Source organism: Cupriavidus sp. UBA2010, from assembly GCF_002335265.1.
In the GTDB taxonomy this organism is placed as follows: Bacteria; Pseudomonadota; Gammaproteobacteria; order Burkholderiales; family Burkholderiaceae; genus Cupriavidus; species Cupriavidus metallidurans.
On record NZ_DDCI01000009.1, the window covers coordinates 382,215 to 471,435 of the forward strand.

Annotated in this window: 82 protein-coding genes and 1 tRNA gene; 54 read left to right on the top strand and 29 right to left on the bottom strand. The window is 63.6% G+C overall.

The annotated features are described in order from the left end of the window. Positions 1–305: RnfABCDGE type electron transport complex subunit B (locus tag B2246_RS05165; RefSeq protein ID WP_349676969.1), on the bottom strand; the 305-nt coding region annotated here is incomplete at its 3' end. 194 nt (positions 306–499) lie between these two features. Between B2246_RS05165 and B2246_RS05170 the strand changes: the two genes are divergently transcribed. After that, positions 500–1,132 (top strand): TetR family transcriptional regulator, encoded by a 633-nt coding sequence (locus B2246_RS05170; protein WP_008649310.1) that lies wholly within the window; start codon positions 500–502, stop codon positions 1,130–1,132. 78 nt (positions 1,133–1,210) lie between these two features. On the opposite strand, the gene B2246_RS05175 is transcribed toward B2246_RS05170, so the two are convergent. Together B2246_RS05175 and B2246_RS05180 are read right to left on the bottom strand one after the other, a co-directional pair. Continuing rightward, on the bottom strand, positions 1,211–2,455 hold the full coding sequence (locus B2246_RS05175) for a polyhydroxyalkanoate depolymerase (RefSeq protein WP_286880183.1): 1,245 nt from the start codon (positions 2,453–2,455) through the stop codon (positions 1,211–1,213). 252 nt (positions 2,456–2,707) lie between these two features. Further along, entirely contained in the window at positions 2,708–3,904 is a 1,197-nt protein-coding gene (locus B2246_RS05180; RefSeq protein WP_008649306.1) for an amino acid aminotransferase, read from the bottom strand. Between the two features lie 197 nt (positions 3,905–4,101). Here B2246_RS05180 and uvrB point away from each other — a divergent pair, with 197 nt between their 5' ends. The 13 genes from uvrB to iscX all read left to right on the top strand — a co-directional run bounded on the left by uvrB (position 4,102) and on the right by iscX (position 15,279). Continuing rightward, a complete protein-coding gene (gene uvrB, locus B2246_RS05185) occupies positions 4,102–6,195 on the top strand; it encodes an excinuclease ABC subunit UvrB (RefSeq protein WP_286880185.1) in 2,094 nt (697 codons plus the stop codon). Positions 6,196–6,289: 94 nt separating this feature from the next. Then, on the top strand, positions 6,290–6,511 hold the full coding sequence (locus B2246_RS05190; RefSeq protein WP_008649303.1) for a hypothetical protein: 222 nt from the start codon (positions 6,290–6,292) through the stop codon (positions 6,509–6,511). Between the two features lie 50 nt (positions 6,512–6,561). Further along, the gene (locus tag B2246_RS05195) at positions 6,562–6,801 is read left to right on the top strand and encodes a hypothetical protein (protein WP_008649302.1); all 240 of its coding nucleotides are present in this window, start codon (positions 6,562–6,564) and stop codon (positions 6,799–6,801) included. A 49-nt stretch (positions 6,802–6,850) separates the two neighbouring features. Next, on the top strand, positions 6,851–7,330 hold the full coding sequence (locus tag B2246_RS05200) for a low molecular weight protein-tyrosine-phosphatase (RefSeq protein ID WP_008649301.1): 480 nt from the start codon (positions 6,851–6,853) through the stop codon (positions 7,328–7,330). Continuing rightward, entirely contained in the window at positions 7,330–9,426 is a 2,097-nt protein-coding gene (locus tag B2246_RS05205; protein ID WP_186425244.1) for a site-specific recombinase, read from the top strand. Before B2246_RS05200 ends, B2246_RS05205 begins: the two co-directional genes overlap by 1 nt. Before the next feature lie 97 nt (positions 9,427–9,523). Beyond that, positions 9,524–10,078, top strand: a complete 555-nt coding sequence (gene iscR / locus B2246_RS05210; protein WP_008649299.1) for a Fe-S cluster assembly transcriptional regulator IscR — start codon at positions 9,524–9,526, stop codon at positions 10,076–10,078. Between the two features lie 75 nt (positions 10,079–10,153). Beyond that, the gene (locus B2246_RS05215; RefSeq protein WP_008649298.1) at positions 10,154–11,374 is read left to right on the top strand and encodes an IscS subfamily cysteine desulfurase; all 1,221 of its coding nucleotides are present in this window, start codon (positions 10,154–10,156) and stop codon (positions 11,372–11,374) included. A 56-nt stretch (positions 11,375–11,430) separates the two neighbouring features. Further along, positions 11,431–11,832, top strand: a complete 402-nt coding sequence (gene iscU / locus B2246_RS05220) for a Fe-S cluster assembly scaffold IscU (protein WP_008649297.1) — start codon at positions 11,431–11,433, stop codon at positions 11,830–11,832. 71 nt (positions 11,833–11,903) lie between these two features. Continuing rightward, complete coding sequence (gene iscA / locus B2246_RS05225; protein WP_008649296.1) at positions 11,904–12,224, top strand: iron-sulfur cluster assembly protein IscA; 321 nt, start codon at positions 11,904–11,906, stop codon at positions 12,222–12,224. Positions 12,225–12,288: 64 nt separating this feature from the next. Beyond that, on the top strand, positions 12,289–12,807 hold the full coding sequence (hscB, locus tag B2246_RS05230; RefSeq protein ID WP_008649287.1) for a Fe-S protein assembly co-chaperone HscB: 519 nt from the start codon (positions 12,289–12,291) through the stop codon (positions 12,805–12,807). 9 nt (positions 12,808–12,816) lie between these two features. Beyond that, on the top strand, positions 12,817–14,682 hold the full coding sequence (gene hscA / locus B2246_RS05235) for a Fe-S protein assembly chaperone HscA (protein WP_286880191.1): 1,866 nt from the start codon (positions 12,817–12,819) through the stop codon (positions 14,680–14,682). A gap of 41 nt (positions 14,683–14,723) precedes the next feature. Further along, positions 14,724–15,062 carry an ISC system 2Fe-2S type ferredoxin gene (gene fdx / locus B2246_RS05240; protein ID WP_008649280.1) on the top strand — a complete coding sequence of 113 codons (339 nt, stop codon included), beginning with the start codon at positions 14,724–14,726 and terminating at the stop codon, positions 15,060–15,062. Positions 15,063–15,084: 22 nt separating this feature from the next. Further along, a complete protein-coding gene (gene iscX, locus B2246_RS05245) occupies positions 15,085–15,279 on the top strand; it encodes a Fe-S cluster assembly protein IscX (protein WP_008649279.1) in 195 nt (64 codons plus the stop codon). Positions 15,280–15,340: 61 nt separating this feature from the next. Here the strand turns inward: iscX and B2246_RS05250 are convergent, their stop codons facing one another. From B2246_RS05250 to prfB, 5 genes are all read right to left on the bottom strand, one after another. Further along, positions 15,341–16,312 carry a hypothetical protein gene (locus B2246_RS05250; RefSeq protein ID WP_234818973.1) on the bottom strand — a complete coding sequence of 324 codons (972 nt, stop codon included), beginning with the start codon at positions 16,310–16,312 and terminating at the stop codon, positions 15,341–15,343. A gap of 162 nt (positions 16,313–16,474) precedes the next feature. Then, a complete protein-coding gene (locus B2246_RS05255; protein WP_008649274.1) occupies positions 16,475–17,185 on the bottom strand; it encodes a glycine zipper 2TM domain-containing protein in 711 nt (236 codons plus the stop codon). A gap of 277 nt (positions 17,186–17,462) precedes the next feature. Continuing rightward, positions 17,463–19,010 carry a lysine--tRNA ligase gene (gene lysS / locus B2246_RS05260; protein ID WP_011515826.1) on the bottom strand — a complete coding sequence of 516 codons (1,548 nt, stop codon included), beginning with the start codon at positions 19,008–19,010 and terminating at the stop codon, positions 17,463–17,465. Positions 19,011–19,069: 59 nt separating this feature from the next. Next, the gene (locus tag B2246_RS05265) at positions 19,070–19,840 is read right to left on the bottom strand and encodes an SDR family oxidoreductase (protein WP_008649271.1); all 771 of its coding nucleotides are present in this window, start codon (positions 19,838–19,840) and stop codon (positions 19,070–19,072) included. A gap of 135 nt (positions 19,841–19,975) precedes the next feature. Beyond that, positions 19,976–21,080, bottom strand: a protein-coding gene (gene prfB / locus B2246_RS05270) for a peptide chain release factor 2 (protein ID WP_104669723.1) whose coding sequence is annotated in 2 segments (ribosomal slippage) — positions 19,976–20,998 and positions 21,000–21,080 — 1,104 coding nt in all. Because the reading frame shifts where the segments join, the coding sequence is not laid out codon by codon here. A gap of 204 nt (positions 21,081–21,284) precedes the next feature. Between prfB and B2246_RS05275 the strand changes: the two genes are divergently transcribed. Beyond that, positions 21,285–22,004, top strand: a complete 720-nt coding sequence (locus tag B2246_RS05275; RefSeq protein WP_008649269.1) for a murein hydrolase activator EnvC family protein — start codon at positions 21,285–21,287, stop codon at positions 22,002–22,004. Positions 22,005–22,077: 73 nt separating this feature from the next. Here the strand turns inward: B2246_RS05275 and recJ are convergent, their stop codons facing one another. Both recJ and B2246_RS05285 read right to left on the bottom strand, forming a co-directional pair. Then, positions 22,078–23,778 (bottom strand): single-stranded-DNA-specific exonuclease RecJ, encoded by a 1,701-nt coding sequence (gene recJ, locus B2246_RS05280; RefSeq protein WP_186425246.1) that lies wholly within the window; start codon positions 23,776–23,778, stop codon positions 22,078–22,080. A 46-nt stretch (positions 23,779–23,824) separates the two neighbouring features. Beyond that, positions 23,825–24,943 (bottom strand): hypothetical protein, encoded by a 1,119-nt coding sequence (locus B2246_RS05285; RefSeq protein WP_035881793.1) that lies wholly within the window; start codon positions 24,941–24,943, stop codon positions 23,825–23,827. 103 nt (positions 24,944–25,046) lie between these two features. Between B2246_RS05285 and B2246_RS05290 the strand changes: the two genes are divergently transcribed. The 4 genes from B2246_RS05290 to B2246_RS05305 all read left to right on the top strand — a co-directional run bounded on the left by B2246_RS05290 (position 25,047) and on the right by B2246_RS05305 (position 30,592). Continuing rightward, entirely contained in the window at positions 25,047–26,297 is a 1,251-nt protein-coding gene (locus tag B2246_RS05290) for a lipoprotein-releasing ABC transporter permease subunit (RefSeq protein ID WP_035881794.1), read from the top strand. Continuing rightward, complete coding sequence (locus B2246_RS05295) at positions 26,290–27,039, top strand: ABC transporter ATP-binding protein (protein ID WP_017514052.1); 750 nt, start codon at positions 26,290–26,292, stop codon at positions 27,037–27,039. The genes B2246_RS05290 and B2246_RS05295 overlap by 8 nt, the downstream gene beginning before the upstream one ends. Positions 27,040–27,090: 51 nt before the next feature. Continuing rightward, positions 27,091–27,918 (top strand): TatD family hydrolase, encoded by an 828-nt coding sequence (locus tag B2246_RS05300; RefSeq protein ID WP_286880196.1) that lies wholly within the window; start codon positions 27,091–27,093, stop codon positions 27,916–27,918. Between the two features lie 130 nt (positions 27,919–28,048). Continuing rightward, entirely contained in the window at positions 28,049–30,592 is a 2,544-nt protein-coding gene (locus B2246_RS05305; RefSeq protein WP_286880197.1) for a DNA internalization-related competence protein ComEC/Rec2, read from the top strand. On the opposite strand, the gene B2246_RS05310 is transcribed toward B2246_RS05305, so the two are convergent. Next, entirely contained in the window at positions 30,559–31,584 is a 1,026-nt protein-coding gene (locus B2246_RS05310; RefSeq protein ID WP_008650133.1) for a MurR/RpiR family transcriptional regulator, read from the bottom strand. The genes B2246_RS05305 and B2246_RS05310 overlap by 34 nt on opposite strands. A gap of 301 nt (positions 31,585–31,885) precedes the next feature. Between B2246_RS05310 and edd the strand changes: the two genes are divergently transcribed. From edd to ftsB, 12 genes are all read left to right on the top strand, one after another. After that, entirely contained in the window at positions 31,886–33,775 is a 1,890-nt protein-coding gene (edd, locus tag B2246_RS05315; protein ID WP_008650131.1) for a phosphogluconate dehydratase, read from the top strand. 171 nt (positions 33,776–33,946) lie between these two features. After that, positions 33,947–34,462 (top strand): gluconokinase, encoded by a 516-nt coding sequence (locus B2246_RS05320; RefSeq protein WP_035881898.1) that lies wholly within the window; start codon positions 33,947–33,949, stop codon positions 34,460–34,462. A 225-nt stretch (positions 34,463–34,687) separates the two neighbouring features. Then, on the top strand, positions 34,688–36,163 hold the full coding sequence (locus tag B2246_RS05325; RefSeq protein WP_008650127.1) for a circularly permuted type 2 ATP-grasp protein: 1,476 nt from the start codon (positions 34,688–34,690) through the stop codon (positions 36,161–36,163). Between the two features lie 131 nt (positions 36,164–36,294). Beyond that, entirely contained in the window at positions 36,295–37,248 is a 954-nt protein-coding gene (locus B2246_RS05330) for an alpha-E domain-containing protein (RefSeq protein ID WP_008650125.1), read from the top strand. Between the two features lie 84 nt (positions 37,249–37,332). Beyond that, positions 37,333–38,190: a transglutaminase family protein gene (locus tag B2246_RS05335; protein ID WP_187192280.1), complete on the top strand. Its 858-nt coding sequence runs from the start codon at positions 37,333–37,335 to the stop codon at positions 38,188–38,190. A 231-nt stretch (positions 38,191–38,421) separates the two neighbouring features. Further along, positions 38,422–39,228: a hypothetical protein gene (locus tag B2246_RS05340; RefSeq protein WP_062794212.1), complete on the top strand. Its 807-nt coding sequence runs from the start codon at positions 38,422–38,424 to the stop codon at positions 39,226–39,228. A gap of 47 nt (positions 39,229–39,275) precedes the next feature. Beyond that, positions 39,276–40,097 (top strand): alpha/beta hydrolase, encoded by an 822-nt coding sequence (locus B2246_RS05345; protein WP_008650108.1) that lies wholly within the window; start codon positions 39,276–39,278, stop codon positions 40,095–40,097. A gap of 175 nt (positions 40,098–40,272) precedes the next feature. Continuing rightward, positions 40,273–41,922, top strand: coding sequence for a CTP synthase (locus B2246_RS05350; RefSeq protein WP_035881799.1), 1,650 nt, complete (start codon positions 40,273–40,275; stop codon positions 41,920–41,922). Between the two features lie 25 nt (positions 41,923–41,947). Beyond that, positions 41,948–42,817: a 3-deoxy-8-phosphooctulonate synthase gene (gene kdsA, locus B2246_RS05355; RefSeq protein ID WP_035881800.1), complete on the top strand. Its 870-nt coding sequence runs from the start codon at positions 41,948–41,950 to the stop codon at positions 42,815–42,817. A gap of 128 nt (positions 42,818–42,945) precedes the next feature. Then, positions 42,946–43,236, top strand: coding sequence for a DUF1330 domain-containing protein (locus B2246_RS05360; protein WP_008650103.1), 291 nt, complete (start codon positions 42,946–42,948; stop codon positions 43,234–43,236). A 64-nt stretch (positions 43,237–43,300) separates the two neighbouring features. After that, a complete protein-coding gene (gene eno / locus B2246_RS05365; RefSeq protein WP_017515042.1) occupies positions 43,301–44,590 on the top strand; it encodes a phosphopyruvate hydratase in 1,290 nt (429 codons plus the stop codon). 201 nt (positions 44,591–44,791) lie between these two features. Beyond that, positions 44,792–45,133 carry a cell division protein FtsB gene (ftsB, locus tag B2246_RS05370; RefSeq protein ID WP_008650101.1) on the top strand — a complete coding sequence of 114 codons (342 nt, stop codon included), beginning with the start codon at positions 44,792–44,794 and terminating at the stop codon, positions 45,131–45,133. 98 nt (positions 45,134–45,231) lie between these two features. On the opposite strand, the gene B2246_RS05375 is transcribed toward ftsB, so the two are convergent. The 3 genes from B2246_RS05375 to B2246_RS05385 form a co-directional block, all read right to left on the bottom strand. Further along, positions 45,232–45,627 carry a hypothetical protein gene (locus B2246_RS05375; RefSeq protein WP_286880205.1) on the bottom strand — a complete coding sequence of 132 codons (396 nt, stop codon included), beginning with the start codon at positions 45,625–45,627 and terminating at the stop codon, positions 45,232–45,234. Between the two features lie 144 nt (positions 45,628–45,771). Beyond that, the gene (locus B2246_RS05380; RefSeq protein WP_286880207.1) at positions 45,772–46,776 is read right to left on the bottom strand and encodes an Hsp33 family molecular chaperone HslO; all 1,005 of its coding nucleotides are present in this window, start codon (positions 46,774–46,776) and stop codon (positions 45,772–45,774) included. A 49-nt stretch (positions 46,777–46,825) separates the two neighbouring features. After that, positions 46,826–47,350: a gamma carbonic anhydrase family protein gene (locus tag B2246_RS05385; RefSeq protein WP_008650087.1), complete on the bottom strand. Its 525-nt coding sequence runs from the start codon at positions 47,348–47,350 to the stop codon at positions 46,826–46,828. Positions 47,351–47,475: 125 nt separating this feature from the next. On the opposite strand from B2246_RS05385, the gene B2246_RS05390 reads away from it, so the two are divergent. Further along, on the top strand, positions 47,476–48,327 hold the full coding sequence (locus tag B2246_RS05390) for a ferritin-like domain-containing protein (protein WP_008650086.1): 852 nt from the start codon (positions 47,476–47,478) through the stop codon (positions 48,325–48,327). On the opposite strand, the gene B2246_RS05395 is transcribed toward B2246_RS05390, so the two are convergent. Beyond that, positions 48,324–50,051, bottom strand: a complete 1,728-nt coding sequence (locus B2246_RS05395) for an acyl-CoA synthetase (protein WP_008650085.1) — start codon at positions 50,049–50,051, stop codon at positions 48,324–48,326. The genes B2246_RS05390 and B2246_RS05395 overlap by 4 nt on opposite strands. A gap of 145 nt (positions 50,052–50,196) precedes the next feature. Here B2246_RS05395 and B2246_RS05400 point away from each other — a divergent pair, with 145 nt between their 5' ends. Beyond that, complete coding sequence (locus B2246_RS05400; RefSeq protein ID WP_186425251.1) at positions 50,197–51,090, top strand: alpha/beta fold hydrolase; 894 nt, start codon at positions 50,197–50,199, stop codon at positions 51,088–51,090. 44 nt (positions 51,091–51,134) lie between these two features. Here B2246_RS05400 and B2246_RS05405 read toward each other — a convergent pair whose 3' ends face one another. Beyond that, positions 51,135–52,196, bottom strand: a complete 1,062-nt coding sequence (locus tag B2246_RS05405) for an NAD(P)/FAD-dependent oxidoreductase (RefSeq protein ID WP_008650083.1) — start codon at positions 52,194–52,196, stop codon at positions 51,135–51,137. Between the two features lie 112 nt (positions 52,197–52,308). On the opposite strand from B2246_RS05405, the gene B2246_RS05410 reads away from it, so the two are divergent. From B2246_RS05410 to B2246_RS05440, 7 genes are all read left to right on the top strand, one after another. After that, positions 52,309–53,163: a 3',5'-nucleoside bisphosphate phosphatase gene (locus tag B2246_RS05410; RefSeq protein ID WP_411860060.1), complete on the top strand. Its 855-nt coding sequence runs from the start codon at positions 52,309–52,311 to the stop codon at positions 53,161–53,163. Positions 53,164–53,184: 21 nt separating this feature from the next. Continuing rightward, positions 53,185–53,832: an L-threonylcarbamoyladenylate synthase gene (locus tag B2246_RS05415; protein WP_011515853.1), complete on the top strand. Its 648-nt coding sequence runs from the start codon at positions 53,185–53,187 to the stop codon at positions 53,830–53,832. 48 nt (positions 53,833–53,880) lie between these two features. Further along, the gene (locus B2246_RS05420; RefSeq protein WP_011515854.1) at positions 53,881–54,546 is read left to right on the top strand and encodes a site-2 protease family protein; all 666 of its coding nucleotides are present in this window, start codon (positions 53,881–53,883) and stop codon (positions 54,544–54,546) included. A 40-nt stretch (positions 54,547–54,586) separates the two neighbouring features. Continuing rightward, on the top strand, positions 54,587–55,162 hold the full coding sequence (locus tag B2246_RS05425) for a class I SAM-dependent methyltransferase (protein WP_008650074.1): 576 nt from the start codon (positions 54,587–54,589) through the stop codon (positions 55,160–55,162). Between the two features lie 137 nt (positions 55,163–55,299). Further along, positions 55,300–56,184, top strand: a complete 885-nt coding sequence (gene dapA / locus B2246_RS05430; RefSeq protein ID WP_008650073.1) for a 4-hydroxy-tetrahydrodipicolinate synthase — start codon at positions 55,300–55,302, stop codon at positions 56,182–56,184. A 57-nt stretch (positions 56,185–56,241) separates the two neighbouring features. Then, positions 56,242–57,483, top strand: a complete 1,242-nt coding sequence (bamC, locus tag B2246_RS05435) for an outer membrane protein assembly factor BamC (RefSeq protein ID WP_008650072.1) — start codon at positions 56,242–56,244, stop codon at positions 57,481–57,483. Positions 57,484–57,553: 70 nt separating this feature from the next. Then, the gene (locus B2246_RS05440) at positions 57,554–58,342 is read left to right on the top strand and encodes an MBL fold metallo-hydrolase (protein ID WP_286880215.1); all 789 of its coding nucleotides are present in this window, start codon (positions 57,554–57,556) and stop codon (positions 58,340–58,342) included. Positions 58,343–58,439: 97 nt separating this feature from the next. Here B2246_RS05440 and B2246_RS05445 read toward each other — a convergent pair whose 3' ends face one another. Then, entirely contained in the window at positions 58,440–58,667 is a 228-nt protein-coding gene (locus B2246_RS05445; protein ID WP_286880216.1) for a hypothetical protein, read from the bottom strand. A gap of 197 nt (positions 58,668–58,864) precedes the next feature. Further along, positions 58,865–60,073, bottom strand: coding sequence for a cupin domain-containing protein (locus B2246_RS05450; RefSeq protein WP_008650066.1), 1,209 nt, complete (start codon positions 60,071–60,073; stop codon positions 58,865–58,867). 11 nt (positions 60,074–60,084) lie between these two features. Between B2246_RS05450 and B2246_RS05455 the strand changes: the two genes are divergently transcribed. Then, positions 60,085–60,618, top strand: a complete 534-nt coding sequence (locus B2246_RS05455) for an FKBP-type peptidyl-prolyl cis-trans isomerase (protein ID WP_008650061.1) — start codon at positions 60,085–60,087, stop codon at positions 60,616–60,618. A 94-nt stretch (positions 60,619–60,712) separates the two neighbouring features. Here the strand turns inward: B2246_RS05455 and B2246_RS05460 are convergent, their stop codons facing one another. The 5 genes from B2246_RS05460 to B2246_RS05480 form a co-directional block, all read right to left on the bottom strand. Further along, entirely contained in the window at positions 60,713–61,765 is a 1,053-nt protein-coding gene (locus tag B2246_RS05460) for a hypothetical protein (RefSeq protein WP_286880217.1), read from the bottom strand. Next, on the bottom strand, positions 61,762–64,374 hold the full coding sequence (gene mutS / locus B2246_RS05465; RefSeq protein ID WP_035881901.1) for a DNA mismatch repair protein MutS: 2,613 nt from the start codon (positions 64,372–64,374) through the stop codon (positions 61,762–61,764). The genes B2246_RS05460 and mutS overlap by 4 nt, the downstream gene beginning before the upstream one ends. A 326-nt stretch (positions 64,375–64,700) precedes the next feature. Then, the gene (locus B2246_RS05470; RefSeq protein ID WP_008647764.1) at positions 64,701–65,105 is read right to left on the bottom strand and encodes a type II toxin-antitoxin system HicB family antitoxin; all 405 of its coding nucleotides are present in this window, start codon (positions 65,103–65,105) and stop codon (positions 64,701–64,703) included. Between the two features lie 29 nt (positions 65,106–65,134). Next, complete coding sequence (locus tag B2246_RS05475; protein WP_008647766.1) at positions 65,135–65,314, bottom strand: type II toxin-antitoxin system HicA family toxin; 180 nt, start codon at positions 65,312–65,314, stop codon at positions 65,135–65,137. Between the two features lie 202 nt (positions 65,315–65,516). Then, entirely contained in the window at positions 65,517–66,338 is an 822-nt protein-coding gene (locus tag B2246_RS05480; protein WP_008647768.1) for an inositol monophosphatase family protein, read from the bottom strand. Positions 66,339–66,589: 251 nt separating this feature from the next. Here B2246_RS05480 and B2246_RS05485 point away from each other — a divergent pair, with 251 nt between their 5' ends. Continuing rightward, entirely contained in the window at positions 66,590–67,435 is an 846-nt protein-coding gene (locus tag B2246_RS05485; protein WP_234706953.1) for an RNA methyltransferase, read from the top strand. A gap of 330 nt (positions 67,436–67,765) precedes the next feature. Beyond that, positions 67,766–68,509 (top strand): serine O-acetyltransferase, encoded by a 744-nt coding sequence (cysE, locus tag B2246_RS05490; protein ID WP_008647777.1) that lies wholly within the window; start codon positions 67,766–67,768, stop codon positions 68,507–68,509. Positions 68,510–68,557: 48 nt separating this feature from the next. Here cysE and B2246_RS05495 read toward each other — a convergent pair whose 3' ends face one another. The 4 genes from B2246_RS05495 to B2246_RS05510 all read right to left on the bottom strand — a co-directional run bounded on the left by B2246_RS05495 (position 68,558) and on the right by B2246_RS05510 (position 71,394). Continuing rightward, complete coding sequence (locus B2246_RS05495) at positions 68,558–69,349, bottom strand: UDP-2,3-diacylglucosamine diphosphatase (protein WP_035881806.1); 792 nt, start codon at positions 69,347–69,349, stop codon at positions 68,558–68,560. 68 nt (positions 69,350–69,417) lie between these two features. Continuing rightward, the gene (locus B2246_RS05500; protein ID WP_008647781.1) at positions 69,418–69,918 is read right to left on the bottom strand and encodes a peptidylprolyl isomerase; all 501 of its coding nucleotides are present in this window, start codon (positions 69,916–69,918) and stop codon (positions 69,418–69,420) included. 54 nt (positions 69,919–69,972) lie between these two features. After that, positions 69,973–70,581: a peptidylprolyl isomerase gene (locus B2246_RS05505; protein WP_186425259.1), complete on the bottom strand. Its 609-nt coding sequence runs from the start codon at positions 70,579–70,581 to the stop codon at positions 69,973–69,975. Between the two features lie 81 nt (positions 70,582–70,662). Next, positions 70,663–71,394: a tetratricopeptide repeat protein gene (locus B2246_RS05510; RefSeq protein WP_286880218.1), complete on the bottom strand. Its 732-nt coding sequence runs from the start codon at positions 71,392–71,394 to the stop codon at positions 70,663–70,665. A 211-nt stretch (positions 71,395–71,605) separates the two neighbouring features. On the opposite strand from B2246_RS05510, the gene cysS reads away from it, so the two are divergent. The 6 genes from cysS (at position 71,606) to B2246_RS05540 (ending at position 78,015) form a co-directional block, all read left to right on the top strand. Beyond that, positions 71,606–72,994, top strand: a complete 1,389-nt coding sequence (cysS, locus tag B2246_RS05515) for a cysteine--tRNA ligase (RefSeq protein ID WP_024569174.1) — start codon at positions 71,606–71,608, stop codon at positions 72,992–72,994. After that, the gene (locus B2246_RS05520) at positions 72,991–73,776 is read left to right on the top strand and encodes a DNA-3-methyladenine glycosylase family protein (RefSeq protein ID WP_008644551.1); all 786 of its coding nucleotides are present in this window, start codon (positions 72,991–72,993) and stop codon (positions 73,774–73,776) included. Before cysS ends, B2246_RS05520 begins: the two co-directional genes overlap by 4 nt. Positions 73,777–73,923: 147 nt before the next feature. After that, positions 73,924–74,895, top strand: a complete 972-nt coding sequence (locus B2246_RS05525) for an acetyl-CoA carboxylase carboxyltransferase subunit alpha (protein WP_008644552.1) — start codon at positions 73,924–73,926, stop codon at positions 74,893–74,895. Continuing rightward, complete coding sequence (gene tilS, locus B2246_RS05530) at positions 74,861–76,360, top strand: tRNA lysidine(34) synthetase TilS (RefSeq protein WP_411860061.1); 1,500 nt, start codon at positions 74,861–74,863, stop codon at positions 76,358–76,360. Before B2246_RS05525 ends, tilS begins: the two co-directional genes overlap by 35 nt. A 178-nt stretch (positions 76,361–76,538) precedes the next feature. Beyond that, positions 76,539–77,789, top strand: a complete 1,251-nt coding sequence (locus tag B2246_RS05535) for an aspartate kinase (RefSeq protein ID WP_008644554.1) — start codon at positions 76,539–76,541, stop codon at positions 77,787–77,789. 132 nt (positions 77,790–77,921) lie between these two features. After that, positions 77,922–78,015 (top strand) — tRNA-Ser (locus B2246_RS05540). Between the two features lie 431 nt (positions 78,016–78,446). Here the strand turns inward: B2246_RS05540 and B2246_RS05545 are convergent. Both B2246_RS05545 and B2246_RS05550 read right to left on the bottom strand, forming a co-directional pair. Continuing rightward, positions 78,447–80,039 carry an EAL domain-containing protein gene (locus B2246_RS05545; RefSeq protein WP_286880222.1) on the bottom strand — a complete coding sequence of 531 codons (1,593 nt, stop codon included), beginning with the start codon at positions 80,037–80,039 and terminating at the stop codon, positions 78,447–78,449. A 235-nt stretch (positions 80,040–80,274) separates the two neighbouring features. Then, a complete protein-coding gene (locus tag B2246_RS05550) occupies positions 80,275–82,236 on the bottom strand; it encodes a diguanylate cyclase (RefSeq protein WP_286880224.1) in 1,962 nt (653 codons plus the stop codon). 412 nt (positions 82,237–82,648) lie between these two features. On the opposite strand from B2246_RS05550, the gene B2246_RS05555 reads away from it, so the two are divergent. The 5 genes from B2246_RS05555 (at position 82,649) to B2246_RS05575 (ending at position 89,179) form a co-directional block, all read left to right on the top strand. Beyond that, positions 82,649–84,154 (top strand): DASS family sodium-coupled anion symporter, encoded by a 1,506-nt coding sequence (locus B2246_RS05555; protein WP_286880225.1) that lies wholly within the window; start codon positions 82,649–82,651, stop codon positions 84,152–84,154. 147 nt (positions 84,155–84,301) lie between these two features. Then, positions 84,302–85,330, top strand: coding sequence for an alcohol dehydrogenase AdhP (gene adhP / locus B2246_RS05560; RefSeq protein ID WP_008644559.1), 1,029 nt, complete (start codon positions 84,302–84,304; stop codon positions 85,328–85,330). A 227-nt stretch (positions 85,331–85,557) separates the two neighbouring features. Then, positions 85,558–86,607, top strand: coding sequence for a hypothetical protein (locus B2246_RS05565; RefSeq protein WP_286880226.1), 1,050 nt, complete (start codon positions 85,558–85,560; stop codon positions 86,605–86,607). A 9-nt stretch (positions 86,608–86,616) separates the two neighbouring features. Then, positions 86,617–87,777 carry a BamA/TamA family outer membrane protein gene (locus B2246_RS05570; RefSeq protein ID WP_008644561.1) on the top strand — a complete coding sequence of 387 codons (1,161 nt, stop codon included), beginning with the start codon at positions 86,617–86,619 and terminating at the stop codon, positions 87,775–87,777. A 334-nt stretch (positions 87,778–88,111) separates the two neighbouring features. Continuing rightward, positions 88,112–89,179, top strand: coding sequence for a BamA/TamA family outer membrane protein (locus B2246_RS05575; protein ID WP_286964023.1), 1,068 nt, complete (start codon positions 88,112–88,114; stop codon positions 89,177–89,179). Positions 89,180–89,221 lie beyond the last annotated feature (42 nt).

Below are 89,221 nucleotides of genomic sequence, written 5' to 3' on the forward strand. Positions count from 1 at the left end.
GGGCAGGCCTGGATACACAGCGTGCAGCCGATACAGAGCGATTCTTCGATCCGGGCGACCGCGCGGGGTTGCTCCACGCCGCGTTCCGGGTCGAGCGGCTGTGGCGCGACGCCGAGCGCCGCTGACAGCCGCACGATGCCTTCGGCGCCGCCCGGGGGGCAACGGTTGCTTGCCGCTTCACCGCGCGCCATGGCTTCGGCGTAGGGGCGGCAGCCATCGAACCCGCACTTGGTGCATTGGGTTTGTGGCAGCAGGGCTTCAAGGCGATCCGCCAGGCTGGCGGCGGCTGAGGGGGTGGTAGTCACGACTGCGAAACGTATATCGAGGGACGGCTGAAATCTGGCACGCTTCTGGCGAGCGTGTGCGCGGCAAGGATTATCCCCGATTTCGTCGCGGGCCAGAAAAAGCGATGATGCGCTGCGTCACCCGTTCGGGGAGGAACAGGGCGATGCGACATTGCTGTGTGCCATAATCCGCGCAACTCACAGACCAGGAATTCATGTCAAACGAGCCAAGAACCAAGCGGGACCCCGAGGGCACGCGCCGGCGCATTCTGGCTGCGGCCACGGAAGAGTTTGCCAAGGGCGGGCTGGCCGGCGCGCGCGTCGACCAGATCGCGCGCCGCGCCGAGACCAACGAGCGGATGCTCTATTACTACTACGGCAGCAAGGAGGGCTTGTTCCTTGCGGTGCTCGAAAAGCAGTATGCGGAGTTTCGCGCGGACGAAGAGCGCCTCCACATCACCGACGAAGACCCGGTTGCCGCCGTCCGCACGCTGGCTCGCTTCGTCTGGGACTGGTATTACCAGCATCCGGAGTTCATCCGGCTGGTGAACAGCGAGAACCTGCACGAGGCGCGGCACCTGAAGAAGTCCGCGCAATTGCATCAGCTCGTCAACCCGGTGGTCGACGTGCTGGCCGACATCATCAAGCGAGGACAGAAGCAGGGCCTGTTCCGCGATGACATCGACGTGCCGCAGTTCTACCTGACCATCTCGGCGCTCGGCTATTACGTGCTGTCGAATCGTTACACGATCAGTGCCGTGATCGGCCGCGACGTGGCCTCGGAGGAGGAGCACGAGCGCTTTGCCGATCTGCATACCAAGATGCTGCTGTCGTATCTGAAGCGCTGAAGCTGGCGCCGGCATCGGCAAATAAAAAAACGCCCGCGAGTCTTCGCGGGCGTTTGACTTTGATGCGACGCGCGACGGTCAGGCGCGGTACTTGCGGATGAAATCGCGCAGTTCCGGGTAGACGCTATCGCGCCAGCGGCGGCCCGAGAAAATCCCGTAGTGGCCGCATTTCTCGGCGGTCAGGTGTTGCTTGCGGGTCTTCGCGATGCCGGTGCACAAGTCGTGCGCGGCGGCGGTCTGGCCGGCGCCCGAAATATCGTCGAGCTCGCCTTCGATCGTCAGCAGGGCAGTGCTCTTGATGTCCTGCGGACGCACCGGCTCGCCGTCGACAACCCACGTGCCATTGGCCAGGCGGAATTCCTGGAACACCGTGCGAATCGTCTCGAGGTAGTACTCGGCCGCCATATCGAGGACGGCGTTGTACTCGTCATAGAACTTGACGTGCGCCTCGGCGTCGTCGGACCCGCCCTGGACCAGGCTCAGGTAGTAGTCATAGTGCGACGACACATGGCGGTCCGGGTTCATCGCCACGAAGCCGGCGTGCTGCAGGAAGCCCGGATAGACGCGGCGGCCGTGGCCCGGGTAGTTGGCCGGCACCGTGTAGATGACGTTGTTCTCGAACCACTCGTAGGACTTGTTGGTGGCGAGCGAGTTGACCGCCGTTGCGCTCTTTCGCGCGTCGATCGGGCCACCCATCATCGTCATGGTGCGCGGGGTCTTCTCACCTGCCGACGCCATCAGCGAGATCGCGGCAAGTACCGGCACGGTCGGCTGGCACACGGAGATCACATTCAGGTTCTCCGCGCCAATGTGGCGGATGAACTCCCGGATGTAACGGATGTAGTCGGACAGATGGAACTCGCCGTGCTCCACCGGCACCATGCGGGCGTCCACCCAGTCGGTCACATAAACTTTGTGGTCCTGCAGCAAAGTGCGCACGGTATCGCGCAGCAGCGTGGAGTGGTGGCCGGACAACGGCGCGCAGACCAGCACGACCGGCTCGTCCTTGAGCAGCTTGATGGTGTCCGGATCGTCCGCATAGCGCTTGAAGCGCACCAGCTTGCAGAACGGCTTGTCCAGGATGGTTTGTTCGACGATCGGAATGTCGCGGCCATTCGAACGGACGGATTTGATGTTGAATTCCGGCTTTTCGTAGGCTTTTCCCAATCGGTACAGCAATTCGTAGCCTGCTGCCAGCCGAGGAGCGCCGGGGACCAGTGAAAGAGGGCTGAGGGGGTTCGTAAATGTCTTTGCAGTCGCTTGGGCCCACGCGGTAAGCGGGTTCAGCATCGTGCGCTGGAATTCATGCAGTTGATAAAGCATGGGGGTACCTGTCTAGCCTTTCTTGTCGCCAACGGATGTCGTGCAACCGATTATGCACGGAATAGAACGATCGTGCTTTGCAGCATAAACCTCATCGTTGTACCTGCAAGTGGGGAAGACAATAGGGCATTTGCCTATATTCCAGATGACATTTCCGAGCGCCCAAAGAAAAAGGCGACCGGAGTGGCCTCCAGGTCGCCTTTCGCTGCCGGATGCCGCATTTTGGTGCGGCGCCCGTCCGATGTCGCCGGTTTAGTAGACGGCGGCGATCGCGTTCACCACGGCGTCGATGTTGCGGCTGTTCAACGCTGCCACGCAGATGCGGCCCGTGCTCACGGCGTAGATGCCGTGTTCGTTGCGCAGGCGGTCCACCTGGGCCGAGGTCAGGCCCGAGTACGAGAACATGCCGCGCTGGGCCTTCACGAACGAGAAGTCGCCCGGCACGCCCTTGGCGGCCAGCTTGTCGACCAGCGCATGGCGCATCAGCTTGATGCGGTCGCGCATTTCGGCCAGTTCCTGCTCCCACATGGCGCGCAGTTCCGGGCTGTTCAGTACGGTGGCCACCACGGTGCCGCCGTGGGTCGGCGGGTTCGAGTAGTTCGTGCGGATGACGCGCTTGATCTGCGACATCACGCGCTGGGCTTCTTCCTTGCCCGTGGTCACGATCGACAGGGCGCCTACGCGCTCGCCGTACAGCGAGAAGCTCTTCGAGAACGAGCTGGAAACGAAGAACGGCAGGCCCGACTCCGCGAACAGGCGCACAGCGGCGCCGTCCGGCTCGATACCCTCGGCAAAGCCCTGGTAGGCCATGTCCAGGAACGGGATCAGGTTACGTTCCTTGACCAGTTCCACGACCTGCTTCCACTGGGCTTCGTCCAGATCCACGCCGGTCGGGTTGTGGCAGCAGGCGTGCAGCACGACGATCGTGTTGGCCGGGTACGACTTCAGCGATTCCACCATGCCGGCGAAGTTCAGGCCGTGGCTGGCAGCGTCGTAGTAGGCATAGTTGATCACGGGGAAACCGGCGGCTTCGAACAGCGCGCGGTGGTTTTCCCAGCTCGGATCGCTGATTGCGACCGATGCGTTCGGGTACAGGCGCTTCAGGAAGTCGGCGCCGATCTTCAGGGCGCCGGTGCCGCCGAGTGCCTGAGCCGTCACCACGCGGCCTTCGGAGATCAGGGCCGATTCCTTGCCGAACAGCAGGGTTTGCACGGCCTGGTCATAGGCGGCGATGCCTTCGATCGGCAGGTAGCCACGCGGCGTGGCGGTCGTCAGGCGGGCCTTTTCGGCCTCCTGCACGGCGCGCAGCAGCGGAATTTTCCCTTCGTCGGTGAAGTACACGCCAACGCCCAGGTTCACCTTGGTGGCGCGGGTATCAGCATTGAACGCTTCATTCAGGCCCAGGATCGGGTCGCGCGGGGCCATCTCGACGGCAGAAAACAAACTCATTTGGAATCTCGTGGTCAGCTGTGTAACAAAACGGAGGGCGTAGAATCGCTTCGACTGCGCAGTGGCTGCAGCGGAACCTGGAACACACTCCTGACAGAACCTGACAGCAGCGTCGGGCAGACTGTGCTTGAACCAAGCCGCGCAACCCCAAGATTCTAGCGTATCCGCCAGTTTTCCTCAGGTATTTCCCTACGTTTATGACGAACCTTGCTGAAGCCGCCCCCGCCCTGGATGAAGACAAATTCGTCACGTTTCCGGGGTCTCCATTCCAGCTTTATCAGCCGTATTCGCCGGCGGGCGACCAGCCGGAGGCGATCCGCCAACTGGTGGAGGGCGTGGAGGACGGCCTGTCGTACCAGACGCTGCTGGGCGTGACCGGCTCCGGCAAGACCTTCACGATGGCCAACGTGATCGCCCGGATGGGCCGGCCGGCCATTGTCTTCGCGCCAAACAAGACACTGGCGGCGCAGCTGTATTCCGAGTTCCGGGAGTTCTTCCCGCGCAACGCGGTCGAGTATTTCGTCAGCTACTACGATTACTACCAGCCCGAGGCCTACGTGCCGCAGCGCGACCTGTTCATCGAGAAGGACTCGTCGATCAACGAGCATATCGAGCAGATGCGGCTGTCGGCGACCAAGAGCCTGCTGGAACGACGCGACACGATCATCGTCGCCACGGTGTCGGCGATCTACGGTATCGGCAATCCGAGCGAATACCACCAGATGATCCTGACGCTGCGTACTGGCGACAAGATCAGCCAGCGCGATGTCATCGCCCGCCTGATCGCGATGCAGTACACGCGCAACGAGACTGACTTCCAGCGCGGCACGTTCCGCGTGCGCGGCGACACGCTCGACATCTTCCCGGCCGAGCACGCCGAGATGGCGGTGCGCGTCGAACTGTTCGACGACGAGGTGGATTCGCTGCAGTTCTTCGATCCGCTGACCGGCCGCGTGCGCCAGAAGATTCCGCGCTTCACGGTCTATCCCTCGAGCCACTATGTGACGCCGCGTGAAACGGTGCTGCGTGCGATCGAGGACATCAAGGTGGAGCTGCGCGAGCGGCTGGATTTCTTCTACAAGGAGAACCGCCTCGTGGAGGCGCAGCGGCTCGAGCAGCGTACGCGGTTCGATCTGGAGATGCTCACCGAACTGGGCTTCTGCAAGGGCATCGAGAACTATTCGCGCCATCTGTCGGGCGCGAAGCCGGGCGAGCCACCGCCGACGCTGGTTGACTATCTGCCGCCAGACGCGCTGATGTTCCTGGACGAGTCCCACGTGCTGATCGGCCAGTTGAACGGCATGTACAACGGCGACCGCGCGCGCAAGACCACGCTGGTCGAGTACGGCTTCCGCTTGCCCTCGGCGCTGGACAACCGGCCGCTCAAGTTCGACGAGTACGAGCGAAAGATGCGCCAGGCGGTGTTTGTGACAGCCACTCCGGCGAACTACGAGAAGGAGCACGCGGGGCAGGTGGTCGAGCAGGTGGTGCGGCCGACCGGGCTGGTCGATCCGGTGATCGAGGTGCGGCCGGCCACGACGCAGGTGGACGACCTGCTTGGGGAAATCCATCAGCGGGTCAAGGTCAACGAACGTGTGCTGGTGACGACGCTGACAAAGCGCATGGCGGAGCAACTGACCGAGTTCCTTTCGGAAAACGGCGTGAAGGTCCGCTACCTGCATTCGGACATTGATACCGTCGAGCGCGTGGAAATCATTCGCGACCTGCGGCTTGGCACGTTCGATGTGCTCGTGGGCATCAACCTGCTGCGCGAGGGGCTCGACATCCCCGAGGTGTCGCTGGTGGCGATCCTCGATGCGGACAAGGAGGGTTTCCTGCGCGCCGAGCGTTCTCTGATCCAGACCATCGGGCGGGCCGCGCGTAACGTCAATGGCACGGCCATCCTGTATGGCGACCGCATGACCGACTCGATGAAGGTGGCGATCCGGGAAACCGAGCGTCGCCGCGAGAAGCAGATGGCCTTCAACGAAGCCAACGGCATCACGCCGCGAGGCGTGGTCAAGCGCATCAAGGACATCATCGACGGGGTCTACAACGCCGACGATGTCAAGGCCGAACTGACGGCCGCCGCCGAGCGGGCCAGGTACGAAGACATGAGCGAAAAGCAGGTGGCCAAGGAGATCAAGCGGCTGGAGAAGCAGATGCTCGACCACGCCAAGAACCTGGAGTTCGAAAAGGCGGCCCAGGTGCGCGATCAACTCGCGAAGCTGCGGACGCAGGTGTTCGGGGCTGGGGCCGACGGCGATCATCTCCTGCCGCCGTCCGCGTAAGAGGTCGATCGGGGATCACCCCGAGCCACGGCGTATCGCCGGCATCCTATAGTGGTTGGGGCGGAGACGCCGGATCACGGACAAGGAGCACGCCATGGTGAGTCAGTTCGAATATGGTGGTTATGCGGTAGTGGCCCGTGCAGTCCCGCACGCGGGCGGTGGGTTTGCCGGGGTATTGACGATTGCCGACGCGTTCGGCGAGCCCGGCGGCCCGACTTTCGAGACGGAAACCGGCACGGCGCATTCGCCCGAGGCTGCGCTTGCCCTGGCGGAAGCCGAGGCCATGCGTACGATCGACGCCGGTGAAGTGAACTGACGGGCCGGCAACGCGCAGCATCCGGAAGCGCAGGACGCAGGAGACAGGTAATGGCCTATAGCAGTGAGTGGAAGAAGAGGGTTTTCGAGACGCACGAGATTCAGGTGCTGGTGAAACCCCGTTCACCGATCGCATGGGAATACACGGTGCGGGTGTGCCGCAAGGGCACGAATATCCGCGCTGCCAGCACGATGGTGGAAACAGCGCCACCCTCCGAGCGGTACGGAACGCCCGAAGAAGCCGAGGCGGCCGGATTCGCGCGTGGCAAGGCGATCGCCGAGCAGCTCTGACCGGGCGAAGTCGTTTCGGCGTCAGTCGGCAGGCGGTAGAATCGCGCCGATGAAAAAGTACGCCATTCTGATGTGTTGCATGGGCAATATCTGCCGTTCCCCGACGGCGGAGGGTGTCCTGCGCGCCAAGCTCGAGGCCGCCGGCCTTGCCGATCTGGTCGAACTCGATTCGGCCGGCACGCATGACTATCACGTGGGCAGGGCGCCCGACGCGCGCAGCCAGCGCCATGCGCTGCGACGCGGCTACGACTTGTCCGCACTGCGTGCCCGGCAGGTGGTCGTGGCGGACTTCAGTCGCTTCGACCTGGTGCTGGCGATGGACCAGGCCAACCTTTCGGCGCTGCGCGCGCTCCATGCCGATGCTGGCGCCGACAGGCTACGCCTGCTGATGAGCTTTGCCACGCAGCACAACGCCGAGGAAGTGCCCGACCCGTACTACGGCGAGGGCGATGGTTTCGAGCGCGTGCTGGACTATATCGAGGATGCCTGTGACGGCGTGATCGAGATGTTGCGGAAGCGGCTGATCTGATGCTGCGTTCCCTGTTTCGAAAGTGGCGCGAGTCACGCAATGCCAGCCTGCAACTGGATGCCATCCTGGCCGCGGCCGACCCCGATGCGCTGCTCGCCGACCGAAATCAATGGCTGATCGAACTCGCCTACTGGCTGCGCCGGGACGGCAATCTCGATGCCGGCGCGGAGGCGGGCGGGGCCGGCAGCCGCAGTTTTCCGGTCCATGTTCGTCTGCGTTACCTGCTGCAGGTGCTGGCCCGGCATCCCGACTGGGCCGACAGCTTCGCCCGCACGGTCCGCTCGATCGTGCGCGACAACGATCCGACCTCGCTGTTCTGCGATACCGGCGTGGCCTCCCACCCTGGGATCTGGAGCGAGATGGCGGACCGGCTCCAGGCGCGCTTCCTGCCGCCGCCCCCGAATCGCAGCGATATGGCGGGCCTGTTCGCGCTGTTGTTTGTCGATGAGAACGACGCTGACTGGGTCGAGACACTCGACGACGAACTGGTCGAGCGGCTTGCCCAGGCGTTGCTGGTGGGCGCCGAGGGCGGGGCGGAAGAAGGGGATGGCGTCAAGCGCCTGCGCAAGGCGCGCGAGGCAACGCTGACGGCCAGCATCCAGGTTCTGGTGAGCCAGGTGAAGGCGACGGGGCTGAGTCAGGCGATCCGCAGCCGCCTGCGTGGGCGTGTGGACGAGACACCGTTCTTCCGCCTGGACCGCGCTGTCGCGGCATTGTGCGAGGAAGGACTGGCGCACGATGATGCATTCGTCCATCGGCTCAATTATTTCCGTGGCCTGCTCGACGGTTGCCACGCAGCCGCGCGCCAGGTCTACGAGGATCTCGAGGAAAACGGTGTCTCCGTGGAGGTGGTGTTCCAGATCGAGCGGATGAAGGCTCGCCTGGCACGCATCGATCTGCTCCTCACCGCATGGGTCGATCCCTCGCACCATGGGCGGCACGCGCACCTGATTGCCGAGTTGATCCGATCGACGCAGGCGCGGCGCAGCGTCGGGCATCTGATGAGTTCGTCGTTCGCGCAACTCGCGCGCAAGGTCGTCGAGCGTTCGGCCGAGAGCGGCGAGCACTACATCACGCGCGATCGCAAGGAGTATGCCGAACTGATGCGCGCCGCGATGGGCGGTGGTCTGGTTACCGTCCTCACCGTCTACCTGAAGTTCCTGATCTACGGGCTTCACCTGGACAAGTTCATCGAAGGCTTCCTGGCCTCGCTGAACTACGCGGGTAGCTTCCTCGCGATCCATTTCGCGCATTTCACGCTGGCCACCAAGCAGCCGGCCATGACGGGGCCGGCGCTGGCACACCGGCTCGACGGCGCTGGGCGGCCGGAAGGGCGCGAGATTTTCGTCGACGACACGATCGCCATGATCCGGTCAAATGCGGCCGCGATCTTCGGCAACCTGTCCGTGGTGTTCCCGGTGGCGCTGGCGATCGAGTGGGGCGTGGGCAAGGCGTTCGGCGCCCACCTGCTGACGCCCGCGAAGGCGATCGCGACGATCGAATCGTTCTCGATCCTTGGCCCTACGCCGCTCTATGCGATCTTCACGGGCGTGCTGCTCTGGCTGTCGAGCCTGATCGCGGGATGGGCCGACAACTGGTTCGCGCTGCATCGTGTGCACGATGTCATGGCCTACAACCGGCGCTTGCGCTATGTACTCGGTCAACGCGGCGCGATGCGCCTGGCCGACTTCTGGAAACGCAATCTCTCGGGCATCACGGCCAACGTGTCGCTGGGCTTTCTGCTTGGGCTGGGGCCAGAGATCCTGAGCTTCTTCGGCCCGCACATGGAAGTGCGCCATGTGACGCTTTCAACGGGTTCGATCGGCGCAGCCATTGGCGTGCTTGGGCTCGATGCGCTGCGCATGCCCGCCCTGTGGCTAGCGGTGGCGGGGATCGCGCTGATGGGGGTATTGAACGTGGCGGTGAGCTTCGCGCTGGCTTTCAACATGGCCCTGCGCTCGCGCAACCTGCGTCGGGTCGATCGGCGGGAAGTGGTGCGGGCGGTGCGTCAGCGCATTCTCCGGCACCCGCTTTCATTGCTGATTCCGCCGCGTAAAGCGCCGGATTCGGCGCCCGAGGGAAGCCCGTCGTTATAGCGAGTGGAACACTGCATTGCAGCAAGGGGTACTTGACTGATTTAGTCGGAAAATCTTATACTCGACCGAAATCCTCAAGTATTCCTCCCCGAGCATCATGAGACTGACCACCAAAGGCCGTTTCGCGGTAACCGCCATGATCGACTTGGCCATGCGCCAGGACCAGGGTCCTGTCACCCTGGCAGGCATCAGTCAACGTCAGAAGATCTCCCTGTCGTACCTGGAACAGCTGTTCGGCAAGCTGCGCCGCCACGAAATCGTGGAGAGCGTGCGTGGCCCGGGCGGCGGGTACAGTCTCGCCCGCAAGGCCGAGGACGTCACGGTGGCGGACATCATCATCGCCGTGGACGAACCGCTCGATGCGACGCAGTGCGGGGGGAAGGGCAATTGTAACGGAGATGACGGCAGCGGACGCTGCATGACCCACGAACTGTGGGCCACGCTGAACCAGAAGATGGTTGAGTATCTCGACTCCGTCTCCCTGAAGAATCTGGTCGACCAGCAGCGCGCCCGCCAGCCGGCGGTGCTGCACGACATGCGCGAAGACGCCGCGCAGCAGCCGGTCGCCGTGTCCCGTGGCAAGGCGGACAAGCAGGAAAAGCCGGCACGCCCCCGCGTGGTCAATTCGGTATTCAGCCTCGCGCAGTCCTGAGCAGGGATTTCGCGGCTGCAGTAAACTATCGGTAGACATTAAGCGATTAGCTGTACCTATAAGGCAGTCATAACGATGAGCACCACCCCACATTTCCCGATCTACATGGATTACTCGGCAACGACGCCGGTGGACCCGCGCGTGGCCGACAAGATGATTCCGTACCTGCGCGAGCAGTTCGGTAATCCGGCGTCGCGTAGCCACGCGTATGGCTGGGACGCCGAGCGCGCTGTGGAAGAGGCGCGCGAGCAGGTGGCCGCGCTGGTCGGCGCCGATCCGCGCGAAATCGTCTGGACGTCGGGCGCGACCGAGTCGGACAACCTCGCCATCAAGGGCGCGGCGAATTTCTACTCGGGCAAGGGCAAGCACATCATCACCGTGAAGACCGAGCACAAGGCCGTGCTCGATACCACGCGTGAACTGGAGCGTCAGGGCTTCGAGGTGACGTACCTCGACGTCAAGGATGACGGCCTGATCGACATGGATGTGTTCAAGCAGGCGATTCGCCCGGACACGATCCTGGTGTCGGTGATGCTGGTGAACAACGAGATTGGTGTGATCCAGGACGTAGAGCAGATCGGTGAGATCTGCCGCGAGAAGGGCATCATCTTCCATTGCGACGCCGCGCAGGCGACCGGCAAGGTGACCATCGACCTGAGCACGCTGAAGTGCGACCTGATGTCGTTCTCGGCCCACAAGACCTATGGCCCGAAGGGCATCGGAGCGCTGTATGTCCGCCGCAAGCCGCGCGTGCGCATCGAAGCGCAAATGCACGGCGGCGGTCACGAGCGCGGCATGCGCTCGGGCACGCTGGCTCCGCACCAGATCGTTGGCATGGGCGAGGCATTCCGTCTGGCCCGCGAGGAAATGGCCACGGAAAACGAACGTATCCGGATGCTGCGCGACCGCCTGTGGAATGGCCTGTCGAGCATGGAAGAGGTGTACCTGAACGGCTCGATGGAACACCGCGTGCCGCACAACCTCAACGTCAGCTTCAACTTCGTCGAGGGTGAGTCGCTGATCATGGCGATCAAGGACGTGGCCGTGTCGTCGGGTTCGGCCTGCACGTCGGCTTCGCTGGAGCCGTCGTACGTGCTGCGCGCCCTGGGGCGCAATGATGAGCTGGCGCACAGCTCGATCCGTTTCACCGTGGGCCGCTTCACGACCGAAGCCGAAATCGACTACACCGTCGAACTGCTCAAGAACAAGATCGGCAAGCTGCGCGACCTGTCGCCGCTGTGGGAAATGTTCAAGGACGGCGTCGACCTGAATTCGATCCAGTGGGCCGCGCACTGATTGCGGCACACGTAAAAAGAACAACCCCATTAAAAGATTGATTAGAGGTAGCCAAAATGTCTTACAGCAACAAGGTTCTCGACCACTATGAAAATCCGCGTAACGTCGGTTCGTTCGACAAGAACGACGACGCGGTGGGTACCGGCATGGTCGGCGCCCCGGCCTGCGGCGATGTGATGAAGCTGCAGATCAAGGTGAACGAGGCTGGCGTGATCGAAGACGCCAAGTTCAAGACCTATGGTTGTGGCTCGGCGATCGCCTCGTCGTCGCTGGTGACCGAGTGGGTCAAGGGCAAGACCGTGGACCAGGCGCTGGAGATCAAGAACACCCAGATCGCCGAGGAACTGGCCCTGCCGCCGGTGAAGATCCACTGCTCGATCCTCGCCGAGGACGCCATCAAGGCGGCCGTCGATGATTACAAGAAGAAGCACCCGGGCGCCGAGCAGAAGGCTGCCTGATCCGGCGTAGACGGTTTGCATGACCGCGCGTGGCAAGTGGGTCGCGCGCGGTGTTCGACAGCAAGGCAAAGATGATCTCAATGACCGAAAAGGCGGCCAAGCACGTCGCCCGATACCTGGAACGCCGCGGCAAGGGCGTGGGCCTGCGCGTGGGCGTGAAGACGACCGGCTGTTCGGGTCTGGCGTACAAGCTTGAGTACGTCGATGAAGTGCTGCCCGAAGACCAGGTGTTTGAAACGCACGGCATCAAGGTGATCGTGGACCCGAAGAGCCTGCCGTACATCGACGGCACCGAGCTGGATTTCGCACGCGAAGGGTTGAACGAAGGCTTCAAGTTCAATAACCCCAACGTCAAGGACGAGTGCGGCTGCGGCGAGTCGTTCCGGGTCTGACGGCTTTTGCCGCAAGGCATGCAACAGGGGGCGGCATAGCCGCTCCTTTTTGTTGGGGAAGCTCTTGAAAGACGATTTTTTTGCGCTGTTCGGGCTGCCTGCCCGTTATGAAGTGGACGAGGCCGCGCTGGACGCGGCCTATCGCACGGTCCAGTCGCAGGCACACCCGGACCGTTTCGCCAATGCGGGCGATGCCGAGCGGCGCGTGGCCATGCAGTGGGCCGCACATGCCAACGAGGCATACCGGACGCTGCGTCAGCCGCTCAAGCGCGCGATCTATCTTCTGCATCTGCGGGGCGTCGATATCCAGGCCGAGAGCAATACGGCCATGGCACCCGAATTCCTGATGCAGCAGATGGAATGGCGTGAGGCGCTGCAGGATGCGGTCGACAGCCGCGCGGTGGATCAACTGGATCGCCTGCTGCGCGATCTGCGTCAGGAAAAGCTCGAGCGCCACGCGGCGCTCGGCGCGCTGCTTGATGCAGACGATAACGGCGCCGCTGGCGAGGCGGCACGACAGCTAATGTTTATCGAGAAGATCGAACACGACGCGAGCGAGGCGATCGATCGTCTCGAGGATTGAAGAAATACCATGGCACTGCTCCAGATTTCCGAACCCGGCATGTCGCCGGCGCCCCATCAGCGCCGATTGGCCGTGGGTATCGACCTTGGCACCACCAACTCGCTGGTGGCCGCCGTGCGCAACAGCATTCCCGAAGTCCTGCCCGACGAGCACGGCCGCGCGCTGCTGCCGTCCGTGGTGCGTTATTTGCCGAACGGCAATGCGCATATCGGCTACAAGGCCCAGGACGAGGCCGTGCGCGATCCCAAGAACACGATCATTTCGGTCAAGCGCTTCATGGGCCGTGGCGTGCGCGACGTGGCCAATATCGAGCACAGCCTGTACGACTTCGTCGATGCGCTGGGCATGGTCCAGTTGAAGACCGCTGCCGGCATCAAGAGCCCGGTGGAAGTCTCGGCCGAGATCCTTGCCACGCTGCGCCAACGCGCGGAAGACTCGCTTGGTGATGAACTGGTCGGTGCCGTGATCACGGTGCCGGCGTACTTCGACGATGCACAGCGTCAGGCCACCAAGGACGCCGCTCAACTGGCGGGCCTCGAGGTGCTGCGCCTGCTCAACGAGCCGACTGCCGCCGCGATTGCCTATGGCCTCGACAACGCCGCGGAAGGCATTTACGCCGTCTATGACCTGGGCGGTGGCACCTTCGATATCTCGGTGCTCAAGCTGACCAAGGGTGTGTTCGAAGTGATGTCGACGGGCGGCGATTCGGCGCTCGGTGGCGACGACTTCGACCAGCGCCTGCTGTGCTGGATCGTCGAGCAGGTCGGTCTGCAACCGCTGTCCGCCGAAGACTCGCGTCTGCTGATGGTGCGCGCCCGCGCGGCGAAGGAAGCGCTGTCGTCCAGTGACAGCACGGTGATTGACGCCGTGCTGACGAGCGGCGAGATCGTGCATCTCACGCTGGATGCCGATACCTTCATACAGATCACCGCCAACCTGGTGCAGAAGACGCTGACGCCGGTGCGCAAGGCGTTGCGTGACGCCGGTGTCGGTCCCGAGGACGTGAAGGGCGTGGTCCTGGTGGGTGGCGCCACGAGAATGCCGGCGATCCGCAAGGCGGTGGGCGACTACTTTGGCCAGCAGCCGCTGACCAACCTCGATCCGGACCGGGTTGTGGCGCTGGGCGCAGCCATGCAGGCGAACCTGCTGGCCGGCAACCATGCGCCGGGTGAGGATTGGCTGCTGCTCGACGTGATCCCGCTCTCGCTGGGGGTGGAAACGATGGGTGGGCTGGTCGAGAAGATCGTCCCGCGCAACAGCACGATTCCCGTGGCGCGCGCGCAGGAGTTCACCACGTTCAAGGACGGCCAGACCGCAATGGCGATTCACGTGCTGCAAGGCGAGCGCGAGCTGGCCAGCGACTGCCGTTCGCTGGCGCGCTTCGAGCTGCGTGGCATTCCGCCGATGGTGGCCGGCGCGGCGCGTATCCGCGTGACCTACCAGGTGGATGCCGACGGCCTGCTGTCGGTGTCGGCCCGCGAGATCGGTTCCGGGGTGGAAGCATCTGTGACGGTCAAGCCTTCGTATGGCCTGGCCGATGACGATATCGCCCGCATGTTGCAGGAGAGCTTCCAGGAAGCCGAGCACGACATGAAGAACCGCGCGCTCGCCGAGGAACGCGTGGACGCTGCCCGTCTGGTGGAAGCCACTACGCGTGCGCTCGAAACCGACGGCAACCTTCTGTCCGCCGACGAGCGTGCCGCAGTCGACGCGCTGATTGCCAATGTGAGCGAAATCGCCAAGGGCGAGGACCATCGCGCGATCAAGGCGGCGGTCGAACGCCTCTCGCAAGGCACCGACGAGTTTGCCGCACGCCGCATGGACCGCTCGATCAAGAGCGCGCTGGCCGGCAAGAAGGTTCAGGAAATCGGCTGAAGGCGGCGCTGCCCGCGCCGCGGAAAGACAACAGGATAGAAATGCCACAGATCATCGTTTTGCCCCACGTCGAGTTGTGTCCCGAAGGGGCTGTCTTCGAAGCCAAGACCGGCACGAGCGTCTGCGACGCGTTGCTTGCCAATGGCATCGAGATCGAACATGCGTGCGAGAAGTCGTGCGCTTGCACCACTTGCCACGTGATCGTGCGCGAGGGATTCAATTCGCTCGAAGACGCCGAGGAAAAGGAAGAAGACCTGCTCGACAAGGCATGGGGTCTGGAACCGAATTCACGCCTGTCGTGCCAGGCGCTGGTGGCGGACGACGACCTGACCGTCGAGATTCCGAAGTACACGATCAACCATGCCAAGGAAGGCCACTGAGCCTGACGCCCGGAGTTTCCTTATGAAATGGACTGATACCTACGATATCGCCGCCGCGCTCTATGACAAGTTTCCGGAGGTCGATCCGCTGACGGTGCGCTTCACGCAACTGCGCCAGTGGGTGCTCGAACTCGACGACTTTAGCGATCTGCCCGAGCGTTCGGGCGAGAAGATCCTGGAGGCAATTCAGGCAGCGTGGATCGAGGAAGCGCAGTAAGCCTGCGTGACCTTTGAGAAAAAAAGCACGGCGATCATGCCGTGCTTTTTTGTTTTCCGCGTCAGAAGCGGTAGCCGATACCGCCCATGATGATGTCCGTGTCCCGGTCATAGCCGGTCACCGTCCGGTTCCACGACAGGCGTGCAGACCATTGCTGGTTGATCCGGTAACTGGCCGACATCGTCATCAGCCCCGACCACCGCGACGGTGTCTCGGGTGCGGCCTGGCCGTGATTGCTCAGGTCGATCGCGTAGTAGGGCCCGGCGCCAACGCCCAGCGTCAGCTTGTCATTGAAGAATGCGCGCTCCACCCACAGCTGCGCGGCCACGCCATTGCGGCGCAATGCGGCGTTCTGGCCTTCATTGATATAGCTCACCGTGCCTGACAGGTAGCGGCTCAGGCCGCGCCGGTATTCGATCGCCTTGGCGAACGACGTTTCCGAATTGAACGTGTTCACAATGGTCCCGCCCAGGAACACGGTGAATTCATTCTGCGTGACGTTATTCGTGCGAGACGGCGGCGGCACCACGGGTCCGCCGCGATCGCCACGATCGAGCTGGTAGCCCACGCCGAGCAGCAGCGTATTGGTCTTGATGCTCGACCGCGTCTGCGCGCGGTTGTATCGCGCCTGCACCATCCACGGGCCGCCGTTGACATACCAGGTGGCGGACAAGCTGGCCAATGCGCCCCAGCCGTGGTCGTTGTCGGAGCCATTGCCTGAGCTTCGGCTGGTGGTGTCGAAATAGCGATAGGGGCCAATGCCGACGGCGACGTTGAGATTCCGGTCGGCAAATGGATAGCGCCACCAGAGCTGAACGCTGTGACCATCGCGATGGTGGTCGGGGATATGGCCTTCGTTCAGATAGGAGAACGATGCGTACCAGTTCTCGGACAGATTGTGCTGGTAGCTGTAGGTGTAGCCGTAGCTGGATTCACCACCCTGGTCAGAGCGCTGCAAGCCGCCCAGTACAAGCACCTCCTGTCCATGGACAGGCGCCATCCACGCGGTGGCGCTCAACAACAAGACTGACATGCGCAGACGGCGCGACAGAAAAGACAGAACTTCAGACAACAACATTACAGTGGCCAGCAAAGAAATCGGGCCATCTTAACAATCAGGGCCGGCAAAAAGCCAGCCCCCGGTTCAAGGTTGCGCCAGATCAGAGTCTTGCTGATTGGCTTGAACGCGCGGCTGTCAGCCCGTCACAAGCACTCCACGCTCGAGGTGCACGCGCTGTCCAGCTTCCACACCCGGAGGGTTCTGGTAGGTGAACGTACGGCGCGAGCCGTCGTCCATCTGCACGCTGACGCGGTAGGACTTGTTCGTGTTCAGTTTCTTCTCGGCGTAGTTGCCGCCGAAGCCGCCGGCTGCCGCGCCCGCGACAGTCCCCAGAATGCGGCCATTGCCGCTGCCGATCTGGTTGCCGAGCAGGCCACCCACTACCGCACCACCCACCGCGCCAAGACCGGAGGTTGGCTTTTCAGATTCCACTACTTGCACGCCGGTTACGTGGCCAGCCGTATGGCTGGGCCGTGCGGCGGTATTCGGCTCGGTCTGCGACGGTTGTTGCTGCTGTTGTTGCTGTGGCTGTTGCTGTTGCTGGGCAGGCGCTTGTGGCATTGCGTTTTGGGCGTACTGCCTGTCATAGGCCGGCGGGCGTGTGGTCGAGCCGGGCGCAGACGTTTGTGTCTCTGCTTGCGTCTCCGCTTGCGTGGCCGGTTGCGCGTTGTACTGTGCCGCGGTGGGCTCGGTGCCACCCTGGTTGGCCTTGCTGATCGGCAGCACACCCGTGATCGCTGCCACGGCCGCGAGACTGGCAACGACGATCGACACAGCCGCCGCGCCAATCAGCGGATTCAGGCGGCGTTGGGTCGGCAAGGAGGGGAGGGTTTCCGGACCAGACATTTGCTTGTTCTCCAGGTCACCGCATGCGCAGTGGATAGTTTCAAGTTTGGCCGATACCAGAGCGCATTACCGTTCGTTTTTGTAAGTATCTGTAGTCCCAAAAATGCTTGGCAATCAATGGCTTATATCTGTGCTCGATCATCGTTGACAATGACGTTGTAACAATCGGGCACGCGATGTGCAGTTGCCGGGCGCCTCAACAAAGCAAAAGCCCCGCGTGGGCGGGGCTCTTGGTCAGGGTCATATTCTCACTGGCCGGTGGGTTCGGCCGTGAGAATCAGTCCTCGCGGCGCAGGTGCGGGAACAGGATCACGTCGCGGATGTTCGGGCTGTCGGTCAGCAGCATCACCAGGCGGTCGATGCCGATACCGCAGCCGCCTGTCGGAGGCATGCCGTACTCGAGCGCGCGGATGTAGTCGGCGTCGAAGTACATCGCTTCCTCGTCGCCCGCATCCTTCTGCTCGACCTGCTTGCGGAAACGCTCGGCCTGGTCTTCCGGGTCGTTAAGCTCGGAGAAGCCGTTGGCGATCTCGCGGCCCGTGATGAACAGTTCGAAGCGTTCGGTAATGCCCGGCTGCGTGTCCGAGCCGCGCGCCAGCGGCGATACCTCGACCGGGTAGTCGACGATATAGGTCGGTTCCCAGAGTTGCGCTTCGGCGGTTTCCTCGAAGAGCACCAGCTGCAGCGTGCCCAGGCCGGCGTTCAGGAACTGCGGCGCGCTGGTGTTGATCTTGAACTTGTTCTTGAGCTCGGCGCGCAGGAAGTCGGCATCGGCAAGTTGCGCGTCGGTGTATTCCGGCGCGTACTTCTGGATCGCCCCGCAGATCGTCAGGCGGTGAAACGGCTTGGACAGATCAAGTTCGCGGCCCTGGTACGTCACCGTGGCGCTGCCACGCGCGTCAATCGCAGCCTGGCGGATCAGGTTCTCGGTGAAGTCCATCAGCCAGCGGTAATCCGTGTAGGCCGCGTAGAACTCCATCATCGTGAACTCGGGGTTGTGGCGCGGGCTCACCCCTTCGTTACGGAAGTTGCGGTTGATCTCGAACACGCGCTCGAAGCCGCCGACGATCAGGCGCTTCAGATAGAGCTCGGGCGCGATGCGCATGAACATCTGCATGTCCAGTGCGTTGTGGTGCGTGATGAACGGCTTGGCCGCCGCGCCGCCCGGAATCGGGTGCAGCATCGGCGTTTCCACTTCCATGAAGCCGGCGTCGGCCATATGGCGGCGGATCGACGAGATTGCCTGGGTGCGGGCGCGGAACGTGCTGCGCGTTTCCGGCGAGACGATCAGGTCCACATAGCGCTGGCGGTATTTGGTTTCCTGGTCTGCCAGGCCATGGAACTTGTCCGGCAGGGGACGCAGCGCCTTCGACAGCAGGCGCAGTTCGCGCACTTGCACCGACAACTCGCCCTTGTTCGTGCGGAACAGTTCTCCGCGCGCGCTGATGATGTCGCCGAGGTCCCAGTGCTTGAACGCGGCATAGACGTCTTCACCGACCTTGTCGCGCGTGATGTAGAACTGGATCTGGCCGCTGCCGTCCTGGACCGTGGCGAAGCTGGCCTTGCCCATCACGCGTTTGAGCATCATGCGTCCGGCGATGGACACTTCCACCGGGCTGGCTTCCAGCGTGGCCTGGTCCGTTTCGCCATACTGCGCGTGCAGCGCGCCGGCCTGGTGCGTCGGCTGGAAATCGTTGGGGAAGGCCACGCCTTGCTGGCGCAGGGCCTGCAGTTTCTCGCGCCGCTCGGCGATGATCTTGTTCTCATCTACGGCAAGCCCTTCGGTGGTGGGCGTGGCGGCTTGGGCGCGGGTCGGTTCGGTCATGATGTGAGGTTCGATCGCGCGGCGCGGAGCGTCGCGCGGGTTCGGTTCAATGTTTCGGTTCAGTATTTGCGGATGTCGTCGAGTTCGGTGGTGCCGAAATCGGGACGGGCCAGATAGGCCACGATGCGCCGGGCGGTATCGTCAGGCGAGGCGAGCTGTTCGTTGTCCTTGAGGTCGCGGAAGCGTTGCACCTGGGCGAAATCCGCGCCGCGGATGGTTTCCTGCATTCCGGTATCCACCACGCCCGGCGCCAGCGCCACGGCGCGTAAGGTGCGCGGCTCGGGCACGCTCGCGTACTCGGTGTTCACCGAGCGGATGAACATGTCCAGGCCAGCCTTGCCGGCGCAGTAGGCAGACCACCCCGGTACGGGGTTGCGCGCGGCGCCCGACGAGATTGCCAGCACCTTGCGCGGGCAATCGAAGCGCACCGTATGTTCGATGAACGCACCGGTCATGGTCATCGGCGTGACCAGGTTGGTCTGCAGATGCGGCACCAGCGTGCTGTCATGCAGTTGCGTGATCGGACCGATCGGCTCGACGACCCCGGCGTTCAGGATCAGGGTGATGCTGGCGGGCGCCTCTTCCACGGCATCGAGCACGCTCGCCAGCCAGCCGGCCGACGGGCCAGGCTGCGACAGATCCTGCAGATGCCAGGCCACGCGCACGCCGCTGGCCGTAGCCTCGGCCTCGAGCTCGGGGTTGCGGCTGCGCGCCACGCCGATCACGCGGTTGCCGGGTACCAGCAGCGCGCGAACCAGGGCGGCCCCCAGGCCGCGCGAGGCGCCGGTGACGATGTAGAGATGGGTGGAGCGGGGCGTTCCGGTGGTCATGTGAGTGGACCTTGTTCAGTGAGATGGCATCGGAATCGCCGCGCAGGCCCCGAGTTTGTCCGGGGACATTGCGCGGCGACGTCTATCTGCAATCTTCGGCAGAAATTGCCAGGACCTGAGTATCAGGCGTCTGGATTACAACCCCTGTTTCAGGCTGGCCTCGATGAACGGGTCGAGGTCACCATCCAGCACCTTCTGGGTGTTGGACATTTCCACGTTGGTGCGCAGGTCCTTGATACGGCTCTGGTCCAGCACGTACGAGCGGATCTGGTGGCCCCAGCCCACGTCCGTCTTGCCGGCTTCGAGCTTGTCGGCTTCCGCCTGACGCTTGCGCATTTCATGCTCGTACAGGCGCGATTTCAGCATGGACATGGCCTCGGCGCGGTTGCGGTGCTGTGAACGGTCGTTCTGGCACTGCACGACGATGCCGGTGGGCATGTGCGTGATCCGCACGGCGGAGTCGGTCTTGTTGATGTGCTGACCACCGGCACCCGACGCGCGGTAGGTATCCACGCGCAGATCGGCCGGGTTGACCTCCACCTCGAACGAATCGTCCACTTCGGGGTAGACGAAGACCGACGAGAACGACGTATGGCGCCCGCCCGACGAATCGAACGGCGACTTCCGCACCAGGCGATGCACGCCGGTTTCCGTGCGCAGGTAGCCGAACGCATATTCGCCCTCGACCTTGATCGTCGCGCTCTTGATGCCGGCCACGTCGCCTTCGGATTCTTCCAGCACTTCGGCCTTGAAACCCTTGCGCTCGCAGTACTTCAGGTACTGGCGCAGCAGCATCGACGCCCAGTCGCAGGCCTCGGTACCGCCGGCGCCCGCCTGGATGTCGATGAACGCGTTGGCCTGGTCCATCTCGCCCGAGAACATGCGGCGGAACTCCATGTCCGCCACCAGGGCCTCGAAGCCAGAGACGTCGGCCTCGATGGATTCGAGTGTCTCGTCGTCGCCTTCCTCGCGGGCAAGCTCGAATAGCTCGTCCGTGCCGTTGAGGTCGTCGGTCAGCTTGCCGAGTACCTGCACGACGCCTTCCAGCGCCTTCTTTTCCTTGCCCAGGTCCTGGGCTCGCTTGGGGTTGTTCCAGACGTCGGGGTCTTCGAGCAACCCGTTGACTTCATCCAGCCGGTTTACTTTGACATCGTAGTCAAAGATACCCCCGTAGATCTTCCGTCCGGGAACGGAGATCGGAGATTGCACCGGAGATGGCGTTCAGGCGTTCTGCTTCCATGTTGTAGTGTTCTTGCGCTTCAAAACCGGGAATTATAGCGGATTGACGGGGCAAATCCGGGGTGGGGCGGACAGTTCTCGCAACGAAAATGCGAACCGTTCGCGCAGCGAACGGTCTATTCGCGGAGCCTTCTCGCCGCTTCGGCGACAATAACGCCCGAACCGCGCCCACCCCGGCGCCATTTTTCAGGAGTGATTTCGGCGCATGAATCGAACGCACCACGCCAATCTGCAGACCCGCCGCCGTGCCCTGGGCGCACTCGGCAGCCTCGCCGCGATTTCCCTGTCCGCCCTGCTGGCGGCTTGCGGCACCACGCCGACCGAGCCGGCTCCGGACGGTTTCTACCGCGTCGAGCGTGGCGACACGCTGTATTCGATCGCGCGCCGGAACAAGCGCTCGGTGTCCGAACTGGCACGCTGGAACAATATGTCGAACACCAACCAGATCGAGGTTGGGCAACTGATTCGCGTCCGTCCTCCCGGCGGCGCCTCCACATCGGCGGCGGCGCCGCAGTCCGACAAGCCCGCGCGTCCCGTCCAGGACATGCCGTCCGCCAAGCCGCCCGCCAGTTCGATCAGCCTGCAATGGCCAGCCGATGGCCGTGTCTCGGGCCGTTTCGCGCCGCCGGCGGAGAAGGGAATGCGTATCGAGGTACCGGCTGGCGGCAAGGTCCGCGCGGCCGCGCCGGGCTGGGCGATTCACGTCGGCACGCTGCGTGGCTACGGCATGTTGGTCATCGTCAAGCACAACGACGACTGGCTGACCGTCTACGGCAACCTGGACAAGCCGCTGGTCAAGGAGGGCGATCGCGTTACCGCAGGCCAGGAGATTGGCAGCATGGCGCAGGCCGCCGAACTGCATTTCGAGGTGCGCGGCAACGGTCGGCCGCTGAATCCGGCGAATTATCTGCCTTCTCGGGGGTAGGGGGTAGGAGCCGCCTGTCAGACGGTTCGCCCCCTCTCCCGCAGGCGGGAGAGGAGAAAACAAACGGTTGCCCTTACTGCGCGTGCTCGATGACCAGTTGCACCCGGGTCATTCCGTTGAACGTGTTGTTGTCGAGCCGGTAAGCCACCATTGCGCTGGCGCCATCAAGCGCATCGGCATGGTTGAACCAGATGGCATCGAAGCGCTGGCTGCCCCGACCGAGCTGGAGTTTCAGGTGCTTGCCCTTGAGCACGGTCTGGCGCAATACGTCGAATTCGCCGCAGAACGTCGGTGCCGGGAAACCCTGGCCCCAGACCTGGCCTTCGAGCAGGGTGACGAATTCCGGGCTGAAGCACGCGTCCTCGATATCGCCGTCGGTCTCGATCACGCGCGCCAGTTGGTCATCGGTCAGCCATTCGCGGCCAACTTCCTCAAACGCGCTGACAAAGGTGTCGAAGTCCTTGGCGCGCACGGTCAAACCGGCCGCCATCGCGTGTCCGCCGAACTTCACCAGCAGGCCCGGGTGGCGCTTCGACACCAGATCCAGCGCGTCGCGCAGGTGAAAACCGGGGATCGATCGCCCTGAACCCTTGATGTGCTCCTCGTCGCCGGGCGCGAATGTGATGGTCGGGCGGTGGAATTTTTCCTTGAGCCGCGATGCGACGATGCCGATCACGCCCTGGTGCCACGTGTCATGGAACACGCTGACGGTGTGGCGCGATGTCGGGTCCAGCCCGGCCAGCGGCTGTTCGAGGATTTGAAGTGCTTCCTGCTGCATCCCGGCCTCGATATCGCGCCGCTCGCGGTTCATGCCATCCAGTTCCTGGGCGATTTCCCAGGCGCGATTGGCATCGTCGGTCAGCAGGCACTCGATGCCGAGCGACATATCAGCCAGCCGGCCCGCCGCATTCAGGCGCGGGCCCAGGCCGAAGCCGAGGTCGAACGTGTTGGCGCGCGCGGCTTCGCGGCCGGCGGCACGGAACAGTGCCGCCACGCCGGGATGCATCCGTCCTGCGCGCATGCGCTTGAGCCCCTGGGCCACCAGAATCCGGTTGTTCGTGTCCAGTTTGACCACGTCGGCTACCGTGCCAAGCGCCACGAGATCCAGCAGGGTTTGCAGCGGTGGCTGAGTGGCCTGGGTGTACACGCCGCGGCGGCGCAGTTCAGCGCGCAGGGCCAGCAGCACGTAGAACATCACCCCGACACCCGCCAGATTCTTGCTCGGGAACTCGCATCCCGGCTGATTCGGGTTCACGATCACCGCCGCGTCGGGCAGTGTCTCGCCGGGCAGGTGGTGGTCGGTCACCACGACGTCGATGCCGCGTGCGTTGGCGGCTGCCACACCGTCGACGCTGGCGATGCCGTTGTCGACCGTGACGATCGCGTCAGGATGTTGCCGGGCTGCCAGTTCGACGATCTCCGGCGTCAGCCCGTAGCCGTACTCGAAGCGGTTCGGCACGATGTAGTCCACGCGCGCGCCCAGCATGCGCAGCCCGCGCACGCCCACCGCGCAGGCCGTAGCGCCATCGCAGTCGTAGTCAGCCACGATCAGCAGCTTGCGATTCGCGGCAATCGCGTCGGCCAGGTACTCGGCCGCATGGCCGATACCTTTCATGCTGGCCGGCGGCGCCAGTTCGGGCAGGTCCGTGGCCAGTTCGGAGGGTTGGGCTACGCCACGCGCGGACAGGATGCGCGCCAGCGTCGGATGCAGACCCGAGGCCGCCAGGGCCTTTGCGTGTTCGTCGGAAAAGGAGCGGATGGCAATCCGGGTCATGTGGCGTTCGCGTTCGAATTCGTCAATGTGATGTCAGGCCGCCGGGTCAGGAGACCATGGCCAGGTCGGACAGCAGGGCGCGCCAGTCTCCGCGCGAGCCCAGCCCGCGCCAGAATTTGCGCAGGTCGGCCCGTGTGACGGTGAACTCGGCAAAGTGGTTTTCGCCGCCGAGCACCAGCGTCACGGCCTGAATCCGGCCCTCGCCGAGCGCGGCCAGCACCGGCGCGAACCATTCAGCGTCGAGCGTGTGCATCCGCTCCAGCCACAGCCCCCAGTCCGCAGCGATATGGGCTTCGGTGGCACTGTCGAGCAGCGTCATGACCGAGCCATCGGTATTAGCGATGTCGGCGAAGCGGGCCGGCTGCGGCCCCAGGCGGCTGCCACCGGCCAGGCCGAGCCCGGCCAGGAACGGGTCGTCGGTCAGCACCGTGTCAGCCAGCTTGCGCGCCGCGTTGGCACTGCCGCCGCCGTGCAGCCACACGGAATTGACGGTCAGCCGTCCATCGGCCTCGCGCGCCTCGTTCACCGGGTGCCCGTGCCAGGTCATCTGGATCTCGTTCTGCAGGCGGCGCCAGTCGCGCGCTTTCGGGCCAGCCTGCATCCAGATATCAATATTGCGGCCGGTGGCGCGCACCGGCGTGGTCGCGGTCAAGTCCCCGAACATGCCATCGGGGATGTACCAGCGGGCAGGGTGGGGGGTATCGATCGTGATGCCTGCCTCGTCCAGCAGCCCGGCGATGGCGGCGTGCAGGGCGGCTGTCTCGTCGGGGCGGATGTCGAGCTGGTCCGGGTGCATCAGCACCAGGTGATCGCGCGCGGCATGGATGTGGACCGGCTGCAGGCAGGCCCAGCCGCCTTCCCCGGCTGCTTGCGTGGGGGGCGGGGCGATGCCGCGGTGATCCGCCAGCCGCATGAAGGGCGCAGTCGGCACTCGCGTGGTATCCAGTCCGGCCCGTCCGGCCAGCCAGCGCTCCTGCGGCAGTGTGCGCAGGTAGGGATCGTCGTGCATCTCGCGAGGGCCGGGGGTGGCGCGCGTCAGCAACTTTCCGAGCGCCGGCAACTCCAACTGCCGCAACAGCGCACCGGGCACGACATCGTCCGAGGCGTCGTCGCCGGCACCGGGCGGGACGGAAAAAGGCACAATCAGGGTCAGGTGCGTCATCATGGTTGGCGAGATTGTAAACTCCCGGCTGGCCGGCGCCAGTTTCCCGTTACCGGATAACCGATAAACTGCCGTCGGCGCTTTTCCTCGAACAACAGGACTCCTCTTGAACTTTCCTTACGAATGGCAGATCGGCTGGCGCTACACCCGCGCGAGCAAGCGCGCCAGCCGCAATACGTTCATTTCATTCATTTCGATGATTTCGATGATGGGCATCGCGCTTGGCGTGGCCGCCCTGATCGTCGTGCTCTCGGTCATGAACGGCTTCCAGAAGGAAGTGCGCGATCGGATGCTGTCGGTGCTGTCGCACATCGAAGTCATCGGCGCCGCGCCGCTGACGGACTGGCAGAAGACGGCCGCCGAGGCCCTGCGCAACAAGGAAGTGGTGGGCGCCGCGCCGTACGTGGCGGCCCAGGCCATGATGACGCGGGAGGACGCAGTGCGCGGCGTGCTGCTGCGCGGCGTGGACCCCGCCGAAGAGCCCAAGGTGTCGGATATCGCCAACCAGTTCCGCGCCGGCAGCATGAACGCGCTGGCGCCGGGCGGCTTCGGCATCGCACTCGGCAGCGAACTGGCCAATGCGCTGGGCGTGCGCGTGGGCGACAAGGTGATGCTGGTGGTGCCGCAAGGCACGATCACGCCGGCCGGAATGCTGCCGCGTCTCAAGCAGTTCACCGTGGTCGGCGTGTTCTCGTCGGGTCACTACGAGTTCGACAGCGCGCTGGCGTTGATCGACATCGTTGATGCGGAAACGCTGTTCCGCCAGAACGGACCCACGGGCGTGCGCCTGAAGCTGCAGGACATGCAGCGCGCGCCGCAGGTGGCCCAGGAACTGGCGGGCACCATGAGTGGCGACCTCTACCTGCGCGACTGGTCGAAGCAGAACCGCAACTGGTTCGCCGCCGTGCAGACCGAAAAGCGCATGATGTTCATCATCCTGACGCTGATTATCGCCGTGGCCGCATTCAACCTGGTGTCCACGCTGGTCATGACCGTGACTGACAAGCAGGCCGACATCGCGATCCTGCGCACGATGGGCGCCCAGCCGCGCTCGATCATGAAGATCTTCATCGTTCAGGGCGTGGCCATCGGCTTCATCGGCACCTTGCTTGGCGTATTGGGCGGCACACTGATCGCCACAAATATCGACGTGATCGTGCCTTTCATCGAGCGGATCCTCCATGTGCAGTTCCTGCCCAAGGACATCTATTTCATCAGCGAATTGCCTTCGGATCCTCGCGTGAACGACATCGCTACCATCGGTATCATTTCCTTCGTGCTGGCCTCGCTGGCAACGATCTACCCGAGCTGGCGCGCCTCGCGCGTGAACCCGGCGGAGGCGCTGCGCTATGAGTGATACGACGCTGCTCCCCGAGGCCTCATTCCAGGCCGGCACCCACGGCGCTGGCACGCCAACCGGCACGCCGGTCCTGCTGGGCGAGGGCCTGACCAAGCGTTTCAAACAGGGCGGCCTGGACGTCGAAGTCCTGCGCGGCGTGGATGTGCGCGTCGACGCTGGCGAGAAGGTGGCCATCGTCGGTGCTTCCGGTTCGGGCAAATCGACACTGCTGCACGTGCTGGGCGGGCTCGACAACCCCGACGCCGGCCGCGTGGCGCTGCTGGGCAAGCCGTTCACGGCGCTACGCGAGAAGGAACGCAATATCGTGCGCAACCGCTCGCTGGGCTTCGTCTATCAGTTTCACCATCTGCTGCCGGAGTTCACCGCGCTCGACAACGTGGCGATGCCAATGCGCATCCGCGGCCTGAGCGAGCCCGCCGCGCGTGCCGAGGCGCAGGCCGTGCTTGAGCGCGTGGGGCTCGGCGGCCGCTCGAAACACCGCCCCGGCGAACTCTCGGGCGGCGAGCGCCAGCGCGTGGCAATTGCCCGCGCGCTGGTCGGAAAGCCGGCCTGCGTACTGGCCGATGAGCCGACCGGCAACCTCGACGACCACACGGCAGGCGGCGTGTACGACCTGATGCTGGAACTGTCACGCACGCTGGGCACGAGCTTCGTGATCGTCACCCACGACCTTGATCTGGCTGGCCGTTGCGACCGCGTGCTGCGGCTGCGCGACGGTCATCTGCATCAAGAGCGTTGAGCGCCGGTAGCCAACCCACAGTCTTCCCTTCGCTTTCACTCAGCCCCCGCCATGTGGATCGATACGCACTGCCACCTCGACGTCAGCGAGTTCGATGCCGACCGGGCTGATGTCACGGATGCGGCTGCGGCAGCCGGTGTGACCGGCATTGTGTTGCCGGCCGTCGCAGTGGCGAACTTCGACGTGGTGCGTGGGCTGGCGCATGCCGACCCACGCTGCGTCTATGCGCTCGGCATCCACCCGCTGTACTCGCGGGCCGCCGGGCAGGCCGATCTCGATGAACTGCGCCGCCAGGTGACGGCGTCGATCGACGACCCGCGCCTCGTTGCCATTGGCGAAATCGGGCTCGACTTCTTCGTGCCTGGGCTCGACGCCACCCATCAAACCTGGCTGTACGCGGAGCAGTTGAAGATCGCGCGCGACTTCGACCTGCCCGTGCTGCTGCACGTGCGCAAGTCGCAGGACCAGATCCTGGCGCAGCTGCGTCGCGCGGGCGTGCGGCAGGGTATCGCCCATGCGTTCAACGGCAGTCACGATCAGGCGTACCACTACGTGACCCACGGCATGAAGCTCGGATTCGGCGGCAACGTGACGTTTTCCCGAGCGCGGCAGATCCGCCGCCTGGCCGCCGAATTGCCGATCGAGTCGATCGTGCTGGAAACGGACGCGCCCGATATCGCGCCCGCCTGGCTTTCCGACGATCAGTTCGGCGAGCAGCACAAGGCCCGTAATACGCCTGCGGAAGTGGTGGGCGTGGCGCGCGTCATGGCCGAGCTGCGCGGCGTCTCGGAACGAGAGCTCGCCGATACCATGTGGCGCAATTCCGTGGCCGCGCTGCCAAGACTGGCGGCGTTCGCGGATGTCATGGCCCCTCGCTAGGCGGCCCTCAGCGCTCCGCGCGCAGATTTAACCTTCTGACACACCGACGTATCGCTCGGTCACCTTTCCCAGCTGTCAATCGCAGTACAAATAAGCCCTTCAGCAATCAGATGCGGGGGCGTGCCTTGCTATGCGTGCAGTGCTGCTCGCGTTCGTGGTGGGCTGCTGGTGGTTGCAGCAGCAGGCAGCATTGCCGGGGCCATGGGATTGGGTCGGTTGTGGGTGTTTTGCGCTGGTTGGACTGCTTGGGGTCTGGGGGTTGCGTGGGCGTGGGGCGCGATGGGTAATCTGGGTTCGATGGTTGGTGAGCTTGTCGATCGCGGCACTCGTGGGGCTGGGTTGGTCGGCGTGGCGGGCGGACGTGCGGCTCGGCGCGTGGCTGGACCCGTCGCTGGCAGGGCGTGACCAGATCATCGATGGTGTTGTCAGCGGATTGCCGGACGCGGCCCCGCACGGCACGCGGTTCCTGTTCACGGTGGAGAGCGGGGCGTCGGGTGGCGTGGTGATGGGAGATCGCCACGAAGGGGTGGCGCCACTGTCAACAGCGCCATTACCGCACAGGGTATTGCTGACGTGGCGAGATCCGCCGGAGGTGCTGCGGCCCGGCCAGCGCCATCGGTTGACGGTCCGTCTGCGCAGACCGCGCGGTCTCGCGAATCCGCATGGTTTCGACTATGGCTACTGGCTACTTGCCGAAGGCATCGGGGCGACGGGCTATGTACGCCACGGTCAGTTGCTGGATCGTGATGTCGCGATGCCGTTGTCGATCCGGATCACGCAGTGGCGGGCCGGATTGCGTGACCGCTTGTGGGCGGCGTTGCCGTCCGATGCGCAATACCGGGCAGTGCTCGTCGCGCTGGTGATCGGTGATCAGCGGGGCATTGGGCAGGCGGACTGGGATGTGTTCCGACGTACCGGCATCTCCCATCTGGTCAGCATCTCCGGGCTGCACATCACGATGATATCGGGGGTGGCTGCGGCGCTGGCGGGCCTGCTTTGGCGCCATTCGTTCGGCATCGGGCGCTGGCTCCGGCGGCCGCTGCCGCTGATCTGGCCCGCGCAGAAGGTGGCGATGGTGGTAGCGGTGCAGGCGGCGCTCGGCTACGGGCTGATTGCGGGCATGCAGATTCCGGCACTGCGCACGGTATCGATGCTGATGGTCGCTGCCGTGGCGCTGTGGAGCGGGCGGACACCACCGCCGACGGTAGTGCTCGCCTGGGCGGCGGGGATCTCGGTGGCCATCGATCCATGGGCGGTGATGTCACCGGGCTTCTGGCTGTCATTTGGCGCGGTGGCGGTGATCTTCCTGGGCGCGCGGGGCGACGGCAGTGGGGATGGGGAGACGGTGGAGGAACGGCAGGCGGATCCGAGAAGCTGGGTGAGCCGCTGGATGAGCCGGATTGGGGGCGTGGTTGCCGAGGCGGCGCGCACGCAATGGTCGGTGACTATTGGGCTCGTACCGTTGACGCTTCTGCTGTTCGGGCAGGTATCGGTGGTATCCGTGTTCGCCAATGCCGTGGCGATTCCGGTGGTCAGTCTGCTTGTTACGCCGCTGGCGCTGGCTGGCGCGGTGTTGCCGCCTGACTGGGCTGCGCCGTTGCTGTGGATTGCCCACAAAGCGCTGGAGTGGTTGGTCGGGGGGCTCGCGTGGCTGGCCGCGCCTGCGTGGGCGGTATGGGAGGCCGCGCATCCGGGGACGGTGGCGACCGGGCTGGCATTGGCTGGTGTCTACGTCCTGCTCATCCCCCGTCCGTCCGATGCGAAAGGCGCCAGGCGAGTGCGGATCGTGCCGCGCTGGTTGGGCGCGCTGCTGATGGCGCCGATGCTCTCGGCCGGGCGCGAGCCGGTGGAGGAAGGGGAAATGCGCGTGACGGCGCTCGACGTCGGGCAGGGTGAAGCCGTGCTCGTGGAAACGCGCCGCCACGCGCTGCTCTACGACACAGGGCCTTCGTATGTGTCGGGTGCCAGCGCAGGTGGTCAGGTGATCGTGCCCTATCTCCGTGCGACCGGGGTGCGGCATCTGGATATGTTGATGGTCAGCCATGAGCATGACGACCACGCGGGCGGCGTTGACGCCGTGTTGCAGGCCGTGCCGGTAGCGCGGGGGCTGACGGCGGAAGGGCCTGGGAACAAGCCACTGCCACGCTTGCCGGAGGGGCGCGCGTGGCAGCCGTGTCTGGCTGGCGTTGCGTGGCGTTGGGATGGTGTGGACTTCGAGGTCCTGCACCCGACGGAAGAGGATCTGGCGCGGCGGCACCTGTCGGCCAACGCCCGGAGTTGCGTGCTCCGCGTGGCAACGGCGCAGCGCAGCATGCTACTGACCGGCGATATAGGTGTATCGGAGGAGCGGCGGCTGATTGATAGCGAACTAGGTGAGCGATTGCGCGCGGATTTCCTGCTGGTGCCGCATCACGGCAGTGGCACGTCTTCACATGCGGGTTTTCTGCGGGCTGTACAGCCCGAAGTGGCGGTGTTTCAGCTTGGTTTCGCAAACCGGCACGGGCATCCGCGTGACGATGTCTGGCAGCGGTACGCGCGTGCGGGGGCGGCGCGGTATCGCACCGATGAAACCGGCGCGGTGTCGATCGTCACGGGCGGCGGCGACCATGTGGTGACGTCGTTCCGCCAGCAACAGCGCCGTTATTGGCGGGACGCGCCCCCCGCGCCACGGTGAGCTGCGGGCTTGGTAGTCTTGCTGGCGGGGCTGTCTGGGCTGTCGGATTTTGTCGGACGACGCGCTGCACGGCTCGGTTTGGATGCTTGTGATGTCGCCTCGGATGCGGTCGTGGCCGAGGTCGATGCCGGAGTCTTGCCTAGCGGCGTCGGATCGGCCCCCGCAATCCGGCGCTCGCGCAGATGTGCCTTGGCTCGCTGCAGGCCTGCGGCGACCGAGTCGGCGCGATCCAGTGCCACGCCTGCGGCCAGCACGTCGCCGAGCACGAGATGGCAGATGCGCGAAGTCATGGGCGTATAGACCTCGCTGTCCTCTTCGACGTCGGAGAAGACGCAGACGTCCGCAAGGCGGGCGAGCGGTGATCCGCTATGGGTCAGCGCCAGCACGCTGGCGCCGCTGCTGCGCGCCAGCGTGGCGGCGGTGAGCATGTCCCATGTGCGGCCGCTGTTGGACACCAGCACGGCGACATCGCCCGGGCGCAGCAGCGCTGCGGACATGCTGAACACGTGCGGGTCCGAATAGGCCGTGGTGGGAATGCCCAGGCGGAAGAACTTGTGCTGGATGTCGAGCGCAACGATGCCCGAGTTGCCGCAGCCATAAAACTCGATGCGGCGCGCCCCGGCCAGTAGCCGGATACCGTGCTCGATCTGGTCGGCGGACAGCGCGTTGCGCACGGACATCAGCGTGGCGATGGTGCGATCGAACACCTTGCCGGCGATATCGGCAGGCCGATCGTCGGCTTCCACATCCTGGTGAACGAAGGGCGTGCCACCCCCCACATTCTGAGCGAACTGAAGCTTGAACTCCTTGAAGCCGTCGTAGCCAAGCGCGGCGCAGAAGCGGGCGATCGTGGGCTGCGAGACACCGGCCCGTTCCGCTAGTTCCGGCATGGTCAGCCGGATGACGCTCGCACCGTGTCGTGCCACGTAATCGGCCAGGCGGCGTTCGGACGGGCGTAGCGAGTCGTAGACGGCAAGGATTCTGTCGCGCATGGTGAGAGAGTGCGGGATCGTGCGTAAAGGTATTGGGGGGGGGCGCCGGTTGTGTCGGTGTCCCTGGGCTGGCTTCGGTGCAGCCTCGATAATGTAGAGATTCTACACAGATTGCGATGATTCTCGGAAGTGCCTACGCGGGGTGTTGTGCTTGGGATTTACCCGGATTCCTCATAAATCAGCCCATCTACCCGAGGCTCATGTCTTCCGGTAGCGTGAGTCTCATGGATATAATGTAGAAATTCTACATGCCGAGGCATCCAATGAGTGCCTCGGCTTCCCCACCAGGAAGAACTCCAACATGTCCCAAGCCGTTCATGCCGAGGTACTGGCCGTCACGCAACGCATTGTCGACCGCAGTCGCGCCAGCCGGGCAGCCTATCTGGCCAGGTGCGAGCGCGCCCAGCAGGAACTCGGGCCCTTGCGCGGCATGTCCTGCGCGAACCTTGCCCACGGCTACGCCGCACTGCCTTCGGACGACAAGCTCAAGCTGCGGGTCGAGCATGCCCCGAATCTCGGCATCGTGACCGCCTACAACGACATGCTGTCCGCCCACCAGCCCTATGAGCGTTACCCGGCCGTGATTCGCGAGGCCGCGCGCGCCGTGGGTGGCGTGGCGCAGGTGGCGGGTGGCGTGCCGGCCATGTGTGACGGGATTACCCAGGGCAACGCCGGCATGGAGTTGTCGCTGTTCTCCCGCGATGCGATCGCGATGGGCACGGCTGTCGCGCTGTCGCACAACACATTCGACGCGGCGCTAATGCTGGGCGTGTGCGACAAGATCGTGCCGGGTTTGCTGATGGGGGCGCTGCAGTTTGGCCATTTGCCGATCGTGTTCGTCCCGGCCGGGCCGATGGCAACGGGCCTGTCGAACAAGGAAAAGGCGCGTGTGCGCCAGCTGTATGCCACCGGGCAGGTCGGGCGCGATGCGTTGCTGGAGGCCGAATGCGCCGCCTATCACGGCGCGGGTACCTGCACCTTCTATGGCACCGCCAATAGCAACCAGTTCCTGATGGAGATCATGGGCCTGCACATGCCCGGCTCGGCGTTCGTGCACCCGGACAGCGGCCTGCGTGACCCGCTGACCGCCGCGGCAGCCCAGCGGGCGCTGGCGCTGATCGCTCGCGGTGACGCCTATACCCCGCTGGCGAAGATTGTCGATGAACGGGCGATCGTCAACGCGATGGTTGGCCTGCTGGCCACTGGTGGCTCGACCAACCACACGATTCACCTGGTGGCGATGGCACGTGCCGCCGGCATCCTGATCGACTGGAACGATTTCAACGGCCTGTCAGCCATCACGCCATTGCTGGCGCGTGTGTATCCGAATGGCTCGGCCGATGTGAACCATTTTCACGCAGCGGGCGGCGTGGCCTATGTGATTGCCCAACTGCTCGACGCCGGTCTGCTGCACGAGGACGTGCAGACCGTGGCGGGCCCCGGCCTGAAGCGCTACACCGAGGAGCCGGTCATGACCGATGGCGTGCTGCGCTGGCGGGCTGGCCCGGCCACGAGCGGGGATGAGTCGGTGCTGGCGCCAGCGTCGGCGCCGTTCTCGCCCGAGGGGGGGCTGCGGCTGATGGCGGGCAACCTGGGGCGCGGGGTGATCAAGGTCTCGGCCGTGGCCGACGAGCACCGGGTGGTGGAGGCGCCGGCGCGAGTTTTCGATTCGCAGGAAGCGCTGCAGGCCGCCTTCGAGGCGGGCGAGCTCGATCGTGACGTGGTGGCCGTGGTGCGCTTCCAGGGCCCGAATGCCAATGGCATGCCCGAGTTGCACCGGCTTACCCCCGCGCTTGGCGCGTTGCAGGATGCCGGACGCAAGGTCGCGCTGGTAACCGATGGCCGCATGTCGGGTGCGTCGGGCAAGGTGCCCGCCGTAATCCATGTCGGGCCGGAGGCGCTGGCAGGCGGGCCGCTGGCTCGGGTGCGCGACGGCGATGTCATTCGCGTGGACGCATTGGCGGGCACACTCGATCTGGTGGGCGATGCTGCCACCCAGGCTAACTTTGCCGGGCGAGTGCCGGCAGCGGCGCCAGCCGACGAATTCGCCCGTTTCAGCATGGGCCGGGGCCTGTTCGGCCTGTTCCGCCGCCATGCGCGGACCGCCGAGGAGGGGGGCAGCGCGCTGGACCTGTCCGAAGCCGATGCGCTGGCGCCCGCTGTCCAAACGGCGTCCGCCGTCGCACAATAGGCGGGCCGTCAGGCGGCGCTCGCGCCAATCATTCCGTTTCTCTTGCGTATTCTTCCGGGGTGCCCGGCAGCACGCGCTGCACCCCGGAAGCACCTTCGCGCCACATCGACGTGGCCGAAGGCTACCGACAAGGATGGCAACACCATCCGACACATGATCGATGGAGCAGACATGATCTATATCCTGATGGGCGTTTCCGGCAGCGGCAAGAGCACGGTCGGCCAGATGCTGGCGGACCGGCTTCATTGCGGCTTCCACGACGCGGACAGCTTTCACAGCGACGCCAACAAGGCCAAGATGCACGCCGGCATCCCATTGACCGATGACGACCGCTGGCCCTGGCTGGACGCAATGCGGGCCGCCATCGACACCGCCCGCGCCGAGGGCCGCACCCACGTATTCACATGTTCGGCGCTGCGCCAGGTCTATCGGGACCGCCTGCTGCCGTCGGACGGCGGCGTGACCTTCGTGTTCATGAAAGGCGACGCCTCGACCATCGGCAGCCGCCTGTCCGCGCGCACGGACCATTTCTTCAATCCCGCGCTGCTCCAGAGCCAGTTCGAGACCCTGGAGGAGCCTTGCGACGCGCTCGTGCTCGATATTCGCCGCACCCCCGAGGCACTGGTCGAGGACATTCTGGAAAAGTGCCCGCCGGCATCGGCCTCCTGTTCCGGGAAGGCGCCCTGAATCACCTGTGGCTGGCAAGCATCTTGCTAAATCGTTTCTGTGTGCCGGCGCGTGTCACTTGTGTGCAACCCCTTGCGGGTTCAGCCGGTACGGATATGCTGAAGGAGTCGACTCGACAAGGCATCGATAAACGGGCGGCGGCGGTTGGTATCAGGCAGTAACCGGGAGACAACCACCGGAGGACAACCGCGGCAAGGCGCCCAATTTCACGAAGGAGCGGCCATCATGGCGGCGCGGTTTTTCGACGAGATGCTGGAAGGGCGAGAGGACGGAGCAACCGAGGCCATCGAGGCCGGGCGGGCGCTGCCGTCGGGGGCGGTCAGGCCCCACTACCGGAACTTTGCCGAATGGCTGGGGCGGCAGTCTGCGGCGACGATGAGCAACAAGCGCGCGGAAGCGGATCTGATCTTCCGGCGTGTGGGTATCACCTTTGCCGTCTACGGCGACAAGGATGAGTCCAACAGCGGAACCGAGCGGACCATTCCGTTCGACGTGATTCCGCGCATTTTCCCGGCCAGCGAGTGGGCCACGCTCGAGCGCGGCCTGCGGCAACGCGTCGCGGCGCTAAACCGCTTCATCCACGACATCTACCACGGGCAGGACATCATCCGTGCCGGCGTGATTCCGCCGGACCAGATCTACAACAATGCGCAGTACCGCCCGGAAATGCTGGGCATCGACGTGCCTCGCGACATCTACGCGCACGTGGCCGGCATCGACGTCGTACGCGCGGGCGAGGGCGAGTTCTACGTTCTCGAAGACAACCTGCGGGTGCCATCGGGCGTGTCGTACATGCTCGAGAACCGCAAGATGATGATGCGGCTGTTCCCCGACCTGTTCGCCCGCAACCGCGTGGCCCCGGTGGCGCACTATCCCGATCTGCTGCTGGACATGCTGCGCAGCGTGTCGCCGCAGAATATCGCCGATCCGACCGTCGTCGTGCTCACGCCGGGCATGTACAACTCGGCCTACTTCGAGCACGCGTTCCTGGCCCAGCAGATGGGCGTCGAACTGGTGGAAGGCAATGACCTGTTCGTCGAGGACGACCATCTCTATATGCGCACCACGCAGGGGCCGCAGCGTATCGACGTGATCTACCGGCGCGTGGACGACGATTTCCTCGACCCGCTCGTATTTCGCCACGATTCCGCCCTGGGTGCGGCCGGGCTGCTCTCGGTCTACCGTGCCGGCAACGTGACGATCAGCAATGCGATCGGGACGGGCGTGGCCGACGACAAGTCGATCTACCCGTACGTGCCGGACATGATCCGCTTCTATCTCGGCGAGGAACCCATCCTGTCGAACGTGCCGACCTACATGTGCCGGCGTCCGGATGATCTGCAGTACGTGCTCGACCATATGCAGGATCTTGTGGTCAAGGAAACGCATGGCGCCGGCGGCTACGGCATGCTCGTGGGACCGGCCGCGACGCGCGCGGAGATCGACCAGTTCCGGGAGGTCGTGAAATCGCGCCCCGAGCAGTACATCGCGCAGCCGACGTTGGCGTTGTCGACTTGCCCGACCTATGTCGATGCGGGCATCGCGCCGCGCCATATCGATCTTCGCCCGTTCGTGCTGTCGGGCAAGGAGGTGCGCATGGTGCCGGGCGGGCTGACGCGGGTGGCGTTGAGAGAGGGCTCGCTCGTGGTCAATTCGTCCCAGGGCGGCGGCACCAAGGACACCTGGGTGCTGGAACGCTAGGAAACCGTTTCAGAATGATTCTGGCGTGGTTGCGCGGCCTTGCCGTACCGCTTCACCCTGGCCAGAACCGCTTCGCTTCAATCTGCAACGGCTTCTAAGTCCATAGGCGCTGTTTGCCGGGAGATTTCACCATGCTGAGCCGTACCGCCGACCACCTGTTCTGGATGGCCCGCTATACCGAACGCGCGGAGAATACTGCGCGCATGCTCGACGTCAACTACCAGACTTCGCTGCTGCCGCAATCGGCCGAAGTGGCCGAGCAGGGTTGGTGGGCGATGCTCGATATCTCCGAATTGACCCAGGCCTACGACCACAAGTACGGCTTGCTGCACCGTGACGACGTGATCGACTTCATGGTGCGCGACATGACCAATGTCTCGTCGATCATGAGCTGCCTGCGCGCGGCCCGCGAGAATGCGCGCGCGGTGCGTGGATCGCTGACGACCGAGGTCTGGGAGACCATCAACACCACCTGGCTCGACGTCCAGCGCATGATCGCCGATGGCGAGCTGCACGAAGATCCATCGCGCTTCTTCGAGTGGGTAAAGTTCCGCTCGCATCTGGCCCGTGGCGTCCAGTTCGGCACCATGCTCAAGGACGATGCGTTCCACTTCATGCGGCTTGGCACCTTCCTGGAGCGGGCCGACAACACCGCGCGGATTCTCGACGTCAAGTTTCAGGCCTCGGGCCGCGACGACAGCGACCCGAACCGCGAGCAGAACGATTTCTATCACTGGGCGGCCGTGTTGCGGTCGGTCTCTGGCTTCGAGGTCTATCGCAAGATCTACCGTGCCGTGATCACGCCGCAGCGCGTGGCGGAACTGCTGGTCCTGCGGCCCGACATGCCGCGTTCGCTGGTTTCCAGCATGGACGAAGTGGTCGCGATTCTGGCGCTGGTGTCGAACCAGCAGTCGGCGGAGACCGAAAGGCAGGCTGGTAAACTTCACGCAGACCTAAAGTACGCGCGCATCGACGACATTTTCGCCGTCGGCCTGCATGCCTACCTGACCAGCTTCCTGGAGCGCATCGGCGACCTCGGCAATGGCATCAGCCGGGATTTCCTCGTGCCGCTGCTAGCTGCCTGACCGTTGCAGGAGCGCCCGGCGTCATGCGCCGGGTGTGCGGCATCCCCGACTGGGGCCGGCATGCATGTGGCGCGAGATATACCCGTGAAATACAAGATCCATCATAAGACCATCTACCGCTACACCGAGCCGGTGCGTCGCAGCGTGCATGAGCTGCGTCTGGCGCCCCGCAGTGGCCCACTGCAGTCCGTGCAGTACTGGACGCTTTCCGCGCCGGGTAACCTTTCCGAAGCGCGTGACGGTTTCGGTAATATCGTCCACAACTTCACCATGGCCGGCCCCGCTCGTACGATTGCGATCGTCGCTACCGGCGAGGTCGAGGTCAGGATCGATCCAGCCCCAACGGGCCAGGCGGGCGCCGAGGCCGGGGAGGGTGGCCATGGCGCTTTCCAGGACCTGCCCGAAGCTGGTGAGTCGCGCGTGTCGCCGCTCTATTTTCTATCGGGCACGCCGCTGACCCAGGCGCCGACGGACATGCGGGCGTTCGCAGCCCCATACCTGGCCGCTGGCCACGAGGTGCCGGCCCTGCTGGCATTGGCCGATGGCATCGCCGACCGGGTCCAGTATCGGGCCAATACGACCGATGTCGGCACGTCCGCCGTCGAGGCTTTCCGGCTGGGCAGCGGGGTCTGCCAGGATCAGGCGCAGGTTATGGTGGCGGCATGTCGCGCGTTCGGCATTCCGGCCCGCTATGTCAGTGGCTACTTCTACGATGCGGCCGCAGCCTCGCTAGCCAGTCATGCCTGGGCCGACATCTGCCTGGATGCGGACCGCGGGCTCTGGTGCAGCATCGATGTCACGCATCGCTGCATCACAAATGGGCGCCACGTCCGCCTTGCCGTGGGGCGTGACTATGCCTCGGCCGCACCAATCCGGGGCATCCTCGAAGGCGGGGCCGGGGAAACAATGGAAGTCGACATCGAGATCACGCCGCTGGCCTGAAATGGCGAAGCCAGGTTGGTTCGAAGTGCGGCGGCAGAGTAAGAGGCGCTATCAAAATGATTCTGGCGTCGTTGCGCGGCCTTGCCGTACCACGTGTACTGTCTGCGGCCGCACGCCTAGCCAGAACCGCTTCGCTTCATTTTGATAGCGCCTCTAATCCTTTTCGGTATTCATACACCGCCGTGCGGCTAGAATGGGGCGTCGCCGTCGCGCCTCTGTCAACCCGAACCCATGACGTACTGTGTAGCCATGCGGCTGGATGCCGGTCTGGTATTCCTGTCTGATTCCCGTACCAACGCCGGTGTGGATGCCATTTCCACCGCGCGCAAGATGACCGTATTCGAGGAGCCGGGCGACCGCGTCATGGTGCTGCTTACCTCCGGCAATCTCGCGATCAGCCAGTCTGTGCGCCAATGCCTGGCCGAGGCGCGCGACGAGAAGCGCTCGCTGTGGACCGCGCGCGACATGTTCGAGGCGGTCACCATCGTCGGCGAGGCGGTGCGCGCCGTGCACAAGCGCGATGCCCATGCGTTGCGCGAGGCTGGCATCGAATTCAGCGTCAACCTGATTTTCGGCGGGCAGATCCGGGGCGAGCGCACGCGCCTGTTCCATGTCTACGCGGCGGGCAACTTCATCGAGGCCACGCCCGAGAACTGCTACTTCCAGATTGGCGAGGCCAAATATGGCAAGCCGATCGTCGACCGTGTCATCACGCCGTCGGTGCCGCTGGGCGAGGCGGCCAAGTGCGCGCTGGTCTCGATGGATTCCACGCTGAAGTCGAATATCTCGGTCGGTTTGCCGCTCGACCTGCTGGTCTACGAGGCCGATTCGCTCCGCGTGACGCGCTTCGTCAGCATCGACGAGAAGAACGCATACTTCCGCATGATCCGCGACACCTGGGGCCAGCGCCTGCGCCAGGTTTTCGGCGAAATCGCCAATCCCGAATGGGATGCGAGCCAGCCGGCCGAATTCCCGCTCGCGCGCGACGAAGCCGATCGCTGGGGCCAGCCGGTACGGGCCCGCCGCGACCGAAGCTGATCCCTTTCATCCCAGGTTTTTCCGACTCATTCCATCGACTTGCCGCCATGCGCGACATCCTGCTCTTTTCCCACGCCAACGGTTTTCCGGTGCCGATCTATCGCAAGCTGTTCGGCGCGCTAGACGACACCTTCGACATCCGCGCCGTCGAACGTTACGGCCACAATCCCAAGTTTCCGGTCACGCGCGAGTGGCCGCATCTGGTCGACGAACTGCTTGGCGAGCTGGATCGCCCGGGGCGGAGCGGTGCCGACGCGCCCAAGGTCTGGCTGGTTGGCCATTCGCTGGGCGGTTTCCTGTCGCTGATGGCCGCGCTGCGTCGGCCGCAGCGGGTGCGGGGCGTGGTGATGCTGGATTCACCGATCATCGCCGGCTGGAAGGCGTCACTGGTGCGCGCGTCCCAGATGCTGGGGCTCGACGAGAAACCGGGCCCCGCAGCCGTCACCAAGAACCGGCGCACCCATTGGCCCGATACCGACGCGGTCTGGAGTCATTTTCAGTCCAAGCGCAATTTCAAAGTGTGGGATCCCGAGGTCCTGCGCGACTACGCCGAGCATGGCACCGAGCCCACTGGTGTGGCCAACGAACGCAAGCTGCGCTTCGATCGCGAGGTCGAATACTGGATCTACCGGACGCTGCCGACCAGCCTGGGCCGCAAGGTGGCGCGTGGCGCGCCGATCCCGGTCAGCTTCGTTGCCGGCACCCGCTCGCGCGAGGTTAGGCAGGCGGGGCTCGGCGCAACCCGCAAGCTCGTGGGCGACCGGCTGCGCTATATCGAAGGCGGCCACCTGTATCCAATGGAGCGGCCCCTCGAGACCGCCGGTCTGGTGCGGGACCTGATCGAGGAAATGCGCAAGTCCGGGCGCTGAAGTCCGGGAAGCCGGCGCGCGCGGCGCCGGCTCGGCTTGCGGTACGGCTTGCAGTGCGGCGTATGCGCCGCAGGCCGCCTTTGCGTGCCGGGCCGACACCCCGATTTCACAAATTCGGCGTCGGCGGGGATCGGGCTCTCATGTATAATCCCGATTTCCCCGGCAAGCTCGGTTTATGACCAAATTCGTCTTCGTCACCGGTGGCGTCGTCTCTTCTCTCGGCAAGGGCATCGCTGCTGCTTCGCTCGCGGCTATTCTCGAGTCGCGCGGCCTCAAAGTCACCCTCCTCAAGCTCGATCCCTACATCAACGTCGATCCCGGCACGATGAGCCCCTTCCAGCATGGCGAGGTGTTCGTGACCGAAGATGGCGCGGAAACTGACCTCGATCTGGGTCACTACGAGCGCTTCGTGTCGGCCAAGATGCGGAAGTCGAACAACTTCACGACCGGCCAGATCTACGAATCGGTGATCCGCAAGGAACGCCGCGGCGAGTACCTCGGCAAGACCGTTCAGGTCATTCCCCATATCACGAACGAAATCCAGGCTTTCGTCGAGCGTGGCGCTGCCGCGTCGCACGACGGCAAGGCCGACGTGGCACTGGTGGAGATCGGCGGCACGGTGGGTGACATCGAGTCGCTGCCGTTCCTGGAAGCCGCGCGCCAGATGAGCCTGCGCCTGGGCCGCAATCATTGCGCGTTCGTGCACCTGACGCTGGTGCCGTTCATCGCCAGCGCCGGCGAGCTCAAGACCAAGCCGACCCAGCACTCGGTGCAGAAGCTCCGCGAAATCGGCATTTCGCCGACCGCGCTGCTGTGCCGCGCCGACCGCCCGATTCCGGACGACGAGCGCGCCAAGATTTCGCTGTTCGCCAACATCCCGCAGGAAGCCGTGATCTCGGTCTGGGATGCCGACAGCATCTACAAGATTCCGCAGATGCTCAACGAGCAGGGCCTCGACCGCCTGATCTGCGAGGAACTGCGTCTGGACCCGAAACCGGCTGACCTGTCGATGTGGCAGAAGCTGGTCAACGCGCAGGAAAACCCCGAGCATGAAATCACGATCGGCATGGTTGGCAAGTACGTCGACCTGACCGAGTCGTACAAGTCACTGATCGAGGCGCTGCGCCACGCCGGCATGCATACCGCCACGCGCGTGAACATCGAGTACATCGATTCGGAAGAGCTCGAGTCGGGTCACCTCGAAGTGCTGAAGCCGTTGGATGCCATCCTGGTGCCGGGCGGTTTCGGCAAGCGCGGCACCGAAGGCAAGATCCGCGCGATCCAGTATGCCCGCGAGAACAAGGTGCCGTACCTGGGCATCTGCCTGGGTATGCAGCTCGCCGTGATCGAATTCGCGCGTCACGTTGCCAGCATGGGCGACGCCAATTCGACCGAATTCAACCTCGACACGGAACACCCGGTGGTCGCGCTGATCACCGAGTGGGTCGATCGCGACGGCAAGGTGGAACAGCGTTCGGCGGACTCCGACCTCGGCGGCACGATGCGTCTGGGCGCCCAGCGCGTGCCTATCAAGACCGGCACCAAGGCCTCGCAGATCTATGGCGCCGAAGTCAACGAGCGTCATCGTCACCGCTACGAAGTCAACAACCACTACGTGCCGGAGCTGGAAAAGGCTGGCATGGTGATTTCGGCGCGCACGCCGACCGAGAACCTGCCGGAGATGATGGAACTGCCGGAATCGATGCACCCGTGGTTCGTCGGCGTTCAGTTCCACCCGGAATTCACCTCGACGCCGCGTGATGGCCACCCGCTGTTCAAGGCCTACGTGGAAGCCGCGCTCGCCGCGCAACGCCAAGGCGCCTGAGGCGCTGGTGGGGAAGGAAACTGCCATGAAACTGTGTGGATTCGACGTCGGCCTCGACAAGCCGTTTTTCCTGATCGCTGGCCCGTGCGTGATCGAGTCCGAGCAGATGGCGCTCGATACGGCCGGCGAGCTGAAGGCGATCACGGGTGAACTGGGCATTCCGTTTATCTACAAGTCGTCGTTCGACAAGGCCAACCGGTCGTCGGGCAAGTCGTTCCGCGGCCTCGGTATGGAAAAGGGTCTTGAGATCCTGGCCACGGTAAAGCATCAGATCGGTGTGCCGGTGCTCACCGACATCCACGAGATCGACGAGATCAAGCCCGTCGCGGCCGTGGTGGATGTGCTGCAGACACCGGCCTTCCTGTGCCGCCAGACTGATTTCATCCGTGCCTGCGCCCAGAGTGGCAAGCCGGTGAACATCAAGAAGGGCCAGTTCCTGGCGCCGCACGACATGAAGAACGTGATCGACAAGGCACGTGACGCTGCCCGTGAGGCGGGTCTGCCTGATGACGTCTTCATGGCCTGCGAGCGTGGCGTTTCCTTCGGCTACAACAATCTCGTCTCCGACATGCGCTCCCTGGCGATCATGCGCGAGACGGGCGCCCCCGTGGTGTTCGATGCCACCCACTCGGTGCAGTTGCCGGGTGGCCAGGGCACCAGCTCAGGCGGCCAGCGCGAATTCGTGCCGGTGCTCTCGCGCGCCGCGGTGGCTACGGGCGTGGCGGGTCTGTTCATGGAGACCCACCCCGATCCGAGCAAGGCGATGTCGGACGGCCCCAACGCCGTGCCGCTGTCGCGCATGAAGGAACTGCTGACTGTGCTGCGCGATCTCGACAGCATGGTCAAGCGTGCCGGCTTCCTGGAAGACAACTTCGGCTGGCCGGCCTGCGCCTGAGCCTGCCTTGGCAACTGCCGCCCGCGCCTGACGCGGGCGGTGCTGTTTCTGGTGCCGCTGCCGGACCTCCGGCTTCAATGCTGACGAAACGGTATCGAAAGACAATACAAAAGATTCGGAGATAGCGCATGGCCGCCGGTTATATCATCGCGTACGTCGATGTGACAGATCCCCAGCAGTACGAGCAGTACAAGGTGCTTTCCACGAAAGCCATGCAGGCGCACGGCGCGGAAGTGCTGGTGCGCGGCGGCCAGACCGAACGGCTCGAGGGTGATTGGGGCCCCACGCGCGTCGTGGTCCTGAAGTTCCAGAGCTACGAAGCCGCCCGCGCGTTCCACGCCAGCGAGGAATACCTGGCGGCGCGCAAGTCCCGCGAGCATGCGGCGAAGATGAACATGATCGTCGTGGAAGGCATCTGACATATTCGTCGGGCATCCTGCGCGGTAATAAGATTCACCAGATTCAACAGTCCAGAGAGGAAATATGAGTGCAATCGTAGATATCATCGGTCGTGAGGTTCTCGACTCGCGCGGCAATCCCACCGTCGAGTGCGACGTGCTGCTGGAGTCGGGCGTGATGGGCCGTGCTGCCGTGCCGTCGGGTGCATCGACCGGTTCGCGCGAAGCCATCGAACTGCGTGATGGCGACAAGTCGCGCTACCTGGGCAAGGGCGTGCTGAAGGCTGTCGAGCACATCAACACCGAGATCTCCGAAGCGATCATGGGCCTGGATGCCTCCGAGCAGGCTTTCCTGGACCGCACGCTGATCGAACTGGACGGCACCGAGAACAAGGGCCGCCTGGGCGCCAACGCCATGCTGGCCGTGTCGATGGCCGTGGCCAAGGCAGCTGCCGAGGAAGCCGGCCTGCCGCTGTACCGCTACTTCGGCGGTTCGGGCGCGATGCAGATGCCGGTACCGATGATGAACATCGTCAACGGTGGCGCGCACGCCAACAACAGCCTGGACATCCAGGAATTCATGATCATGCCCGTGTCGCAGACCAGCTTCCGTGAAGCCCTGCGTTGCGGCGCCGAAGTGTTCCACGCGCTGAAGAAGATCCTGTCCGACAAGGGCATGTCCACCGCCGTGGGCGACGAGGGCGGCTTCGCTCCGAACTTCTCGTCGAACGAGGAGTGCCTGAACACGGTCGTGCAGGCTATCGAAAAGGCTGGCTACAAGGTTGGCGAGGACGTGCTGCTGGCGCTGGACTGCGCCGCCAGCGAGTTCTACCACGAAGCCGAAGGCGTGTACTCGCTCGAAGGCGAAGGCCTGAAGCTGACGTCGACCCAGTTCGCCGACTACCTGGCCAACCTGTGCGACAAGTTCCCGATCGTGTCGATCGAGGACGGCATGGCCGAAGGTGACTGGGAAGGCTGGAAGACGCTGACCGACAAGCTGGGCAAGCGCGTCCAGCTGGTGGGTGACGACCTGTTCGTGACCAACACGAAGATCCTGAAGGAAGGCATCGAGAAGGGCATCGGCAACTCGATCCTCATCAAGATCAACCAGATCGGCACGCTGACCGAGACGTTCGCCGCTATCGAGATGGCCAAGCGCGCCGGCTACACCGCCGTGATCTCGCACCGTTCGGGTGAGACCGAAGACAGCACGATCGCCGACATCGCCGTCGGCACGAACGCCGGCCAGATCAAGACCGGTTCGCTGTCGCGCTCGGACCGCATTTCGAAGTACAACCAGCTGCTGCGTATCGAGGAAGACCTGGGCGACATCGCCACGTACCCGGGCAAGAGCACGTTCTACAACCTGCGCTGATATCGCCGGTTAGTGTTCTGAGTCCCAGAAAAAGCGCCGCCCCAGAGCACTGGGGCGGCGCTTTTTTTTGTCAACCGGATGCCTGTTGCGCCGTTGTTTCGCTTTGTATCGTCTTTTGTTTTGCAATCTTTGGCGGCTTGGTGGATCATTGGTCCCGCAGAAATAGCCAAATCATCCTTTTCCTAGCGCCTTTTCGCCCTGATGCGCCTGATTTCCCTGCTGTTGTTCGTGCTGCTGCTCGCAATCCAGTACCCGCTATGGCTGGGCAAGGGCGGCTGGCTACGCGTATGGGATCTGAATCGCCAGGTCAATGAGCAGACCGTGCACAACCAGGCGCTCAAGCTGCGCAATGCCAAGCTGGAAGGGGAAGTGAAGGATTTGCAGGATGGCACGGGTGCCATCGAGGAGCGTGCCCGCTATGAGCTGGGCATGGTCAAGGACGGGGAAGTCTTCGTCCAGTTCGTGGCGCCGGCTCCGAAGGTCAGCGCCACGCCTCCGCTGCCGCCGCCACCCAATTCCGTCGCGGGACGCGGCGGACATTAACCGGCTTACTAGGACTATTCCGATGCCGAGGTGCGACCTTGACCGTTCGGTCTGTCGCGTTTGCACATCGCTGCGGCCCGGTTTCGATTTCTTCTGAATTACCACCAGTACGGGGAGCCGTACGGGTAACCACCCCAGCCCCAGCCAGGCGAGCTGATTCCTACGCCGCCACCCCAGTGGCCGCCGCCCCATCCGCCGTAGTACAGATTCCAGTTTGTGGTCGGGTAGGCGTAAGCTGCCCGCGCCCAGGCTTCGGCCTGCTGCTGGCTGGCGATCGCCTGCTCCTGCTCGCGCAGCACTTGCTGGTTCAGCGCCGTGAGGTGCTGCCTTTCTTCGTCAGTAAGGGGGGCGGGGGGAGTCGAACCGGGCTCCAGGCGTGCGGTGGCAGGGCTGCCGTACAAATCGCGTGGAACGGGCGCTGCGCAGCCGGCGATCATCGCAGCCATGGCAATGACCAGCCCGGACAGTGCGCGGGAACGATACGTCTTGATCATGTCGGCCTCCGTCCGGCAACTGGGGTTCGGGAATGTCATTGGACCCGCGAGCGCGGGTATGTGGTTCCGCGCAGATCCGGAACCTTTGACATACCCGTGGTCTTTTCCCCTTCTCCCTGATGAGGCAGGGGAGCGGACGGATGCTCAGTGCTGCTGCTGCGCGCCTTCGCCTGCGCCCGTTGCCACGGGTACCGTGAAGAGCTGCGCGGCATCCACCGGGTCGAACACGTAGCGCTGGCCGCAGAAGTCGCAATGGATTTCCACGTCGCCGCGTTCGGCAATGATGCTTTCGATTTCGGCCTGGCCCAGCGACTGCAACATGCCGGCGACCTTGGCGCGCGAGCACGAGCACTGGAAATGCGGCGTCATTGGCTCGAAGACGCGCAGGCCGGCATTCTGCAGTTCTTCCCAGAACAGGCGGCGCAGCAGGGTCTCAGGCGACTCGGCCAGCAGTTCGTCCTGCTTGAGCGTGGCGCCCAACTGGCACGCGCGATCCCAGGTATCCAGGTCCTGCGCCTGCACATCACCGGAGAGCGGCGAACCGGTTTCGCCAACCTGTGCTTCCATGGTGCCGCCATAAGACGGCAGCTTCTGCAGCAACATGCCCGCGGCGACCTGCCCATTCGAGGCAAGCCACAGGCGGGTGTCGAGCTGCTCGGACGCCTGCATGTAGTGTTCGAGCACTGAGGCCATCGATTCGAGCGGGCCGTTCTCGTCGGAAAGCGGCACGATGCCCTGGTACGGTTGCTGGCCCGGCAGCTTGTCTTGCGGGTCGAGCGTGATGGCGAAGCGGCCATGACCATGCGCGTTGACGAGCGTCGTTAGCGTGGCATCGTCGGTAATCGTGGCGTCCTCGGCAATCTTGGCCGTGGCGCGCATCGACAGGTCGGACAGGCACTCCACCACGAGCATCCGCACCGGGCCGTCGCCGTGCAGTTGCATCACCAGCGCGCCGTTGAACTTGAGGTTGGCCGATAGCAGCGCCGCGGCCGCCATCATCTCGCCCAGCAGGCGCCGCACCGGTGCCGGGTAGGCATGGCGGTTCAGCACTTCTTGCCAGGTGGCCTCCATGCGGACCAGCTCGCCGCGCACGGGGGCAGCGTCGAACAGGAATTTCTGGAGTGTGTCGGGATTCGATGTAGCGGTCACGGTTCTATCAGTCTTTCACGTAAAGCAATGTCAATCCGGCGTATCGGTATCAACCGATACGCTTCAAATCGGTCTTGTAAGTGGCTTGCCGCTTCGCATACGTCTCCGCATTGCGATAGAGGTTGGCCACGTCAGCATCGGTCAGTTCGCGCACCACCTTGGCGGGCGCGCCCAGGATCAGCGAGCGGTCAGGAAACACCTTGTTCTCGGTCACGACGGCGCCGGCGCCGACCAGGCATTCCTTGCCGATTACTGCGCCATTCAGCACCACGGCCTGGATACCGATCAGCGAGCCTTCGCCGACCGTGCAGCCATGCAGCATGGCCTGGTGGCCGATCGAGACCTTGTCGCCCAGCGTCAGGGGGCGGCCCGGGTCGGTGTGCAGCACCGAGCCTTCCTGGATGTTCGTATCCTCGCCCACCACGATCGGTTCGTTGTCGCCACGGATCACGACGCCGGGCCAGGCGCTCGCACGCGCCTTTAGCGTCACATTGCCGATAATGGTGGCTTCCGCGGCCACGTAGGCATCGTCGTGAATGGTCGGGGCGATCTCGCCGAGCTGGTAAAGCGCCATGGGGTCTCCTGCCTGAAGCAATGTAAGTAATTGGGGGTGGCCGTCGCGATTAAAAGAGCCGGTTCCCGCGGGCCGGCGTGGCACCGGCGAGGCTCTACAATGACGGCTTCCCGGATTTTACGCCTATGCCAGACATCGCACCCGCCGAAATCGCCGATTCGCCACTTGCCACGCGCCGCCGGGCGCTGGCGGTGCTGTGTATCACCGACGCCAGGGCCAAGGCGGCCGCTGCGCGTGCGCTCCATGCCGATCTGCTGGCGCACGGGGGCACGGTAACGGATGTGGATGAAGTTTTGGTGGCCGATGCCTCGGCGGCGATCCCGGGGCGCCCGGCGCGTCCCGAGCTGGTGCCCCCGCAGCAGGTGGACCGCAGGCGCTCGCTACACACCCTGGCCGGCCGCGCGGTGATGATCCATGCGCTGTGCCATATCGAATTCAATGCGATCAATCTGGCGCTCGATGCGGTCTGGCGTTTTGCCGGGATGCCGGAGGCGTACTACCGCGACTGGCTTCGCGTGGCTGACGAGGAGGCACTCCATTTCACGCTGCTGGCCGACCATCTGGCCACGCTTGGGGCGACCTATGGTGACTATCCGGCACATAACTCGCTCTGGGAGATGACCGATCGCACCTCGGGCGATGTGCTGGCGCGCATGGCGCTGGTGCCACGCACGTTGGAGGCGCGTGGGCTCGACGCCTCGCCGCCAGTGCGTGCCAAGCTGGCCGAGGTGGGCGATACCGCGGCCGCGGAGATCATCGACATCATCCTGCGCGACGAAGTCGGGCACGTGGCCATTGGCAATCACTGGTACCGCTGGCTCTGCGCCCAGCGAGGGCTGGACCCGATCTCCACCTACGCGCGGCTTGCCGAACAGTACCGCGCGCCGAAGCTGCGCGGCCCGTTCAATCTCGACGCTCGCCGCGCGGCCGGTTTCGACGAGGACGAACTGGCCTGGCTCGAGGCCTCGGCCGGCTAGCCGGCTGGCTTTTCGGCGCGCTCCTGTTCCTGCAGCCGCAACACGCGGCGCTGGATCTTGCCGGTGGTGGTCATCGGCAACTGGTCGATGAATTCGATCGCTTTCGGGTACTCGTACGGCGCAAGCTGGCCTCGCACATGCTGCTGAAGCTCGGCGATCAGTGCCGCGTCGTTATCGAACGAACGCGTCACCGACGGCGTCAGCACGATGAACGCCTTGACGATCGCCCCACGCTCGGGGTCCGGCGACGGCACCACGGCGCAGTTCGACACCGCCGGATGCTTGAGCAGGCAGTTTTCGATCTCGCTCGGCCCGATGCGGTAGCCCGATGACTTGAACACGTCGTCCGCGCGGCCCTGGTACCAGAGGTAGCCATCCGCGTCGATTCGCGCGAGGTCACCGGTGCGACACCAGCGCAGGCCGTCATATTCCGAATACTTGGCCGCGGTGGCCGCTTCGTTCTTCCAGTAGCCCAGGAAGAACACCGGATCGGGATGGCCGTGGATATCGGTCGCGCAGACTGCGACTTCGCCATCCTCGCCCGGCGGGCAGGGGCGGCCGTCCTCGTCGATCACGGCCACGCGATGGCCGGGGTAGGGGCGTCCCATCGACCCAGGTCGCGCGGGCCAGCCAAGGCGGCTTTCGTCGTACTGCGCGGTGCAGTTGCCGACGATGTAGTTGATTTCGGTCTGGCCGAACATCTCGTTGACGATCACGCCAAGCGCGTCGCGGCACCAGGTGAAGACCGTTTCGCCGACGGCCTCGCCGGCGCTCATGATCGCCCGCAGCTTGAGCTGGTAGTGATCCGATGGGGTCGGACAGGCCTTCATCATCTGCTTGAGCGCGGTCGGGAACAGGAACGTGTTGGTGACACCGTAGCGTTCGAGCAGTTCGAACGCGCGCTCCGCCGAAAATCGCCCCTGATATCCGACGATCGGACGGCCGAAGTAGAGCGCCGGCATCAGTGCATCCCACAAGCCACCTGTCCAGGCCCAGTCCGCCGGGCTCCAGAACACGTCGTCGTCCTGTGGATACCAGTTCTGCGAACACACGAAGCCGGTCAGATTGCCGATCAGCGCGCGATGCGGGATGACCGCGCCCTTCGGAGGGCCAGTGGTGCCGCTGGTGTAGATCAGCACCGCGGCTTCCTCGGCCTTGGTCTGCTCGGCGGTGAACTCGGGGATCTGCGCGGCCAGCAGCGTGTCCCAGTCCAGATCGCCGCGGCCGGTGGCGTCGCCCACGCCAATGACTGTCCGCAGCGTCGGGCAGTCGGGGCGGGCGGCGAGCATGTTGTCGATCGAGGTCTCGTCGGCGATGGCCACGCAGGTCTCGCTGTGGTCGATACGGTAGGACAGGGCCTCGGGGCCGAACAGCATCGACAGTGGCATGGCTACCGCGCCGAGCTGGTAGACAGCCATGCCGGCGATCACGGTCTCGATGCGCTGGGGCATGACGATGGCCACGCGGTCGCCACGCTGCACGCCGAGTTCGCGCAGCGCGCGCGAAAGACGGTTTGCCTCGGCCTGGATATGCGCGTAGGTGTGCGACGCGCGTCGGCCGTCCTCGTGCTCCGTGTAGACCGCGATGCGGTGCATCGTGGCCGGGTCGCGTGCCCAGCGGCCGCAGCAGACTTCGGCCAGGTTGAATATCTCGGGCACGTCCCAGTGAAAGGAATCGTGCAGTGCGCGATAGTCGTCGCGCCGCGTGGCCGGCAAGGCGGTCATCCGGTTGTCTCCAGGTTGTCGGCCGCGCCCGGATCTCGCGAAATGGCTATAATCCGGCAAGCGAACGATCGTTCTATTTTTATTCGGGCCGCCGCGTGGGTTTGAGCCGCGCGTGCCAGAAGACCCGGACACGGAGACAGAAACAATGACCATCACGGAAACCTCGCGTTCCGAATTTATCACGCTGCGGGGGCTCCGCACGCACGTGCGCCAATGGGGAGATCCCGGCGCGCCCAAGCTGTTCATGCTGCATGGCTGGATGGACGTGGCCGCTTCCTTCCAGTTCCTGGTCGATGCGTTCCAGCGCGACTGGCACGTGATCGCCATGGACTGGCGCGGCTTCGGCGAGACCGATCATCCGACGCGCTATCCGGGTACCGCGTCGTACTGGTTTCCTGATTATGTTGCCGATCTCGAGGGACTGATCGACCACTACCAGCCCGACGGGCAGGTGGATCTGGTGGGGCACAGCATGGGTGCCAATGTGGTGTGCATCTACGCCGGCGTGCGTCCGGAACGTGTGCGGCGCGTCGTGGACCTGGAGGGGTTCGGGATGACGCGCACGCGCCCCGAGCAGGCACCGGGCCGCATGGCGCGTTGGCTCGACGAGCTACGCGACCCGCCCGAGTTGAAGACCTACGAGAGCGAGGCAGCGGTCGCGGCGCGTCTGCAGAAGACCAATCCGCGCTTGCCCGATGACCGGGCCGCCTTCCTCGCCGCGCACTGGTCGCGTCGCAATGCCGATGGCAGGTGGGAAATTCTTGGCGATGCCGCCCACAAGATGACCAACCCGATGCTGTATCGCATCGACGAAATCATGGCGATCTGGGCCAAGGTCACGGCGCCGGTGCTGCACGTGGAGGCACGCGATTCCGCCACGCTCAAGCACATCGCGCACAAGCAGACCGTCGAGGAGTTCAGGGAACGCTTCCGGGCGTTCTCCGACTTCCGCGAAGCCACCGTCGACGATGCGGGGCACATGCTGCATCACGACCAGCCGGCGGTGGTGGCCAAACTGATCGAGGATTTTCTGAGCTGAGGCCGGCTGTCTCCCTCTTCCACGAGTGGAAGGGGGCAGCGACATCACCCGTGCGTGAGCCTTTCCTTGAGCGCTGCGTTGTTGCTCGTATGCACGTGCACCAGCGACTTCTCGGGGAATGCGTAGTGGTAGGCCTTGCGCAGCGCCAGCGCGGCCTCGTGGAAGCCCGACAGGATCAGTTTCTGCTTGTTCGGATAGAACGCGATGTCGCCGGCCGCGAAGATGCCCCGGCGGGAGCTTTCATACGTCGTGGTATCGACCGCGATACGGCCCGCGCGCATATCCATGTCCCATTGCGCGATCGGGCCCGGCTCGGACACCAGACCATACAACGCGACAAGGTCGTCGGCGGGGATCGCCTGCTCGCCGTCGCGCGACTTGACCACCGCGCCGGTCAGCGCGCCATCCGCATTGGTCTGGAGCCCGCCAAGCATGCCGACCACGAAATCCATCTCGCCAGCGGCTACCGCGTCACGCATCGCATTGACCGTGTGGTCGGCCGCGCGGAATCCTTCGCGCCGATGCAGTAGCGTCACGCGCGCCGCGGTCTTGCGCAACGCCATCGCCCAATCCAGAGCCGAATCGCCGCCGCCGGCCACGATCACACGCTTGCCGGCGAAGCGCGATAGATCGCGCACGGCGTAGTGGACGTGACGGTCTTCCAGCGCTGCCGCCTCTGGCAGCGACACACGTTGCGGCGCGAAGGCGCCGGCACCGGCGCAGATCAGCACCGCAGCCACGTCGAAGCGCTTGCCTGCGTCGGTGGTCACCAGCAGGCGCGGATGGCCGTTTGTGCAAGTGGTGTCGCTGACCGATTCGGCGCGCTGGCTGAAGTGCATCGGAAACGCAAAAGGCGCGCATTGCTCCAGCAGGCGGTCGACCAAGTCCTGGGCAAGGCAGCCCGGGACGGCCGGAATGTCGTAGATTGGCTTTTCGGGGTACAGCTCCGTGCACTGGCCGCCGGCGCGGTCGAGCACATCCACGATCTCGCATTTCAGCCCTAGCACGCCGGCCTGAAACGCCGCGAACAGCCCCACCGGGCCTGCGCCGACGATCAGCACATCGGTCTGGGTGGTTTCTGGCGCGGAGGTGGGTGTCGTGGACATGGCGGACGAGGAAGGTATCGGTTTCGTAACGGTTCCATCATACCTTGCGGTCGTCGGCAATCCGGGCACGCCACCTTTGCCGGCAGGGCTAAAAAACCCTGCCGGGAGTAGAATGGTTGCCATGCAAAATGCTCACGCCATCAACGCCGATCTGCATTGTCATTCCACCGTGTCCGACGGGCTGTTGTCGCCGTCCGACGTGGCGGCCCGGGCGCACGCCGGTGGCGTCGCGTTCTGGTCGCTGACGGATCATGACGAGGTAGGCGGACAGATCGAGGCGCGCCGCGCCGCCGAAGCGCTTGGCATGCAATATGTGCCGGGTGTGGAGATATCGGTGACGTGGGCCGGGCAGACCGTCCACATCGTCGGCCTGCAGATCGACCCCTTTCATCCCGAACTGATCGATGGTCTGGCGAAAACGCGCGATGGCCGCGCGCGCCGGGCGCAGGATATTGGTGAAGCGCTGGCGAAAGTCGGCATTTCCGGCGCCTATGATGGCGCGCTGCGCTACGTCGGCAATCCCGACCTGATTTCCCGTACGCACTTCGCGCGCTGGCTGGTCGACGAAGGACGTTGCGCGACGATTGGCGATGTCTTCGCCGAGTTTCTCTCCGAAGGGCGTCCCGGTTTCGTGCCGCATCGCTGGGCCACGCTGGCCGAGGCCGTAGGCTGGATTCGGACCGCTGGTGGTATTCCAGTGATGGCGCATCCGGGTCGCTACAACTACACCGATATGCAGCACGATGCGCTGTTCGACGAGTTCACGCAGCTTGGCGGCCGAGCCGTCGAGGTGGTGACTGGCAGCCACACGCCCGATCAGTTCCGCCGCTATGCCAACGTGGCACGCCACTATGGCTTGCTGGCGTCGCGCGGTTCGGATTTCCACGGGCCCGGCGAGGGCCGTGTGGAACTCGGCGCGTTGCCCCCGCTGCCGGCCGATGTCACGCCGGTCTGGTACGACTGGTAAGTGCCCTCATAGCCAGCCTACATGTCCCAATACTTCGAGATTCATCCCGACAATCCGCAGGCGCGACTGGTCAAGCAGGCCGCGCAGATCGTGCGCCAGGGCGGCCTGATCGCGCTCCCGACTGACTCGAGTTACGCGCTGGCTTGCCAGATCGACGATAAGGCCGCCGTGGAGCAGTTGCGCCGTCTGCGCGAGATCGACGAGAAGCATCACCTGACGCTGATGTGCAGCGATTTGTCCGAACTTGGCAATTTCGCCCGGGTGGACAACCGCCAGTACCGCTGGATCAAGGGCGCGACGCCCGGACCGTATGTGTTCATCCTGGAGGCGACGAAGGAAGTGCCGCGCAGGCTGTCGCACCCGGCGCGCAAGACCATCGGCGTGCGCGTGCCCGAGCATCCGATTCCATTGGCGCTGGTGGCCGAATTGGGTCAGCCGCTGATTTCCGCCACGCTGCAGTTGCCGGGCGACGATGCGCCGATGAACGACCCGGCAGAGATCCGCGCGCGCCTGGAAAAGCGCCTCGACCTGGTGATCGACGGTGGTCCGGCGCCGGCTCAGCCGACCACGGTCATTGATCTGACCAGCGGCGAGCCGGTACTGGTGCGGGCGGGCAGGGGCGACGTGGAGCGCTTCGGCCTGAATGCGTCGGACTTCGCCACGACCTGACACACATTCGATGCCTCCGTGGGCAGGTTGCCCGATAGAATAGTCCGCATGGATTCCTCCCTGATTCAGACCTTCGCGGTCTACGCCCTGCCTGTTCTGTTCGCCATCACGCTGCACGAGGCCGCGCATGGCTATGTGGCCAAGCATTTCGGCGATAACACCGCCTACCTGCTTGGCCGGGTAAGCCTGAACCCGGTACGGCACATTGATCCGATCGGCACGGTGGCGGTACCCCTGCTCCTGTACTTCCTGACTGCCGGCCAGTTCGTCTTCGGCTTCGCCAAGCCTGTGCCGGTGGCGTTCGATCGCCTGCGCAATCCGCGCTGGCATGGCATGTGGGTGGCGCTGGCCGGCCCGGCCAGCAATATCGTCCAGGCGTTCGCGTGGGCGCTGGTGGCCATTGGTCTGGCGCTGGCACATATCCAGGAGCCGTTCTGGAGCGAAATGGCCCGGGCTGGCGTACTGGTCAACACGGTGGTGGCGGCGTTCAACCTGTTCCCGATTCCACCGCTCGATGGCGGCCGGGTACTGACGGCGCTGCTGCCGCAGCGGCTTGCCGGCGTCATGGCGCGCATCGAGCCCTATGGCATTTTTGTCGTTCTCGCGCTGGTGGCGGCGGGTGTGATCACCAAGATCTGGATGCGTCCGGTCATGAACGGACTGCTGTCGATCGTCGAGTTGATGCTGCGTCCGGTCATGTGGCTGCTCCAGTGACGCCAGTCTCCGTCTTTCCCAATCCTTGCCTGTCCCGCGCATGACCCTGACACACCCGCCGATCGCGGCGCCATCGCCCTGGCTGACCCGATGGGCGCATCTGATTCGACCTGGCGGCCGCGTGCTCGACCTTGCCTGCGGCAGCGGACGCCATTCGGCATGGCTGGCGGCGCAGGGATTTGCCGTGTTGGCGGTGGATCGCGATGCCGAGGCCATCGCGGCGCTGCCGTCGGGCATCGAGCGCCGCACGGTGGACCTGGAGCAGGGCGCCTGGCCGCTGGCCGATGCCGGCCGGTTCGACGCCGTGGTGGTCACGAACTACCTGCACCGCCCGCTGTGGCCGCACCTGATTGAAGTGCTGGCGCCCCGTGGCGTGCTGATCTATGAGACGTTCGCGGCCGGTAACGAGACCGTGGGCAAGCCTTCCCGCCCAGATTTTTTGCTGCGTCCGGGCGAATTGCTTGAAGTGGCGCATGACGCGCTGCGCGTGGTCGGTTACGAAGATGGCACGCTTGAAGTGCCCCGTACGGCGTTCGTGCAGCGCATATGTGCGGTGCGCGAAGCGCCGGGTGGCGTGGATGGCACTGCGCCGCCGCGTTACCGATTGCCCACCTGAAACGTGGGCGCAGGTGTCAGCGCGGCGGCGCCTTCACACGTTACGCCCGCTAACGTTTTCCCTCATTCCGTAGGTGTCCGGAGGGCCTGACGGTTCCGGTACAATCGCGGATGTTCGAATTTCCGAATTCCTGAGCTATGACACAGATTACCGGCAGCATCGTGGCCATCGTCACCCCGATGCACGAGGATGGCAGCCTGGACTTTCCCGCGCTGCGCGCCCTCATTGACTGGCACGCGGCAGAAGGTACCGATGGCATCGTGATCGTGGGTACCACGGGCGAATCGCCGACCGTCAACGTCGACGAGCACTGCGAACTGATTCGCGTGGCCGTCGAGCAATCCGCGGGCCGTGTACCGATCATCGCGGGCACGGGCGGCAACTCCACCAGCGAGGCGATCGAGCTGACCGCCTTCGCCAAGAAGGTGGGTGCCAACGCATCGCTGCAGGTCGTGCCCTACTACAACAAGCCGACGCAAGAAGGCATGTACCGCCATTTCCGCACGATCGCGGAAGCGGTGGATCTGCCGGTGGTGCTCTACAACGTACCCGGCCGTACCGTGGCGGACATGAACAACGATACGATCCTGCGCCTGGCGCAGGTACCCGGTATCGTCGGCGTAAAGGAAGCGACTGGTAATATCGACCGTGCCGCGCAACTGATCAATGGCGCGCCGGAAGGCTTCGCCATCTACAGTGGCGACGATCCCACGGCCGTGGCGCTGATCCTGCTGGGCGGCCATGGAAATATCTCGGTGACCGCGAACGTGGCGCCGCGCAAGATGCATGAGATGTGTGTTGCCGCGCTCAAGGGCGATGTGGTGACGGCACGTCGTCTGCATATGGAGCTGATTGACCTCAATCGCGCAATGTTCGTGGAGGCCAATCCGATCCCCGTGAAATGGGCGCTCCAGCAAATGGGCAAGATGGAAGGTGGTATCCGCCTGCCGCTGACCCCGCTGGCCGAAGGTCAGCATGAAACCGTGCGCCGCGCGCTCGCCGCCGCCGGCCTGCTTGGCTAAGACTTACCGGCCCACATGCGGCGATGTGCCGACTCTTGAAACCAGGATTACGTGTCAATGAAACAGAAGCTTAACCGTCGCGGCGCGACGCAAGTCCGCCGTGTCGCTGTGGTTGCGCCGGTGCTGGCGCTGTCGCTGATTGCAGGCTGCAGCAGCATCAACGAGGCCATGCAGCCCGACAAGATCGACTATAAGTCCCAGGGCAAGAAGACCGCATCGCTGGATATCCCGCCGGACCTGACCAAGCTCGAGGGCGATCGCCGCTATACGGTGCCTGATGCAGCCGGTACGTCGACGCTGTCGAACTACAGCCAGGCCAACAAGACCCGCGAAGCCTCGCCGACCGACAACGTGCTGCCGAGCACGGACGGCATCCGCATGGAGCGCGATGGCAACCAGCGTTGGCTCGTGATCAACAACGGCATGCCCCCTGACAAGCTCTGGGAGTCGCTGCGTGGCTTCTGGCAGGAGAACGGCTTCCTGCTGACGCAGGACTCTCCTGAGACCGGCATCATGGAAACGGACTGGGCCGAGAACCGCGCCAAGATCCCGCAGGACATCATCCGCAACACGATCGGCAAGGTGTTCGATGGCCTGTATTCGACGTCGGAGCGCGACAAGTTCCGCACGCGCGTCGAGCGTTCGCAGAACGGCCAGCTCGAGGTGTTCATCAGCCACCGTGGCGCGCAGGAACAACTGACCGGCGTGGACAAGTCGCAGACGGTCTGGACGCCGCGTCCGGCTGATCCGGAGCTGGAAGCCGAATTCCTCTCGCGTCTGGCGCAACGCCTGGGCGTGCAGAAGGAGCAGGCCGACAAGATGGCCAAGAACCCGACGCCGGCCGGTATCGGTACGGCCCAGCCGTCGGCTGCTGCTGCGGGCGTTGGTGCCGCCGCCGCTACCGGCGCGGCCACGGCAGCTGCGGCATCCAGCAACAAGTCGTTCCTGGCGCAGGTGAATGGCTCGCCAGCGCTGCAGTTGCCGGAGCCGTTCGATCGCGCCTGGCGCTCGGTCGGTCTGTCGCTGGATCGCGTGAACTTCACGGTGGAAGATCGTGATCGCGCTCAGGGCCTGTACTACGTGCGCTACGTCGATCCGAAGACCACGGTCGATGATCGTGGCTTCTTTGGCAAGCTCTTCACCAAGCCCAATGATGGCAAGACCGCGAAGAAGTATCGCGTGGCGCTGAAGGGCAACGGTACCGGCACCACCGTGACCGTCCTGAACGATGCTGGCCAGCCCGAGAACTCCGAGATCGGCAAGAAAATCCTGACCCTGCTCGACGAACAGCTTCACTGATGATCGTCCCAGGCAGTCAAGTGGCACCGACGGCGCGAGTCGTCGAGTGCCAACCCGAGCGAGCGCATCCATGATGCGCTTTGCTTTTTTGGGCAGCGGCAGCGAGGGCAATTCGCTGCTGATCGAGGCGGGTGATGGTACGAGCGTGACGCGCGTCCTGCTGGATTGCGGTTTCGGCATCAAGGAGACCGCTCGCCGGCTGGAGCGGCTCGGCGTCGTGCCGGAGCAGCTCGACGCGGTGCTGGTCACACACGAGCATGGCGACCATGTCGGCTCGGCCTATGCGTTCGCGGCGCGCCACAAGCTACCGGTCCACACGAGCCACGGCACGTGGCTGGCGACGTCACATATGCGAGGCGCGGATGTGGCGGATGTGCGCGTGTGCTGTGCCGATCATTCATTCTCGGTCGGTGGCTTGCAGATCCATCCCTATACGGTGCCGCATGATGCACGTGAGCCATTGCAGTTCGTGCTGACTGATGGCGATGCGCGGCTCGGTGTGCTGACCGATGCAGGGATGGAGACGCCGTATGTGACCGCTCGGCTGGCGGGCGTGCATTCACTGGTGCTCGAATGCAATCACGACCGGGAGATGTTGCGTAAGTCGGTCTATCCGTATTCGCTCAAGCAGCGCATTGGTGGCGATTTTGGGCATCTGGCGAATGACATTGCCGCGAGTATTCTGTCTCAGGTCATGCATGGGCAGATGTCGCGCGTGGTTGCCGCGCATCTGAGCAAGCAGAACAATACGTGCGAACTGGCGGCAGGTGCGCTGGCCTCGGTGCTTGGCACATCGCCGGGGGATATCCTGATCGCGGATCAGGAAGAGGGATTGGGCTGGCAGACGGTGCGCCCATAATCTCGGCATTCATCTTCCCCGCGAATGAGGGGTGAGAAAAATCCGAGAAATAAAAAAAGCCGACCCGAAGGTCGGCTTTTTTATCGGACGAATCCGATTATTGCTTGGCAGCCGGAGCCGAAGCGTCAGCAGCCGGAGCCGAAGCGTCAGCAGCCGGAGCAGCGGCCGGAGCCGAAGCGTCAGCAGCCGGAGCCGAAGCTTCAGCCGGAGCAGCAGCAGCCGGAGCAGCCGTGTCAGCGGCGGGAGCAGCAGCTTCTTCTTTCTTACCGCAAGCGGCCAGAGCAACAGCAGCCAGCAGGGATGCGATCAGGAGAGACTTCTTCATTGTTCGTCCTTTAACTTTTAATAACGAAAACAGGCGATGAATAATTACCGGTAATTATCGCTCTTGAACTGCGAATTTGTGGCTCTCCCGGGTGCCGACAGTGCAGTGGTCCACAGTACTAGCCAGCGGGCGATTATATCCGCGTTTCCCCTGCTTGTGTACAGTCAAGATTTGCAGGTTTGATTTGTTACGCATTATTACACGCGTTTCGGTGCAATCTGGAGCCATCCTTCCATTGCCCAGTCGTGGAAGGTATCCATCAAGTCGGGCAGCGCAACACATGCCTCGACCTCGCTCGCGGTGAGCTGACGACGGTCAGCCAGACGTCGCAGCCACTTGGTCAGCGATGCTGGCGGCTCGTAGGCTTCGCCGTTCAGGAAGAAGTGCGTGCGGTCATAGAGCGCAACGGAAGCGGGCGCCAAAACAACACCATGCGCGCGCGCCAGCTTCGTGAATTGACGCAGCGGAATTTCCTCGATTTCGTCGAATTGCACGGACGGCTTCGGCTCGGACAGATGCGTACCAAGGAATTCCGACACCATGCCCGCATTCCATTTGAGCGCCTGAAGGCGTTCCGCCACCGCCCGTGCCAGGTTTGCCGGCAGTTGCGCGGGCGTCGAGGTCGCCGATTCGCCTGCATCGGCGTAACGTCCGTCGAGGCCTTCGTTGTCGGCAACGGTCTCCGAAAGCCAGGCCAGGAAATGACCTGCGAGCTCACGATAGGCGGGGGCGCGGAAACCAATCGAGGCCGTCATGCATTCGCCTTCGGCCACGCCATCGTGCGCGTACTGAGGTGGCAGGTAGAGCATGTCGCCGGGCTCGAGTACCCATTCCTGCTCGGCGCTGAAATCCGAAAGGATCTTGAGGGGCAGGTCGGGGATCAGGTCGAGCTTCGTCTGTGACGAAATGCGCCAGCGGCGCCGGCCCGATACTTGCAGCAGGAACACATCGTAGGAGTCGAAGTGAGGTCCCACGCCGCCGCCATCGGTGGCATAGCTGATCATCACGTCGTCGAGCCGGGCATCGGGAACGAAGCGGAACTGGCTCATGAGCTCGGCTGCCGCACGATCGTGCAGGTTGACGCCCTGGACCAGCAACGACCACTTGCCGGTCTTGCGCGAGGGCAGGTTGTCCTCGGAGAACGGTCCGTGTTCGAGCTTCCAGCGGTTGCGAAAGAACGACACCAGACGTGATTCCACGTCGTCGCGATCGGCAAGCTCGAAAAGCGCCTCGCGCGACACTGGGGGCACGATTTCCGGCACGGCCTGTCGAATCAGCAGCGGCTTGCGGTGCCAGATATCACGCATGAAGGCTGTGGGCGTCATGCCGCCGAGCAGGGTGAGCGGCGCGTCGGGATCGACAGGTTCCGGAGGCAAGGCGTGCGCGTATAATGCGGAATCGCTCATGGAGTCAAGAATTGAAAATCGCTAAGAATACGGTGGTGTCCGTGGTGTATAAGCTGTCGGACGCGCAGGGCAATCTGATCGAAGAGTCGGATGAGCCCATGGTCTATTTGCACGGCGGGTATGATGGCACGTTCCCCAAGATCGAGGAAGCGCTGGACGGCCACGACGCCGGCTTCGAGACCGAGCTGCAGTTGGAACCGGACGAGGCGTTTGGCGACTACGACGCCGAACTCGTGAAGGTGGAGCCGCGTGATCGTTTCCCGGAGCCGCTCGAAGTGGGCATGCAGTTCGAGGGCGTGCCCGAGGACGGTGACGACGAAGATTCGATCATCTACACGGTGACCGATGTCGCCGAGGACAAGGTCGTGCTCGACGGTAATCACCCGCTGGCCGGCATGGCGCTGCGCTTCTGGCTGAAGGTATCGGAAGTCCGCGAGGCGACGAGCGAGGAAGTCGAGCACGGTCACGCGCACGGCGCTTCGGGCATTGAAGTGGTGGACGAAGACGAGGACGGCGAAGGCGAGGCACCTCGCACGCTGCACTGAGTCTCACAACACGAGCGATCCGCGATAGGTCATCGCGAAAATGAAAAAGCCGGCATTTGCCGGCTTTTTCATTTTGTCCTCTTGTTGATGAACATCAATTGCCCTTGGGCCCATCTTGTAGCTGAACCTGGAATACCGATCGTGTGCCCGGCGTGATCGTCAGCTCCGTCCATCGCGAAGGAGCGCCAATGGGCAGTGCGACTCGCGTGAAGTTGGCAACGATCTTCCCTGACGTGTCGCGTAAAGGCTTGTCGACGCTGAAGCCGTTATCGCTTGCATGGACCAGCAGCACCTGGCCAGAGAACTTCGAGGACAGGTCGCGAAGCTGACGCTTGAACTCAAGATAGCCGTCGCGTGCCCCGTGGCGCACGAACGCGTCCAGCAGGCTTGGCTTGCCCCGTTTTTCCCAGCCGTTCCCGAATAACGGATCGGCGTGCGCGATGACCACGATGCCGGGCAGATCGCGCTGCTCGGCAACCGAGAATGCCCTGGCCAGCCATTGCCGGTTGGCTTCGCGCCGATCCTCGAATTCGCCATTGCGCCCGCCCTCGATGCGATAGTGGTTGTTATCGCCCGGCAGATTCAGGCCCACCAGCATCACGCCACCGGTGACGAGCCGCACGTTCTCCCGATAGCTGCGGAACAGCGCCTGATCCGACTGACGCACCACTGGCAACGTGCGTCGCCCAAGCGTGGTGTCGAGCGGGAAAAACAGCTCCCGCAATCGATTGAGCCGCTCGACGGCATCGAACTTCCCGTTTGAGGGCTTCTGGCACTCAGCCCAGTCGGTCTCGCCCGGTACGTAGAGCAGCGGTGTGGGCGAATCGTCGAGCACCTGCAGCCGCGCGTTGAGAACGGTGTCACCACAGGATTCGGTATCACCCTTGATGCCGCCAGCATGGACGATCATCGCTACCTGCTGCGCGTTCATCATGTCGAACAGCGCAGTGGTGTCCGCTTCCGCGGCTGGCCATTGCGGGGTGTCGGCAATCAGGGCAATCCGGGTCATCTGCACGGTGGGCATTGGCGGCGGCGCAACGTTGCCCGCCCGCGCCGCGTGCGCGAGCGCCGGCACCGCGAGCAACGCGCAGGCAATGGCCGCCAGGCAAGTGGCCGCCGAGCTTCGACCCCGGAAGCGTGCCGTCATACCGTTCGCGCGGTCTCCGAGATGGACTTGAGTCGGTACAGCGCCTCGAGCGCTTCTCGCGGCGAGAGGCTGTCCGGGTCGAGATCGGCCAGCGCTTCCAGCGTGGCAGCCTGCGCGGGCGGCACGGCGGATTGGCTCGTCGATTTGTGATCTTCATCTTCATCGTCCGCGGACGGTGAAGACTGCGCCGAGAACAGATCCATCTGCGGCGTGGGCGTGGCGTCCGCCGATTGTTCTTCCAGCCACGCGAGATGCTTGCGTGCTGCGCGAATGACCGGTTGCGGAACACCCGCCAATTGGGCCACCTGCAGCCCGTAGCTCTGGCTGGCCGGACCGTCCTGCACCGCGTGCAGGAATACGATGCCATCGCCATGCTCCACGGCTGACAGGTGCACGTTGGCGGCCTGCGGGAACTCGACCGGCAGTTGCGTCAGCTCGAAATAATGGGTGGCAAACAGTGTGTGGCTGCGGTTGTGGGACAGCAGATGACGCGCGATGGCCCACGCGAGGGCGAGGCCGTCGAAGGTCGAAGTACCGCGGCCGATCTCATCCATCAGCACAAGGCTGGATGGCGTGGCGTTGTGCAGGATGGCTGCGGCCTCGGTCATTTCGACCATGAAGGTCGAACGTCCGCCCGCCAGGTCGTCGGCGGCTCCAATACGCGTGAAGATGCGGTCCACCGGGCCGATCACGGCACGGCGTGCCGGCACCCAGGCGCCGACGCAGGCCAGCAGAACGATCAATGCGGTCTGGCGCATGAACGTCGATTTACCGCCCATGTTCGGGCCGGTGATCAGCAGCAGCTTGCGGGCCTCGTTCAACTGACAGTCGTTTGCGATGAACGCGATCGATTCCGCGGCCAGTTGACCTTCCACGACGGGATGGCGGCCCTGCGAGATGTCGATGACGTTCTCGTGGACGCGCTCCGGCTGGACCCAGTCGAGTGTTTTCGCCCGTTCGGCCAGTGTGGCAAGCACGTCGAGGCGGGCGAGCGCGCCGGCTACGCGGCGCAGACTGCCGATATGCGGCAGCAGGGCCTGCAGCAGACCGTCGTAGAGCTGCTTCTCGCGAGCCAGCGCGCGATCCTGCGCCGAGAGCGCCTTGTCCTCGAACGCTTTCAGTTCGGGTGTGATGTAGCGTTCGGCGTTCTTGAGGGTCTGCCGGCGTCGATAGTCGTCGGGCACCTTGTCGGCCTGCCCGTTGGTGACTTCGATATAGAAGCCATGAACACGGTTGTATTCGACACGCAGGTTCGTGATGCCTGTGCGCTCGCGCTCACGGGTTTCCAGGTCGATCAGGAATTGACCGCAGTTTTCCGAGATATCGCGCAGTTCGTCGAGCTCACCGTCGTAGCCGCGCGCGATGACGCCGCCGTCGCGAATCACCGTCGAGGGTTCATCCGCCACGGCGCGGATCAGCAGTTCCAGGCAGTCCTGCGGAATGTCGATTTCCTCAAGGGTCTGCGCCAGCAGCGGCGCATCCTCTGAACTGACCGTGGCGGCCTGCACATCGGGCAGGGCACGCAGGGTGTCGCGCAGCGAGGACAGATCGCGCGGACGTGCCGACAGCAACGCGAGTCGTGCGGTGATCCGCTCGACGTCGGCAAGCTTGCGCAGCACGGTACGCAAGCCGTCCGGCCCTTGTGTGATCAGTGCCCCAATGGCCTGCTGACGCGCTCGCGGCAGGGCCGGGTCGCGCAACGGATGATGCAGCCAGTGGCGCAGCGCGCGGCTGCCCATCGTCGTCGCGCATGTGTCGAGCAGCGAGAAGAGCGTTGGCGATTCGGTGCCGCGCAGCGTCTCGGTCAGTTCGAGGTTGCGGCGTGTAGCCGAATCGAGGCCGACAAATTCGGATTCCCGCTCGACGGTGACGCCCTGCACGTGCCGCAGAGACTGGCCTTGCGTAGTGGCCGCATAGTTGAGCAGCGCGCCGGCAGCGCCGAGGGCGGCTCCCAGGCCCGAGCAGCCGAACGGCTCCAGACTGGCCACGCCGATCTGTTCGCGCAGGCGGCGAGTACCGGCTTCCTGGTCAAAGTGCCATTCCGGCAACCGGGTGCGCGCGCATGTCAGCGCCGGCAGGTCCATGCCGTCGGTGTACAGCACCTCCGCGGGGCGGATACGCTCGAGTTCGCGGGACAACTGCGCGGCGTCGCACTCCATGAGTCGCAGTTCGCCACTGGCCAGGTTCAGCCATGCCAGGCCCGTCTTGCCGACGCCGCGGCGTGTGGTCTGCTGGTGCACGGCCAGCAGGAACGTGTCGGACTTGTCCGGCAGCAGGGCGGCATCGGTCAGCGTGCCGGGCGTAACGATGCGCACCACTTTGCGCTCGACCGGGCCCTTGCTGGTCGCTGGGTCACCAATCTGTTCGCAGATAGCCACGGATTCGCCAAGCTTTACCAGGCGCGCCAGATACTGGTCTGCCGAATGGAATGGGATCCCGGCCATGCGGATTGGCACACCGCCAGACTGGCCGCGCGCGGTCAGCGTGATGTCGAGCAATCGCGCGGCCTTCTCGGCATCGTCATGGAATAGCTCATAGAAGTCACCCATCCGGTAGAAAAGGAGCGTGTCCGGGTGGTCGGCCTTGATGCGGTGGTACTGCTGCATCATGGGCGACTGCTTTTCGGCTTTCTCGGGCTTTTCCTGTTTGCCGACTTTCTCGGCCCTGGCGGAAGTCGCGGCAAGGTCGGGCGATTCACTCGCGGTCACGGTGTTCTCGCCTTCAGCGGCAGGTACGGATAGGGCTTCTGACATGCATTCCTCTCGGGCGGCAAGCGGCGCAGGTGCCGGGCCGCCGGTGTATCGGTTGCCGGCGGTCTGGTGGCGTCTGGATTACAGGCCCACCCCGTGCACGGCGCAAAGGTGCATTTTACTGCGACCCCACACCTCGGCTTCGTGCCGGATTCTCATTTTTGCTGGGATTTTCCGTTCTGGACTCAGACGCTGCCCGCGATGGCGTCCAGCGCGACGCGCGCGAGGAACCCGCTCCGGGTTTCGTGGCGACGTTCCACGAACATGTCGATCTTGTGCAATACGAAGCGAGGCAGGCTGATATTGATTCGCTCAGGGCGCGCGTCGAGCTTGCTCATGTCGATGTCGGCCAGTGCCCAGATCGCGCCTGCGTACTCCGGTTGGGCCATCAGCGTGCCGATCGGCGTCGCTTTCAGAACAACCTCCTCGCCAAGGGAGAGCAGTGCCACCACGTGAGTCGTGATGGCCTCGCGTGCATTGCGGACCGCTTCCTCGATGGATTCGCCGGCGGAGTAACAGCCCGCCACATCGGGCACCGTCACGCCGTAGACCGAATTCGCATCCTTGTGAATGGCAATGGGAAAGTCCATGTCGTTCCTCTTTGTACACGGCGCGCCGCTTATAGTCCGGCCGTCCTCAGAATGTTTCGGACCGTGCCTGTCGGCAGATCCTTCTTTGGATGGGGCACGGTCCCAATCAGCATGTGCTGCGGATGTTTGAAGGTGAAATGACTGCCATGCGTGCGCACCAGCTTCCACCCCTTCTGTTCGAGCAATCGGATCAACGTGGACGAGTGCAATTTCGAGCCCTGGGTGATCCGTGTGTAAGTCTACACACGGTGTTGGGGGCGCAAGTAAACTTGTGTGTCGCGAGTAACTTTATGGCGGGTGAATCGGAAAATCCCGGGCGAGATTCTGAAAGAAAGTGCGCAAAACGAAACAGGCGCCATCGGATCTCTCCGATGGCGCCTGTTTGGAGGCAGCCTGGGGGCTAGCTAAGGATCAGACTGCGGTGGGCTTCGCGTTGTCGAGCGAGAAGGGGGCCAGCAGGCGAACCATCTGCGCGAAGGCCTTCGGGTTGCCGGCCAGCACTTCACCCTGTTCCATCTGGCGCGATTCTCCGGCGTAGTTGCCGACCAGACCGCCAGCCTCAGTAATCAGCAGCATGCCGGCAGCCATGTCCCACGGCTTGAGGCCGCGCTCGAAGAAACCATCCAGACGGCCGCAGGCGACGTAGGCCAGGTCCAGGGCGGCGGCACCCGGACGGCGCAGACCGGCGCAGCTACGCGTCATCAGCGCGAACATTTCCAGGTATTCGTCCATGCCTTCCAGATCGCGGAACGGGAAGCCGGTGCCGATCAGGCAATCGGCCAGCTTGTCGCGGCGCGTGACGCGGATGCGGCGGTTGTTCAGGAATGCGCCCGCGCCCTTGCTTGCGGTGAACAGTTCGTCGCGGGTCGGGTCATAGACCACGGCTTGCGACGGCACGCCCTTGTGCAGCAGGCCGATCGAGACCGCGTATTGCGGAAAGCCGTGGATGAAGTTCGTGGTGCCGTCCAGCGGGTCGATGACCCAGGTGAATTCGCTCTGTTCTTCGCCGTCGGCCCAGGACTGACCGGACTCTTCCGCTAGAATGGCGTGCTCGGGGTAGGCGGTGCGGATGATCTCGATGATGGCCGCTTCGGCCGCGCGATCGACTTCAGTGACGAAATCGTTGTGTTGTTTGCGCGAAACGCGTACCAGGTCGACGTCGATCGACGCGCGGTTGATGATGGACCCCGCCTTGCGGGCCGCCTTGACGGCGATATTGAGCATCGGATGCATGAATTTCTCCAGGCGGGGCAACCGCGCCACGACGCGACATGGGACGCCACAGAAACAAGGGCGAATCGCGCGGGCTGCCGGGGCCGCCAGACAACACAACGAATTGTAGAAGAACGGGGTGCGTCGCCATGTGAGGCGCCGCACCGCAATTGGAAGGCAGCATTGTATAGGAACCTGGCCTCTCGCACGAGTCGACAACCTCGATCGAGACGGGCGGGACGCGCCGGATGACCGAAGTGTTGAACTCTCAGATGGATCCGATCCCGAACGGCGCGGCCGCAAGTGATCTTTCAGACATTTTCGCGCATGTGCGTGTGGTGCTGGTGGAAACCAGTCACCCCGGCAACGTGGGCTCGGTCGCGCGGGCGATCAAGACGATGGGCTTCGGGCACGTGCCGGGGAGCCTGGTGCTGGTCTCGCCGCGCGAGCAGGGAGTCGTGTCGCATCCCGATGCCGTCGCGATGGCCAGTGGTGCCGATGATGTGCTGGCCAGCGCCACGATCGTCGACAGCATCGAGGCCGCGCTGGCTGGTACGGCCTTTACCGTCGCCATGACCGCCCGGCAGCGCGAATTCGGGCCGCCGAGGCTGTTACCGCGCGCCGCCGTGGCCAAGGCGCGGTCGGTGCTGGAGGCGGACCCCGCTACCACGGTCGCCTTCGTATTCGGTAATGAGCGCTTCGGCTTGCCGAACGACGCGGTATTGCGCTGTTCGGCCGTGACGCATATCCCTGCCAATCCGGCTTACGCCTCTCTCAACCTGGCCCAGGCCGTGCAGCTCATCGCCTATGAGATGCGGCTGGCCTTGCTAGAGGCGCAGGAAACGGCCGGCGGGCTCCCGGACGTCGCTGGCGATATCGGCTATGCTGGTGACCCCGCCAACACCGAGCAGATCGAGGCGATGTTTGGCCACCTTCAGGCCGGGCTGGCGGCGATCGGCTTTCTGGACCCGGCGAATCCGCGCAAGCTGATGCCGCGCCTGCGCCGGTTGTTCGCGCGGACCGGCCTGGAGCGCGAGGAAGTGAACATCCTGCGTGGCATCGCCAAGCGCATGCTGCTGACGGGCGATGCAAAGCACGACGACAACAAGGAAGACTAGTTCCGTGGCGATTTTCCCGGCGTACATTATGCAAGGCCTCATCCGTGGCGCGGCGTCTGGTCGCCCGGTGGTGGGGCGTGCGTGCGCGCATTTGCCGGAACGATGTTGAGCCTGGTGCTGACCCGGGACGTCGTTTCAGACTCGTTCTGAGGCGGCTTTCCAAGAAGCCCTGACGTCGTCAGGGCGGGGCGGCAGGCGCGCAAATCTCTTACACTCGCTGTCTCGCGCCAGAGCCGTCCCCCCCACACCGACTGCTCAGTACCGGCCAATGACCTCGGCGGCGACCAGTTCCATGAACGGCGCACGCTGCGGCAACACGACACGAAGAAGATGTTCACTCGCCTGAAGGAAGATATCGACACAATCATGCTGCGCGACCCCGCCGCGCGCAGCCGTCTGGAAGTCCTGACCTGCTATCCCGGGCTGCACGCCGTGATGTTTCACCGCGTGGCCAATGCGTGCTGGCGGGGTGGATTTCACTGGCTGGGGCGCTGGATCTCGCACTGGTCTCGCTTCCTGACTGGGATCGAGATCCACCCGGCGGTCAAGCTGGGCCGTCGCGTGTTCATCGATCATGGCATGGGCGTGGTGATCGGCGAAACCGCCGAAATTGGCGACGATTGCACGATTTACCAGGGTGTGACGTTGGGCGGCACGTCGCTGTACAAGGGCCAGAAACGCCATCCGACGCTGGGCGTCGGCGTGGTGGTGAGCGCAGGCGCCAAGGTGCTCGGCGGCTTCGAGGTGGGCGCGGGCGCGCGCGTTGGGTCGAATGCCGTGGTGCTGAAGCCTGTGCCGCCTGGTGCGACGGCGGTGGGGATTCCGGCTCGCATCATCATGCCCGATGCGCCTTCCACGCAGCAGGGCGCGAAGCAGGAGTTCTCGGCCTACGGCATCACGCCGAACGCGGACGATCCCGTGTCGCTGGCGCTCAAGAGCCTGATCGACAACGCGGCCAGGCAACATGACCGCATCGAGGCCGTGCTGGCCGCGCTCGACCGGCTCGGCGAGCATCTCGAGAACACGCCAAACGGCCGCTTCGACGCGAGCGAGCTGCGCAAGCTGATGAAGTAGTGGAGGCACACGCCGGTCGGCGTGGCGGTCGGCGCGAGCCCGGCATCGTCAGTCGACCTGCGGCAGCACGCGGAAGCCGGTGTCGTCGAGCTGGAGCACGGCGGCCCGTGGATGGCGGCCGTCGAGGTCCCAATCCGTCAGCACCCAGCGCTCGCCGGCTTCGTGTGTGTGGCGTGCGGGACGGTGCGTGTGGCCGTGCACCAGCGTGCCGGCCCCGCTCGAGGCGAGCAGTGCGTTGACGGCGTCCGGTGCTGCATCGCCATAGGTGACCGGCACCGCGTCGATGTCCTGGCGCGTGCGCCCGGCCTCGCTGTCCGAACGAAGGCGTCGGGCGATCGACAGCCGCGTGCCGAGCGGCAGCAGCAGGAACAGCCGCTGTACCCAGCCCTTGCGTGTCCAGTGGCGAAAGCGCATGTAGCGCTCGTCGTCCGTGCACAGCATGTCACCGTGGCTGAGCGCCACGCGATGGCCAGCACAGGCGATCACCGATGGGTCCGGCAGCAGCGTCGCGCCCGCCCTGGCCGCGAATCGACGGCCAAGCAGGAAATCACGATTGCCGTGCATCAGATAGACCGGCACGCCGGCATCGGCAAGCCGGCGCAGCGCGGCGGCAACCTCGGCCGCGAACGGCGAGTCGGTTTCCTCGTCCCCTACCCAGAACTCGAAAAAGTCCCCCAGGATGAACAGCGCGCGCGCATCCTGCGCCGCACGAGCGAGCACGCGGTGGAAGGCCGCCAGCGTGCGCGGCATGTCCGCCGTCAGGTGGAGATCGGAAATGAACCACGCCGGCGCCTGCACCTCGATCGGGGCGGCCACCGGCGTGCGGGTGGGAGCGGTCATGCGGTCCGGATGTCTGTATTCACCACGAGCGGCATGCCGCCTGTCGTTCGAATCGACGTTAAACGCGATTACTCGACAATCGTGGCCTTCTCGATCACGACGTCCTCGAGCGGCACGTCCTGATGGAAGCCCGAGCTGCCGGTGCGCACGCCCTTGATGGCGTCGATCACGTCGGTGCCTTCCACGACCTTGCCGAACACGGCATAGCCGAAGCCTTGCGGCGTGGGCGAGCTGAAGTTCAGGAAGTCGTTGTCCACCACGTTGATGAAGAACTGGGCCGTGGCCGAGTGCGGCGCGTTGGTGCGGGCCATGGCAACCGTGTAGCGGTCGTTCTTCAGGCCGTTGCCGGCTTCGTTCTCGATCGGCGCATCGGTATCCTTTTGCTTCATGCCCGGCTCGAAACCGCCGCCCTGGATCATGAAGTTCTTGATGACGCGGTGGAAGACCGTGTTGTCATAGTGGCCCTTGCGCACGTACGACAGGAAGTTCTCGACCGTCTTCGGGGCCTTCTCGGCGTCCAGTTCGATGACGATGGCGCCTTGCGTGGTTTGGAGTTGTACCTTGCTCATGGGGTTACCTCTGTTCGATGATGCGATGACGATTGTATTCGGGGTTGCCTGGGGTCACTTGGTGACCACGGTGGCCGACTCGATCACGATCGGCGCGGCAGGCACGTTGCGCATGGCGCCATACGCGGTGGTCGGTGTGGTCTTGATCTTGTCGATCGTGTCCATGCCCTCTACCACCTTGCCAAAGACGGCGTATCCATTGCCGTCCGGCTGCGGGTAGTCGAGGTTCGGATTATCCACCACATTGACGAAGAACTGGGCGGCTGCCGAGTTCGGGTTCGACGTGCGAGCCATGGCGACGGTCCCGGCCTTGTTCTTCAGGCCGTTCTGCGATTCCAGCGGGATCGGCGCCAGCGTTGGTTTTTCCTTCATGTCCCGGTCGAAGCCGCCGCCCTGGACCATGAAACCGTTGATCACGCGATGGAAGATCGTGCCGGCATAAAAGCCGCTTTTTACGTAGCCCATGAAATTGGCCACGGTCTTCGGGGCGGCATCGGGGTACAACTCGATAGTGAACTTGCCGGCGCTCGTCACGAACTGCACGCGCTCGGTCTTCGGCGCGGCGGTGGCGGGGCTGGCGCCCTGGGCCATTGCGGCCAGCGGAGACAGGGCAGTGGCGGCGGCCATCAGGCCGGTCAGGACGATGCGGCGGGAAAGGGTCATGTCTGGACTCCGGGTTGCAGGTCTGGCAGTCGGCAACGTCACTTGGACGCCGCCGGATGAGGCGTTGAATACTGTGCGAGTTCAGCGTGCGTCGGGCGCGCTGGCGGGCGGGGTAACCGGCGACACGGGTGGCTTTGCCTTGCCCATGCCCTTGATCGCCGAGGCGCCCGATGCCGGGGCGGGCATGGCGGATGGCGCGGATGCGGCGGCCGGCTGCAGTTCGCGCAGGCTCGCGGCCGCGCGCTTGTCGCCGGGGTTGCGGCGCGTTGCGTCGCCATAGGCCTGGACGGCCAGGGCCCGATAGACATCGCCCAGGTTGCTATAGGAGAGCGCGTAGTCGGGCCGGGCCTCGATGGCCAGCAGCAGTTCGGCCTCCGCACGCTTCAGGTCGCCGCGTTTCGCGTACAGCAGCGCCAGGTTATTGTGCGGCTCCGGCAGTTCGGGGAAATCCTGCGCCATTTCGGCAAAGGCCTTGATCGCATCGTCCTCGCGGCCGGCCTTGGCCATTGCCCATGCACGCTGGAATCGAGCCTGCGCATTGCGCGGGTTGTCGGCCAGCACGCGGTCGAACCCGGCGATGGCGTCGTCATAGCGCTTCTCATTGGCCGCCTTCTGCGCGGGCTTCATGCCGGGGTCCGCCGATTGGGGCCCGGTCGGCGCGGCCGGTGGCGGCGTCAGCGAAAGCGGCCCGTTCTGCGCGAACGCTGGCGCGGCGCTCAGCGCGGCGGCCATCGCCAGCGCGCTTGCCAGCGCGGAAAGGGGTCCGCCACGGCGGGGCGAAGCAATGGTCTGGATGGGCAGAGGCAGGCTCATGTAAGGGCGGTCCGTTATACTCCGCGGCATTCTAACAAAGCGGCGGGGCGTGGAGCACAGGCCGCAAGTTCGCGTGACATTGTCGGCAGCGCGTCCGGCCGCCGTTGATGGCTTCCGGTAAGATATGGGGCTCGCGCGCCATCGACATGCTTGTCAGCGCGCGACAGCCTCGCTCGATGTCATCGACGCCGTATCCACTCACATCCGCTTCATGCAGCAATTGAACATCTACAACACGCTCGCGCGTGAAAAGCAGCCTTTCGTGCCCATCGAACCCGGCAAGGTCCGCATGTATGTGTGCGGCATGACCGTGTACGACTACTGTCACGTTGGCCATGCGCGGGTGATGGTGGTGTTCGATATGGTGCACCGCTGGCTGCGCGCCGCCGGGTACGACGTGACGTACGTCCAGAACATCACGGATATCGATGACAAGATCATTCGTCGCGCCGCGGAGAACGGCGAGACGATCGGTCAGCTCACCACGCGTTTCATCCAGTACATGCACGAGGATGCCACGGCGCTGGGCGTGATCCGTCCCGACTATGAGCCGCGCGCGACCGAATACGTGCCGCAGATGCTCAATATCATCGAGAAACTCGAAGCCAAAGGCCTGGCCTACCAGGCGACGGACGGCGACGTGAACTACTCGGTGCGCAAGTTCCCGGGCTACGGCAAGCTGTCGGGCAAGTCGCTGGAAGACCTGCGCGCCGGCGAGCGTGTCAATGCCAACGATGCCAAGCAGGATCCGCTCGACTTCGTACTGTGGAAGTCGGCCAAGGCAACCGAGCCGCCCGAAAGCAAGTGGGACTCGAAGTGGGGCAGCGGCCGTCCGGGCTGGCATATCGAATGCTCGGCCATGAGCTGCACGCTGCTCGGCGAGCATTTCGATATTCACGGCGGCGGCGCCGACCTGCAGTTCCCGCACCACGAGAACGAGATCGCGCAATCGGAAGGAGCTTCCGGCAGGCCGTTCGTCAATATGTGGATGCACAACGGTTTCGTACGTGTGAATGACGAAAAGATGTCGAAATCGCTCGGCAACTTCTTCACGATCCGTGACGTGCTCAAGGAGTACGACGCCGAAGTGGTGCGTTTCTTCATCCTGCGTGCGCACTATCGGAGCCCGCTGAACTATAGCGATGCCCACCTTGATGACGCACGCCACGCACTGACGCGCCTGTATACGGCGCTCAAGGAAACGCAGCCCGGCGGTTGCGCGGTGGATTGGGAAGAGTCTCACGCGAAGCGCTTTGCCGAAGCGATGAACGATGACTTCAACACGCCAATCGCCATGTCGGTGCTGTTCGACCTGGCCAGCGAGGTCAATCGCACCGGTTCCGTGGCCGCGGCGCATCAACTCAAGGCGCTCGGCGGCACGCTGGGTCTGCTTGAGCGCGATCCGCACACGTTCCTGCAAGGTGGTCATGTCGCCGGCAGCCTGAGCGGCGAGCAGATCGAAGCGCAAATCGCGGCCCGCCGTGCCGCCAAGGCCGCACGCAATTTCGCCGAGGCCGACCGCATTCGCGCCGAATTGCTCGAAGCCGGCGTGGTGCTGGAAGACAAGCCAGGTGGTGCCACCGAGTGGAGGCGTGCTTGAACGCTGCCGCGCGCAAGCCGAAGGCGGTTGCACCTGCCCAGCCGAAGCCGGTGGCGGGGAAGGCCGCCGCCAAGGTCGCGCCAAAAGCCGGCGGCAAGCCCCGCAAATCGGACCTGCCCGAGGTGGATGCGGTACCGCTGCCGGTCGAAACCGTCGTCGACGCCGTGCGGCCCGCTTATTGGGATGAGGCGTGTGCCGACCTGATGAAGCGCGACCGCATCCTGCGCAAGATGATTCCTACCTATGGTCCGGCACATCTGGTGTCGCGTGGCGATCCGTTCGTCACGCTGGCGCGCTCGATCGTCGGCCAGCAGATATCGGTGAAGGCCGCGCAATCGGTCTGGGAGCGGCTCGCCGCCATGTGCCCGCGTCTGACACCGGCGCAGTTCCTGAAATCCGGGCCCGAGGAGTTGGCTGGCTGCGGGTTGTCGAAGCGCAAGGCGGAGTACATCATTGATCTGGCCGACCACTTCAAGGCGGGGCGCGTGCACGTCAAGGAATGGGTGGCGATGGACGACGAGGCGGTGATCGCCGAGTTGACCCAGATCCGCGGCATCGGACGCTGGACGGCGGAGATGTTCCTGATGTTCAATCTGATGCGACCCAACGTGCTGCCGCTCGACGATGTCGGGCTGATCAACGCGATCTCCACCAACTACTTCAGCGGCGAACCGGTGACACGTAGTGAGGCACGCGAGGTGGCCGCCAACTGGGAGCCGTGGCGAACGGTGGCGACGTGGTACATGTGGCGCAGTCTGGACCCCCTGCCAGTGACGTATTAGGAATACGGCAGGAGTGCGGTAGGGTAAATTTGGAGCAAAAACGGCGTTAATTTCTGCGTTTTGTGCGTAGAAATCAACTTCCTGGGCGGTCGGAAACGGTATTTTTTCCGGTAGAATGCGCCCCTTCACAGACAGGTCCGCGTTTTTATGAAAACCACCTTCCTGGATTTCGAGCAGCCGATTGCCGAGCTCGAGGCAAAGATCGAAGAACTGCGTTTTGTGCAGGACGACTCGGCTGTCGATATTTCCGAAGAGATTTCCCGGCTGGCCGGCAAGAGCCAGCAGCTGACCAAGGACATCTACGCCAACCTGACCCCGTGGCAGGTGGCACAGATCGCGCGCCATCCGCAGCGTCCGTACACGCTGGACTATGTGCGCGAGATCTTCACCGACTTCCATGAACTGCACGGCGACCGTGCGTTTGCCGACGATCTGTCGATCGTGGGCGGTCTGGCGCGCTTCAACGGCCAGGCTTGTATGGTGATCGGTCATCAGAAGGGCCGTGACACGAAGGAACGCGCGCTGCGCAACTTCGGCATGTCCAAGCCCGAGGGTTACCGCAAGGCCAAGCGCCTGATGGAACTGGCCGACAAGTTCGGCCTGCCGATCTTCACGTTCGTCGACACGCCGGGCGCATTCCCGGGCATCGACGCCGAAGAGCGCGGCCAGTCCGAGGCCATCGGCCACAACCTTTATGTCATGGCTGGCCTGAAGGTGCCCCTGATTGCGACGATCATCGGCGAAGGCGGTTCGGGTGGCGCACTGGCGATCGCCGTCGGCGACGTGGTGCAGATGCTCCAGTTCGCAACCTACGCAGTGATTTCGCCGGAAGGCTGCGCGTCGATTCTCTGGAAGACTGCCGAGAAGGCGCCTGAAGCTGCCGAGGCACTGGGTCTGACTGCTCACCGACTGAAGGCGCTGGGCCTGATCGACAAGATCGTGAGCGAGCCGCTGGGTGGCGCGCATCGCGATGCGAAGGGCATGGCGACGATGCTCAAGCGCTCACTGGCCGAATCGCTGCGCCAGTTCCAGGGCATGAGCGTCAAGGAACTGCAGGCGCGTCGTCACGAGCGACTGATGGCCTATGGCAAGTTCAAGGAAACCGGCGCCCAGGAGTGATGTGAGCGCAGGGAATTCGACGCAACTGATCGCGCGTCTGACCGACAAGGTCGCACAGGCTCTACAGGCCAGTGCGGCCTTTGTTGTTTCTGGCGAGAGGCGGTTGGAGACTGGTGGCCAACTGGCCGCCGACAGGCAGCCCGTGACCGTCGCGGTGGCGCTGTCAGGTGGCCGCGACTCCGTGGCGCTGCTCCATGCCACGCGGGAAGCCCTGGCAGCCACGTGGCCGCTTGCGCGTCTGGTGGCGCTGCACGTGCACCATGGCCTGCAGGCGCAGGCCGATGACTGGGACCGATTCTGCGCCGCGCTGTGCAGCGATCTGCAAGTGCCCTTGGCCAGCGCGCGCGTGACGGTGCAGGCGGCGACGGGCGAGGGCATAGAGGCTGCGGCGCGGCGCGCTCGCCATGAGGCGCTGGGTCGCATGTGTCGCGAGCAGGGCGCGCGGCTGCTGCTGTTCGCGCATCATCGTGACGATCAGGTGGAAACCGTGCTGCTGCGGCTGTTCCGTGGAACGGGTGTGGCCGGCATGGCTGGAATGCCCACGCGACGCCCGCTCGATGAACGGGGCGACATTCAACTGGTGCGCCCATGGCTCGGTGTGACACGCGCCGAGATCGATGATTACTGCGCGCGGCAGGGGTTGCGCTGGATCGACGATCCTTCGAACGCGGACACGCGTTTCGCGCGCAATGCGCTGCGCGCGCAATTGCCCTCACTATTACAGGCGTTTCCGGCCCTCTATGAGAGCGTGGCCCAGGCCGCCACGCATTTCGTACAGGCCGCCGGCATGCTCGATGCGCTGGCCGCGCAATCGCTGGCTTCGCTGGTCTGCGCCGGGCGCGATGCCGACACCATTTCAGAACTTGATCTCGCGGGCCTGCGCGCCTTGCCATCCGAGCACGCGGATGCCGTGCTTCGCCACTGGCTGCGCGATCTCGGCACCCAGCCGCCGTCGACGGCGCGCCTGGCCGCGATGCGGGCCCAACTCATCCAGCATCAAGGTGGCGAGCCGGCCATCGCACACGATGGCCTGGTGCTACGACGTTTCCGTGACCGGCTGCTGGCCTGCCCAGCCGTGCCCGCTGGAATGCCGGCGCCGTTTGCGTTCGAGTGGCGCGGCGAATCGCGCATCGTCGTGCCGGCATGGCGTGGCGAACTGCACTTCGAGCGTGATGACACCTTTGGTGTGCCGGAGTCTGTGCTGCGCGTGCCGTTGAGGCTGGCTGGCAGGGCAGGGGGCGAGCGCATCGTCCTGCGTCCGGGTGGCCCGGCGCGAGCGCTGAAACAGGCCTATCAGGAGGCGGATATTCCCGCATGGCGGCGAGCGCATCTGCCGCTGCTATGGAGTGCCGATGTGCTGGTCCTGGCGGCTGGTTTGGGCATGCATCGTCGCTGGCCCAACGATGCGCCACATGCCCCGCGGTGGCGCGTGGAGTGGCTCGCGCGGCCCGATCTGCGCGGTTAATCTCCCAGTTTTCGGCAAAAAATGGGGACAGTATCATTTCGGCTTGTGAATTATTTTCACAAGAAAATGATGCAAAATCTGCAGTGTTCTTGCCGGTTTTACCCCCTTTGGCCTTTACGGGCAGCCACTCTTCGTGTAATTTCATGTGCTTTGCACAATCGCTGGCGTCGATAAGAAGATGGCTCTCATCGTTCACAAATACGGCGGCACTTCGATGGGTTCTACGGAACGCATCAAGAATGTCGCCAAGCGCGTGGCCAAGTGGCACCGCGCCGGTCACCGCGTTGTCGTGGTGCCTTCGGCCATGTCGGGCGAAACCAATCGCCTGCTGGGCCTTGCCAAGGAAATCTCCGCGCAGCCGGACCCGCGTGAACTCGATATGCTGGCGTCGACTGGCGAGCAGGCCAGCGTGGCCCTGCTGGCCATCGCGCTGCACGGCGAAGGCATCGACGCGGTCAGCTACACGGGCTGGCAGGTGCCGGTGAAGACCGACTCGTCCTACACCAAGGCCCGCATCGAATCGATCGATGACGAGCGCATCCTGGGTGACCTGGATGCCGGCAAGGTGGTCGTGGTCACGGGTTTCCAGGGCATTGACGGCGACGGCAACATCACGACACTGGGTCGCGGTGGTTCCGATACCTCGGCCGTGGCCATTGCCGCGGCGATTGAAGCCGACGAGTGCCTGATCTATACCGACGTGGATGGCGTGTATACGACCGATCCGCGCGTGGTCGAAGACGCCCGCCGCCTGGACCAGATCACCTTCGAGGAAATGCTGGAAATGGCCAGCCTGGGTTCGAAGGTGCTGCAGATCCGTTCGGTGGAGTTTGCCGGCAAATATCGCGTGAAGACGCGCGTGCTGTCGTCGCTGACCGACCCCCTGATGCCGCTCGAACAGGAAATGCATTCGGGCACGCTGATTACTTTTGAGGAAGAGTCTGAAATGGAAGCAGCCGTCATCTCCGGCATCGCCTTTGCCCGTGACGAAGCCAAGATCACTGTCCTTGGCGTTCCGGACAAGCCGGGCATTGCCTACCAGATCCTGGGCCCGATCGCCGACGCCAATATCGACGTCGACATGATCATCCAGAACCAGTCCGTGGACGGCAAGACCGACTTCACGTTCACCGTGCCGCGCGGTGACTACCAGCGTGCGCTGACGATCCTGAACGACAACGTGAAGGGCCATATTGGCGCCGAGAGCGTGTCGGGCGACCCGAAGGTGTCGAAGGTGTCGGTGGTGGGCGTGGGTATGCGCTCGCACGTGGGCATCGCCAGCAAGATGTTCCGCACGCTGTCGGAAGAGGGCATCAACATCCAGATGATCTCCACGTCGGAAATCAAGATCTCGGTGCTGATCGACGAGAAGTACATGGAGCTCGCCGTGCGCGCGCTGCACAAGGTGTTCGAGCTGGATCAGGCGTGATCCGGAACTGAAAACGTTCCGGCGGGGCGTGACATTTTTTGCTGCGGGTCATCGAATTTTCATTGACCAGTAGCGGTACCCTCGCTAGAATACGCGCTTCGTTGTGCGGCTCCCTCGCACAACGCAAGTTTGGGAGACGTGGCCGAGAGGTCGAAGGCACTCCCCTGCTAAGGGAGCATCCGGGCCAAAACCTGGATCGAGGGTTCGAATCCCTCCGTCTCCGCCACTACATCGTATTGGCGGCGAACCCCGGAAGATCGCGGTCTTCCGGGGTTTTGTTTTTTCTGGGGTGCGATTCTCTGGCCGTAGTTGTGGTCCTTCGCTGCACCCCTTCGCGTCCCTCTCTGGTCCCTTAAAAGTCCCACGCGTTTCGCTCGTTGCCCGGCCCGCCCATTGGACCGGGCCCGTACTCAATCGCCATCTCTGAGCGAGTCCCTTGCGGCGGTATCCTGAGCGCGAGAGAGACGGGCGCCAGGTGCTTCGGGGGCGCGGCTGAGGAGAGGGTCCAAATCAAAGAGTCACGGACACCCTATGACGACCAGCTCAGAGTGATTGCGCTCCAGGTTCTTTAGGCCCGTGACACGTCCAGCGCAATGCTCTCTAGCCGCCTGGCTGTCTCGCCGAGTCATACCAATGGCATCGATGCGCATCGGTCTTCTAAGTTGTTGCCAGGCTGACTGCCTGGCGTGGCGCATGAGCTTTGCTGAGCCATGTCGCGAGTGTGGCCGCCGTCATCGGCTTGGCGTAATACCATCCCTGCGCATAATGCACGCCTCTTTCGAGGAGCCATGCGACCTGAACGGCCGACTCCACACCTTCAGCGACGATTTCCAAGCCCATGTCATGAGCCATCGCGATAATGTGGGGAGCGACAACACTTGAGGCGGTGTCCTGCTCGATCGTGTCGACGAACGACTTGTCGATTTTCAGAACGTCAATCTCGAAGGATTGCAGATAGGACAGACTCGAGTAGCCCGTTCCAAAGTCGTCAATGTAGATGGGATGGCCCGCTGCCCTGAACGCGGCAATGACACCCCGTGTCTCATCGGTATTCATGAAACTGCGCTCCGTCGCTTCGATTCGGATCTGCCGAGGGGTGATGCCCGTCCCGGCAAGCGACGACGTGAGCAGGTTAAGGAAGCGTACGCTGCGCAGATCCTCGCTGCTCACATTGATCGAGACATAGAACGTGGGATTCGCGACGAGCATCTTGCCAAGTTGCGCGATCGTCTTCTCGAGGACGACGTCTGTCAAAAATTGGATGAGGTTATTCTCCTCGGCGACTCGCACAAATACCTCGGGTGAAATCGCCTGACCGTGAAGGGTCCACCTTGTGAGCGCCTCGACGCCTACGCATTCGTTGTCGGCGATGCGGACGATGGGCTGATAGACAACGTCGATCTTGCGCCGTGAAATGGCCCATTCAAGGGTTGCCGGGAATGAGAACTGCCAGGAGATGCGTTTGTACGCAAGCCATCCAAGCAATGCGCCCGCAGTGACGCCAATGGAAAGCCAGGCAGCCAGCAACTTCGGCCAGTTGCCGGCGATACTGCTGCGCGGCGATTTCACAACGACGGCGATCTGTCGTGTTGAAGACTGGGCTACGGCGTAATTCCATTCGTCACTCTTCACGTTGCCACTTTGCTTCCAGGCGTTGAGCATGTCGCCTGGGTCGGCGCCGGTCGAGACGGCGATCAGCGTTCCCGTGGCGGTTTGGATTGCCGCGATGGGGCGCTTGGCTGGGTCGATCAGGTCGACGTAGGAGCCGCGATCAATGGAGACGTAACGGCCGTTGCGTCCGATCTGGAGGTCATTGCGCTCGTTGCTAAGCGGACTCCTCCGCCTGAACCACATGGAATATCCCTCGTTGCTCCGGTAATCCGGGGGAGGCAACGTCAGGTCCTTCGCGCGCACGTCGCCGAGCAGTGGCGAGCAGAGGTACAGCCCATCGGCGTACGCACCCGCATCCTGAACGTACCGGTAGTTGTAGATCACGCGTGCCGCGTGTTCGAGGTTGGGGGGCGAGCAAGGCGCACCCGGCTGTTGGTCAAGATCATTGAGGGCGGCAAAGGCCTGGGACGTGACAACTTCCGCGCGCATGATCGCCTTTTTGGCGAAGTCCTTAATCTCGGCACGCTCTCGTCGTTCGACGTCCTTTTTCGCGACATAGAGGCTGGTGAGGACTGGTACGACCGTCGCGAGACACCCAAGGGCAACCGAAGCCGAAACAACTGTGATGCGCTTGATCATTTCGTACCCCAGGATGGACGGAAGGGAGCCAAGGGTCGGCTGAAAAGCGGGCGAGCGCCGCACCTTCAAGTGCCAGGAAAGCAGAGGATCAGAGTAAGAATAGTCTCAGGCGCTTCGTCTGCAATGTGATGCCTGGGTGAGGCTCTCTGCCTACATTTGTCGTCCGCACCCCATGCGTATCCAGAGCCACCCAGGCCAGGCGGCAGTTTGCGATGGTCAAACCGACATTCCGTACCTAGCCGGCATCTTGGGGCGCAGACGTCTCGGGCACATACACATGAACGCGGTTTCGCCCCGCTGCCTTGGCGCTGTAGAGGGCGGCGTCCGCCCGTTCCTGCGCTGCCGCGAGGTCGGATTCGCCTTCGCGGTACGCCGCGATGCCAATACTCACGGTCTGCGTGATTGCTTCTCCGGACTCAAGAATGATCGGCGTATTCTGGATGGCGGCGCGGATGCGCTCGGCGATCACCTGCGCCTGTCCCAGTGCCGTATCAAACAGGATTGCGGTGAACTCTTCTCCGCCTATACGCGCGCCAAGGTCAGTGCTACGCAATGCGCCCTCGAATTGCCGCGCCACCACCTGTAAAACGCGATCGCCAGCGGCATGGCCGTAGGTATCATTCACCCGCTTGAATAGATCAAGATCGAGCGCGAGTATCGACAAGGCACTGCCTTGCTTGCGCGTGTGCATGACTGCCTTCTGGGCTGCGTTTTCGAAATAGCGGCGGTTGGCGAGCCCGGTCAGTGCATCGAGGTCGGCTTGGGTTCGCAACTCCTTGAGCATCTGTTGCTGGCTGTTGACGTCGACCAGTGTGACAAGTACCGCTTTTGACGCGACTGATTCACCTCCAAACTCAAGCTGAGCACAATGCACCAGCATGTATCGCGTTCCGTCGCGCGTAAGCATGGGAATGGCTTCATCCATACGGGTCGTACATACCTGCGACCAGTCTGCGGCGTTCGCAAAGAGCCGGGAGAATGATTGCCCCGCTCCGGCCACAGCGCCGAAGTCCGCCAGTATGGCTTCGTTAGTCAGGAGGATCTGTTCCGTGTCATGGTCGACTACGGCAACGGGCGTCGGCATGTTCTTGACGATGGTTGACACCATGCTCGCGAACCTCTCGACCCGATCCTGCAGACGACGCTCGTGGAGGATCAGCAGAATGCCGCTCAGCAACATGAGAAGCATGACAGCGGCGCCGGCCGCATTGATGTAGGTGCTCCGCCAGAAGCCCTCCCGGAAATCGCTGACCGAATATCCGACCGCCACCGTCCAGTGGTCGGGGGTCAGCCGTGTCGCAATGCTTCGTGTGGACACCAAACGCTCGATACCGTCGATTTGCGAGGAAGCATATTGCGTTGCGGTTGTTGGTCCGGCCCGCCCGCGATCTTCGCGCAGGACCTGTCCAACGGCTAGTGTCGGATGCTCCGGATCACGCATCACCAGGCGGTGTTCGCTATCCAATAGCAGAACGGAGGTGCCGGGTGCCAGGTTCACGCCGTCAAGCACAAGGCGTTCGTAGGTCAGGATGATGACGACCACCGCATCTAGGTTCATCGCCCGGTTCTGATGCCCTTTGGCGAGCACGACCGCGCCACGCTCGCCCCACGCGACGGGGAGTATGACGGCGTTTGACGGATTGGCTCGCACGCTTGCCAAAATCTGGTCAAGCGGCGGCACTTCGTTCATGAAGCCCGGACGGGAACTGGCAAGCAGATGCTCACCCTGCGGATCGAACACCCCGATCAGCGCGCGTCTCAATGGGTTATCCAGAGCCTCGGTGAGATTGACAAGTGTGGCGTCCGTGAGTGTGCCCGTATCGAGCAGGCGCTCCGTTCCGCTCGTTAACGCAGTTACGTCGCGAAACTGATCTGCGATACGTCCGGCCATCAGGGAAGATTGCACATCCAGTAGCCGGGCGGCCAAGGCGTTGATTGCACGAAAGTCATAGTAGGACTGCCATACATTCACCAGGATATCTATGGCCACCAGCAGGGCCAGAATAGGTAACGCCCGCCGAAGCCACGACTTCTTCATGCGCCGATCCATCGACCAGTAAGTAGCTGAACTCTGTGAATGGCCCATGATTCCCGCTGATGAAACGTCTACTGATTGGTCAGAAATGACTTGTTCATTCACCTGGACATGGCCGATCTTCCCCCATGCCAAAGGCGATTTGTCGTGCGAAGTCAGCATACGCAGGCAAGGTGCTGCTTGCGGCACGCGTGGATGCTCGGTCCCACGTGCATATTGACGCTCACCAGCCGGAGCCCCGATCAATCATATGTCCACGCGGGGCGCTTCCAAAATAGTGTGCAGCCGGCGCTGCAAGATGAACCGTCGTCCCTTTCGTCGGGCGAGCCTGATCCCTGACGGTAGGCCGCCGTCGTCCCGGCATCACGGCCGAAGGATTCCAGGTTTTTAGTTTTTTCATCCAATTTTCGAAAAGATTCACTTCCGCTCGCGGAATCCTTCCATCAGGATTTTCTGAGTATGGAAAGCGCGCGGCACAGCCGGGTAGAGCTGTTCGTGTCAGAAGATCGTGTCGGCAGACGCGGAGACTTTGGCTGCCTTCATTTCGCCGTGTCCTTTTCGAGGAGGTTCGGAGATGTTCGCCAAGATCGTCGCGACATATCGCTACTTCATGTCCGTGGTGCCTTTTCGGCTGACGCCGGCCATCATCACCACGGTTGTGCTTGTCACACTGCTGCTCACACCGACGCCGGCTGGTTTGAAGGACAACGCTTGGGATCTGGTCGCCATCTTTCTGACCACGATCGTCGCCATCATTCTCAAGGTGATGCCGATCGGTGTGATGGCGATGATGGCAATCGTGATCGTGTCACTGGCGCAAGTGACCTCGAACTCGTCCAAGGGCGCCATTGCCGATGCGCTGAGCAGCTTTGATAGTCCGCTGATCTGGCTGATCGTTGTGGCCATCCTGATTTCGCGCGGCCTGAAGAAGACCGGGCTGGGTAGTCGCATAGGCCTGATGTTCATCGCGCTATTGGGCAAGCGGACAGTCGGCATCGGCTACGGGCTGGCGATCTGCGAGCTGGTGCTGGCGCCATTCACGCCCAGCAACACCGCGCGCGGCGGCGGCATCGTGCACCCGATCATGCGGTCGATTGCCGGCGCTTTCGAATCTGATCCGGCTAACGGGACACAGGGAAAGGTCGGTACCTATCTGGCACTGGTCAACTACCACGCCAACCCGATCACTTCGGCCATGTTTGTGACCGCCACCGCGCCGAACCCCCTGGTCGTCGACTACGTGGCCAAGGCCAGTGGCCAGTCGCTTCACCTGAGCTGGACCACCTGGGCGCTGTGCATGCTGCTGCCCGGCCTGGTCTGCCTGCTTCTGATGCCGCTTGTCATTCTCGTGCTCTGTCCGCCCGAACTGAAGGCGACCCCCAACGCGATCGAATACGCCAGGGGCGAGCTGGCTCGCATGGGCCCCCTGGGTGGCAAAGAGCGCGTCATGATTGGTGTCTTCGCCATGATGCTGATTCTGTGGGCCAACGTGCCGGCAATGATCTGGGGGCCGACGTTCACGCTCGACCCGACGGTGGTCGCCTTTCTCGGCCTGTTCGCGTTGATCATTACCGGCACGATCGACTGGGACGATGTGTTATCGGAGAAGAGCGCCTGGGACACCCTGATCTGGTTCGGCGCTCTGGTAATGCTTGCGGAGCAGCTCAACAAGCTTGGCGTGATCGCATGGTTCTCGGCCGATATGCGCGATGCCATTGCTGCCAGTGGAATGGGTTGGCTCTCGATTGCCGCCATATTGGTGCTGGCGTTCGTGTTTTCTCATTACCTATTCGCAAGTACCACTGCCCATATCAGCGCGATGATGCTGGCCTTTCTGACAGTGGGCGCGCAGTTGATTCCGTCGGCTTACATCGCACCTTTCATGCTGATGATGGCCGCCGGCTCGGCGATCATGATGACGCTGACCCACTACGCCACCGGCACATCGCCGATCATATTCGGCAGCGGGTATGTGACGATGGGGCAATGGTGGCGGGTCGGCGCGGTGATGTGTGTCTTTGAACTTGTCATCTTCGCCGTGGTAGGCGGTATCTGGTGGAAGATTCTGGGGTTCTGGTAGTCCGGGGCCACGGTCTCGATCCACAGTCCGTGTTCAGTTCTGGACCATCCGGATCCTGATTCATATCATGACTCTGGCGTCGGACGCCGCGTGCCTATGGCATGTTTCCCGCTGTCGACGACGCGCCACCTGTAGAAGGAGCCACATATGCCAGCCATGATGAAAGCCGCAGTCGTGCGCGCGTTCGGCGCACCTCTGACGATCGACGAAGTGCCCGTGCCGCAGCCTGGCCCTGGCCAGATCCAGGTCAAGATCGAAGCGTCCGGCGTCTGCCACACCGATCTGCATGCGGCGCAGGGCGACTGGCCGGTCAAGCCGTCGCTGCCATTCATTCCCGGCCATGAAGGCGTGGGATTCGTGTCGGCAGTTGGTGCCAATGTCAAACGCGTGAAGGAAGGGGATCGCGTCGGCGTGCCGTGGCTCTACAGCGCCTGCGGTTACTGCGAGCACTGCCTCCAGGGCTGGGAAACGCTGTGCGAGAAGCAGCAGAACACCGGCTACTCCGTCAACGGTGGCTACGGCGAGTTCGTGGTGGCCGATCCGAACTATGTCGGTCTGCTGCCGAAGAATGTCGACTTCATCGAAATCGCGCCGATCCTGTGCGCTGGGGTGACGGTCTACAAGGGTCTCAAGGTCACCGACACACGACCAGGGCAGTGGGTGGTGATCTCTGGAATCGGCGGTCTGGGCCACGTGGCCGTACAGTATGCGAAGGCAATGGGCCTGCGTGTGGCCGCCGTCGACATCGACGACGCGAAGCTCGCATTCGCGCGCAAGCTCGGTGCCGAAGTTGCCATCAATGCTCGCACTACCGATCCTGCTGCCTTCTTGCAGAAGGAAATTGGCGGTGCGCACGGCGTATTGGTCACCGCAGTCTCGCCGCAGGCGTTCTCGCAGGCCATCGGCATGGTGCGGCGCGGTGGCACGATCTCGCTGAACGGCCTGCCTCCGGGAGACTTCCCCACCCCGATCTTTGACGTGGTGCTCAAGGCCATCACTATCCGTGGCTCCATTGTCGGCACGCGTAGCGATCTGCAGGAAGCACTCGAATTCGCCTCGAGCGGTATGGTGAAAGCCACGGTATCCACGGAGAAACTGGACTCGATCAATAGTATTTTCGACCGCATGAAGGCCGGCCAGATCGAAGGTCGCATCGTGCTGGACTTCAACCGCTGACAGAGACCACTCGCGCTACTGGTGCCGGGACGTCTGGTTTCGTGTTCTGTCGTTCTGTCAGACGCCATTCACCCGACGTCTTGTGCTGCGTGCAACGTTCATCTGAAGACCAGGATGAGCGCCAGCACTGCCTCAAACGGCTCGGCCGCTCCAAAGGGCTACACGATCGAACCCCACACGGGGGACGCAGAGGCAACGCGGAGTTGGCCACCGGACGGGAATGTCACATGGGCAGATCAGTATTGCGCGGAGCGCTCCCTCGCTACCTTGTCTTCCTGGCTTTTGCCGTCAGTGCATTCGCGGCGCACGCCTGGACTGCAGGCAGCGATGGCGGTGCCGGAGCGACTACGGCCAGCCCCGACACGGAATCTGGACCCTATCGGGGCGTTGTCGGGCCGGTAGGCACTGCGGAGCCCGCGCCCGAGGCACCGAAGGAGTGGGACAGAGCACTACCGTTTTTTGCGCAGCGCGTGATCGATAAAGGCTACAACCTTCCGAATCCATACAACATCGGCTATTCCTATTACAACGGATACCAGCGGTATCAGCTTAGCGACCTCGCGGTTTCCGCGGGGAGCAATCCTCTACGCGCAGCGGACTTCGTCCAGTTTCAGCAATCCAAACTTCACAACGTCTCAAATCAGTTCCAGATCGGAGCGTGGATATTTCCGTTCTTGAATGTCTATGGGATGCTCGGCACCATCGAGGGGAATGGGGCGATCGACATTTCGTTCTCGTCCAAGACGGACTTGCAGCAGTTCTTCGGCATCAATATCGGCTGCGGTGGCAGTCGGCCTCGTCCAGAGTGTTCCAACCCCATCAAGCTGCCCACGCAATTCGCGAACTATAGCGGCCACACCTTCGGTGGTGGCTTTACGCTGGTTGGCACGTACAAGCAGCTTTTTTTCTCCTTGCCCGTAACCTATACCGTTTCGGACATTACGATGTCAGAGACGCCTGTGCAGTCCATCAACATCGGCCCGCGCATCGGCTGGAATTTTCGCCTTGGCCCAGGTCTGGGCCTATTGACGCCATTTGTCGGTGTGACCTATTTCAGGACTCATGCCAAGATCACTGGCCATTTTGACGTCCCGATCCAAGATGCTGGCGGCCAGACAGCGCGGCTGAATTACGAAATCAATCAGAGTGTGGTCGGCGCCTGGAGTGGATCGGCAGGCGTGAGCTGGGCAGTCAACCGCAGTCTGGGGTTCATCATGGAGTTCGGTTACGGATACAACCGGAACAATATTATTGCGACCGGCTTCTTCCGATTCTAGAAAGACTTCATGCGCGCGCATCCACAGACCACCTGCATACTCGTGATCGGCCTGTGGTGCGCTACGGCCATCTCGGCCGAGGTCAATCAAGCAGACGACAGTGAGAAGCAAGGGTGGATTGACAGGCTTCTCAACAAGCTCGGCGCGTCCAAGGAGGTGGACGTCAGCAAGGGCATCGACTGGGGCGTTCTGCCCGGGCCGTTCTATAACCCGGAGATGGGGTTCGGAATCGGGGCGGCAGCGATCGGACTCTACAAGCCCAAGAGTGCGGAGGCGGAGACGCAGCTTTCCACGCTGTCGATCCGCGGCTTCGGCACTGTCAAGGGGGCTTACGGCATATCGGTCGAGAACAATACGTTCTTCGCGGACGATAGCTACCGCGTCACAATCGAAGCGGACCTCATCAACATGCCGACGGCATATTGGGGTATCGGCTACAACAACGCCATCGACAGCGCCAACAAGGAATCCTATACGCGCCAAACCGTGGCGCTACAGCCAAAGATCCTGTTCCGGGTCGCGCCGAACGTCTATATGGGGGCTGGATATAGCCTGCAGTATGACAACGCCACCAAACTCGAGCGTGGCGCGGAAAGCGCGCTGGCGACGGATCCACACGGTCCGCGCGTACTGAGTTCCGGGATCAGCGCGCATTTCTCCTATGACACGCGCGACTTCATCCCGAATCCCTACCGTGGCGAGTCGTTGCTGGCCAATGCCACGGTGTATCGGCGTGCACTGGGCAGCGATACTGACATGGAAAATCTCGAGATCACCGCCAACAAGTATTTCCGGATGCGCGAGCGCGATGTGCTGGCGTTCGATCTCTACGGGAACTTCAATTTTGGGGATGTGCCGTGGGACATGATGGCAACGCTCGGTAACAACAAGCGCATGCGCGGCTACTTTCTTGGCCAATTCCGGGACAAGGTCATGGCAGGCGTCCAGGCGGAGTACAGATGGCACATCGTCGGGCGGCAGGGCATGGTGTTCTGGGTCGGTACGGGGGCAGTGGCTCCCAATCCGGGCGCGCTCACTTCCGCGCACTGGTTGCCGAATGCTGGTGTCGGATACCGTTTCGAATTCAAGCCGCGCGTGAACGTTCGCTTTGATGCCGGCGTTGGCCGCAACACGAAGGGCGTCTATTTTCAGATCAACGAAGCGTTCTGATGATGTCACGCTAGCGCCGGCCGTACTTCTGCCGTATTTCTCGGGCGCGGCATCGCCCCGACAGGCTACGCCTTGTCGATGGCTGCTTCAGCACTTGAGCGGGACCTGGGGCGATAGAGCCTGTCCTTCATCACGGGCCCTCCAGTCAGGCGCGAGGCATGGCCGCAACATGTAGGTGGCACACACGCGGCCAGCAATGGTCCTTGGTCCAATAGACGAAAGGAATCGATCGGATTTCCATGTTGCAGACACGCGGGAATTGAAGCGAACTACGGATCTGGGTGGGCGTATGAGAGATGTCGCTTTCAGGCGGAGTTCCTTACTGCTGGCAGCCATGTCCTTGCTGCTCTCGTTCCTCCCGATCTGTGCGAGTGCACAATCGGGCTCGCCGAGCTTTCGCGACCCGGAAGACGGGGCGTTTGATCTCAGCAACTATCTACTCGAACACAAGGGTGCGTTGCCCGTCCCGTTTGTGATTACCGAGCCGGCGGTCGGATTCGGTGTCGGTATCGGGCTCCTGTTCTTCTCCGAGTCCCTCGCGGAAAGCGAGACACGAGCGAAAGAGCTTGGGCAGGAGCGGGCGCCGCCGAACATCACGGTGCTCGGGGGTGCTTACACCGATAACGGTACGTGGGCAGGCGCGGTCGCACACTTCCATAGCTGGGATAACGACAGATACCGCTATCTTGGTGGTGTCGCCAAAGTCGATGCGAATCTGGATTACTTCGGCGTGGCAAATCAGGCGCGTGCGTATGAACTGGATGGGATCGGACTCTTCCAGCAGCTACTGGTCCGCATTGGAAACAGCCGATGGTTCGCTGGGCCACGCTATATCTTCTTCGATGCCAACGCGACCTTCAAGTTCGGACAGAACCCGTCTGATGTGACCGGTCAAGGTCGGGACCAGCGTATCAGCGCGGCGAGCCTTGTGATCGACTACGATTCTCGGGACAACATTTTCTTTCCTAACCGCGGCAGCTTTGCCGAAATCGAAACCCAATTCGCTCGCGACGGTATAGGCAGCACACAGAATTACAACATGTATGCGGCGCGCGGCTACACTTGGCTACCTCTTGGTAAGGCATTCGTCCTGGGACTCAGAGCGGACACGCGTTTCTCGACAGGAGACGTACCGTTCTTTGTCCAGCCCTATATTGACCTTCGTGGCGTAAAGAAGGCGCGTTACCAGGACCGCAACGCCATTGCCACGGAGGTCGAATTGCGTTGGGATATCCAGCCGCGATGGTCTGTCCTTGGATTTTCGGGACTCGGCAAGGCTTACGGCCGGCAATCTTTCTCGGACGCAGAAAACGTGGTCAGCGTAGGGATGGGATTCCGATACCTGATAGCCAGAAGACTGACCTTGCCCCTGTTCCACGAATCTCATAACCGAGGGAATTAGGCAGGCCGGTGTTGCTGAGCTGCGGACCAGTTTTTCTCGAAC

Excerpts from the sequence above, each read along its gene's own strand:
- B2246_RS05170 (WP_008649310.1), top strand. The coding sequence starts at position 500 with ATGTCAAACGAGCCAAGAACCAAGCGGGACCCCGAGGGCACGCGCCGG.
- B2246_RS05200 (WP_008649301.1), top strand. The coding sequence starts at position 6,851 with ATGAAAAAGTACGCCATTCTGATGTGTTGCATGGGCAATATCTGCCGT.
- recJ (WP_186425246.1), bottom strand. The coding sequence starts at position 23,778 with ATGACCCGGATTGCCATCCGCTCCTTTTCCGACGAACACGCAAAGGCC.
- cysS (WP_024569174.1), top strand. The coding sequence starts at position 71,606 with ATGCAGCAATTGAACATCTACAACACGCTCGCGCGTGAAAAGCAGCCT.
- B2246_RS05445 (WP_286880216.1), bottom strand. The coding sequence starts at position 58,667 with ATGAAGAAGTCTCTCCTGATCGCATCCCTGCTGGCTGCTGTTGCTCTG.
- B2246_RS05325 (WP_008650127.1), top strand. The coding sequence starts at position 34,688 with ATGGCGGCGCGGTTTTTCGACGAGATGCTGGAAGGGCGAGAGGACGGA.
- B2246_RS05305 (WP_286880197.1), top strand. The coding sequence starts at position 28,049 with ATGCGTGCAGTGCTGCTCGCGTTCGTGGTGGGCTGCTGGTGGTTGCAG.
- B2246_RS05480 (WP_008647768.1), bottom strand. The coding sequence starts at position 66,338 with ATGCATCCGATGCTCAATATCGCCGTCAAGGCGGCCCGCAAGGCGGGG.
- B2246_RS05550 (WP_286880224.1), bottom strand. The coding sequence starts at position 82,236 with ATGCTGACTTCGCACGACAAATCGCCTTTGGCATGGGGGAAGATCGGC.
- B2246_RS05425 (WP_008650074.1), top strand. The coding sequence starts at position 54,587 with ATGACCCTGACACACCCGCCGATCGCGGCGCCATCGCCCTGGCTGACC.
- B2246_RS05385 (WP_008650087.1), bottom strand. The coding sequence starts at position 47,350 with ATGGCGCTTTACCAGCTCGGCGAGATCGCCCCGACCATTCACGACGAT.
- B2246_RS05525 (WP_008644552.1), top strand. The coding sequence starts at position 73,924 with ATGAAAACCACCTTCCTGGATTTCGAGCAGCCGATTGCCGAGCTCGAG.
- B2246_RS05250 (WP_234818973.1), bottom strand. The coding sequence starts at position 16,312 with ATGTCAGTCTTGTTGTTGAGCGCCACCGCGTGGATGGCGCCTGTCCAT.
- lysS (WP_011515826.1), bottom strand. The coding sequence starts at position 19,010 with ATGACCGAACCGACCCGCGCCCAAGCCGCCACGCCCACCACCGAAGGG.
- mutS (WP_035881901.1), bottom strand. The coding sequence starts at position 64,374 with ATGATGCAGCAGTACCACCGCATCAAGGCCGACCACCCGGACACGCTC.
- B2246_RS05460 (WP_286880217.1), bottom strand. The coding sequence starts at position 61,765 with ATGACGGCACGCTTCCGGGGTCGAAGCTCGGCGGCCACTTGCCTGGCG.
- B2246_RS05340 (WP_062794212.1), top strand. The coding sequence starts at position 38,422 with ATGACGTACTGTGTAGCCATGCGGCTGGATGCCGGTCTGGTATTCCTG.
- B2246_RS05555 (WP_286880225.1), top strand. The coding sequence starts at position 82,649 with ATGTTCGCCAAGATCGTCGCGACATATCGCTACTTCATGTCCGTGGTG.
- B2246_RS05180 (WP_008649306.1), bottom strand. The coding sequence starts at position 3,904 with ATGAGTTTGTTTTCTGCCGTCGAGATGGCCCCGCGCGACCCGATCCTG.
- B2246_RS05420 (WP_011515854.1), top strand. The coding sequence starts at position 53,881 with ATGGATTCCTCCCTGATTCAGACCTTCGCGGTCTACGCCCTGCCTGTT.
- dapA (WP_008650073.1), top strand. The coding sequence starts at position 55,300 with ATGACACAGATTACCGGCAGCATCGTGGCCATCGTCACCCCGATGCAC.
- B2246_RS05360 (WP_008650103.1), top strand. The coding sequence starts at position 42,946 with ATGGCCGCCGGTTATATCATCGCGTACGTCGATGTGACAGATCCCCAG.
- B2246_RS05400 (WP_186425251.1), top strand. The coding sequence starts at position 50,197 with ATGACCATCACGGAAACCTCGCGTTCCGAATTTATCACGCTGCGGGGG.
- bamC (WP_008650072.1), top strand. The coding sequence starts at position 56,242 with ATGAAACAGAAGCTTAACCGTCGCGGCGCGACGCAAGTCCGCCGTGTC.
- iscA (WP_008649296.1), top strand. The coding sequence starts at position 11,904 with ATGATCTCAATGACCGAAAAGGCGGCCAAGCACGTCGCCCGATACCTG.
- B2246_RS05255 (WP_008649274.1), bottom strand. The coding sequence starts at position 17,185 with ATGTCTGGTCCGGAAACCCTCCCCTCCTTGCCGACCCAACGCCGCCTG.
- B2246_RS05215 (WP_008649298.1), top strand. The coding sequence starts at position 10,154 with ATGAGCACCACCCCACATTTCCCGATCTACATGGATTACTCGGCAACG.
- iscU (WP_008649297.1), top strand. The coding sequence starts at position 11,431 with ATGTCTTACAGCAACAAGGTTCTCGACCACTATGAAAATCCGCGTAAC.
- B2246_RS05205 (WP_186425244.1), top strand. The coding sequence starts at position 7,330 with ATGCTGCGTTCCCTGTTTCGAAAGTGGCGCGAGTCACGCAATGCCAGC.
- B2246_RS05275 (WP_008649269.1), top strand. The coding sequence starts at position 21,285 with ATGAATCGAACGCACCACGCCAATCTGCAGACCCGCCGCCGTGCCCTG.
- B2246_RS05330 (WP_008650125.1), top strand. The coding sequence starts at position 36,295 with ATGCTGAGCCGTACCGCCGACCACCTGTTCTGGATGGCCCGCTATACC.
- B2246_RS05375 (WP_286880205.1), bottom strand. The coding sequence starts at position 45,627 with ATGATCAAGACGTATCGTTCCCGCGCACTGTCCGGGCTGGTCATTGCC.
- B2246_RS05285 (WP_035881793.1), bottom strand. The coding sequence starts at position 24,943 with ATGATGACGCACCTGACCCTGATTGTGCCTTTTTCCGTCCCGCCCGGT.
- iscR (WP_008649299.1), top strand. The coding sequence starts at position 9,524 with ATGAGACTGACCACCAAAGGCCGTTTCGCGGTAACCGCCATGATCGAC.
- B2246_RS05345 (WP_008650108.1), top strand. The coding sequence starts at position 39,276 with ATGCGCGACATCCTGCTCTTTTCCCACGCCAACGGTTTTCCGGTGCCG.
- edd (WP_008650131.1), top strand. The coding sequence starts at position 31,886 with ATGTCCCAAGCCGTTCATGCCGAGGTACTGGCCGTCACGCAACGCATT.
- B2246_RS05535 (WP_008644554.1), top strand. The coding sequence starts at position 76,539 with ATGGCTCTCATCGTTCACAAATACGGCGGCACTTCGATGGGTTCTACG.
- B2246_RS05195 (WP_008649302.1), top strand. The coding sequence starts at position 6,562 with ATGGCCTATAGCAGTGAGTGGAAGAAGAGGGTTTTCGAGACGCACGAG.
- B2246_RS05495 (WP_035881806.1), bottom strand. The coding sequence starts at position 69,349 with ATGACCGCTCCCACCCGCACGCCGGTGGCCGCCCCGATCGAGGTGCAG.
- adhP (WP_008644559.1), top strand. The coding sequence starts at position 84,302 with ATGCCAGCCATGATGAAAGCCGCAGTCGTGCGCGCGTTCGGCGCACCT.
- B2246_RS05450 (WP_008650066.1), bottom strand. The coding sequence starts at position 60,073 with ATGAGCGATTCCGCATTATACGCGCACGCCTTGCCTCCGGAACCTGTC.
- B2246_RS05295 (WP_017514052.1), top strand. The coding sequence starts at position 26,290 with ATGAGTGATACGACGCTGCTCCCCGAGGCCTCATTCCAGGCCGGCACC.
- B2246_RS05410 (WP_411860060.1), top strand. The coding sequence starts at position 52,309 with ATGGTTGCCATGCAAAATGCTCACGCCATCAACGCCGATCTGCATTGT.
- uvrB (WP_286880185.1), top strand. The coding sequence starts at position 4,102 with ATGACGAACCTTGCTGAAGCCGCCCCCGCCCTGGATGAAGACAAATTC.
- B2246_RS05505 (WP_186425259.1), bottom strand. The coding sequence starts at position 70,581 with ATGACCCTTTCCCGCCGCATCGTCCTGACCGGCCTGATGGCCGCCGCC.
- B2246_RS05440 (WP_286880215.1), top strand. The coding sequence starts at position 57,554 with ATGATGCGCTTTGCTTTTTTGGGCAGCGGCAGCGAGGGCAATTCGCTG.
- hscA (WP_286880191.1), top strand. The coding sequence starts at position 12,817 with ATGGCACTGCTCCAGATTTCCGAACCCGGCATGTCGCCGGCGCCCCAT.
- iscX (WP_008649279.1), top strand. The coding sequence starts at position 15,085 with ATGAAATGGACTGATACCTACGATATCGCCGCCGCGCTCTATGACAAG.
- B2246_RS05350 (WP_035881799.1), top strand. The coding sequence starts at position 40,273 with ATGACCAAATTCGTCTTCGTCACCGGTGGCGTCGTCTCTTCTCTCGGC.
- B2246_RS05175 (WP_286880183.1), bottom strand. The coding sequence starts at position 2,455 with ATGCTTTATCAACTGCATGAATTCCAGCGCACGATGCTGAACCCGCTT.
- B2246_RS05395 (WP_008650085.1), bottom strand. The coding sequence starts at position 50,051 with ATGACCGCCTTGCCGGCCACGCGGCGCGACGACTATCGCGCACTGCAC.
- B2246_RS05320 (WP_035881898.1), top strand. The coding sequence starts at position 33,947 with ATGATCTATATCCTGATGGGCGTTTCCGGCAGCGGCAAGAGCACGGTC.
- B2246_RS05310 (WP_008650133.1), bottom strand. The coding sequence starts at position 31,584 with ATGCGCGACAGAATCCTTGCCGTCTACGACTCGCTACGCCCGTCCGAA.
- B2246_RS05190 (WP_008649303.1), top strand. The coding sequence starts at position 6,290 with ATGGTGAGTCAGTTCGAATATGGTGGTTATGCGGTAGTGGCCCGTGCA.
- cysE (WP_008647777.1), top strand. The coding sequence starts at position 67,766 with ATGTTCACTCGCCTGAAGGAAGATATCGACACAATCATGCTGCGCGAC.
- B2246_RS05300 (WP_286880196.1), top strand. The coding sequence starts at position 27,091 with ATGTGGATCGATACGCACTGCCACCTCGACGTCAGCGAGTTCGATGCC.
- B2246_RS05500 (WP_008647781.1), bottom strand. The coding sequence starts at position 69,918 with ATGAGCAAGGTACAACTCCAAACCACGCAAGGCGCCATCGTCATCGAA.
- B2246_RS05545 (WP_286880222.1), bottom strand. The coding sequence starts at position 80,039 with ATGATCAAGCGCATCACAGTTGTTTCGGCTTCGGTTGCCCTTGGGTGT.
- B2246_RS05470 (WP_008647764.1), bottom strand. The coding sequence starts at position 65,105 with ATGGACTTTCCCATTGCCATTCACAAGGATGCGAATTCGGTCTACGGC.
- eno (WP_017515042.1), top strand. The coding sequence starts at position 43,301 with ATGAGTGCAATCGTAGATATCATCGGTCGTGAGGTTCTCGACTCGCGC.
- B2246_RS05415 (WP_011515853.1), top strand. The coding sequence starts at position 53,185 with ATGTCCCAATACTTCGAGATTCATCCCGACAATCCGCAGGCGCGACTG.
- B2246_RS05390 (WP_008650086.1), top strand. The coding sequence starts at position 47,476 with ATGCCAGACATCGCACCCGCCGAAATCGCCGATTCGCCACTTGCCACG.
- tilS (WP_411860061.1), top strand. The coding sequence starts at position 74,861 with ATGGCAAGTTCAAGGAAACCGGCGCCCAGGAGTGATGTGAGCGCAGGG.
- B2246_RS05570 (WP_008644561.1), top strand. The coding sequence starts at position 86,617 with ATGCGCGCGCATCCACAGACCACCTGCATACTCGTGATCGGCCTGTGG.
- fdx (WP_008649280.1), top strand. The coding sequence starts at position 14,724 with ATGCCACAGATCATCGTTTTGCCCCACGTCGAGTTGTGTCCCGAAGGG.
- B2246_RS05510 (WP_286880218.1), bottom strand. The coding sequence starts at position 71,394 with ATGAGCCTGCCTCTGCCCATCCAGACCATTGCTTCGCCCCGCCGTGGC.
- kdsA (WP_035881800.1), top strand. The coding sequence starts at position 41,948 with ATGAAACTGTGTGGATTCGACGTCGGCCTCGACAAGCCGTTTTTCCTG.
- B2246_RS05405 (WP_008650083.1), bottom strand. The coding sequence starts at position 52,196 with ATGTCCACGACACCCACCTCCGCGCCAGAAACCACCCAGACCGATGTG.
- B2246_RS05575 (WP_286964023.1), top strand. The coding sequence starts at position 88,112 with ATGTCCTTGCTGCTCTCGTTCCTCCCGATCTGTGCGAGTGCACAATCG.
- B2246_RS05485 (WP_234706953.1), top strand. The coding sequence starts at position 66,590 with ATGGATCCGATCCCGAACGGCGCGGCCGCAAGTGATCTTTCAGACATT.
- B2246_RS05565 (WP_286880226.1), top strand. The coding sequence starts at position 85,558 with ATGGGCAGATCAGTATTGCGCGGAGCGCTCCCTCGCTACCTTGTCTTC.
- ftsB (WP_008650101.1), top strand. The coding sequence starts at position 44,792 with ATGCGCCTGATTTCCCTGCTGTTGTTCGTGCTGCTGCTCGCAATCCAG.
- B2246_RS05265 (WP_008649271.1), bottom strand. The coding sequence starts at position 19,840 with ATGACCACCGGAACGCCCCGCTCCACCCATCTCTACATCGTCACCGGC.